This window comes from Paraburkholderia sp. BL18I3N2 (assembly GCF_003001875.1).
Lineage (GTDB): Bacteria > Pseudomonadota > Gammaproteobacteria > Burkholderiales > Burkholderiaceae > Paraburkholderia > Paraburkholderia phytofirmans.
On the sequence record NZ_PVNC01000013.1, the window covers coordinates 115343 to 203575 of the forward strand.

General features: G+C 63.2%; 76 protein-coding genes. 35 read left to right on the plus strand and 41 right to left on the minus strand.

The window, feature by feature from the left end:
• Window positions 1-135: 135 nt before the first annotated feature.
• Both B0G75_RS27730 and B0G75_RS27735 read left to right on the plus strand, forming a co-directional pair.
• A complete protein-coding gene (locus B0G75_RS27730; protein ID WP_106313283.1) occupies window positions 136-1242 on the plus strand; it encodes an aromatic ring-hydroxylating dioxygenase subunit alpha in 1107 nt (368 codons plus the stop codon).
• A gap of 265 nt (window positions 1243-1507) precedes the next feature.
• Window positions 1508-2377, plus strand: a complete 870-nt coding sequence (locus tag B0G75_RS27735) for a sulfurtransferase (RefSeq protein ID WP_106313284.1) — start codon at window positions 1508-1510, stop codon at window positions 2375-2377.
• Window positions 2378-2483: 106 nt separating this feature from the next.
• Here B0G75_RS27735 and B0G75_RS27740 read toward each other — a convergent pair whose 3' ends face one another.
• The 3 genes from B0G75_RS27740 to polA form a co-directional block, all read right to left on the minus strand.
• Window positions 2484-3368 carry a dienelactone hydrolase family protein gene (locus B0G75_RS27740; protein ID WP_106313285.1) on the minus strand — a complete coding sequence of 295 codons (885 nt, stop codon included), beginning with the start codon at window positions 3366-3368 and terminating at the stop codon, window positions 2484-2486.
• A gap of 93 nt (window positions 3369-3461) precedes the next feature.
• Window positions 3462-4811, minus strand: coding sequence for an NAD(P)/FAD-dependent oxidoreductase (locus B0G75_RS27745; RefSeq protein ID WP_106313286.1), 1350 nt, complete (start codon window positions 4809-4811; stop codon window positions 3462-3464).
• A gap of 165 nt (window positions 4812-4976) precedes the next feature.
• Entirely contained in the window at window positions 4977-7718 is a 2742-nt protein-coding gene (gene polA, locus B0G75_RS27750; RefSeq protein ID WP_106313287.1) for a DNA polymerase I, read from the minus strand.
• Between the two features lies 1 nt (window position 7719).
• Here polA and B0G75_RS27755 point away from each other — a divergent pair, with 1 nt between their 5' ends.
• Complete coding sequence (locus tag B0G75_RS27755; RefSeq protein WP_106313288.1) at window positions 7720-8463, plus strand: TIGR00730 family Rossman fold protein; 744 nt, start codon at window positions 7720-7722, stop codon at window positions 8461-8463.
• A 60-nt stretch (window positions 8464-8523) separates the two neighbouring features.
• Here B0G75_RS27755 and B0G75_RS27760 read toward each other — a convergent pair whose 3' ends face one another.
• The gene (locus B0G75_RS27760; protein WP_106313289.1) at window positions 8524-9441 is read right to left on the minus strand and encodes a transcriptional regulator GcvA; all 918 of its coding nucleotides are present in this window, start codon (window positions 9439-9441) and stop codon (window positions 8524-8526) included.
• Window positions 9442-9538: 97 nt separating this feature from the next.
• On the opposite strand from B0G75_RS27760, the gene B0G75_RS27765 reads away from it, so the two are divergent.
• Window positions 9539-10108 carry a chromate transporter gene (locus B0G75_RS27765; protein ID WP_106313350.1) on the plus strand — a complete coding sequence of 190 codons (570 nt, stop codon included), beginning with the start codon at window positions 9539-9541 and terminating at the stop codon, window positions 10106-10108.
• Window positions 10105-10635 carry a chromate transporter gene (locus B0G75_RS27770; protein ID WP_106313290.1) on the plus strand — a complete coding sequence of 177 codons (531 nt, stop codon included), beginning with the start codon at window positions 10105-10107 and terminating at the stop codon, window positions 10633-10635. Before B0G75_RS27765 ends, B0G75_RS27770 begins: the two co-directional genes overlap by 4 nt.
• A gap of 57 nt (window positions 10636-10692) precedes the next feature.
• Here the strand turns inward: B0G75_RS27770 and B0G75_RS27775 are convergent, their stop codons facing one another.
• Window positions 10693-12219, minus strand: a complete 1527-nt coding sequence (locus tag B0G75_RS27775) for an AMP nucleosidase (RefSeq protein WP_106313291.1) — start codon at window positions 12217-12219, stop codon at window positions 10693-10695.
• 199 nt (window positions 12220-12418) lie between these two features.
• Here B0G75_RS27775 and B0G75_RS27780 point away from each other — a divergent pair, with 199 nt between their 5' ends.
• The 7 genes from B0G75_RS27780 (at window position 12419) to B0G75_RS27810 (ending at window position 18244) form a co-directional block, all read left to right on the plus strand.
• Window positions 12419-12814: a hypothetical protein gene (locus B0G75_RS27780; protein ID WP_106313292.1), complete on the plus strand. Its 396-nt coding sequence runs from the start codon at window positions 12419-12421 to the stop codon at window positions 12812-12814.
• A 224-nt stretch (window positions 12815-13038) separates the two neighbouring features.
• Window positions 13039-14034: a homoserine kinase gene (locus B0G75_RS27785; RefSeq protein WP_106313293.1), complete on the plus strand. Its 996-nt coding sequence runs from the start codon at window positions 13039-13041 to the stop codon at window positions 14032-14034.
• Window positions 14025-14831 carry a BPSS1780 family membrane protein gene (locus B0G75_RS27790; protein ID WP_106313294.1) on the plus strand — a complete coding sequence of 269 codons (807 nt, stop codon included), beginning with the start codon at window positions 14025-14027 and terminating at the stop codon, window positions 14829-14831. The genes B0G75_RS27785 and B0G75_RS27790 overlap by 10 nt, the downstream gene beginning before the upstream one ends.
• 167 nt (window positions 14832-14998) lie before the next feature.
• Window positions 14999-15451: a MarR family winged helix-turn-helix transcriptional regulator gene (locus B0G75_RS27795; RefSeq protein WP_106313295.1), complete on the plus strand. Its 453-nt coding sequence runs from the start codon at window positions 14999-15001 to the stop codon at window positions 15449-15451.
• A 174-nt stretch (window positions 15452-15625) separates the two neighbouring features.
• Window positions 15626-16045, plus strand: a complete 420-nt coding sequence (locus B0G75_RS27800; RefSeq protein ID WP_106282649.1) for an organic hydroperoxide resistance protein — start codon at window positions 15626-15628, stop codon at window positions 16043-16045.
• Window positions 16046-16231: 186 nt separating this feature from the next.
• Window positions 16232-17731: a deoxyribodipyrimidine photo-lyase gene (locus B0G75_RS27805; protein WP_106313296.1), complete on the plus strand. Its 1500-nt coding sequence runs from the start codon at window positions 16232-16234 to the stop codon at window positions 17729-17731.
• 54 nt (window positions 17732-17785) lie between these two features.
• Complete coding sequence (locus tag B0G75_RS27810; RefSeq protein WP_106313297.1) at window positions 17786-18244, plus strand: TspO/MBR family protein; 459 nt, start codon at window positions 17786-17788, stop codon at window positions 18242-18244.
• An 85-nt stretch (window positions 18245-18329) separates the two neighbouring features.
• On the opposite strand, the gene B0G75_RS27815 is transcribed toward B0G75_RS27810, so the two are convergent.
• Together B0G75_RS27815 and B0G75_RS27820 are read right to left on the minus strand one after the other, a co-directional pair.
• Window positions 18330-18506 carry a DUF3563 family protein gene (locus B0G75_RS27815; protein ID WP_095422103.1) on the minus strand — a complete coding sequence of 59 codons (177 nt, stop codon included), beginning with the start codon at window positions 18504-18506 and terminating at the stop codon, window positions 18330-18332.
• Window positions 18507-18613: 107 nt separating this feature from the next.
• Window positions 18614-19810 carry a PHB depolymerase family esterase gene (locus B0G75_RS27820; protein ID WP_106313298.1) on the minus strand — a complete coding sequence of 399 codons (1197 nt, stop codon included), beginning with the start codon at window positions 19808-19810 and terminating at the stop codon, window positions 18614-18616.
• Window positions 19811-20243: 433 nt separating this feature from the next.
• On the opposite strand from B0G75_RS27820, the gene B0G75_RS27825 reads away from it, so the two are divergent.
• The 4 genes from B0G75_RS27825 (at window position 20244) to B0G75_RS27840 (ending at window position 23255) form a co-directional block, all read left to right on the plus strand.
• Window positions 20244-20945, plus strand: coding sequence for a phosphatase PAP2 family protein (locus tag B0G75_RS27825; protein ID WP_106313299.1), 702 nt, complete (start codon window positions 20244-20246; stop codon window positions 20943-20945).
• 135 nt (window positions 20946-21080) lie between these two features.
• Window positions 21081-21854 carry a molybdate ABC transporter substrate-binding protein gene (gene modA, locus B0G75_RS27830; protein ID WP_106313300.1) on the plus strand — a complete coding sequence of 258 codons (774 nt, stop codon included), beginning with the start codon at window positions 21081-21083 and terminating at the stop codon, window positions 21852-21854.
• Window positions 21855-21877: 23 nt separating this feature from the next.
• Window positions 21878-22552 (plus strand): molybdate ABC transporter permease subunit, encoded by a 675-nt coding sequence (modB, locus tag B0G75_RS27835; protein ID WP_106313301.1) that lies wholly within the window; start codon window positions 21878-21880, stop codon window positions 22550-22552.
• A 1-nt stretch (window position 22553) separates the two neighbouring features.
• Window positions 22554-23255, plus strand: coding sequence for a sulfate/molybdate ABC transporter ATP-binding protein (locus tag B0G75_RS27840; RefSeq protein ID WP_106313302.1), 702 nt, complete (start codon window positions 22554-22556; stop codon window positions 23253-23255).
• A gap of 170 nt (window positions 23256-23425) precedes the next feature.
• Here B0G75_RS27840 and B0G75_RS27845 read toward each other — a convergent pair whose 3' ends face one another.
• Entirely contained in the window at window positions 23426-24262 is an 837-nt protein-coding gene (locus B0G75_RS27845; protein ID WP_106313303.1) for a TOBE domain-containing protein, read from the minus strand.
• A gap of 202 nt (window positions 24263-24464) precedes the next feature.
• On the opposite strand from B0G75_RS27845, the gene B0G75_RS27850 reads away from it, so the two are divergent.
• The gene (locus B0G75_RS27850; protein WP_106313304.1) at window positions 24465-25259 is read left to right on the plus strand and encodes an SDR family NAD(P)-dependent oxidoreductase; all 795 of its coding nucleotides are present in this window, start codon (window positions 24465-24467) and stop codon (window positions 25257-25259) included.
• A gap of 71 nt (window positions 25260-25330) precedes the next feature.
• Here the strand turns inward: B0G75_RS27850 and B0G75_RS27855 are convergent, their stop codons facing one another.
• On the minus strand, window positions 25331-25714 hold the full coding sequence (locus B0G75_RS27855; protein ID WP_106313305.1) for a tautomerase family protein: 384 nt from the start codon (window positions 25712-25714) through the stop codon (window positions 25331-25333).
• A gap of 101 nt (window positions 25715-25815) precedes the next feature.
• Between B0G75_RS27855 and B0G75_RS27860 the strand changes: the two genes are divergently transcribed.
• Both B0G75_RS27860 and B0G75_RS27865 read left to right on the plus strand, forming a co-directional pair.
• Window positions 25816-26667 (plus strand): LysR family transcriptional regulator, encoded by an 852-nt coding sequence (locus tag B0G75_RS27860; protein WP_106313306.1) that lies wholly within the window; start codon window positions 25816-25818, stop codon window positions 26665-26667.
• An 84-nt stretch (window positions 26668-26751) separates the two neighbouring features.
• Complete coding sequence (locus tag B0G75_RS27865; protein WP_106313307.1) at window positions 26752-27675, plus strand: HTH-type transcriptional regulator ArgP; 924 nt, start codon at window positions 26752-26754, stop codon at window positions 27673-27675.
• 7 nt (window positions 27676-27682) lie between these two features.
• Here B0G75_RS27865 and B0G75_RS27870 read toward each other — a convergent pair whose 3' ends face one another.
• Window positions 27683-28306 carry a hypothetical protein gene (locus B0G75_RS27870; RefSeq protein WP_106313308.1) on the minus strand — a complete coding sequence of 208 codons (624 nt, stop codon included), beginning with the start codon at window positions 28304-28306 and terminating at the stop codon, window positions 27683-27685.
• Between the two features lie 112 nt (window positions 28307-28418).
• On the opposite strand from B0G75_RS27870, the gene B0G75_RS27875 reads away from it, so the two are divergent.
• Entirely contained in the window at window positions 28419-28856 is a 438-nt protein-coding gene (locus B0G75_RS27875) for an MbcA/ParS/Xre antitoxin family protein (RefSeq protein ID WP_106313309.1), read from the plus strand.
• Window positions 28853-29554, plus strand: a complete 702-nt coding sequence (locus B0G75_RS27880; protein WP_106313310.1) for an RES family NAD+ phosphorylase — start codon at window positions 28853-28855, stop codon at window positions 29552-29554. Before B0G75_RS27875 ends, B0G75_RS27880 begins: the two co-directional genes overlap by 4 nt.
• 125 nt (window positions 29555-29679) lie before the next feature.
• On the opposite strand, the gene B0G75_RS27885 is transcribed toward B0G75_RS27880, so the two are convergent.
• The 4 genes from B0G75_RS27885 to B0G75_RS27900 all read right to left on the minus strand — a co-directional run bounded on the left by B0G75_RS27885 (window position 29680) and on the right by B0G75_RS27900 (window position 34310).
• A complete protein-coding gene (locus tag B0G75_RS27885) occupies window positions 29680-30417 on the minus strand; it encodes a metallophosphoesterase (RefSeq protein WP_181309368.1) in 738 nt (245 codons plus the stop codon).
• 144 nt (window positions 30418-30561) lie between these two features.
• The gene (locus B0G75_RS27890; RefSeq protein WP_106313312.1) at window positions 30562-31986 is read right to left on the minus strand and encodes a cytochrome c; all 1425 of its coding nucleotides are present in this window, start codon (window positions 31984-31986) and stop codon (window positions 30562-30564) included.
• A 19-nt stretch (window positions 31987-32005) separates the two neighbouring features.
• Window positions 32006-33607, minus strand: a complete 1602-nt coding sequence (locus B0G75_RS27895; protein ID WP_106313313.1) for a GMC family oxidoreductase — start codon at window positions 33605-33607, stop codon at window positions 32006-32008.
• A gap of 109 nt (window positions 33608-33716) precedes the next feature.
• Complete coding sequence (locus B0G75_RS27900; protein ID WP_106313314.1) at window positions 33717-34310, minus strand: sugar dehydrogenase complex small subunit; 594 nt, start codon at window positions 34308-34310, stop codon at window positions 33717-33719.
• A 361-nt stretch (window positions 34311-34671) separates the two neighbouring features.
• Here B0G75_RS27900 and B0G75_RS27905 point away from each other — a divergent pair, with 361 nt between their 5' ends.
• From B0G75_RS27905 to treY, 8 genes are all read left to right on the plus strand, one after another.
• Window positions 34672-35334, plus strand: a complete 663-nt coding sequence (locus B0G75_RS27905; protein ID WP_106313315.1) for a DUF1345 domain-containing protein — start codon at window positions 34672-34674, stop codon at window positions 35332-35334.
• 466 nt (window positions 35335-35800) lie between these two features.
• Window positions 35801-39244 carry a maltotransferase domain-containing protein gene (locus B0G75_RS27910; RefSeq protein ID WP_106313316.1) on the plus strand — a complete coding sequence of 1148 codons (3444 nt, stop codon included), beginning with the start codon at window positions 35801-35803 and terminating at the stop codon, window positions 39242-39244.
• A complete protein-coding gene (gene treS, locus B0G75_RS27915; protein WP_106313317.1) occupies window positions 39241-42705 on the plus strand; it encodes a maltose alpha-D-glucosyltransferase in 3465 nt (1154 codons plus the stop codon). The genes B0G75_RS27910 and treS overlap by 4 nt, the downstream gene beginning before the upstream one ends.
• Entirely contained in the window at window positions 42698-44908 is a 2211-nt protein-coding gene (gene glgB / locus B0G75_RS27920; RefSeq protein WP_106313318.1) for a 1,4-alpha-glucan branching protein GlgB, read from the plus strand. The genes treS and glgB overlap by 8 nt, the downstream gene beginning before the upstream one ends.
• Before the next feature lie 110 nt (window positions 44909-45018).
• Window positions 45019-47238, plus strand: a complete 2220-nt coding sequence (gene glgX / locus B0G75_RS27925) for a glycogen debranching protein GlgX (RefSeq protein ID WP_106313319.1) — start codon at window positions 45019-45021, stop codon at window positions 47236-47238.
• Window positions 47239-47379: 141 nt separating this feature from the next.
• Complete coding sequence (gene treZ, locus B0G75_RS27930) at window positions 47380-49302, plus strand: malto-oligosyltrehalose trehalohydrolase (protein ID WP_106313320.1); 1923 nt, start codon at window positions 47380-47382, stop codon at window positions 49300-49302.
• The gene (malQ, locus tag B0G75_RS27935) at window positions 49299-51521 is read left to right on the plus strand and encodes a 4-alpha-glucanotransferase (protein ID WP_106313321.1); all 2223 of its coding nucleotides are present in this window, start codon (window positions 49299-49301) and stop codon (window positions 51519-51521) included. The genes treZ and malQ overlap by 4 nt, the downstream gene beginning before the upstream one ends.
• Entirely contained in the window at window positions 51518-54373 is a 2856-nt protein-coding gene (gene treY / locus B0G75_RS27940) for a malto-oligosyltrehalose synthase (protein ID WP_106313322.1), read from the plus strand. The genes malQ and treY overlap by 4 nt, the downstream gene beginning before the upstream one ends.
• A gap of 245 nt (window positions 54374-54618) precedes the next feature.
• Here the strand turns inward: treY and B0G75_RS27945 are convergent, their stop codons facing one another.
• The 3 genes from B0G75_RS27945 to B0G75_RS27955 form a co-directional block, all read right to left on the minus strand.
• Window positions 54619-55341 carry a sulfite exporter TauE/SafE family protein gene (locus B0G75_RS27945; protein WP_106313323.1) on the minus strand — a complete coding sequence of 241 codons (723 nt, stop codon included), beginning with the start codon at window positions 55339-55341 and terminating at the stop codon, window positions 54619-54621.
• A 60-nt stretch (window positions 55342-55401) separates the two neighbouring features.
• Window positions 55402-56745: a hemolysin family protein gene (locus B0G75_RS27950; RefSeq protein ID WP_012428621.1), complete on the minus strand. Its 1344-nt coding sequence runs from the start codon at window positions 56743-56745 to the stop codon at window positions 55402-55404.
• A 93-nt stretch (window positions 56746-56838) separates the two neighbouring features.
• On the minus strand, window positions 56839-57660 hold the full coding sequence (locus tag B0G75_RS27955) for a sensor histidine kinase KdpD (RefSeq protein ID WP_106313324.1): 822 nt from the start codon (window positions 57658-57660) through the stop codon (window positions 56839-56841).
• Window positions 57661-57844: 184 nt separating this feature from the next.
• Between B0G75_RS27955 and B0G75_RS27960 the strand changes: the two genes are divergently transcribed.
• Window positions 57845-58186, plus strand: coding sequence for an FKBP-type peptidyl-prolyl cis-trans isomerase (locus B0G75_RS27960; protein ID WP_027803023.1), 342 nt, complete (start codon window positions 57845-57847; stop codon window positions 58184-58186).
• A gap of 32 nt (window positions 58187-58218) precedes the next feature.
• Entirely contained in the window at window positions 58219-58998 is a 780-nt protein-coding gene (locus B0G75_RS27965; RefSeq protein ID WP_106313325.1) for an AraC family transcriptional regulator, read from the plus strand.
• 159 nt (window positions 58999-59157) lie between these two features.
• Here the strand turns inward: B0G75_RS27965 and B0G75_RS27970 are convergent, their stop codons facing one another.
• The 13 genes from B0G75_RS27970 to asd form a co-directional block, all read right to left on the minus strand.
• Window positions 59158-60348, minus strand: a complete 1191-nt coding sequence (locus B0G75_RS27970) for an O-succinylhomoserine sulfhydrylase (protein WP_106313326.1) — start codon at window positions 60346-60348, stop codon at window positions 59158-59160.
• 303 nt (window positions 60349-60651) lie between these two features.
• Window positions 60652-62202, minus strand: coding sequence for an amidophosphoribosyltransferase (gene purF, locus B0G75_RS27975; protein WP_012428626.1), 1551 nt, complete (start codon window positions 62200-62202; stop codon window positions 60652-60654).
• A gap of 163 nt (window positions 62203-62365) precedes the next feature.
• The gene (locus tag B0G75_RS27980) at window positions 62366-62860 is read right to left on the minus strand and encodes a CvpA family protein (protein WP_106313327.1); all 495 of its coding nucleotides are present in this window, start codon (window positions 62858-62860) and stop codon (window positions 62366-62368) included.
• Window positions 62861-62867: 7 nt separating this feature from the next.
• On the minus strand, window positions 62868-63800 hold the full coding sequence (locus tag B0G75_RS27985; RefSeq protein ID WP_106313328.1) for an SPOR domain-containing protein: 933 nt from the start codon (window positions 63798-63800) through the stop codon (window positions 62868-62870).
• A gap of 29 nt (window positions 63801-63829) precedes the next feature.
• Window positions 63830-65140 carry a bifunctional tetrahydrofolate synthase/dihydrofolate synthase gene (folC, locus tag B0G75_RS27990; protein ID WP_106313329.1) on the minus strand — a complete coding sequence of 437 codons (1311 nt, stop codon included), beginning with the start codon at window positions 65138-65140 and terminating at the stop codon, window positions 63830-63832.
• 298 nt (window positions 65141-65438) lie between these two features.
• On the minus strand, window positions 65439-66311 hold the full coding sequence (gene accD / locus B0G75_RS27995) for an acetyl-CoA carboxylase, carboxyltransferase subunit beta (RefSeq protein ID WP_012428630.1): 873 nt from the start codon (window positions 66309-66311) through the stop codon (window positions 65439-65441).
• 80 nt (window positions 66312-66391) lie between these two features.
• Entirely contained in the window at window positions 66392-67204 is an 813-nt protein-coding gene (trpA, locus tag B0G75_RS28000; RefSeq protein WP_106313330.1) for a tryptophan synthase subunit alpha, read from the minus strand.
• A gap of 50 nt (window positions 67205-67254) precedes the next feature.
• On the minus strand, window positions 67255-68160 hold the full coding sequence (locus B0G75_RS28005; RefSeq protein ID WP_106313331.1) for a site-specific DNA-methyltransferase: 906 nt from the start codon (window positions 68158-68160) through the stop codon (window positions 67255-67257).
• Window positions 68161-68171: 11 nt separating this feature from the next.
• Window positions 68172-69365, minus strand: coding sequence for a tryptophan synthase subunit beta (gene trpB / locus B0G75_RS28010; RefSeq protein WP_106313332.1), 1194 nt, complete (start codon window positions 69363-69365; stop codon window positions 68172-68174).
• A 60-nt stretch (window positions 69366-69425) separates the two neighbouring features.
• Window positions 69426-70139, minus strand: a complete 714-nt coding sequence (locus tag B0G75_RS28015; protein WP_106313333.1) for a phosphoribosylanthranilate isomerase — start codon at window positions 70137-70139, stop codon at window positions 69426-69428.
• Complete coding sequence (gene truA / locus B0G75_RS28020; protein ID WP_106313334.1) at window positions 70136-70948, minus strand: tRNA pseudouridine(38-40) synthase TruA; 813 nt, start codon at window positions 70946-70948, stop codon at window positions 70136-70138. Before truA ends, B0G75_RS28015 begins: the two co-directional genes overlap by 4 nt.
• Window positions 70945-73719: a FimV/HubP family polar landmark protein gene (locus tag B0G75_RS28025; RefSeq protein WP_106313335.1), complete on the minus strand. Its 2775-nt coding sequence runs from the start codon at window positions 73717-73719 to the stop codon at window positions 70945-70947. The genes truA and B0G75_RS28025 overlap by 4 nt, the downstream gene beginning before the upstream one ends.
• Before the next feature lie 139 nt (window positions 73720-73858).
• A complete protein-coding gene (asd, locus tag B0G75_RS28030) occupies window positions 73859-74980 on the minus strand; it encodes an aspartate-semialdehyde dehydrogenase (RefSeq protein ID WP_012428637.1) in 1122 nt (373 codons plus the stop codon).
• Here asd and B0G75_RS40830 point away from each other — a divergent pair.
• Window positions 74979-75257 (plus strand): hypothetical protein, encoded by a 279-nt coding sequence (locus B0G75_RS40830; protein ID WP_181309369.1) that lies wholly within the window; start codon window positions 74979-74981, stop codon window positions 75255-75257. The genes asd and B0G75_RS40830 overlap by 2 nt on opposite strands.
• A gap of 51 nt (window positions 75258-75308) precedes the next feature.
• On the opposite strand, the gene leuB is transcribed toward B0G75_RS40830, so the two are convergent.
• The 11 genes from leuB to B0G75_RS28085 all read right to left on the minus strand — a co-directional run bounded on the left by leuB (window position 75309) and on the right by B0G75_RS28085 (window position 85095).
• On the minus strand, window positions 75309-76376 hold the full coding sequence (gene leuB / locus B0G75_RS28035; protein ID WP_106313336.1) for a 3-isopropylmalate dehydrogenase: 1068 nt from the start codon (window positions 76374-76376) through the stop codon (window positions 75309-75311).
• Between the two features lie 151 nt (window positions 76377-76527).
• The gene (gene leuD, locus B0G75_RS28040) at window positions 76528-77181 is read right to left on the minus strand and encodes a 3-isopropylmalate dehydratase small subunit (RefSeq protein WP_106313351.1); all 654 of its coding nucleotides are present in this window, start codon (window positions 77179-77181) and stop codon (window positions 76528-76530) included.
• 85 nt (window positions 77182-77266) lie between these two features.
• Window positions 77267-77425: an entericidin A/B family lipoprotein gene (locus B0G75_RS28045; RefSeq protein WP_012428640.1), complete on the minus strand. Its 159-nt coding sequence runs from the start codon at window positions 77423-77425 to the stop codon at window positions 77267-77269.
• A 6-nt stretch (window positions 77426-77431) separates the two neighbouring features.
• Window positions 77432-78841, minus strand: a complete 1410-nt coding sequence (leuC, locus tag B0G75_RS28050) for a 3-isopropylmalate dehydratase large subunit (protein ID WP_106313337.1) — start codon at window positions 78839-78841, stop codon at window positions 77432-77434.
• A gap of 331 nt (window positions 78842-79172) precedes the next feature.
• A complete protein-coding gene (gene gltA, locus B0G75_RS28055; RefSeq protein WP_012428642.1) occupies window positions 79173-80474 on the minus strand; it encodes a citrate synthase in 1302 nt (433 codons plus the stop codon).
• A gap of 91 nt (window positions 80475-80565) precedes the next feature.
• Window positions 80566-80838 carry a succinate dehydrogenase assembly factor 2 gene (locus B0G75_RS28060; RefSeq protein ID WP_106282590.1) on the minus strand — a complete coding sequence of 91 codons (273 nt, stop codon included), beginning with the start codon at window positions 80836-80838 and terminating at the stop codon, window positions 80566-80568.
• Between the two features lies 1 nt (window position 80839).
• Window positions 80840-81544, minus strand: a complete 705-nt coding sequence (locus B0G75_RS28065) for a succinate dehydrogenase iron-sulfur subunit (protein ID WP_012428644.1) — start codon at window positions 81542-81544, stop codon at window positions 80840-80842.
• A 24-nt stretch (window positions 81545-81568) separates the two neighbouring features.
• Window positions 81569-83344: a succinate dehydrogenase flavoprotein subunit gene (sdhA, locus tag B0G75_RS28070; protein ID WP_106313338.1), complete on the minus strand. Its 1776-nt coding sequence runs from the start codon at window positions 83342-83344 to the stop codon at window positions 81569-81571.
• 4 nt (window positions 83345-83348) lie between these two features.
• The gene (sdhD, locus tag B0G75_RS28075; RefSeq protein WP_012428646.1) at window positions 83349-83717 is read right to left on the minus strand and encodes a succinate dehydrogenase, hydrophobic membrane anchor protein; all 369 of its coding nucleotides are present in this window, start codon (window positions 83715-83717) and stop codon (window positions 83349-83351) included.
• A gap of 3 nt (window positions 83718-83720) precedes the next feature.
• A complete protein-coding gene (sdhC, locus tag B0G75_RS28080) occupies window positions 83721-84137 on the minus strand; it encodes a succinate dehydrogenase, cytochrome b556 subunit (protein ID WP_106313339.1) in 417 nt (138 codons plus the stop codon).
• 157 nt (window positions 84138-84294) lie between these two features.
• Entirely contained in the window at window positions 84295-85095 is an 801-nt protein-coding gene (locus tag B0G75_RS28085) for a GntR family transcriptional regulator (protein WP_012428648.1), read from the minus strand.
• Between the two features lie 492 nt (window positions 85096-85587).
• Between B0G75_RS28085 and B0G75_RS28090 the strand changes: the two genes are divergently transcribed.
• The 3 genes from B0G75_RS28090 to B0G75_RS28100 all read left to right on the plus strand — a co-directional run.
• Window positions 85588-86571: a malate dehydrogenase gene (locus B0G75_RS28090; protein ID WP_106313340.1), complete on the plus strand. Its 984-nt coding sequence runs from the start codon at window positions 85588-85590 to the stop codon at window positions 86569-86571.
• Between the two features lie 252 nt (window positions 86572-86823).
• On the plus strand, window positions 86824-87840 hold the full coding sequence (locus B0G75_RS28095) for a CoA ester lyase (RefSeq protein ID WP_106313341.1): 1017 nt from the start codon (window positions 86824-86826) through the stop codon (window positions 87838-87840).
• A gap of 160 nt (window positions 87841-88000) precedes the next feature.
• Window positions 88001-88233 (plus strand): citrate/2-methylcitrate synthase (locus tag B0G75_RS28100; RefSeq protein ID WP_308705936.1); only part of this gene is annotated, 233 nt, incomplete at its 3' end.

Here is an 88233-nt window from a genome sequence, read left to right on the forward strand (position 1 = left end):
TTCCTGAGAATTTTGACCCAAATCAGGCACTTAACGGCCCCAAACAAGGGGAAACAGGTATAATCGCGGGCTCCCTAAATCGAAACCTTCGATGGTTGGGTTGTTCACTGCTTTCACGTCTTCACGGGAGTGGGAATGTCCAATCTGAGCAATGCATTGCAGTTGCGGTCTGTCCACAGCCAGCTGCCAGTCACGGCTTACTTTGACGAAGCGCTTCTAACGCGCGAAATCGAAACCCTTTTCAAGAAAGGTCCTCGTTACATCGGCCACGATCTCATGGTGCCCGAGGCGGGGAATTATTTTGCTTTGCCGAGCGAGAGCGAAGGGCGTGTGCTCGTCCGTAACCAGCAGTCGCAAGTCGAACTGCTGTCGAACGTGTGCCGCCACCGGCAAGCCATCATGCTCAACGGCCGCGGCCAGACGGAGAATATCGTCTGCCCCCTGCATCGCTGGACTTACGACCTGAACGGCCAGCTTCTCGGTGCGCCCCATTTTGCCGACAACCCCTGCCTGAATCTCGGCGCCACGCCGCTGCAGAACTGGCAAGGCCTGCTGTTCGAAGCGCAGGGGCGTGACGTGGCGCGCGATCTGGCGCGGCTCGGCACCAAGGAACACTTCGATTTTTCGGGCTTCATGTTCGATCACGTCGAAGTGCACGAATGCAACTACAACTGGAAGACCTTTATCGAGGTCTATCTGGAGGACTATCACGTCGCGCCGTTCCATCCGGGCCTTGGCAGTTTCGTCAATTGCGACGACCTGACGTGGGAGTTCGGCGAGTGGTACAGCGTCCAGACAGTCGGCGTGCACAAGGATCTGGAGCAGCCGGGCAGTCCCACCTACCGCAAGTGGCACGACGAAGTATTGCGCTTTCGCGGCGGCAATCCGCCCGAATTCGGCGCGATCTGGATGGTGTACTACCCGGGCATCATGATCGAGTGGTATCCGCACGTGCTGGTGGTGTCGTGGCTGATTCCGCGTGGTCCGCAGAAAACCACCAACGTGGTGGAGTTCTATTACCCTGAGGAAATCGCGCTGTTCGAGCGTGAATTCGTCGAAGCCGAGCGCGCCGCCTACATGGAAACGGCCCGCGAAGACGACGAGATCGCCGAACGCATGGACGCCGGCCGCCGCGCGCTGATGAAGCGCGGCGAATCGCAGGTCGGCCCGTATCAGAGCCCGATGGAAGACGGCATGCAGCACTTCCACGAATTCTTGCGGCGCGAACTCGGTACGATCTGATCGGCGCTGAATCAGATTCACCAGATTCTTCTGGCCGTAATCAGCGCATGGAAAGACGGGCTTCGGCCCGTCTTTTTTTGTTTAGACTAACGACATAGCTCGGCCAGCCGTTGGTGGCAGCAAGTTGTTCCAACGGGAGCCGCCATCGCCCGTATCGGGCTTTACATGGGACGCGATTTAGCGCTAAAGCGTTAACTCGGGTCGACCGCTTTGCATGGGACCCGAGTAAGCGCTAAAGCGCTAACTCGGGTCGACAGGAGACGTCATGCCGCACACTCACTACACCACTCTGATTTCCGCGACCAATCTCGCGGAACGGCTTGCCGCCGCGCCGGGCAGCGTGTTCGTCATCGATTGCCGATTCGATCTGGCCGACACGGAAGCAGGCGAAAAAGCCTATCTGGCCGGGCATCTGCCGGGCGCGCACTACCTGCATCTGGACCGCGATCTGTCCGGGCCGAAGAACGGTCACAACGGCCGCCATCCGCTGCCGGATCGTGCGCGGCTGGTGGAGACGCTGGAGTCGCGCGGCCTGAAGCAAGGCCAGCAAGTCGTCGCCTATGACGCGCAAGGCGGCATGTACGCCGCCCGTGCATGGTGGCTGCTGCGATGGCTCGGTCACGACGCGGTCGCGCTGCTCGACGGCGGACTGCAGGCGTGGGAAGCCGGCGGTCATCCGCTGACGCAGGACGCGCCGGCCCAGAACACGGGCGACTTCAAGGCAGGCGCTCCGCTGTCCGTTACAGTCGATGCGCAAACGGTCGAGCGCAATCTGGGCTCGAAAGAGCACGTGGTGGTCGACGCACGCGCGGCCGACCGTTATCGCGGCGAGAACGAGACACTGGACCGTGTCGGCGGCCACATTCCGGGCGCGCTCAATCGCTTCTTTAAAGACAACCTCACCGCCGACGGCCGCTTCAAGCCGGCTCATACGTTGCGCGAGGAATACCACGCGCTGCTTGCCGACACGCCGCCGGAGCACGTGGTCCTGCAATGCGGCTCGGGCGTCACGGCATGCGTGAATGCCCTGGCGATGGAAGTCGCCGGCCTGCACGGCGCGGCGTTGTATCCGGGCTCGTGGAGCGAGTGGAGTTCGGACCCGAAACGGCCTATTGCGACGGGCGCGAATCCTTGAGCGCCGCGGCGAAAACCACAGCACGCCATTAGCAAAAGGCCGTTGCCGCCCGAACGCGGCAACGGCCTTTTTATCGCAAGCGAGGAAGCGCGGGCCCGCTGGCCGCTCAAGTCGCAAGCTCAGCCACCCCATGCTGTTTGAACCACGCCAGCGCACGGCGCCAGCCGTCTTCCGCGTCGGCCTTCTTGTAGCTCGGCCGGTAGTCCGCGAAAAACGCGTGACCCGCATCGTTGTACACGACGAATTGCGAACCCCGCCCCGCTTGCGGACCTTGCGCGATAGCCAGCTTCATCTGTTCGAGCGAGCCCTGCGGGATGCTCTGATCCTGCAATCCGTATAGTCCCAGCATCGGCGCATGAAGCTGCGCCACCTGATCGAGCGGATTTGCCGGCATCATCGCGTTCTTTGCGCCTGTTACCCGCCCATACCAGGCAACCCCCGCCTTCAACCCCGGGTTATGTTCGGCGTACAGCCACGCCATCCGGCCGCCCCAGCAGAACCCGTTCACGCCCAGCCGCTTCAGATCTCCGCCGTGCTCGCCAGCCCAGGCAGCGGTCGCGTCGAGATCGTTCATCACCTGTTCGTCCGGCACTTTGCTGACCAGTTGCTCGTTGAGTTGCTGCATGCTCGTATAAACGGTTGGATCGCCCTGCCGTTCATACAGATTCGGTGCGATCGCGAGATAACCCTGTTTGGCAAAGCGCCGGCACACGTCGGCGATATGTTCGTGCACGCCGAAAATCTCGTGCACGACAATGATCACCGGCAAGTGCGTCTTGCCTTTCGGCTGCGCGCGATAGGCCGGCACCAGGGTGTCGCCGGAACGCACCGCCACTTCGCCCGCTTCGAGGCCGTCGCTATCGGTATGAATGGTTTGCGCCGAGACGGGCAGCACAGCGGCGGCGAAGCCAGTGCCGAGCGCGGCCTTGATGAAGGTACGCCGGTCGAAGGGGACGTGCGGGACCAGGCTGTCGATGTCGGGTTTCAGCATGCGGCGCTCCTTGGTTGAACGTTGGAGGCAACAGGATACGCCCGACACGCATCCTGTTGCAGATGCAACGTTTCCGGACGCCGTCCGGGCGCCTCAGTGCAGCTTGACCCGCGGTAGCGTGGTACGGCGCAACCAGTGAGCAAACGTATCGAGCACCATCCGCGCGTAGCCGTGCAGCGCGGCGATATGCAGCCGGTACAGCGACATGTACATGAAACGCGCGAACAGCCCTTCGATCAGCATATTGCCGCCGATCACCCCGCCCATCAGATTACCAACGGCGCTGAAATGCCCGAGCGACACCAGCGATCCGAAGTCGCGATAGGTGAACTCCGGCAGCGGCTTGTGTTCGAGCCGCGCCGCCAGCGCCTTCATCAGGAAGCTCGCCTGCTGGTGAGCCGCCTGCGCGCGCGGCGGCACGTTGCGCTCGTTGCCCGGCCACGGACACGCCGCGCAATCGCCGAGCGCGAAGACGTTATCGTCGGTTTCGGTTTGCAGCGTGCGGCGCACGATGAGCTGGCCCAGCCGATTGACAGGCAGGCCGTCGAGCTCGCTCAGAATCGCCGGCGCCTTGATGCCGGCCGCCCACACGGTCAGATCGGCGCGCACGGTTTTGCCGCTCGCGGTGCGGATCATGCCGGGCGCGACTTCGGCCACGGTTTCGCCGATCATCAGCTTCACGCCGAGCTTGGTGAGCAGCTCGGCCGTGGCGGTCGAAACGCGCTCCTGCAAAGCCGGCAAAATCCGCGGCCCCGCTTCGATCAGCACGATGCCGACGTCATGCCGCGGATCGAGCTTGTGCAGACCGTAGGCGGACAGCACCTGCGCCGTGTTGCGCAATTCCGCCGACAGTTCCACGCCCGTCGCGCCGCCGCCGACAATGGCCACCTGAATGCGCGGCTCGCCGGGCGCGCCGGCGTCCGGCGCTGCCTCGACGGGTTCATGCACCTGATGCTCGGCGCGCATGCAGGCCGCGATCAGACGTTTGCGAAAACGCTCGGCCTGGCTCACGGTGTCGAGTGCGAGGGAAAATTCAGGCGCGCCTTTGACGCCGAAGAAGGCGGTGGTGCTGCCGATCGCGATGATCAGCGTGTCGTATTCGAGCTGGCGTTCGGGCAGCAGCTCGGCGCCGTCGTCGTCGAGCACGGTGCCGAGCGTGAGGCGCTTATTCGCGCGGTCCAGTCCCGTCAGGTCGCCCTGCTGAAATTCGAAGCCGTGCCAACGCGCCTGCGCCGCATACTCGAGCTCCTGCGTGAACGGGTCCATGCTGCCCGCCGCCACTTCATGCAGCAGCGGCTTCCAGATATGAGTGGGGTTGCGGTCGACGAGCGTGACCTGCGCCTGCACACCGCCCTTGTTCTTGTGGGGTGCATAGCGATCGCCCAAACGCGTCGCCAGTTCCAATCCCCCCGCGCCTCCGCCAACGACGATAAAACGATGCATGGAACTCTCCGTATTTGCCGATGGGTTATGCGTCGTGCGGCGCCCATGCAATTTCACATGAGCGCCGTCTTGCAGCGATTGTCCGCGAGCAGCACGGGTTGTCACAAGCCATCAATGCGCATATGTGACATGCGCACGACGATATCGCGTTCCGTCACACGCACGTCAATGCGCTTCTTCCCAGTTCAGGCCGGCGCCCACTTCGGCGACCAGCGGCACTTTCAGGTCGGCGACACCGCACATCAACTCGGGTAAGCGCTTGCGAACGTCGGACAATTCCGCATCCGGTACTTCGAGGATCAATTCATCATGCACTTGCATGATCATGCGCGTGCCGATCTTCGACTCTTCGATCCAGTTCTGCACCGCGATCATGGAGAGCTTGATCAGATCGGCGGCCGTGCCTTGCATCGGCGCGTTGATCGCGGCGCGCTCAGCCGCTTGACGACGCGGACCATTGCCGCCGTTGATCTCCGGCAGCCACAGGCGGCGGCCGAACACCGTTTCGACATAACCCTTGGCCTTCGCGCTCACGCGTGTTTCGTCCATATAACGCGCCACGCCCGGATAACGCGCGAAATAGCGGTCGATATAGAGCTTGGCTGCGTCGCGCGTGATGCCGAGGTTCGCGGCGAGACCGAACGAACTCATGCCGTAGATCAGGCCAAAATTAATGACCTTGGCCACGCGGCGTTGATCGTTCGACACTTCGAGCGGCGTCACGCTGAATATTTCCGCGGCCGTGGCGCGGTGAATGTCTTCGCCCTGCGAGAACGCGCGCAGCAGCGACTCGTCGCCGGAAATGTGCGCCATGATGCGCAATTCGATCTGCGAATAATCCGCCGAGACCAGCTTGTGTCCGGGCGGTGCGATAAACGCTTCGCGAATACGGCGGCCTTCGCCGGTACGCACGGGAATGTTCTGCAGGTTCGGATCGTTCGACGCCAGACGCCCGGTGACCGCGACGGCCTGCGCATAGTTCGTATGCACGCGGCCCGTGGTGGCGTTGACCATGCGCGGCAGCTTGTCGGTGTAGGTGGACTTCAGCTTCGACAAGCCACGGTGTTCGAGCAGGATCTTCGGCAACGGATAGTCTTCGGCAAGCTTCTGCAGCACTTCTTCGTCAGTGGACGGTGCGCCGCTCGGCGTTTTCTTGACGACCGGCAATTCCAGCTTCTCGAAGAAGATCTGCCCGATCTGCTTCGGCGAACCCAGGTTGAATTCGCCGCCGGCCAGCACATACGCTTCGCTTTCCAACTGGATCAGACGCGTCGCGATTTCGCTGCTTTGCAGACGCAGTTTCTCCGCGTCGATCAGCACGCCGGTGCGTTCCATCTTGCGCAGAACACGCGAGGTAGGCAGTTCGATCGCGCGATACACATACTCGAGTGTCTTCTCCGCAGTCACTTGCGGATACAGCGCCTGGTGCAGCCGCAAGGTGATGTCGGCGTCTTCCGCCGCGTATTCGGCGGCCTTGTCCAACGCGACTTCGTCAAAGCCGATCTGCCCGGCGCCCTTACCCGCCACCTCTTCGTACTTGATCGTCTTCACGCCGAGATGGCGCAGCGCGAGGCTGTCCATATCATGCGTGCGATGCGATTCGACCACGTACGATTGCAGCAGTGTGTCGTGTTCGACACCGCGCATTTCAATGCCGTAGTTCGCCAGCACCTGCTCGTCGTACTTGAGATGTTGACCGACCTTCTTGTGCTCGGCGCTTTCGAGCCACGGCTTGAGCCTGGCGAGGACTTCGTCGCGCGGCAATTGCACGGGCGCGTCCGGGCCGCGATGCGCGAGCGGCACATAGGCTGCCCGGCCGGCTTCCACTGACAACGACAGCCCCACTATCTGCGCAGTCATGGGGTCGAGCGAGGTGGTTTCCGTATCGACCGAGGTGAGTTCAGCCGCGTTGATCTTCTCGAGCCACGCGTCGAATTGTTCCCACGTCTGCACGGTGTCGTAGTGCCGCTCGTGATCCACGGACAAAGCCGGCGGCACATCCGTTTCCGGGCCTTCTACGGCGTCCGCGATTTCCACTTCGCGCAGCCACGTCTTGAAGCCGTGGCGCGTGAACACCTCGCGCAACTCCTCGCGCGATTCCGGCCGGCTCTGCAGGCTTTCCTCGATCGACACGATGTGGTCGGTCATGTCGCAGTTGCGCTCGACGGTGACAAGTTTGCGTGCCATTGGCAGAAAATCGAGCGCTCTGCGCAAATTGTCTCCTACCGCACCTTTGATTTCGTCCGCATGTGCGACGATGCCATCCAGCGACTCGAATTGCGTCAGCCATTTGATCGCTGTTTTCGGCCCGCATTTCTCGACGCCGGGCACGTTGTCGACGGTATCGCCGATCAACGACAGGTAGTCGACAATGCGTTCCGGCGGCACGCCGAACTTGGCGAGCACGCCGGCGCGGTCGAGCGTTTCGTTAGTCATCGTATTGATGAGGGTGACATGATCCGACACAAGCTGCGCCAGATCCTTGTCACCCGTCGACACGATCACATTCATGCCACGCTTTTCCGCTTGCGTGCTGAGGGTGCCGATGACGTCGTCGGCCTCGACGCCGTCTATCATCAGCAAGGGCCAGCCGAGCGCGCGCACGGCCACGTGAATCGGCTCGATCTGGCGCGAGAGGTCGTCAGGCATCGACGGGCGGTTCGCCTTATAGTCCGGATACCAGTCGTCGCGAAACGTTTTGCCCTTGGCGTCGAACACGCACGCGCTATACTCTGCAGTGACTTCCTTGCGCATGCGCCGAAGCATGTTGATCATCCCGTAGAGCGCTCCCGTCGGATTACCGTCGGGGCTGCGCAGATCCGGCATCGCATGGTAGGCCCGGTACAGATAACTCGAACCGTCGACCAATAGCAGGGTCTTACCTTCAAGGCTTCGTTCTTCAGGCATTATGACTAAGAGAAAAGTGATTCCGAGTCTGCGATCACTCGCAGATCAAGAGCGCGCAACGGCCAAAAAGGCCCGCGCATCGTGGCAGATGTTCACGATTATGGCAGAGTTTATCGAGGCGACCGAGTACCTCTCGGAGATTCGCCCGGCTGTCAGCATCTATGGTTCGGCGCGCCTGAAACCGAACTCGCCCTACTACAAACTTGCCACGCAAATCGCGCGCAAGCTCTCGGACGCCGGCTTCGCCGTGATCTCGGGCGGCGGCCCGGGCATCATGGAAGCGGCCAACAAGGGCGCGCATGCGGGCAAGGCGCCTTCGGTCGGCCTGAACATCGAATTGCCGCATGAGCAGTCAGGCAATCAGTGGCAAGACATCTCGTTGCGCTTCCGCCATTTCTTCACGCGCAAGGTCACGTTCGTGAAGAACTCGGACGCCGTGATCGTCATGCCCGGCGGCTTCGGCACGCTGGACGAACTCGCCGAAGTGCTCACGCTGATCCAGACCAAGAAGTCGCGCCACGTGCCGATCATTCTGGTTGGCGCCGAGTTCTGGGAAGGCCTGCTTGCGTGGTTCAAGAACTCGCTTACGCCCATGGGCCTGATCAATCCGACCGACATGGACCTCATGCAGGTCATCGACGATCCGGACCAGGTGCTCGAAGCGGTGCTCAAGTTCTATGAAGACCGCGAGGAAGCCGAGCCGCAACCGACCAAGTCGGACGAAGACCGGATGTTCTATCTGTGAGGCTGCGCTCTTCGCGCCATGGCGCGAAATGATGCACGCAGCGGTGTGGATATGCAGATCCTAACGGGCAGCCTCAAGGCTGCCCGTTTCCATTTGATCGAACTGATCGCCTTGCGCTTGCAGCCATTCGCAGAACTGGCTGACGAGCGGCGCATTCGCGACCTCGCGCCGCGCCACCCACCAGTAGCCGCGCGCATCGATGCGTGGACCCGCCAGCGGCATCACGAGCCGTCCCGAAGTTAGCTCATCCGCCAGCATGGGCACTGGGCCAAGCGCCACGCCGAGGCCGTCCACCGCAGCCTGCAAGGCCAGATAGAAGTGATCGAACGATTGTTTTTTGCGGCATTTCGCCGTCACGCCAGCCGCTGCTAACCAGTTACGCCAGGCATCCGGCCGCGTGTCGGAATGCAGCAGCACGTGGCGCGCAAGATCGTCGGCAACCTTGATCGGCGAGCGTTGCAGCAACGCGGGGCTGCACACCGGGATGTCGGTCTCGCCGAGAAAATGGCCGCTCACGCAATTGGGCCAATGCGCGGGACCACGCCGCACGGCAACGTCGAAAGTGTCCAGCGTCTCGACCGGCGCATTCGAGGTTGCCAGTCGCAACTCTACGTTCGGCACCTTACGCTGGAACTGATGCAGCCGCGGCAGCAGCCATTTCATCGCGAAGGTAGGCAACGCATTTACGCGCAGCACATGGACAACGCCTGTGTCGCGCAATTGATCCGTGGCATGCGCGATGCTGTCGAACGCGGCCTGGACGGTAGACAAGTAACGGCGTCCGTCGTCGGTCAGACGCACGCGCTTGCCGCGACGCTGAAACACCTGCACGCCGAGCCATGATTCGAAAGCCGCGACTTGCCGGCTGATTGCACCGTGCGTCACATGCAATTCGTTCGCTGCCGCGGTAAAGCTCTCATGCCGCGCGGCAGCTTCGAATGCGCGCAACGCGGGAAACGGAGGAAGATTACGGGACATGCTTGTGATTCTAGATCACAAAGCGGTGCTCAAAAATCGTTTTGCTCGACGCTGGTTCGGCGCTAACCTCCTCAGCTTGAACTGGAAGCTAACCGATATGGATCACGATCTCACCTCGTCCGAGCCCGCGCTTGCGCCCACGCCCACCTTGCGGCAAATCTTCGGCGGCTTTCTCGGCCTCGGGCTGATCTCGTTCGGCGGGGCGCTGCCGCTGGCGCGCCGGGCGCTGGTGGAACAACGCCGCTGGCTGAGCGCCGACGAATTCACCGACTTGCTGGGCCTCTGCCAGTTTTTGCCGGGCGGCAATGTGATCAACCTCTCGGTGGCGATGGGCATGCGCTTTCGCGGCGTGCCGGGCGCGCTAGCCGGTCTGCTCGGATTGATCGCGGGACCGTCGCTGGTGGTAATCGGCCTCGGCGTGCTGTACGAACACACGCAAAACGACCCACACGTTCGCCATCTATTCGCCGGTCTCGCCGCCGCGGCCGCTGGCCTGCTGATCTCGATGGCCGTGAAAATCCTGCTGCCGCTTCGACATAGCCCAATGGCCGCGCTCATCGCGGCACTAGGCTTCATTGCGATTGCGATCATGCGGCTGCCGCTTCTGCCCACCATGCTGGTGCTCACGCCACTGAGCATCTACATCGCGTCGAGGAGCGCACGATGAACGACACGCTCATTGCCCTCGCCGTTATTTTCAGTCAGCTTTCGCTGCTCGCGTTCGGCGGCGGCAATACGATTCTTCCGGAGATGCAGCGGCAGGTGGTGGACGTGCATCACTGGATGCCGGCCAGCGAATTCAGCGCGCTGTTCGCACTCGCGCAAGCCGCGCCGGGGCCGAATCTGATGATCGTCACGCTGATCGGCTGGCACGTGGCCGGTTGGGCGGGCATGCTGGTGACGTCGGTGGCGAAGTTCGGGCCGTCGTCGCTCGTGACGATCCTCGCGATGCATGCGTGGGAGCGCTTCAAGGACCGCCCGTGGCGACGCTACGCGCAACTGGGACTGGTGCCCGTGACCGCAGGCATTATCGCGGCGAGCGCGGCGCTGATTGCCGAAGCCTCGGACTCGACGGCCATCGCGTGGGCGATCAGCTCTTTCACCGCCGTCATGGCGATGACGACGCGCGTCCATCCGCTGTGGCTTCTGGCGGCCGGCAGTTTGATCGGGCTGATCGGCATCGGGCAGCTTTGAGTTTGTTGGAGCAGGAGCGAGCCGAAGTGGCGCTCGCCCTTGCCTGCCAAAAACCGCTTACTGAAACGCGACTTCCGCGAAGCTGCGCAGCTTGCGGCTATGCAAACGATGCAGCCCGTTCATGCGCAATAGCTCCATCGCCTTCACGCCGATTTGCAGATGCTGATCGACCTGCGCGCGATAAAACTGATCCGCCATGCCGGGCAACTTCAATTCGCCGTGCAAGGGCTTGTCCGACACGCACAGCAAGGTGCCGTAAGGCACGCGGAAACGGAAACCGTTCGCGGCGATGGTCGCGCTTTCCATGTCGAGCGCAATCGCGCGGCTTTGCGAGAGCCGCAGCACCGGCTCGCGGTGATCGCGCAACTCCCAGTTGCGGTTGTCCACACTCGCCACCGTGCCCGTGCGCATGACGCGCTTCAGTTCGACGCCGTCCAGTTGCGTGACCTGCGCGACCGCGCGCTCAAGCGCCACCTGCACTTCGGCGAGGGCCGGAATCGGCACCCACAGCGGCAAGTCGTCGTCGAGCACGTGATCCTCGCGCACGTAGCCGTGCGCCAGCACATAGTCGCCGAGACGCTGCGTGTTGCGCAGCCCCGCGCAGTGGCCGAGCATGATCCACGCATGCGGACGCAACACGGCGATGTGATCGGTGATGGTCTTCGCGTTCGACGGTCCGACGCCGATGTTGATCATCGTGATGCCGCTGCCGTCCGCGCGCTTCAGGTGATACGCGGGCATCTGCGGCAAACGCGGCGGCGCCGTGCCTTCCTGCTCCTGTTCGCCGAGATTCGCGTTGTACGTGACCACGTCGCCAGGCTCGACGAAGGACGTGTATTCGCTGCGATAGGCGCGCAATTCTTCGTCGTCGGTATGGGCCATCATCGTGCGGCCGAGTTTGACGAACTCGTCGATATAGAACTGATAGTTCGTGTACAGCACGTAGTTCTGGCAGTGCGTGGGCGAGGTCGCCGTATAGTGCTTCAGCCGATGCAGCGAGAAATCGACCCGCGCCGCCGTGAACAACGCAAGCGGATGCGGCTCGCCCGGCAGCGGTTCATACGTGCCGTTGACGATGCGGTCGTCGAGCAGCGCCAGGTCCGGCGTATCGAACACATCGCGCATCAGGAACAGGCGCTCGCGGTCCAGATCGCCTTCGAGATGGATGCCCTCGGCGAAAGCGAAATGAATCGGAATCGGCTGGTCCGACACGCCGACTTCGATCTGCACGTGATGATTCTTCGCCAGCAGGCGCAATTGCTCGCGATAGTAGTTGCCGAACAGATCGGGCCGCGTGACGGTCGTCTCGAACACACCCGGACCCGCGACGAAGCCATATGAGCGGCGTGAGTCGATATGCGTGTTGACCTCGGTGCACACCCGCACGAACGGATAGCAGGCGCGTACCCGGCGTTCGAACAACTCGTTGCGGCGATAGCGCGCGAAGGCGTCGCGCAGGAACGAAGTGTTCGCTTCGTAGATCGCAGAGAGGCGGGTGACTGCCTCGGTCGCGTCGTCGAAGGATTCGGTTGGGAAGCTGTTGGCGGGCGTCTGCACCGCGCGTTGATTGGTATCGTTGTTCATCTTCATTCGCCTCTAATGATGAGGCCACATTACCACGGAACCGTTGCTCGCCAAATCACGTGACGGTGCTGCAACACACGTTGCCGCACCGCCTGCAAGTTTGCGCGCACGCCGCGCGAAAGCGGCGCAAAATAAGGCGGTCGCGCCCGAGGACAAGGTGGGATTTGCTAGAATCGGGGCACCATATTGGAGAATCACCATGAAGCCGCTCCTTCCCGTCGCCGTTGCACTGGCCTTCGCCTTTGGCAACGCCGCGATGGCTGCCCAGCCTGTCGACGATACACCGGCTCCCGGCGCGCCTCAGTCCGCCAACGAACGGGCCGGTCTGCCCGACCTGGAGAAGATCAATCGTCCGGCCGCCGAGGTCAGTTCGAAGGTCGAAATCAACGTTCCGCGCACGCCGAGCTTCTACGAACGCAGCGCCAACGGCACCGAAATCACCGAATACCGCGACAAAGGCAAGCCCGTCGAAATCAACGTGCATTCGAACCTCGGCACACGCTATCAAATGAGCGCGCCGCTCGACACGTCGCCCTCCGTGCGCGACAACGGCCGTGCAAGCACGCGTTTGCCGTCGGTGCACCTGACCTATTGATGCATGCCGGGGCGGCGCCCCGGTGTGGGGTGCCGCCCGGATTCACGCGCCCGCAAGGCGCCGTTCCGAGCCTCGGACTGGCTGGCCGCTCACCCTGGTGGTAAGGCGTTGAAATACCGCCGCGCTTCATGGCGCCGAAAAAACGCTTTCTCGATACCGCATTTGCCTCACATCGCACTGGCCGACTTGCGCCAGCCCGACCAACCTGATCTGACGTTTCCCGCATGGCTGTCTTCACCGCTGTCACCGAACCCCAACTTGCAGAATGGATGAGCCATTACGATCTCGGCGACGTCGTCGAATTTCGCGGCATTTCCTCCGGTATTGAGAACAGCAACTTCTTCCTGACGACGACGCGCGGCGAATACGTCCTCACGATTTTCGAAAAGCTGACGGCCGAACAACTGCCGTTCTATCTCGACCTCATGCGGCATCTGGCCGCGCACCGCGTGCCGGTGCCGGACCCCATGCCGCGCGCAGACGGCGCGCTGTTCGGCACCTTGCATGGCAAGCCCGCCGCCATCGTGACCAAGCTCGAGGGCGCGCCGGAACTGGCGCCGGGCGTCGAGCACTGCATCGAGGTCGGGCAGATGCTGGCGCGCATGCACCTGGCAGGACGCGACTACACGGGCTATCAACCGAATCTGCGCAGCCTGCCGTGGTGGCAGGAAACCGTGCCGACCATCCTGCCGTTTCTGCAAGGCGAGCAACGCGAGTTGCTGTCGTCGGAACTGGCGCACCAGGAGGCCTTCTTCGCCTCGGCCGATTACGCCGCGCTGCCGGAAGGCCCGTGCCACGCCGACCTGTTCCGCGACAACGCCATGTTCGCGCACGCCGCGCCGGACACAGGCCACGAAGTGCGCCTGGGCGGTTTCTTCGACTTCTATTTCGCCGGCTGCGACAAATGGCTGTTCGATGTGGCGGTGACGGTCAACGACTGGTGCGTCGACCTCGCCACCGGCAAGCTCGACGACGCGCGCACCGAAGCCATGCTGCGCGCCTACCAGACCGTGCGCCCCTTCACCGCCGAAGAAAACCGCCATTGGGGCGACATGCTGCGAGCGGGCGCGTACCGTTTCTGGGTTTCGCGCCTGTATGATTTTTATTTGCCGCGCGCGGCCGAACTGCTCAAACCGCACGATCCCGGCCATTTCGAGCGCATTCTGCGCGAACGCCTAACCGGCGTTGCACTTCCAGGCATTCATACCTCATGCAACTGATCGAAGTCCCCGCGAAAGCCGGCTATGTGTGGTTCCGGCAGGGTATCTGGCTGTTCCGCAAGAACCCGCTCGCGTTCCTGACGCTGTTCTTCACCTATCTGCTGGTAATGACGCTCGTGGCGCAGATTCCGGTGGTCGGCGGCGTGTTGCCACTGGCCTTCATTCCGGGCGTCGCGGTCGGCTTCATGGCGGCGTGCCGCAACACGATCGCCGGCAAACCGGTGTTCCCGACCATTCTGGTGGACGGTTTTCACTCGTACGGCCCGGTGGTCGCCAAACGGCTGCTGGTGCTCGGCGTGCTTTACGTCGTTGCGATGGCATTGGTGCTGGCCGCTTCAGCGCTCGCCGACGGTGGCATGCTGCTGAAGGTCATGCTCGGCGCCGCCACGATGGATCAGGACGCGATCGCCAACAGCAATATCCCGCTGGCGGTGATCACAGCTTTGGTGGTCTACATTCCAGTGGCGATGATTTTCTGGTTCTCGCCGATTCTCGCCGCGTGGCATGACGTGCCGCCCGTCAAGGCGATGTTCTTCAGCCTCGTCAGCTGCTGGCGCAACCGCGGCGCGTTCATCGTGTTCGGCGCGCTGTGGTTCGCGGTGGCGATGACGGTGTCGCTCGGCTTGTCGGCGCTGATGCAGGCGCTGGGTGCGGGCGACTTCGCATTCGCGATCCTGATGCCCGCCACGATGATCGTCACGACCATGCTTTACTGCTCGTTTTACGCGACCTATCGCGGCTGCTTCGGCGTGCAAACGCCCGAGGCACCGGACTTGCCGACCACGCCGGCGGCTTGAGTTCCGTTCGGCCGCGGGCGCTGTTCTGGCGCCCGCGCCGCCTTTGCGGCGACGCCTGCCCTCGCCGTTTCCTGAATCTCCAGGCTGCACTCGTCAAGCTGCGTCGATTTGCGGCACAATGATTTGCGCGCAATCCATTTGCACGCTCTTTTTATACGAGATGCATCATGACCCAGCGCCCCGCTTTGCCCTTCACGCTCGACGAGCAACTCTGCTTCGCCCTCTACTCAACCTCGCTTGCCATGACCAAGGCGTACAAGCCGCTGCTGGACAAGCTGGGCCTGACGTATCCGCAATATCTGGCCATGCTGGTGCTGTGGGAGAGCGACGACGTCACGGTCAAGGACATGGCCGCTCGTCTGAATCTCGATTCGGCGACGGTCACGCCGCTGCTTAAACGTCTCGAAACACAAGGGCTGCTGGAGCGGGTACGCGGTGTCGAAGACGAGCGTCTCGTGTATATCCGGCTCACCAAAGCCGGTACGGCACTCAAGCGCCAGGCGCGCGAAGTGCCCGCCGAAATCTTTTGCGCGACCCAGCAGACGCCCGAATTTCTGCTGCGTTTGCGCGACGACCTGACTCGCTTGCGCGCCACCCTCAACGATTACATGGACCACTAGCCGGTTCGTTGCAAAACGCGTGCTATCGCTACGATGCGAAAATTCATTTGCACACAAATGATTTGTGTACTATCTTACTCACATGCCGCAGCGACAGCGCTCCGCCAGAACGGCGGGCTCAGCAAAGAGCGGCAAATTTGCAGATCCTGACAACCCAGACAAAGGAGCAGCACCATGAACATCCTCTACAAAGCAAGCGCAACGAGCACCGGTGGCCGCGACGGCCGTGCAGTGTCGTCGGACAACGCATTGGACGTGAAGCTGGCAGCACCGCGTGAACTGGGCGGCACGGGCGCAGCGGGCACGAATCCGGAACAGCTCTTTGCTGCAGGCTACTCCGCATGTTTCCTGAGCGCCATGAAGTTCGTCGCTGGCCAGAAAAAGCAGACTTTGCCTGCGGATACGCAAGTCACGGCGGAAGTCGGCATTGGCCCGAACGACAAGGGCGGCTTCGCACTCGACATCGATCTGCGCGTCTCGCTGCCGGGTCTGGACGCCGGCGCGGCCAAGGAACTGGTCGACGCAGCGCATCAGGTCTGCCCGTACTCGAACGCCACGCGTAACAACGTCGACGTCCGCTTGCAAATCGCCTGAGCGACAGATTCGATGCATCGCTAGAGAATCGCTCGAGCGGCGCGGAAAACCGCGGCGCTCGCCACGACAGCGCCCGCACCCTGCACAATAGGGGCGGGCGCTGTGTCGTTTGCAGACGCGGCATGCAATGTGCAGCGTAGATCCGAAGCGCAGCCGTCCACCTTAATTCCACTATCCACATTCCTGATGACACGCGTCCGACGCTTGAACGACTCTTTCGACACCGGTCTGGTCTGGTTTCGCCGTGACCTGCGCAGTACGGACAACGCCGCGCTCTACTACGCACTCAAGCATTGCGAGCGCGTGTGGTGCGTATTCGTGTTCGACACGACGATCCTGCAACCGCTGGTCCACGCCTGGCAGGCTCGCCATCCAGATACGCAGCCGCAGGATCGCCGCATCGAGTTGATTCTTGGGGCGCTGGGCGAACTGGATGAAGCATTACGCGCCAATGGCGGCGGCTTGATCGTGCTGTACGGCGACCCCGCCGACCTGGTGCCGAAGCTCGCCGATGAACTCGGCGTGGACGCGGTTTTCGCGAATCACGATTACGAACCGGTCGCGATCGCGCGCGACGAGACAGTCCGCGACACGCTCACTGAAGCCGGGCGCCAATGGCTCACGTTCAAGGATCAGGTGATTTTCGAGCGCGACGAGGTGCTCACCGGCCAGAACAAACCGTTCACGGTGTTCACGCCGTACAAGAATGCCTGGCTCAAGCAACTGACGGCCTTCGATCTGAAGCCGTATCCGGTGGAGAGTTACACGAAGCATCTGGCCGCGCCGCCGTCGAAGCTGGACCGCCGTTTGCCGACGCTCGATCAACTCGGCTTTGCGCCGAGCAATCTCGCCGAACTGGACCTGCCCACCGGCATGAGCGGCGCGCAGCGTCTGCTCGACGACTTCGCGACGCGCATCGACAGCTACAAGGACCGGCGCGACTTTCCCGCCGCGAAGGGTCCGAGCTATCTGTCGGCGCATCTGCGCTTCGGTACCGTCTCGATCCGCACGCTCGCGCGCCTCGCCCACGAGATGTCGCTGCAACCCGACGGGGAAGGCTCGGCGACGTGGCTGTCGGAACTGATCTGGCGAGACTTCTATTTCATGATCCTGGCGCATCATCCGCGGCTCGCGAGCGGCGCGTCGTTCAAGGAAGAGTACGAGCGGCTGCGCTGGGAGCAAGGCCCGGAAGCCGACGAGGCGTTCGCCGCGTGGTGCGACGGCCGCACCGGCTACCCGCTCGTCGACGCCGCGATGCTGCAACTGAACCGCACCGGCTATATGCACAACCGTCTGCGGATGGTGACGGCGAGTTTTCTGGTGAAGGATCTAGGCGTGGACTGGCGACTCGGCGAGCGGTACTTCGCCCAACAGTTGAATGACTTCGATTTCTCGGCGAATAACGGCGGCTGGCAGTGGGCGGCGTCGACGGGATGCGACGCGCAGCCTTATTTCCGGATCTTCAATCCGATCACGCAGTCCGAAAAATTCGACGCCGAAGGTCGCTTTATTAAGCGTTATTTGCCCCAACTCGCGAAGCTGCCATCGAAGTGGATTCATGCGCCGTGGCTGGCGGGCACGGAGCGGCTCGCGGAATTCGGCGTGGTATTGGGCAAGGACTATCCGGCGCCGATCGTCGACCATGCCGAAGCGCGGGCGCGCACGCTGGCCCGATTCGGCAAGTGAGCAAACGCTTACGTCGCTTTGTTTTGATTCTGGATATCTGAAGGAGACTCGCGGATGCGCCGATGGCCGTCGCTAGTGGTATTTCTTGTCCTGGCCTTCGCAGCCGCGTTCGTCGCGAGCCGGTTTCTGCCCGACGCCTGGTACGTGGCGCTGCAAAAGCCCGCGTTCAATCCGCCGGACTGGGTTTTCCCGCCGGCGTGGTCGATGCTTTATGTGCTGATGGCGATTGCCGCCTGGCGCGTGTGGAAACGCGACGGTCTGAGCGCAGCGATCGTTTTATGGCTGGTGCAGTTGCTGTTCAACGCAGCCTGGATGTGGCTCTTCTTCGGTCTGCATCGACCGGACGCGGCGCTGGCCGACATTCTGATACTGCTGATATTGATCGTCGCGCTGGCATTTGCATTCTGGCGACGAGACCGCTGGGCAGGCGGACTATTGATGCCCTATGTGGCTTGGGTGGCGTTCGCCGCGGTGTTGAATCACGCGTTGTGGCAATTGAATCCGGCTGTCTGAGCGCTTGCAACGACTTGCGACAGCTTGGGCGCCTCACCCTGAACACCGGCGTTGCAATTCGCGCCGATGCTTTAACCGATGCAACTTAGTGCTGGGTCATCCACGACGGTTGGCGGACGTTCGCCTCACGGTCCAGCTTGCGCATACGGAATTCCAGATCGTACAGATCGGTCGCTTCAGCGAGGAAAGCGTCAGCGCGTTCTTTCGCGAGTTGATCGGGCGATTTGGTCAGAAACAGAAACAGGCGGCTAAGCAGGTACATGGTCAACCTCGACAATGAGTTTAGGCGTTAACTCCTAAGGGATAACCCGTATTATAGGGAAAACCCTAGGAACACGCCAGTACTCATTTCGAAATGTTGTTTCATCGTCAACGCGCGCCCGCGGAGGCCGCTGCGACGTCGGCTTCAGCGATACGGCCCGCGCCTGTGCGGCGCTGATGCTTGAAGAATTCCCACACCATGGCGCTTGCGTCGGGACCTTTGGCGGAATGAAACGGCACAGCGTCGTCGCCGCCGCTCCAGGCATGGGCGAGCCCTTGCACACGGCACAGCCGGACCACACGCCGCCCGCCGCGCAGATAGTCGCGCATGACCACGCCGCCTTTGCGGTCTTCGCGGACTTCGCCTGATTTGCGCGCGCCGTTCTGGTCGACGATGCGGTTCAGGCGGAGAAACTGTACCGCCAGCTGGTCGGCATTGACCGGCGAGACCACATGGTCGGCGTCGCCGTGGATGATGAGGGCCGGCATGCCAGGGTAACGCGCCACGTCGGCGGCTTCGTCGACCAGTTCGGCCGGTTCGCGGCGCGCGCCGCGCCGCATTACGTCCATCGCCATAATGCCGGAACGCGCCTCGCCAAAAGCAGGGCCGGAGTGCAGCGCGACCGCCGCGAAATGCTCCGGATGATGGAGGGCGAGCAGCGCCGTCAGGCCGGCGCCAGCGGAAATTCCAGCGACATACACGCGCTCGCTGTCGAATCCGTGCTGCGCGACCAGCGCATCCACCAGCGAGACCACCGCGCGCGCTTCGGCGCCGCCGGCGCTTTCGCCTGCGTCGTACCAATGCCAGCAGCGGTGCGAATGCACGTGCTTCGACTGTTCCGGATAAACCACGGCAAAACCGAAACGGTCGGCGAGCACGTTCATCCGCGTGCCTTCGGCGAATTCATCGATCGACTGCGTGCAGCCGTGCAGCATCACCACCAGCGGCATGGCTTCGAGCGCATGGCCCGTCGGAATATACAAGCCGTATTGAAGGTGGTTGACCAGCCGGCCGGGCGCGGCAGGCGCCGAGTGGAAGGAGCGCGTCCACGACCCGCTCGCCCATGCCGACGCGCGCGGACGCACCCGTGATTCACGAGCAGCGGCGCGCGGCACCTCGCGTTTGACGGGCGCGCGCACGGCCGCGGCCGGCTTGATCGGGCGAACTTTGGTGGACGGCTTACTGGTGGCGGGGCGGGCCGGTCGCGTCGTGGTGCGCTTGGTGGTCTTGCGGGCGTGCTCGGTCTGGATCGCGAGCAGGCGCTTGAGACCGCGCAGCCAGATTTTCGATAGACTTTTTGCCATTGGCGGAAAACCTCGCAAAAAGGGACAGGGTCCGTCCGGAAGAACGGTACTTTGTTGTGCAATGCACAATAACACCAATCCTCATGCGATGCTGGCACCCCGGAATGCTATCCCGGACCGCGATTTCCGCCCAGCGAACTTTGTCACGAGGCCGGCGTCAAAGCCCCGCAAGGCTCGTCCGCTGTTCGTTTGCCGCTTGATTGTCACTTTGTTTGCCGGTTGCCGGCAGAAACTTTCCCGCTTGTTCGCAAGCCAACTCCCAGCGGCAAAAAGTCTCGCGCGCAGTGCAACCGCCCTGCAGCACCCGACTATACTGGCGCATGATTCTCCGCCGCACGGACTTCGCCGCGCCGGCCGAGTCGGCGACTTGCGCCGCTCGTGCGTTAATTCACCACCAACCCGATTCTACGCGGCCTTGGTCGCGCCTTTTGCCATGCCCGATTTGACTGCCCACCTTTGGTATTCGATCACCAGCCTCGGCGGCGCCGGCATGACGCTGCCGCTCGCGTTCGCCATTGCGCTGTGGCTGGCGGTCGGCTACACGTGGCGCATGGCGGCGGGCTGGCTGCTGCTGCTCGGCGCGGCCATCGGCATCGTGACGGTGACGAAGCTGGCGTTCCTCGGCTGGGGCGTCGGCGTGCGCGAACTGGACTTCACCGGCGTCAGCGGTCATGCCATGCTGTCCACCGCGGTCTATCCGGTCGTGCTGTTCGTCATGCTTTTGCCGACGCGTCCGGCCATCCGTCTGGCCGGCGTGCTGCTCGGCCTCGCTGCCGGGATCGCGGTGGGTTTGTCGCGCATCGTGCTGAGCGCTCACTCGCCGTCTGAAGCCATTACCGGCTGTCTGACCGGTGCCTTGGCGGCGCTGGTGTTCGTTCGTCTCGCGTGGCATGCGGAGCCGGGCCGGTTGTCGGCCCTGCCCGTCGCCGTCAGCATGATGGTCCTCGCGGTGCTGGCGCACGGTGTGCACGTGCCGACGCAGCGCTGGGTCACGCATATCGCACTGAAAGTGTCCGGTCATGACCGGCCGTTCATTCGCGCAAAGTGGAAGGCGGTGCGCGAGGTCCGGCCGGCCATGGCGCCGCTGTCGCAAACGCTCAACACGCTGGCACCGCCGCATTCGTCCGACGTCTGAACCAACTCCCATTATTCGATACACCGCGTCATGCGCACGGCTGAATAATTGTCATGGGTCACCGTTATAACCTGTCATATATTACGATAGCGGTTTAACCCGCCGATCCGGTTCACGCCGGACTTCCAAGCTTTCATGACACTCTCCCGCCGCCTTCTGAAGCAAGCATTGTTCGTCGCCAGCGCCGTCTCCGTCGCGATCAGCGCCAATGCGCGCGCCGACGAACTGGTGGTCTCCGCCGCCGCCAGCCTGACCAACGCGTTCAAGGCGGTCAGCGAAGTATTCGAGCAGCAGCATCCGGGCACCAAGGTGCTGTTGAACTTCGGCGCCTCCGACGTGCTGATGCAGCAGATCGTCAAGGGCGCGCCTGCCGACGTGTTCGCATCCGCGGATCAAAAAGCCATGGACAAGGCCGCCGCGGAAAAAGTGATCGTGCCGGCTACACGCAAGGACTTCGCCGCCAATGCGCTGGTGCTGATCGTGCCGACCGACAGCCATTTCGCGCCGGCCGCGCTGAACGATCTGACGTCGGCGAATGTGAAGCGCGTGGCGTACGGCGATCCGGCGTCCGTGCCGGTCGGCCGCTACACCCAAGGTGCACTGCAGGCCGCGGGCGTGTGGGATGCCGTGAGCGCCAAAGCCGTGCTGGCGTCGAACGTCCGTCAAAGCCTCGACTACGTATCGCGTGGCGAAGTCGACGCCGGCTTCGTGTTCAGTACCGACGCCGCCGTCATGCCGGGCAAGGTCAAGGTCGCGCTGAACGTGCCGACGCAAACGCCGATCACCTATCCGATCGCGCAAGTGGAAGGCAGCCGCCATGCCGCGGACGCGCAAGCGTTCATGAACTTCGTGCTGTCGCCGGCCGGCCAGGGCGTGCTCGCGAAGTACGGCTTCAAGCCCGCGCACTGACATCACCAGGACGACGCACGCTCATGCAACAAGCCTGGATTCCGCTCTTGCTATCGTTGAAAGTGGCGGGCTGGGCCACCGCGCTCAATCTGGTATTCGGCGTCGCCGCGGGCTTCGGTTTGTCGCGCTGGCGCTCCGGCGCGCGCGACGTGATCGATTCGCTGCTGATGCTGCCGCTCGTCATGCCGCCCACCGTGCTCGGCTATTACCTGCTCGTCCTGCTCGGACGGCGAGGTGTGATCGGCGGCTGGCTCGACGGTTTCGATATCCAGTTGGTATTCACCTGGCAGGGCGCGGTGATCGCGTCGACGGTCGTGGCCTTTCCGCTCGTGCTGAAATCGGCGCGCGCCGCCTTCGAGGCCGTCGATCCGCAACTCGAACGGGCCGCGCGCACGCTCGGCGTCAGCGAAACGGCCGTGTTTTTTCGCGTGACGCTGCCGCTCGCCGCGCGCGGCATCCTCGCCGGCGGCCTGCTGGCTTTCGCGCGGGCGCTCGGCGAATTCGGCGCGACGCTGATGATCGCGGGCAATCTGCCGGGCCGCACGCAAACGCTGTCGGTGGCAGTTTACTCGGCGGTGCAAGCCGGCGACGACAGTACCGCGAATTTCCTCGTGCTCGTGACCTCGGTGACGTGCGTCGTGATCCTGTTGCTCGCGGGGCGTCTCGTGCCGCAGCACACCCTGTTGAAGTCGGGTTGATATGCTGCTCGCCGTCGACATCCGCAAGACCTTCCAGAGCGCCGAGCGCCGCTTCACGCTCGACGTCGCCTTCAAGGCCACCTCGCAACGCGTCGTACTGTTCGGACCATCGGGAGCGGGCAAGAGTCTGACCTTGCAGGCTATCGCCGGCCTGCTGCGTCCCGACGAAGGCTCGATCACGCTGCGTGGCAATGCGCTGTTCGACAGCGCGCGCGGCGTCGATCTGAAACCGCAAGCGCGCAAGCTCGCCTACCTGTTTCAGGACTACGCGCTATTTCCGCATCTGAACGTGCGGCAGAACATCGGCTTCGGCTTGCAGCAGGGCTGGCTCAATCCGCGCAAGCGCATCGCGCATCCGCAAATCGATTACTGGCTCGATGCGCTGGAATTGAAGAGCGTGGCGGGTAATCATCCGGCGCAGCTTTCCGGTGGACAAAAGCAGCGCGTGGCGCTGGCGCGCGCGCTCGTCGCGCAACCTCAGGCGCTGTTGCTGGACGAACCGTTTTCGGCACTCGACAGCGCCTTGCGTCAGCGCATGCGTCGTGAGTTGTCCGATCTGCAGACGCGGCTCGATATTCCGATGGTGTTGATCACGCACGATCCCGACGATGTCGCCGCCTTTGGCGATCAGGTTGTGCAGGTCAGTGACGGCTGCGTACGCGAGGATCATCCGTTCGCGGGGTATGTGCGCAGCGAGTCTTGAGTCTGGACAGCGAGCCAGCCCTACGCTCGCTCTCTTCACGCCAAACGCGAAGTCTTCTCACGCCCAATCCTTCGAGCCAGGCGCGAGGTCTTTGCACGCTCAGTCTCTTCACGGCAAGCGTGATCTCTTCCCGCGTCCAATCGGCAAACGGGAGTTAGCTTCGCGCCCGCTCAGTCCTTCACGCCAAGTATCACGCTCGACGCCTTGAACGCCGCGACGGCGCTTCCGCCTTCGACAAGGCCAAGCGTGTCGACGCTTCCATTGGTGACAACCGCGGTGATCACCGCGCCGCCCTCCAGCACCAACGACACCTCGGCATTGACCGCGCCGCGCTTCACGCTCTGCACCGTGCCGCGCAACTGATTGCGCGCCGAGAGTTTGAGCGGCGCGCCGCTTGCGTCGTCGACGAGCAGCACGACCCACGACGCCTTGATCAACGCGAACGCCGCCACGCCCTCGGCGAGGCCCAGCGCCTCGGTGCTTTCATGCGTGATGACCGAGACGATCACGTGGCCGCCCGGCAGCGTTAGCGTGATTTCGTCGTTGACGGTGCCGCGCGTGATCGCCACCACCGTGCCATAGAGCTGATTGCGCGCACTCGTCTTTACGCCGATGCGGCCGATCAGATCCCAGTCCGTCGCGAATCCTTCTATCGCCGCGCCCGCGCGTTCGAGAAAGCGTTGATGCTCGCGCTCGACCGCGCGAAACGTCTCGATCAGTTTGACGGCGCGTGGCGTCAGCGTGGTGCCGCCGCCGCCCTTACCGCCGGTCAGGCGCACCACGAGCGGCTCGCCGGCGAGATTGTTCATCGTGTCGACGGCATCCCACGCGCCTTTGTAGCTGATGCCGACAGCTTTCGCCGCGCTGGTGATCGAGCCGGTCTCGCCAATCGCCGCGAGCAGCGCGATCCGCGACGCGCCGCCGAGCGTCTGCGCGCCCGCCTGAAACCAGACCGAGCCGCCGAGTTCAAGCGTTTCGCGGGAAGGATCTGTGCGGTCGGATGTCATGGCGAGGCGCGGTCGATGACCGAAGAAAGGACGACGAATGATTATAGCGACGCGAGCCTGCGCCACCGGCCGCTAACCTGGCAGACCTCGAAAACGGATAGATGGGATACTTCGAGTTCGACGCTTCGAACGCCAGGCCCTTTGCATTTTCGGCGCGGCTGGCCACGGCCGGTGCGCTGCAACATCAACAAGGAGCAAGACAGTGAACATCGATCTATCGGGCAAGACCGCTATCGTCAGTGCATCCACGGCGGGCATCGGCCTCGCCATCGCCACCGGCATTGCCGCTGCCGGCGCGCTGACCATCATCAACGGACGCAAGCAGGAGGCGGTGGACCGCGCGATCGACACGATCCGCAAGACCGCGCCGCAAGCAAAGTTGCAGGGCTTCGCGGGCGACCTCGGCACGCTGGAAGGTTGCAACGCGTTGGCGAAAGCCGTGCCGCAGGCGGATATTCTGGTGAACAATCTCGGCGTCTTCGGACCCGGCGACATCTTCAGCACCGAAGACGACGACTGGGAACGCTACTTCCAGGTCAACGTGATGTCGGGCGTACGGCTCACGCGCTACTACCTCAAAGGGATGATGGAGCGCAAATGGGGCCGCGTGGTGTTCATCTCGTCCGAGTCCGGGTTGAATATTCCGCCGGATATGCTCGCTTATGGTTTCTCGAAGACGGCGCAACTGAGCATTGCGCGCGGCATCGCCAAACAGGCGGCCGGCAGCGGCGTGACGGTGAATGCCGTGCTGCCCGGACCGACCTTGTCCGACGGCTTCCGTTCGATGGTCGAAGAAACGGCCAAAGAGCAAGGCAAAACCGTCGAGCAGGTCGCCACGGAGTTCGTCCGCGAGCATCGAAGCAGTTCGATCATTCAGCGCGCGGCCACCACCGAGGAAGTGGCGAACATGGTCGTCTATGTCTGCTCGCCGCAGGCCTCGGCGACGACCGGTGCGGCGCTGCGCGTCGACGGCGGCGTGATCGATACGATTGCGTGACGTTGCCGCTTCTCCAATGAACGACGGGCGGCATGGCCGCCCGTTTTCACGTCATAAGACGGCCGCAGCCATCACAGCGCGTACTGCGCGATTCCGTTGCCGAACGACCAGTTCTCCTTCAGCACTTCGACGAGGTTGATGAATACATCCTCTCGTCGCAGCCCGGGCGACTCCGCCAGTTCGTCAGCCATACGCTTGTACAGCGCCTTTTTCATCTCGAGCGTGCGGGTGTTGTTCAGCGTGATCTGAATGATCACGAGATCGTCGCTTCGCTCGACGTTCAGATACTGATTGTCGTACACAAAATTGCCGGCCTCATGCTCGGTGATCAGCATGAAGATGTCGTCCTTCGGCACGTTGAAAGTGTCCACCAGCGCGCGCTGGATACTCTCTGTCACCGCCTTCCGGTATTCGACGGGCTTGCCTGAGCGCAATGCGATTCGCGTGAGCGGCATGATGAAATCTCCTTGGCTGCGTTGATTGGGTAAAGACAGCTTAAGCGCACTCAGTCATAATTAACAGACATCATTGATGATTTCATCTATATTCATCGGAAATGAAAGTTCTCGATCTCGATGCGGTGCGAGCGTTCGTGCTGGTCGCCGACCTGCATAGCTTCACGCGTGCCGCGGACGCGCTCGACACGACCCAATCGGCCGTCAGTCTGAAGCTCAAGCGGCTGGAAGCCCATCTGGGCAAGCAATTGCTGGAGCGCACGCCGCGCGTGGTGCGCCTTTCCGCCGACGGCAACGCGTTCCTCAGCGCCGCGCGCGACCTGCTGAACGCGCATGAACGCGCGCTGGGGTCGCTGTCGGTGGAACGCCGGCGGCTCGCGCTGGGGCTCAGCGAACATGTTGCGGGACCGGACTTGCCGCTTCTGCTCGGCAAGCTCAATGCGCACGACCCGGGTCTGGTGGTCGAATTGCATCTGGGCACGTCGGCCGCGCTGCTTGCGCAATTCGATGAACGCCGCCTCGACGCCGTGATCGTCCGCTATGGCGCCGACGAACCTCCCCGCGACGACGCCCACGTGCTTTTCAGCGAACCGCTCGGCTGGCTCGCCACGCCGGCGTGGCTGCCGCGAGTCGGCGAGCCGCTGGCGCTCGCGCTGCTGAGCCCGCCGTGCAACGTGCGCGACGTGGCGCTGCGAACGCTCGTGCAGGCAGGCGTCGGCTGGCAGGAGGTGTTCGTCGGTGGCGGCGTGGCGGCCGTCGGCGCGGCCGTGGCGGCAGGACTGGCGGTGTCGCCACTGGCGCGCCGCGTGGCGCCGCGCGGGCTCATCGACGTCGGCCCGCGGCTAGGTTTGCCGACGCTACCGGAGTCGCGCGTGACGCTGCATTCGCGGGTGAGAGACGAGCGGTCGGCGGAGACGTTGCGGTTGGTGACGAATGGGTTGGCGATGCAATGACCTAACAAGTCACGCCCTCGCGTGCGGATGAATTTCGCTGCCTTTCGCTTAAGCTAGAAAAGATAACCCTCTGAAAGTAGATCCGTGGACCTCGACCCCCGACAAACCGCCGCCGTCCGCGCGGTCATCGAAACCGGCAGCTTCGAACAGGCCGCCGTGCGGCTGAACCTCACGTCGTCGGCGGTTTCGCAACGTGTGCGGGCGCTCGAAACACGCCTCGGCAATCCGCTGATCGTGCGCACGCGACCATGCCGCGCGACGCAGATGGGCCAGCGTCTGCTGCAATATCTGCGGCGCGCAGCCCTGCTCGAAGACGATTTCGCGAGCGATCTGGCAGGCGCGAACGAGGCGCTCCTCAGCGTCGCCGCCGCCGTCAACGCGGATACGCTGTCAACGTGGTTTTTCCCCGCCCTCTCCGAAATCCTGCTGCAGGAAAACGTGCTGCTCGACCTGACCGTCGACGACCAGGATCACACGCACGCCCTGCTCGCTTCGGGCCTCGCGATCGGTTGCATCACCACCGAACCGGCGCCCATGCGCGGTTGTTTCGCCGAGCGGCTCGGCGGCATGCGTTACCGGCTGGTGGCGTCGGCCGCGTTCGTGGCGCGGTGGTTTCCGAATGGCTTGACACGCGAAAGCGCCCGCCGCGCGCCGGTGATCCTGTCTTCGCGCAAGGACGCATTGCAGGCGCGCTTTCTCGAGACGCGCTTCGGCCTGCCGCCGGAAGCCTATCCCTGTCACTACGTGCCCGCGCCGGTGCCGCGTTACATGGCCATTCAGCGCGGCCTCGCGTACGGCATGGTGCCCGAACTGGAATTCGGCGATGCCGTCGAGCGCGGCGAGCTGATCGACCTGGCGCCGAAGCAGCCCACCGATGTCGAACTGTACTGGCACGCGTGGAAGGTCCAGTCGCCGCGCCTGGAAAAGCTGTCGGCGCGCATCGTCGAACTTGGACGCACGGCGTTGGGGCCGCCGGGCGGCAAACCGAAACGCAAACGCGCCGCCTGATTGCGGATCAGTGAAGGATCGGCGGCAGCGAACCGCTGCTGGCGGTGGCGGGATTGCTCGTTGCGTTCGCCGGATTGGCGCTAACGTTTGCGGATGACGCCGGCCCATTCACGTGAGATGCAGCCGGTTTCGCCGCGGCGGTTTTCGCCGCGACCTTGGCCGTTTGCGGATGAGCCTGACGAACCGGGACCACCAGATTTGCGCGCACGACCTTGCCCTGGCCCGCTTTGGTCTGGACCAACTGCGCGTGCGGCTTTTTACCGTGCGCAACCACGGCCGCTTTCGATCCGGCTTTGCCTGTGTGCGTGGCGTTGGCCCCGCTCTTCGTGGCGCCCTTGGCGGCCACCTTGTTCACGCCGGCATGCGCTGCGGGCTGATTACCGTGTGCTGTCGCCGCTGCGACGTGCCTCGAGGCGGCTTTCGCAGCGGACTTTGAAACGGCCTTCGACGCCGTCTTCGAACCGGTATCAGACTTGACCTTGACCGCCCCCGGCTTCGTCTTTGTCTGGCTGGCGGCATGCCCGCTCGCCTCGGGCGGATTCCACACTTCGGCATAACCTGCGGCCGTCGCCGCGCCCGACACACACCACACGGCAAGCGCCGCTCCTGCTGCTACTGCTCGAACGCCCATCTCCTGCTTCTCCTGATCTTCGACTTTGTGACGAGCGAGGATTATATTCTCTTGCTAAAATCCATATTTAGACTAATATAAATTTCAAGTACAAATTAGGACTTACCCGCTCATGGCTCACGCTGCCCGCGCCACCCAACCCGAAGCGCCGATTCGTCGGCCGGTTTCGGAACCCACGCTAACGGAGATGTCCGCGGCGGGTCTACGCGCGTTCTTCAACATTGCGCGCGACTGGGACTTGAGCGCGGAAGAACAGATCGTGCTGCTCGGTTCGCCGGGCCGCTCCACCTATTTCAAATGGAAGGCGGCGCCTGAAACGGCCCGTCTCGCGCGCGACACGCTCGAACGCCTGTCGCTGCTGCTCGGCATCTACAAGGCATTGCAAATCCTGCTGCCGCAAGCCAGCGCCGCCGACGCCTGGATCAAACGCCCCAACAGCGCGCCGCCGTTCGGCGGCCGCCGCGCGCTGGACCGCATGCTGGCGGGCAACATCAGCGACCTCGTGGCCGTGCGCCAGTATCTCGACGCAATGCGAGGCGGCTGGGCGTGACACAACCGCATTGGCAGGACCGCTGGCGCACGGCGCCGCTCGATTGGTCGCCCGCGTATCGCGTGATTCCGACGCGCTTTCCGGCCGTCAATCTGTTCGACCGGGTTGCCTCGCCGGAAGATTTCGACGCGCTGTACGCGCTCGAAGCGATGACCAACGACCGCCTGCGCACCGAAGTCGGCGAACTCGATCTGGTGCCGCGCGAGGAGCGCCGCTTCGGACCGGGCTACGGGCCGATCATGGCCGCGTTGACGCATCTGAATCCGCTCGGCAGCCGTTTCTCGGACGGCACGTACGGCGTGTTTTATTGCGCCCGCTCACGCGCCACCGCGATCGCCGAAACGCGTTATCACACGGGGAAATTTCTGGAAGCGACGGCCGAGCCGCCCATGCGCCAGCAGATGCGCCTCTATACCGTCGTCGCGCAAGGCAACGTGGTGGACATTCGCGGCGACACGTCGGTGGATCTCGCGGTGCTCTCACCGGACGACTACCTGGCCGGACAGTCGCTCGGCCGCACCGTCCGCGAGGCGGGTGCGCCGGGAATTGTGTATCCGTCGGTTCGAGATGACGGCGGCGAATGCCTCGCCGCTTTCAAAACCATGCTGCTGCGCGACTGCCATCACGCGGCGTATCTGGAATACAACTGGAACGGCACGAGCGTGGATATGGTGTTCGAACTCAGCCAGGTCGGCTGATCGCGCGGCCTGAATGGCCGATGCTTGACTGATACGCGACCGGTGCGTAGCTGATGCGTGACCGGTGTGTGGCACATGGACAGCCAATAAGTGGCCGACGTCTGGCCCACGCGCGTCGCCCGCCGTCAAGGCAGCGCCAGCGCCGCCGCGCCTTCCGCGCGCGCTTCTTCGGTCGAGACCGACCAGCGCCTCAATGCGAGCGGCTCCACGATCGTAAGCTTGCCGCCAGGCCCGAACGCACCGGTGTCGATGAACAGCTGCGAGCCGATTTGCTTGATGTCGCGCATCGGCGTGTGGCCGCAATAAGTCAGCGAGAGTCCGCGCTGCCGCTGCGGATCGCTATTGCCCAGCGCGAGGTCGCGGCCCCATAGCAATCGCTGGCGGGTTTCGTCGGAGAAATTGCCCGAGTCGAGCTCCGCGTCCGAGCCGAAAAATTCGGCATGCAGAACATTGAAGCGCTCCTTGCCGCTGCCGACCACGCGCACAAGCGGCAACCCGCGCAAAACTTCCGCGTAGTGCTGCAAGCGCTCGTCGGACAATTGCGCCGCCCAGATGCCGCCGATTCCATACCACCACTGGCGCCGCAAGCGTCCGTCGGCGACGGCGCACAGCGTGTCCTCATGATTGCCGAGCACAGGGAAGAACCACGGCTTGTCGAGCAGCGCCAAAGCCAGTTCCGAATTCTCTCCGCGGTCCACCAGATCGCCGACCGAAAACAACCGGTCCCGCGTCGGATCGAACGTGATCACGCTCAGCAGATAGCGCAATGCATCGACGCAGCCATGCAGGTCGCCGACCACGAAGTCGCGGCCGCTCTGATTGGCCGGGTGATGCTGAACGGAATTGACGAGTACGGTAGCCATGAGTCCATGATAATGCGGCATCCGCGATTCGTATGCGCGCTGCCCATCGTTTCCTGGCGCCGTGGAGGCCGGGAATGACGCAAATCATCGCAAAAGCGGCCTGTTTCCGGCAGGCCTTACTGGAAATACCCGTCTGCGTGGTCACTATTGCCGAGTTCGCAATTTGCCGACTTGATCGGCCGTCACTGTGGACTGGGGATTGCCGAACTGTTTGGTCACATAGTTGGTGATGGCGGCCACCTGGTCGTCGGTGAGTTGACCGGCGAATGCGGGCATCAACACGTCCGCCTGTTTTGTCGTACGAGTAACGCCGTGCAGAATCACCATCGCCAGATTGTTGGCATCGCTCGCGCCCACCGCCGAGTTATGAATCAGCGATGGATACGCCCCCGGCGCGCTCGCACCCACGCCTTGCCCCGTCCAGCCATGGCAGCTCGCGCAATTGGCGACGAACAGTTGCGCACCGTTGACGGCATGGACGGCGGTGCCGCGCAGCGCCGTGACGTCGTCGGCGGGATTGCCCCACTGGTCGCGCGGGCGCAATTCGCCGCCGCTGATCGGCGGCACCGCGCGCAGATACGCAACGATCGAGCCGAGATCTGCACGCGTCAGATATTGCGTACTGTCGGTCACCACTTCGGCCATCGGACCGGCCGCATTGGCACGGCCCGGCGCCGCACCGGTCGACAGATACGACACCAGTTCGTCGTCGCTCCAGTTGCCCACGCCGCTGTTTTTGTCCGACGTGATGTTGTACGCGTGCCAGCCGGCCTGCACCGCGCCGGAGAAACGCGCGCTCGACTTCAAACCCTGCGTGAAATTGCGCGGCGTATGACATTCCTCGCAATGCGCGAGCCCTTGCACCAGATACGCGCCGCGGTTCAATTCGGCGCTTTGCTTGGGATCGGGTACGAAACGGCCCTCGGTGAAATTGAACAGGTTCCAGAACACCATCAGCCAGCGTTGATTGAACGGGAAATTCAGGCTGTTGCCCAGCGGCGTGTAGTGGATCGGCGTGAGCGTGTTCAGATACGCGCGAATGGCCAGCACGTCCTGATCGGTGACCTTGGTGTACTCCGCGTAGGGGAAGGCCGGATACAGCCGCTCGCCGCCTTTGCCGATGCCCTCATGCATGGCGCGCAGAAAATCGGCGTCGCTCCATTGACCGATGCCCGTATCCGGATCGGGCGTGATGTTCGGCGTCACGATAGTGCCGAACGGCGTGTTGATCGGCAGGCCGCCCGCGAAGGGCCGCGCTTTGTCCGCCGTATGGCACGCCACGCAATCGCCCAGGCGCGCAAGGTATTCGCCGCGCTTGACCAGGTCGCTGCCGGCCGCCGTCGTCGGCACGGCCGCGCCGTTGACCGCTTGCGAGGCGTCGTCGGCGCGGGCCTGGGTGATCGGCAGTTCATCGCTGCGTGGCGTGTTGGGACCGTGCGCCTCATACCAGGCGACATACAGCGCGAACAGCGAAAAAACCGCAGCCAGCGTCGCGACGCTGAGGTGGCGGCGGCGGGCGTTCCGCACCTGTGCATCGAGCGGCTGCACGCGAGAGGTGTTCTTCGTCATTGTGGCTCTCCGTTCACGCTCAGATTTCACGCTTGAGCTTGTCGGCCAGCTTCAGCGACAAGGCCGCGATCGTCAGCGTGCAATTCACCGATGCCGCGGTCGGCATCACGCCGCTGCTGGCGATGAACAGATTGGAGTGGTCATGCGTGCGGCAGTCCGCATCGACAACCGAATCCGCCGGATCGCCGCCCATGATCGTCGTGCCCATGATGTGATTGTTCGGCGCGAAGGTGTCGTCGAAAGTGATCTCGGCGCCGCCGAACAGCGCGGCGATCTGCGCATACAGTTCGTGCGTGTTGGCGGCGCTTTTCTTCACGTAGTCGTTGATCGAGTAATAGATTTCCGGCTGCGGAATGCCGAGCGAATCCTTGTGATCCGCCGACGGCACCACTCGGTTCCTCGGCTCGGCCAGATGCTCATGGAAGCTATTGATATTCAGCGTGCGCGCCGCGCGGTCGCGTATCTGCCGGTCGAGTTCGGCGCCGGTCAGGCCTTTTTTCAACAGGTCGGCGGTCACGCTCATCGTGGGCACACCGTTCGAGAGATGCAGCTTTTTCGCGGCGTAGTCCGAACGGAACGCGCCATCGCGAAAGTTGACGATGGAGGTCATCTCCATCGGTCCGCGTCCGGGCCACAACGGTTCATTGGCGAGGAACGTGACACCCGTGCCCGGATGGTCCATCAGATTGCGGCCCACCTGGTCGGAACTGTTGCCGATGCCGTGCGGGAATTTATCGGATGTCGACATCAGCATGAGCTTCGGCGTTTCGATGCCGTTCGCGGCGAGCACGAACAGTTTGCCGGTCACGCGCGTGCTGTTGCCGTTCGGGTCCTTGTAGTGGACTGCCGTGATCAACCCTTTGTTGTCCGCTTCCACGCGATACACCACTGCTTGCGGAATCAGTTTCGCGCCGGCCTGTTCGGCTTTCTCCGCATGCACGACGCCGTTGTACATCGCGGCAATCGGGCAGATCGGCATGCAGTTGTTATTGCCGCAGCAGGTAGGCCGCGCATCGTACGGTCGGCTGTTGCGCGCCACCGGCTCGGGCACGACCTTGAAGCCCTGCGCGTTGAGCACGTCGCTGAAACGCTGATCCATGTACGAGAGCGGAAGCGGGTTCATCGGATACGGTTTCGAGCGCGGCGAGCCGAGATCGATCGAATTGCCGGGGCCGGACACGCCGAGTTGCACTTCAGCCGCCGAATACCAGGGCTCCAGCGTTTCATACGTATACGGCCAGTCGCGTCCCACGCCGTACAGCTTGTGCAACTGGAAGTCCGACGGCAACAGCCGCCATGCGGCCGCCGCCCAGTGCCATGTCGTGCCGCCCACCAGCCGCAGGTACTGCGAGCTATACGGATAGTCGCCTTTCTGGATCAGATAATTGTTGGCGGGCGCGTACTCGGGATGCGGCGCATACGGCGTCGATGGATACGGCGTCGCGAAGTCCGACTTGACCGGCGAGTTGCGGAAGTTCTCGACGATCTGCCAACGCGGAATGCGCGGCCCGGCCTCGAGCAGAATCACCGACGCGCCGGCGAGCGCCATCTGATGCGCGACCAGTCCGCCCGCCACGCCCGAACCGACCACGACGATGTCGGCGGAATTTTTGTTTGCCATTGTTGCCCTCTTGCAGGCTTGCTGTGCTTGTTGTGCTTGCTGTATTCACGAACCGGCGCTGCGTCGAATGATTCAATCAAACGATGCGGCACGCGCGAGAGGAACGTCTTTATGCGCTCAGCGGTTTCTTCGTCCAGTAGAACGGCACGTCCCGGCAATAGGACGGAATCGTGAGCACGTCCTTGACGGGCTCGAACATCAAGGCCTTTTCATAAGCGACCACATCCACATGCGGCATCTCGCCGACGAGGCCGAGATACCACGCGCGCATGATCGCGCTCACGGTTTTGGCGAGCGCGGGCTGGTCGACTTGCAAAGCCTGCGTGACGGTATCGGACGGCACGCCGCCATGACCTTGCAGCCATGTGTTGAGCGCGGCGACGTTCTGCGTGAACTGACTGTCCGATTTGACGAGGGCGTCGTAGACGCGTTTGCCGAGCGGGGCATCGAAGCCCGCGCGGCCGGTGAGGCGCTGCGAGAGTGCGAGGAAAGCGTCGAGGCCGCCGCCTGCGGGCGTGTCGGCAAACGCCGGGGCGATCCATGAAAGCGACCGGCCGGCACCGGCGAACGCAAGCGCCGCGGCCGCCGCGCATGCGCCGAGCACCCACGCTCTGCGAGAAGCGGAAAACGATGCTGACGGCGACAACTCTGCTGGATGCGTCACTTCGTGGTGCGCATCATTGTTGTTAGGTACATCTGTCATGGGGACTCCAGATGGTGAGTGATTCTCAACGTGCCTCGCGACCCTGGCGTAATGCCATTCGCGCGTGGCGTCGATCTCTACCCCAAACCTGGCCTAAGCGCCGCTTGAGCGGTCTTTTATGAGCCCGCGCATACTCAGTGCGAACCGAGCGACGCGGTGCTGATGACATCCGTATGAAACCGCATGCACGGCATGACATGCGCAGTAAAAAAAAACCGGGCCGCCTGCCAATCGCCTTTCAACTGAAAGCGGCGCGCAAGGGCGTTGCGAAAGACTATAGCCTGTGACCCGTCCATTCGACAAATGATGGACCCGGCGCGGGTAGAATCCGCGACACTGAGAGCCCGACACCCTACATTCCATGCTCACCAAATACTATCCACAGGTTCTTCGCAATCGACCGCGTATGCTGGTCGGCCTTGCGCTCGGCGTCGTCGGCGCGGTGCTCGTGCCCGCGCACACACGCCCGATGGTCCGCGTACTGGCCGGATGGGACGCGGCCGTCTGGAGTTATCTGGCGATGATCTGGGTGCACATGGCCGTCGCCGACGAAGGCCGCGTGCGCGAATCCGCCCGCCGCGACGACGAGAACGCCGGCGTGGTGCTCATGGTGATCTGCATGGCGACCATCGCGAGTATTGCGGCCATCGTGATGGAACTGGCCTCGGTCAAGGGGACGGCAGGCGCTTCCACCGTTTGGCACTACGTGCTGACCGGGCTCACGCTGTTCGGCGCATGGTTCCTGATCCCGACCATCTTCACGCTGCACTATGCGCGGCTTTACTACGACACCGATGCGAAGGAAACGCCGCTGCTTTTTCCCGACCACGCGCTCCAGCCGGACTACTGGGACTTTCTGTATTTCTCGTTCACTATCGCGGTGGCCTCGCAAACTTCGGACGTGGTGTTGCGCTCGCGCTCGCTCCGCCGTGCGGCGCTCGCGCAATCCGTCCTGTCGTTCTACTTCAACGTGGCTGTGCTGGGTTTGTGCGTGAACATCGCGGCAGGTTTGCTCGGCTCGTAATACTGTCGACACAAAGCGCCCTCACGAACACCCTTGCCGCATAAAACACCGCCTTGTGCGGTCATTGCCCTGCCTCCGACGCGCCACGTGTAAATCCCGGACCGCGGCCGCCCGTTTTACACGCGGCGGCCGTCCATTCGACGTCTCGTGGCGCCTCGCGCCTTTTCCGCACCTGCCTGCGAAGCTCACTGCCAGGCGTCCACTCAGCTATCCATCGGTCTCGTCCGACCCGCACTGGCACAGCGTTTGCTCCGCCTTCCGAATCGATCTGGCCGGCCCGTGCAATCGACGCCTGGCGTCAAAGCACCCCTTACTGGCCAGCGGCGTGACGATCTTTGCACTACATTGACCAGTACGCGCCTTCGCTTTACGCATCGCGCGGTATCCGGCTCTGGAAGCCCAATGAGCGCTGTGATCGCATGCCAACTGCATCCACACCGCAGCAGGACGAATCTGGAAACCATCGATGGAACCTCGAAACGGGTACGCGCCGCGGATTTACTTTTTTCATTCACTTCTGGTTGGGCCGCTCGATGCATGGCCTGCGCAGTTCGCGCACGCAGTCGCGCTGGGCTTCGATCACGCGCTGATCGGCAGCCTCTTCGAGCCCGGACAGGCCGGCCACGGACAGGTGGTCGGCAACCACGCCCGCCTGCATCCGGTGTTCGAAGCCCAGCAGCAATCTGCTACCGAAGCGATTCGCACGCTTGCGAACGCGGCGAAGCAGAACGGCCTGACCTTGCTGGCCGATCTGGTGATCGACCGGATGGCCGCGGATGGCACGCTGTACGCCGAACATGCCGACTGGTTTCATCCCTTCGAATCGGAAGAGGCGAGGCTCGATCCGCGCCATGTGCATCGCGAGGACAACGTCGCGTATGCGAACTTCAACGAGGCCGGCAGCAGCGCCGCGCTAGTCGGCTGGTGGACGCAGCAACTGCTGGCGCTGGCCGAGGCCGGCGCGGGCGGGTTCCGGTTCGATTCGCCGCATCGCGTGCCGGCCGCAATCTGGCGGCAATTGAGCGACGCGGTCCGCGCGCAGCATCCCGACGTACGTTTTCTCGCCGCCACGCCCGGCTTGGCGCGTAACGATCTGCTCGGCCTGCAAGGCGCCGGCTTCGACAGCGTGTTCTCGTCGGTGCGCTGGTGGGACTTCCGCGCGAGCTGGATGGTCGAGGAACATACCGCGCTCGCGCGCATCGCCGCGCCGATCGGCTTTCCTGAAGCGCCCTACGGCACCCGCCTTGCCGCCGAGCTGACCGACGTGCACGACGCCGCCATCGTCGAGCGGGCTTACCGGCGTGCGCTGTTTACCTCGGCTTCCATCGGCACGGGCTGGATGATGCCGATGGGTTTTGAGTACGGTATCGCCGAGCCCATGTCGCAAACACGCGGCGACGCCGCGCAGTTCGCTCTCGCCGCTCAAACTAAAAAATTCGATCTCACGCAAGCCATTACGCACGTGAACCTGGTGGCGAGTAAAACCAAAACGCTGCACGCCAATGGTGAATTGCGTCCGCTCAGCGGGCCTGGCGCACCGGCGGCGGTGTTGCTGCGCGCCGACCAGCCCGACCTGCGCCATGCCGACGAAGCGATCCTCATCGCGATCAATCCCGAACTCGGTGCGCCGGTACGCGTCGATCCCGCGCGCTTCCTCGCGGGCGTGCCCGGCAACTTCACACGCTTCGTGCCGCTCGACGCGCCCGACAACGCCTCACCCGCCACGCTCACGTCATTCACACTTGCACCCGGCGCGGTCCGCCTGTTCCGCGCGGTCACAGAGAAGCCGATCCGTCTCGCGCCGCCCATCGACAAGCCGAACAGCAAGCGCAGCGGCCGCAAGACCGTGATCGAGGCGCTGAGCGCGCCGCGCGTGGCAATCGAGAGCGTGACGCCCTCGGTCGATAACGGCCGCTTCGCGGCCAAGCGCAGCGTGGGCGAACGCGCCGAAATCACCGCCGCGATCTTCGCCGAAGGTCATGACAAGATCGCCGCCGCCGTGATCTGGCGCGCCGCCGACGAAACCGCGTGGCACGAAGTGCTGATGGAGCCGGCGCAACCCGCCGGCCTCGACATCTGGAAGGCGCGTATTCCGCTCGACCGCATGGGCCGTCACGAATTTACCGTGATCGCGTGGCGCGACGACTTCGCTTCGCTGGTCGAGCATGTGCAAAAGAAGCTGAAGGCGGGACAAACCGTCGAACTTGAACTCGACGAAGCGTCGCATCTGTTCGCGCTGGTGCTCGCCGAGGTCGAAACCGCGGAAGGCGCGCACATTGAACCGCTCGAACATATCGTCAAACTCTTCACCAAGGCCGACGCGGAGACGAAGCTGGCGCTGCTGCTCTCGCCGACCACGGCGAAGGCGATGACCGCCGCGCGCCACCGGCCGTTCCTGAGCCGCGATCCGGTCATCTACAAGATCGATGCCGACCGCACCGCCGCGAGCTTCGCGAGCTGGTACGAAATCTTCCCGCGCTCGATGAGCGATGACGAATCGCGCCACGGCACTTTCGCCGATGTCACGACCAAGCTGCCGCGCATTCGCGACATGGGCTTCGACGTGCTGTATTTCCCGCCGATTCACCCCATCGGCGTGGCGAACCGCAAAGGCCGCAACAACACGCTGACCGCGCAGCCGGGCGACGTCGGCAGCCCGTATGCGATCGGTGGGGTCGAAGGCGGCCATACGGCCGTGCATCCGCAACTCGGCACGCTCGACGATTTCAAGGCCATGCTCGCCGCCGCACATGCGCACGGGCTGGAAATCGCGCTCGACTTCGCGGTGCAATGTTCGCCCGATCACCCGTGGCTGAAGGAGCATCCGACGTGGTTCGCGTGGCGCCCCGACGGCACGCTGCGCTACGCGGAAAATCCGCCGAAGAAGTACCAGGACATCGTCAATCCCGACTTCTATGCGCACGACGCCAAACCCGATTTGTGGCTCGCGCTGCGCGACGTCTTCCTGTTCTGGATCGAAGCGGGCGTGCATATTTTCCGCATCGACAATCCGCACACCAAGCCGCTGCCGTTCTGGGAGTGGGTGATCGCCGACGTGCGGGCGCGCTATCCCGACACGATCTTTCTCGCCGAAGCCTTCACGCGGCCGCGCATGATGAACCGGCTCGGCAAGATCGGTTTCTCGCAGTCGTACACGTACTTCACGTGGCGGGAATCGAAGCGCGATTTCATCGAATACATGACCGAACTCACGCAAACCGGCGCGCGTGATTCGTACCGGCCTAACTTCTTCGTCAATACGCCGGATATCAACCCGCGGCATCTGCAATCGCAGGGACGCACGGGCTTTCTGATTCGCGCCGCACTCGCTTCGACACTGGCCGGTTTGTGGGGCGTGTATAGTGGTTTCGAGCTGTGCGAGGCCGCCGCTCTGCCGAACAGCGAGGAATATCTCGACTCGGAGAAGTATCAGTTGCGCGCGTGGGACTGGAACCGGCCCGGCAACATCACCGGCGAGATTACTGCGCTGAACCGGATTCGCCGCGCGAACCCGGCGCTGCACACGCATCTCGGCCTGACATTCCTGCCCGCGCACAACGACCACATCCTGTTCTTCGAAAAGGCGACCGAGTCGCGCGACAACGTAATCCTTGTCGCGATCAATCTGGACCCGTTCAACGAACAGGGCGCGGATATCGAATTGTCGTGGGAGACCTTCCAGAAATGGAATCTGCACGATCATGGCCCGCTGGAAGTCACCGACCAGATGACCGGCGCCCGCTTCGAATGGCACGGCCGCTGGCAGCACGTCCGGCTCGGGTCGGGCCAGCCGTTCTCGATCTGGCGCATCGCGCCGCTCGGCGGTTTGCCCGCCGAACGGCCGACTGAAGCCGACAGCGACTATCACGCAGACGCTGGCAACCCAACCTCAACGGAAGGTGCGACATGAAGCGTGACGACCCTGCTGAAACAACGACACAATCACCGGTGGGCAATGCTCCTGGCAATACGGCCAAGCCGCGCACCAATCGCCGCGGCAAACCCGCGGCCCTGAGCGACGATCCGCTCTGGTACAAAGACGCGATCATCTATCAGGTGCACATCAAGTCGTTCTTCGACGCGAATAACGACGGCGTCGGCGACTTTCCCGGCCTGATCGCGAAGCTCGACTACATTGCCGAACTCGGTGTGAACGCGATCTGGCTGTTGCCGTTCTATCCGTCGCCACGACGCGACGACGGCTATGACATTGCCGACTACCGCAATGTGCACCCGGACTACGGCAACCTGTCCGACGTGAAGCGCTTCATTCAGGAAGCGCACGCACGCGGCATTCGCGTGATTACGGAGCTGGTGATCAACCACACGTCGGATCAACACCCGTGGTTTCAGCGCGCGCGCCGCGCGAAGCCGGGCTCGAATCACCGCAACTACTACGTGTGGTCCGACACCGATCAGAAGTATCAGGAAACGCGGATCATCTTCATCGACTCGGAGCCGTCCAACTGGACGCACGATCCGGTGGCGGGCGCGTATTACTGGCACCGCTTCTACTCGCACCAGCCCGATCTGAATTTCGACAATCCGGCCGTGCTGAAAGAAGTGCTGCAGGTAATGCGCTTCTGGCTCGATATGGGCATCGACGGGCTGCGGCTCGACGCGGTGCCGTACCTGGTCGAACGCGAAGGCACGAACAACGAGAACCTGCCGGAAACGCACGCGGTTCTGAAGAAAATCCGCGCCACCATCGACGCCGAGTATCCGAACCGGATGCTGCTCGCCGAAGCCAACCAGTGGCCGGAAGACGTGAAGGAATATTTCGGCGACGAAGACGAATGCCACATGGCGTTCCACTTCCCGCTGATGCCGCGCATCTACATGTCGATTGCAAGCGAAGACCGCTTCCCGATCACCGACATCATGCGGCAAACGCCGGACCTTGCCGCAACGAACCAGTGGGCGATTTTCCTGCGCAATCACGATGAATTGACGCTGGAAATGGTCACTGATTCGGAGCGCGACTATTTGTGGAACACCTACGCGAGCGATCGCCGCGCGCGCCTGAATCTCGGCATTCGCCGCCGCCTCGCGCCGCTCATGGAGCGCGACCGCCGCCGTATCGAGCTGATCAATTCGCTGCTGCTTTCCATGCCCGGCACGCCCGTGATCTATTACGGCGACGAACTCGGCATGGGCGACAACATCCACTTGGGCGACCGCGACGGCGTGCGTACGCCGATGCAGTGGTCGTCGGATCGCAACGGCGGATTTTCGCGCGCCGACCCTGAGCAACTGGTGCTGCCGCCGGTCATGGGCTCGCTATACGGTTTCGACGCGGTGAACGTGGAAGCGCAGAGCCGCGACCCGCACTCGCTGCTGAACTGGACCCGGCGCATGCTCGCCACGCGCCGCGCGAAACAGACTTTCGGACGTGGCACGATCCGCTTCCTGAAGCCGGAAAACCGCAAGATTCTCGCGTATCTGCGCGAGATGCCAGGCGAACCGCCGATCCTGTGCGTGGCGAATCTGTCGCGCGCGCCGCAAGCGGTAGAGCTCGATCTGTCCGAGTTCAACGGTTCGGTGCCGATCGAAATGACCGCGGATTCCGTGTTCCCTGCCATCGGTCAACTGACTTATCTGCTGACCTTCCCGCCGTACGGTTTTCTGTGGTTCATGCTGTGCCCGGGCGGCCAGCGTCCGACGTGGGCACAGGCTCATTCGGAATCGCTGCCGGAATTCGTCACAATCGTGATCCGCGAAGGCCAGGTCGGTCCGACGCCGGAAAACGTGCGTCTGCTCGAATCGGAAGTGCTGCCTTCGTGGCTAAGCCGGCGCCGCTGGTTTGCGTCGAAGGATCAGAAGCTCAATGCGGTGCGGCTCGCGGCGCTGACCACGATTCCACACGGCGGCTTCGCCTTCACCGAAATCGAAGCGGACGTGGGCGGTCACACCGAACGCTACGTGGTGCCGATCGCGATTACCTGGGGCGGCGAAACCACTTTCCCGTTGTTCAAGCAACTGGCCTTTGCGCGCGTGCGGCGCGGCCGCAACGTGGGGCATCTGACGGACGCCTTTGCCTTGCCGATCTTCGCGCATGGCGTGATGCGCAAGCTGCGCGAACGCGCCGTGGTGCCGACCGTGCAGAAAAGCGAAATCAAGTTTCTGCCGAGCGAGCGTTTCGCCGAACTCGAAGGGCTCGGCGAACGGCCGGAGGTTCGTTGGCTCGCGGCTGAGCAGAGCAATAGCTCGTTGATTATCGCCGACACCGTTGTGTTGAAGCTGGTACGGCGCCTCGTAAGCGGAATCCATCCGGAAGCCGAAATCAGCCGCTATCTGACGCAATTGGGCTACGCGAACACCGCGCCGCTGTATGGCGAAGTGGTGCGCGTCGATCCCGAAGGCGTGCCGCATACGCTCTGCATCTTGCAAGGCTATATCGAGAACCAGGGCGACGCGTGGAACTGGTCGCTCGACTACCTGCGCCGCTCGGTGGACGAACTCGCCATCGCCGTCGATACCGAAGCGCAGTCGGCGCCGGACCGCACCAATGAGGCAATTCTGCTGGAAGGCTATAGTGCGTTGGCCGGCACGATCGGCAGAAGGCTGGGCGAACTGCACGTAGCGCTCGCCTCGCCGACGGACGACCCGGCGTTCGCGCCGGAAGCCGCCAGCGCGGAGCAGGTGAAGGCATGGGTGGACGGCACACAGGCGATGCTCGCCAGCGCACTCGATCTGCTCGCGCCGCGCATCGAGCAGATGAGCGATCCGGAAACCAAAGCGCTGGCGCAAAGCCTGATCGACCGCCGCAAGGAACTGGTGGCCGCCGTCGACAAGCTGGTTTCTGCCGACGCCGGCGCGCTGCGCATCCGCATTCACGGCGACTTCCATCTGGGCCAGGTACTGGTCGCGCAGGGCGACGCATTTTTGATCGATTTCGAAGGCGAGCCGGCACGCTCGCTTGAAGAACGTCGTCAGAAATCGAGCCCGCTGCGTGACGTGGCCGGCCTGATGCGCTCGCTGTCGTATGCGAGCGCGGCAGCGCAGTCCACCACGGAAGCCGCGCCGCAACAGACCGCCGATCGCAAGCGCGCGCTGTTCGATCGTTTCCGCGCGCATGCCACCGAAACGTTCCTCAGCGAGTACCGCGCAGCGGCAGCGCAAGCCGCGACGCCGCTCGTCGCGCCCGAAGCCGAACAGGCCTTGCTCGATCTGTTCCTGATCGAAAAAGCCGCCTACGAAATCCGTTACGAAGCGGCCAACCGCCCGACGTGGCTCAGCTTGCCGGTGCGCGGCCTCGCCGCGCTCACCAGCCGCTTGCTCGGCGACACCGGCGCGCCAGGCCACGATTCCTCAACCCAGGCGCCAGGCGCCGCCACACCGCCTAATCCGGCCGAGGGCGACTATGAGTGAGCATGATCCGGCCGTAGGCCTCCAACCGCTCGATATCGACGCGCTCGTTGAAGCGCGGCACCCCGATCCTTTCTCGCAACTCGGGATGCATCAGACGGACGCGGGTCCGGTGGTGCGCGCTGTGCTGCCGAACGCCGCGCACGTCAGCGTGATTGCGCGCGCCGACGGTGCGCTGCTGGGCGAACTCGAACAATTGCGGCCGGGGCTGTTTGCCGGCCGCGTCACGACTGCGGCGCCGTACCGTTTGCGGATCGACTGGCACGGCGTGGTGCAGGAAATCGAGGACACGTATTCGTTCGGTCCCGTGCTCGGCGACGAGCCGCTTGGCCGGCTCGCCGGTGGCGATCCGTATGCGGTGCTCGAATGCCTCGGCGCCCATCCGATGGAATTTGACGGCGTGCCGGGTGTGCGCTTCGCCGTGTGGGCACCGAACGCACGGCGCGTTTCGGTGGTCGGCGACTTCAACGCGTGGGACGGCCGCCGTCATCCGATGCGGCTGCGGCATCAGGCCGGCGTGTGGGAATTGTTCGTGCCGCGCGTCGGGCCGGGGACGCGCTACAAATACGAACTGCTGTCGCGCGATGGTCATCCGCTGCCGTTGAAAGCCGACCCGTGCGCGATGCAGACGGAGAAGCCGCCGGGCACCGCGTCGATCGTGGCGCATGTCGACGAGATCGAGCAGTTTCCATGGACCGATCACGAATGGATCCAGTCGCGCGCCAGCAAGCAGACGCCGCGCTCGCCGATCTCGATCTACGAAGCGCATGCGGAATCCTGGCTGCGCGTCGCGGAACAAGGTCAGCGCGGACTCGATTGGGATGAACTCGCGGAGCGGATGATTCCGTACGTGAAAAGCATGGGCTTCACGCACGTGGAGTTCATGCCGATTGCCGAGCACCCGTTCGGCGGATCGTGGGGTTATCAGCCGCTCGGGCAGTTCGCGCCATCGGCGCGCTTCGGCAAGCCCGAACAGTTCGCGAGATTCGTCGACAAGGCGCACGAAGCCGGACTCGGCGTGATTCTCGACTGGGTACCCGCGCACTTTCCGAACGACGCGCATGGCCTGATCGACTTCGACGGCACGCCGCTCTATGAGCACGCCGACCCGCGCGAAGGCTATCACCAGGACTGGAACACAATGATCTACAACCTCGGCCGCAACGAGGTGAGCGCGTTCCTGGTCGCTTCGGGGCTGGCGTGGCTGAAGCGTTATCACGTCGACGGTCTGCGCGTGGACGCGGTCGCGTCGATGCTGTATCGCGACTATTCGCGCGCCGCCGGCGAGTGGGTGCCGAATATTTACGGCGGCCGCGAGAACCTCGAATCGATTGCGTTCCTCAAGCGCCTGAATCATGAAGTCGGCTACGTTCCGGGCGTGCCGGGCGCGATCACGATCGCCGAGGAATCGACCGCGTGGCCAGGCGTGACAGCACGCGTCGAAGACGGCGGCCTCGGTTTCCAGTTCAAGTGGAACATGGGCTGGATGCACGACACGCTGCACTACATGGAAGAAGATCCGGTCTACCGTCAATACCATCACCACAACATGACGTTCGGGATGGTGTACGCGTATTCGGAGCGCTTCGTGCTGCCGCTTTCGCACGACGAAGTGGTGCACGGCAAGGGCTCGCTGCTCGGCAAGATGCCTGGCGACAGGTGGCAGAAGTTCGCCAACCTGCGCGCGTACTTCGGTTTCATGTGGACGCATCCGGGCAAGAAGCTGCTGTTCATGGGCGGCGAATTCGGCCAGATGGCGGAATTCGACCACGATACGTCGCCGCATTGGCATCTGCTCGACGATTCGAACCATCACGGCGTGCAAAAGCTGGTTCGCGACCTGAACCGGCTGTACAGCGAGGAGCCCGCGCTGCATCTGCTCGATTGCGAGCCGGGTGGCTTCGAATGGCTGATCGGCGACGACAGCGGCAACAGCGTATTCGCCTATCGGCGCACCGACGGTGCCGGCCGCGAAGTGGTCGTGGTCTGCAATATGACGCCGGTGCCGCGGGTCGGTTACCGGATCGGCATGCCGCGCGGCGGACGCTGGTCGGAAGTGCTCAATACGGACGCCGGCGTGTACGGCGGCTCGAACATGGGCAACGGCGGCCTGATCCATACCGACGAGCAATCGAGCCACGGCTGGCCGAATTCCGCTTCGCTAACGCTGCCGCCGCTTGCGACGATCGTATTGCGCGCGGACTGACGAAGGACGAGTGGTGAAGCGAGCGCGCGGCGTGCGAAATTTTCGCGCCGCGCGCTCGTTGCATGAAGACCCACGATAGCGTTCAACAATCAGAACAAGGAAGGGGAATCATGTCGCATGCAATGCCCGACCGGCTTCTGCCCGGTTCGCCCTATCCGCTCGGCGCCAGCTGGGATGGCCTCGGCGTCAACTTTGCGGTGTTTTCGGCGAACGCGCAAAAAATCGAGCTTTGCCTGTTCGATCCCACCGGCCGCAAGGAAATCCGGCGCTACACGCTGCCCGAATGCACCGACGAAATCTGGCACGGCTACCTGCCGAATGCGCATCCGGGCACCGCTTACGGGTTTCGCGCGCACGGGCCGTATCAGCCGCAGCATGGGCATCGCTTCAACCCGCACAAGCTGCTGCTCGATCCGTACGCGCGCAAACTGGTCGGACAATTTCGCTGGTCGGATGCGCTGTTCGGTTATCGCGTGCATTCGAATCGCGCGGACCTTTCCATCGACCGGCGCGATTCGGCGCCGGCCATGCCGAAGTGCGTCGTGATCGACGAAGCGTTCGACTGGTCGCACGATAAACGCCCGAACGTGCCGTGGGGCGAAACCATCGTCTACGAGACGCATGTGCGCGGCGCCTCGATGTTGCGCGCCGATTTGCGTCAGCATGAACGCGGCACCTTCGCGGCGCTGTCTTCGCCGGAGTTCATCGAGCATCTGCTGAAACTCGGCGTGACCGCGGTCGAACTGCTGCCCGTGCACGCGTTTCTCAACGACCGCTTTCTGGTGGAGCGCGGACTTCGCAACTACTGGGGGTACAACACGGCGGCATTTTTCGCACCGGAGCCCTCGTATCTGAGCACGCACCGGCTCGACGAAATGCGCATCGCCGTGCGTCAGTTGCACGCGGCCGGCATCGAGGTCATTCTCGACGTGGTCTACAACCACACCTGCGAAGGCAACGAGATGGGGCCGACAGTGTCGTGGCGCGGCCTCGACAATGCCAGCTACTACCGTCTGATTCCCGGCGACGAGCGCCACCATATCAACGACACGGGTTGTGGCAACACCGTGAATCTGCCGCATCCGCGTGTGCTGCAAATGGTGATGGATTCACTGCGCTACTGGTCGACGGCGTTCAATATCGACGGCTTCCGTTTCGATCTCGGCGTTACGCTCGGCCGCGAGCAGCACGGTTTCGATCCCGGTTCCGGTTTCTTCGACGCGTTGCGCCAGGACCCGATCCTGTCGCAACGCAAGCTGATTTCCGAGCCGTGGGACATCGGTCCTGGCGGTTATCAGCTAGGCAATCATCCGCCGGGATTCAGCGAATGGAACGATCGTTTTCGCGACACCGTGCGACGCTTCTGGCGCGGCGACGCCGGCTTGCGGCCCGATCTTGCCGCACGGTTGACCGGCTCGGCGGATCTCTTCAACCGGCGCGCGAGAAAGCCGTGGGCATCGGTCAATTTTGTCACGTCGCACGACGGTTTTACGTTAGCCGATGTCACGGCCTACGAGCAGAAGCACAACGAAGCCAATCGCGAAGACAACAACGACGGCCACAATGAAAACTGCAGCCGCAACTGGGGCGTGGAAGGCCCGAGCGACGACCCCGCGATTCTCGCCACGCGCAAACGTGTGGCGCGCTCGCTGATCGCCACGCTGCTGATGGCGCTCGGCACGCCCATGGTGCTGGCCGGCGACGAATCGCTGCGCACGCAGAACGGCAACAACAACGCGTATTGCCAGGACAACGAAATTTCGTGGATCGACTGGGAACGCGCGGAATCGCCGGACGGGCAGCAGATGACCGCGTTCGTCGCACGGGTGATCGCGCTGCGCAAGCAACATCCGCTGCTGCGCGAAACGCGTTTTCTGTTCGGCGATCGTGAAGTGTTGCCGGGCCTGTTCGATGTCGGCTGGTTCGACGAACACGGTGACCCGCTCACCATCGAAGCCTGGCAGGACCCCGAAGGCCGCGCATTCACGCTGCGCCGCGCGGGTCCAGGTTTAAACGGCGAAACAGAAGTATTGTTGATGATGCTCAACGCCAACGAAGAAACACTGCGTTTTACGCCGCCCGCCCCGCATCTGGAATGGCACGTGCTGTTAGACACTGCTGAGCCGGAGAGCGCGCCGCATCGGCTGGCGGTCGGGGAGCTCGAAGTGGCCGCGCATAGCCTCGTTTTGCTGGCTGCGCAGCCGGTGGGCGAAGCGGACTGGCAAGCGGGCTGGAAGGCCGGCGCGCAGCATGGGCCGCGGCTGCTGACCGCGTTGCCGCCCGATCCGGGTGCGCATCCGCCCAGTAGCGATACGTCGCCGACCACTTAAGGCAGCGGCGCCGTGACCCGACAGCATGCGGGCCGCGTTATTGCGCGTTGTCGTTGTACGCGTTGTGCGTTGTCTCAGGCAGCGCCCGCGCGAGGGACGCGTGACACGCGGCTCGAAAGCAAAACTGAATGGTGACGAATCATGTCCGAAAGTCCGATTGATCCTCATGCGCATCATCACGCGCATTGTTTGCCGTTCGGCGCGCAGCTGCTAGGCGCGACCGGTGCGAAGCCGCGCACGCGGTTTCGCTTCTGGGCGCCTTCCTGTCAACACGTCCAGGTGGAAATCGAAAACGGCCCCGCTCAAGGCGCGCACGATATGACGCCCGCCGGCAACGGCTGGTTCGAAGCGAGCGTCGACGGCGGCGCGGGCACGCTATACCGCTTCCGGTTGGATGGCGAGCATGCGGTGCCCGATCCGGCGTCGCGTTTTCAGCCGCAAGACGTGCATGGGCCGAGCGAAGTCATCGATCCGCGCGCCTACTATTGGGAACATACGAACTGGCACGGCCGGCCTTGGGAAGAAACGGTGTTGTACGAGTTACACGTCGGCGCGATGGGCGGCTATGCGGGCGTGCAGAAGCGGCTGCCGGAACTGGCCGCGCTCGGCGTCACCGCCATCGAATTGATGCCGTTGAACGACTTTTCCGGCAAGCACAATTGGGGCTATGACGGCGTGTTGCCGTATGCGCCCGATTCCGCTTACGGCCGCCCCGAAGAGCTGAAGGCGTTGATCGACAGCGCGCATGGCCTCGGCTTGATGGTGTTTCTCGACGTGGTCTACAACCACTTCGGCCCGGACGGCAACTATCTGCATGAATACGCCCGCTCGTTTTTCCGCGAAGGCACGCACACGCCGTGGGGCCCAGCGATCGACTTCGAGCGCAACGAAGTGAGCGACTTCTTTACGGATAACGCCGTCTACTGGATCAACGAATATCGGCTCGACGGCCTGCGTTTCGACGCGGTGCACGCAATCGACAACCACACATGGCTGCGCGAATTGTCCGACCATATCCGCGCCAAAGTGCAGCATGGCCGGCATGTGCATCTGGTGCTGGAAAACGAACACAACAGCGCAAGCCTGCTGGAAACGCATTTCGACGCGCAATGGAACGACGACGCGCACAACACGCTGCACGTGCTGCTGACCGGCGAAACCGAAGGCTATTACCACGCGTACGAAGACCAGCCGATCCAGCGTCTTGCGCGCGTGCTGTCGGAGGGCTTCGCGTATCAGGGCGACCCATCGCCGATTCACGACGGCAAGCCGCGTGGCGAAGCAAGCGGTCATTTGCCGCCCACTTCCTTTGTGATGTTTTTGCAGAACCACGATCAGATCGGCAACCGCGCGTTCGGCGAGCGCTTGCGCAAACTGACCTCGGACGATGCATTGCGCGCCGCCACCGGCCTGCTGCTGCTTTCACCGCAAATCCCGCTGCTTTTCATGGGCGAGGAATACGGCTCCACGCAACCGTTCCTGTTCTTCACCGACTACACAGGCGATCTCGCTGACGCGGTCCGCGAAGGACGCCGCCGCGAATTCGCGCGCTTTTCCTCGTTCAGCGACGAGAAACGCCGCGCTGAGATTCCCGATCCAAACGACGTAAAGACGTTTGCGGCCTCATCGCCGCCGGCGTCGCACGAAGCAGCGAAGAACGACAGCGATGAAGCGAAAGACCGGCTCGACTGGATGCACTTCTACAAATCCGCGCTAGCGGTACGCGCCAAGCTGATTACGCCGCGCCTGCCACATAGCAAGTCGTGCGGCGTGACCGTGCTGACCGCGGCGAATGGCGGCGACGCCAATGCGCTGATCGCGCGCTGGAAACTCTGCGACGGGGAGACGTTATCGGTCGCGCTGAATCTCTCGAAAGAGAGCGTGGCGTGCACTGAAATTCCCGCCGGTAAAGTGATTTTCGAAACGCCGCCGCGCGTGCGCGAACAGGTCGAGGTCAAGGTTTTGCCGCCCTACGCGTTCGTCGCGTGGCTGACCGGCGACGTCTGCGGCTACGCCATCGGCCACGATGCTCGCATCGCGGGACAACAGGAGCGCCACGCGTGACTACCCGACGCCCTCACGACACGATCGTCACTCTTGCCTCGCGCGCCGGCTTCGAGGTGGAGTGGCAGGATGCGCACCATACGACGCAGCATGTGCCCGAAAGCACACTTGCCGTACTGCTCGCACGGATGGGTTTGCCGTGCGGCAACGCCGCGGAAATCCGCCACAGCGCAGCCGCACTGGAAGCCGAATTGTCAGGCCGCAAACTGCCGCCGCTAATGACCGCGGAAGTCGGACGCGGCATCGCCTTGCCCATTGCGGCGATTAAATCCGGCAGCCACTATCGGATCGAACTGGAAAGCGGCTCGATCATCGACGGCCGGTTTACGGCGCCCAAAGGCGAAGAAGCTCTGCTCGCACCAATCGACGAAGCCGGCTATCACACGCTCGTGATCCACGAACAACGCATCACGCTGGCGGTGGCGCCGCCGCGCTGCTACACGGTCGCCGACGCCTGGCGCACGCTGCGCGACAACGCAAGCGACAACGCAAGCGGCGACGACACGCCCGCTCCGCCGCTATGGGGCATCGCCGCGCAGTTGTACGGCTTGCGCCGTACAGGCGACGGCGGCATCGGCGATTATTCGGCGCTCGCGCAAATCGCCGTGGAAAGCGCGAAGCGTGGCGCGCACGCGCTCGCCGTCAGTCCGACCCATGCGATGTTCAGCGCGGAGCCGGAGCGCTTCAGTCCGTATTCGCCGTCGTCGCGTTTGTGGTTGAACGTCACGCACATCGATCCCGCCGCCGTGTTCGGCGCGGATGCGGCACATGCTGCACTCGAAGCCGCCCAGGCTAGCGATGCATGGTCGAAACTCGAACGCTTGCCGTTGATCGAATGGCCGAACGCGGTCGTGCTGAAGCTGAAGGTCTTGCGCGCGCTGTACGAGCAATTCTGCGAACACGAACGCGCGCAACATACGCCGCGCGCGCTGGAGTTTCACGGCTTCTGCGAACGTGCCGGGCGCGCGCTCGAAGATCACGCGCGCTTCGAAGCGTTACAGGCGGCGCAACTCTCGCAAGAAGGTGGGAACGGACATTGGCGCAACTGGCCTGAGGCATTGCGCGATCCGCGCAGCCCGGAAGTCGAAGCCTTCGCCGAGGCCAACCGTCACGAGGTCGATTTCCATCTGTTCCTGCAATGGCTGGCCGCCAAGGGTTTGTCGCACGCGCAACAGGTCGCGCACGACGCCGGCATGGCCGTCGGCCTGATCGCCGATCTTGCGGTGGGATGCGATAGCGCCGGCAGTCACGCGTGGTCGTATCGCGACGACATGCTGCAGGGCGTGTCGGTGGGCGCGCCACCGGACCTGTTCAATCAGGCCGGCCAGGCGTGGGGACTCACTACGTTTTCGCCGCGCGCGATGCGCACCCAGGGCTTCTCCGCGTTCATCGACATGCTGCGCGCGGCGTTCGCCCATGCCGGCGGCATCCGCATCGATCACATTCTCGGCTTGCGGCGGCTGTGGCTCGTGCCAGAAGGCGAAAGCGCGCGTAACGGCGCGTACCTGCGCTACCCGCTCGAAGACTTGCTGCGTCTGATCGCGCTCGAATCGTGGCGGCATCGCGCGATCGTGATCGGTGAAGATCTTGGCACGGTGCCACCGGGCTTTCGCGAGCGGCTCGAAGAGCACGGCATCGCCGGCATTCGCGTGCTGTGGTTCGAGGGCGCGCACGACGGCAAAGGATTCAAGCCGCCGTCCGACTGGGACCGCAATGCGGTCGGCACCACGACGACGCACGATCTGCCGACGGTCGCCGGCTGGTGGCGCGGCAGCGACATCACATGGCGCAACAAGATCGGCCAGACGATGGCGCGCGCCGACGGCCGCGATCCTGAGGAAGCCGCCCAGGAAGAGCGCGCGAAAGATCGCGCCGAGTTGTGGCGAGCTTTCCAGCTAGCGGGCGTGGCCGCGCCTGATGTGCCCGCGCCGCCGCCCGACAGCGCGCCCGTGGACGAAGCGCTCGCCTTCGTCGCCGCAACGCCCGGCCCGCTGGTGACGTTTCCGCTCGAGGATTTGCTCGCGCAAGTCGAGCAGCCGAATCTGCCCGGCTCGATCGACGAGCATCCGAACTGGCGCCGCCGCGTGAGCGTGCCGATCGACGAACTGTTCGAAGACGACACGTTCTGTGACCGGCTACTCGCGGTGGATCGCGCGCGCCGCGCCGCCACCGCCCCGCTTCCTTCCGCCAACGCTTCTTCGGAGCCTGATACGCCATGACCGTCCCGCGCTCCACGCTTCGCCTCCAGTTCCATCGAGGCTTTACCTTCGACGATGCCGCAAAGCACGTCGATTACTTCGCCGCGCTCGGCATCAGCCACGTGTACGCGTCGCCCATCACGACGGCCGAGCCGGGCTCGATGCACGGCTACGACACCGTCGACTACACCCAGGTCAGCGCCGAATGCGGCGGCGAGGCGGGTTTGAAGCGCCTCGTCGACAAATTGCGCGCGCACAACATGGGGCTGATCATCGACACGGTGCCGAACCATATGGGCGTCGGCGGATCGAGCAACGCGTGGTGGCTCGATATTCTCGAATGGGGCCGTCACAGCGCCTATGCGCGCCATTTCGACGTGGATTGGCATTCGCCCGATCCCGCCTTGCGCGGCAAGGTGCTGCTGCCCACGCTCGGCGCCGCGTACGGCGAAGAACTCGCGGCGGGCCGCATCGCGCTGCATTTCGCGGCCGACATTGGGCGCTTTTATATCGGCTACGGCCCGCACGTTTTCCCGGTATGCCCGACCGATTACGCGTCGATCCTGCAAAGCGCCGACCGCTCCGATCTCAACGCGCTCGCCGAACGCTTCCACGGACTCACCACGCAGCCCACCGATCATCCGCGCGCCGCCGAAGGCCGCGACATGCTGCGCGAATTCGTCGCGCAAAACGGTGACTCGGCAATCGAGATCGCGCTGCAGGCGTATTCTCCGGACGACCCGGTGACGCGTGACCGGCTGCATCGGCTGATCGAGCGGCAACACTTCCGCCTGGCGTGGTGGCGCACCGCGTCGGACGAGGTGAACTGGCGGCGTTTCTTCGACATCTCGACGCTCGCCGGCGTGCGCGTGGAACGCCCTGAAGTGTTCGAGGCCGTGCATGCGCTGCCTTTCCGTCTTTATCAGGAAGGCGTGGTGGACGGCTTGCGGATCGATCACGTCGACGGGCTCGCCGAGCCGCGTGAATACTGCCAGCGTTTGCGGCAGCGTCTAACGGAACTGCGTGACAGCGCGCCGTATGTGGTGGTCGAAAAGATTCTCGGACGCGGCGAACCGCTGCGCGACGATTGGCCGGTAGACGGCACGACCGGCTACGATTTCATGAGCGACGTCGGCGCGCTGCTGCACGATCCGGCCGGCGCCGAACCGCTCGCGCAAACGTGGACCGAGCTGACCGGCCGCAGCCCGCGTTTTGCCGACGAGGCGCTGGTCGCGCGCCGCAAGATTCTCGCGGAAAATCTCTCCGCGGAACTCGACCGCGCGGCGCGCGCGTTGCATCGCATTGCGCGCGATTCGCTGGCCACGCGCGACTTCACTTTCACCACGCTGCGGCGTGTGCTGACCGAATTGGTCGTGCATTTTCCCGTGTATCGAATCTATCCGCAGAACGGTCTGCACAGCGCGGCGGATAACGTCTATTTCGACCAGGCATTGGAGGGCGCAAGACAAACGCTTTCGCGCGCGGATCTCGTCGCGCTCGAGCGCGTGAACGCGTGGCTCGGCGGCAGCGCCGAAGAGCCGCCGCCCGGCCGCAGCGGCACGCCGCAGCAAGGCCAGAACGGAGCGCCGCCGAGCCATGCCGGTTCCGCGCGACGCACCGCGCAAACGCTGTTTTCGCAGTTGACCGCGCCGGTCGCCGCGAAGGCGGTCGAGGATACGGCGTGCTATCGCTATGGCCGGTTGTTGTCGCGCAACGAGGTCGGCTCGGACCCGGGCGAGTTCGCGTTGTCGGTCGAAGCGTTTCATGCAGCGAATCTGGAGCGCTCCCAGCGCTTTCCTCATGCGATGCTCGCGACCGCGACGCACGATCACAAACGTGGCGAAGACGTGCGCGCACGGCTCGCCGTGTTGAGCGAGATCGCGCGCGACTGGAGCGCGACGTTGCGCGCGTGGTCCACATTGAATGCGCCGAATCGTCGCGCGCTCGACGGCAAACCCGTCAGCAGCGTCGGGCAGGACACGAGCTACGACTGGGCGCCCGGCCCCGCCGCCGAAGCGATGCTCTATCAAACGCTGGTGGGCTGCTGGCCGCCCGATCTTCAACCCGACGACGAAGCCGGTGTAAAGGAGCTAGCCGAGCGCGTCGCGCAATGGCAGTTGAAGGCGCTGCGCGAAGCCAAGCTGCAAACCAACTGGCTCGCGCCCGACGAAGCGTACGAGGCCGCCTGTCGCGATTTCCTGTTCGACATCCTCGCGCCACAACGGCGTGACGGATTCCTGAAGGAATTGTCCGCGTTCGTCGCGCGAATCGGGCGCGCCGGCGCGCTCAATAGTTTGCAGCAGACGGTTCTGCGGCTGGCATCGCCTGGGATTCCCGATCTTTATCAGGGCACCGAGTTGTGGGACTTCAGTCTGGTCGATCCGGACAATCGCCGGCCCGTCGATTTCGCCAAACGCGAGGCGTGGCTCGTGCAAACGCCGCCGTCGGAATTTCTGCCGAGCTGGCGCGATGGACGCGTGAAGCTCGCGGCGGTGCAGCGCGTGCTCGCGTTGCGAGCGCATTTGCCGGAGTTGCTGAGTCAGGGCGAATATCTGGCGCTCGCGGTGCGCGGCAAGCACGCGTCGAGTGTGATCGCGTTTGCACGGCGGCATGGCAATGCGTGGGCCGTGGTGGTGGCGAGCCGGCTTGCGGCCGGATTGCTCGGCGAGGAAGGCGACTTGCCGATGGTCGATCCGGCCAAATGGGAAGACACCGCGCTGGAGATGCCGGCGGATTTGTCCGCGAGAGCGCTGTTCGACTGGTTGAGTCCCGCGGCGCCCAAGGTGGATGAAAACGGTCTGCTGTATCTGCGCGATGCGCTGGGTGCAATGCCGATCGCGGTGTTGGTGGAGGATGGCGTGCCGCGCGGTTGATTTTTTAGTTTTGTGGGTGAAGGCGGTTGGAGCTTAAGGGCTCTAACCGCTTTTTTTTGCCCTAGTCGAATTGAGGCATCGACATGCTGCGCTGCTCTGCTGTTCGATTTTCTCGAAGGCTAGGTCGATCGGGTCGATGAGGTGTACACGCGGCACCCGTTGCGGCATCTGCAACTTCCGCACTATCGCGTGAACGAACCCGGCGATGGACACGTCGGCTAGGCGGCCGCGCGGCTTGATTGAGGCTAGCGCCCCGCCGCCCAAAGCAGTGAAAGTCCCGACGACAACATCAAACCGTCGAAGACCAGTTTGAAAGTCGATGGGCTCATCCGAACCACGATCGACCGCGCGGCAAACGAACCGACCATCAGTGCGGATCCGGTGATCAAGCCATCGATCACCACATGCAACGGCAACGCGCCGAAATGATTGAAGACCGCGACTTTGGCGGCATAAACGGTCAGAGAGCCCGCCGCTTCTGTTGCGAGAAAAGCGCCCTTTACGAGGCCATAAGACATGAACACGGGCACGGTGATGGGTCCGGTGGACACGACGATTCCGGTGAGAAAACCCACCACGCCACGGATCAAGGAAAGTTGCCACAACGAGAACTTGATATCCCGGCGCGCAAGCCAGCGCCGTGTGGGCACCATCGCGACGAAGAACAAGCCCAACGCAATTTCGACCGCGTGCGGCGGCAACGCAAGCAACGTTCGCACACCCAGGGCCGCGCCCGGCACGGCAGTCACGCAGTAGGCGCCGCATGCGCGCCAATCGATCTCGCGCCACCATGCGAGGACCTTGCCGAAGTTGCCCATGATCGCGGCGATCGCCATGATGGGCACCGCCTGTTGCGGACCGGACAGCATCACGAGCACGGGCATCAGCATCATCGACGAGCCGGTGCCGACCACGCCGCTCAACGTGCCGGCCAGCAATCCGACGCACAGCACCAACAGATATCCCATGTCGCCCTCAACGGTGTGGACGACAATTCTACCTGTGGCCTGCTACGGCGCTATCGCGGCTCAACCACCTTCGTCGTCGAAGGTTTTCGGATAAACCCGCACGAGCACGATACGCGGCCCTTTCATTTTCTTGACCACGACGTCGAAGCGGTCGAACTCCACTCTCTGCCCCTCGCTGGGCAGATCGTTGAGCGCCTGAATCACGAGGCCGCCGACCGATTCGGCCTTGCCCTCGTCGATGTCGATCCCCAACGCGCGTTCCAGCGACACCACCGGCAAGCTGCCCTTGCCCATCAAGGTGCCGTCGTCCATGCGCGTCCAGTCGGCGTCGCCCTGACGGAACTCGTCGTGGATCTGGCCCACGAGCGCGCCGAGCAGATTGTCGAGCGTCAGGAAACCGATCGGCTTCTCCCGCTTGTGGCCCACCAGCGCGAAGTGCGGCGCGCCTTTGCGGAAGCGGCGAAACAGTTCGAGCGCCGGCATCTCCGGCGTGACGTATTGCACGGGCCGCGCGTATTTGGAGAGATCCTCGAGTGTGCTGCCCGCATGGCGGGCCAGCAGCAAGTCCTTCAAATGGATCATGCCGGCCACGCGCTCGCCGGACGCATCTTCGAACAGCGGATAACGGCTGAAGCGATGCCGCGCCACCACCTGCATGTTGTCGCGCAACGGCAAATCGCGACGCAAGCCGATCATTTCGTAGGCCGGGCGCATGAGGTCCGATACGGTCATGCGCGAAAAATCGAGCGAGTGCGCGATCGTGTTCCACTCGTCCTGACTGTAGGCACCGTCCGCCGAGCCCAGTTCCGTGGCGACGTTGGCGCGGCGGCCGCGCAGGATCAGCTTGAGTTCGTCGGTGGAGTAGTGCGAGTCGTGGCCGTGATCGGCGTCGAGGCCGGCGAGTTTGAGCACGGCGTTGGCGCTCGAATTGAGCACCCAGATTGCCGGATACATAGCCCAGTAAAAGCCATAGAGCGGCGTGGCGGCCCAGAGCGAAACCTTCTCCGCCTCGCGGATCGCCAGCGACTTCGGCGCGAGTTCTCCCACGACGATATGCAGGAACGAAATGCATGAGAACGCGAAGAACAGCGAAATGCCGTGGATCAGCTTCTCCGACTCCACGCCCAGCAGGCTGAAGACCGGAGTGAGCAACTCCGCGAACGCGGGCTCGCCGATCCAGCCGAGCCCGAGCGACGCCAGTGTGATGCCGAGCTGGCAGGCGGACAGATAGGCGTCGAGACGCCCGTGCACCTTGGCCAGCAGACGCCCGCGCATGCCATGTTTGGCGGCGAGGCTTTGCACGCGCGTCTGCCGAAGTTTGACCAGACCGAATTCAGCGGCAACAAAGAAACCGTTGAGGGCAACGAGAAACAACGCACCGATAAGGGCGACGACCTGGATCAAAGCGAAAGGCTCCGGCAACAAAAGTTGTCAGTATAGAGGGTGAAAGCTCGGTGAAATCTGAATCGCGCAAACGAAGTGGCTGAGCCGGACAGTTCACTTTGCCGCAGTTGCGCTCAGTGGGATGCGTAGCGCGAGGGTGGCCATGCTGCCGCCGGCTGCGTCGCCGCCGGTTGCTTCGCCTTGCTCGAAACTGCCGCCGTGCGCTTCGGCGACGCGCTTGCACAATGCCAGCACCCACGCGATCCGTTTCGCTTCGCGCGGCTCGCAGGCCTGTTTGCGGGCAAACGCTTCGAGCACATGGGGCAAGGCGGGGTCCTGCAACGTGGTGCTGCTCGTGTCGTAGGCGAGACTGGCGTGCCACGTGTTCGTGTCGGCTTTCGTGGTCAGGATGACCGTGGTGCCTTCCGGGCTCGTTTCGACTGCGAACGTCAGCATCAGCCAAAGCGCCGCAGCGAGGCGCTCGCGGTCGCCGTTGAGTTGCTCGGTGGCGAGTTGCGAGTCGAGCGTAACTTCCACGCCGCGCGTGCGAGCGAGGCCCGAGCGGACTTCTTCCACCGTTTCATCGAGTAAGGGATGCAGCGGGAATGACGCATAGTTCAGCGCCAGCGATTTGGTTTCGGCGCGCGTAGCGTCGACAATCGTCTCGAGCAACTTGACCTGCTGGTCCACGCCATTGCGAATGCCGATGACGGCGCGCTGCGAGTTGGGGTCGTTCGCGTCGAGCTTGCGCTCCAGCACGTACGCCCAGCTATGAATGGCATTCAACGGACCACGCAGATCATGCGACACCAGCGACAGCACGTGGTCACGCATGAACAGCGCGGTTTCCGCGCGCAGATGCGCGGTACGTTCGGATACGGCGAAGCCGGAAGGGACTGGCTTTTCGCCGGCAATTCCGGTTGAAGACGTTGTCACGATCGAGCCCTCAGGCAGTTCATGATGATTGAAAGAAGCCCCATTATAGGCATGCCTTCCGGCGCGACCAGCCTGGCCGGACGGCCAACTGGTACGCAATCCGTGTGCCACGCGGCAATCCTCGGCATGCGGCGCCAACACGCCTACAATGTCGGTTTTTACGTTTTGACCTGAGGAGCGACATATGTCGACTGTGACTACCGAATCCGGCTTGAAGTACGAAGACATCGTTGAAGGCACCGGCGCCGAAGCAGTGGCCGGCAAGACCGTCAGCGTGCATTACACCGGCTGGCTGACCGATGGCCAGAAGTTCGACTCGAGCAAAGACCGCAATGACCCGTTCGCATTCGTGCTGGGCGGCGGCATGGTCATCAAGGGCTGGGACGAAGGCGTGCAGGGCATGAAGGTCGGCGGCACGCGCAAGCTGACCATCCCGCCGCAACTCGGCTACGGCGTGCGCGGCGCGGGCGGCGTGATTCCGCCGAACGCAACGCTCGTGTTCGAAGTCGAATTGCTGGGCGTCTAAGTTTTTCGCCGTCCTGTCACTGCGCACCGTCGATGAGCCACGCCGCCGTTACCGCTCCTAGCGTTTCGCTGCGCCGCTACGACACGATCGAAGCGTCGGACGTGCACGACTTTCACCAGGTCGTGCTCGGGCTCGACGGCGCGATGGTGATGGCCGTGGACGGCATCGCGCAACGCATCGACGCCGGCTCCGCCTGGCTCATCCCGGCGGGCGCGCGGCACGATTACGCGGGCGTCGGCGAGAACCGGCAGTTGGTGCTGGATTTGCCGGCCGCATCGCTGGCCGTGCCGGAACGCTTGTTCGACCGCGCGCGGGCCGTCTGCGTGGAGAGCTCGCTTGCGCAACTCGTGCATCGCATCGCGGCGCACGCCACCGGCGGCGCTCTCGGCGACGATCTCGATTCACGGCGTTTTCATTGGGACGCAGCCGCGCGCCTCGGCGCCGCGTTGGTGGCCGACGCGGGCACCACGGTTGGCGCACCGGCAGCGGGCGCGGGTCTCGACTTTGCGCGCATCGACCGCTGGTTGCGCGTGCATTTGTCGGAGCCTTTGCGGATCGCCGACCTCGCCGCGCATTGCGGCTTCGGCATGCGGCGCTTTCATCAGCTTTTTATCGAGGCCTTCGGTGAGACGCCGCATCGCTATTTGCAGCGGCTGCGGCTCGATACGTCGCTCACGCTGCTCGCCGATCCGCGCCGTTCGCTGACCGATATCGCGCTGGATATCGGCTTCGGCGATCAAAGCGCGTACACACACGCGTTCACACGGCGTTTCGGGCTGGCGCCCGGTCAGTGGCGCGCGTTGCGCCACTGAGTTTTCACGCGCTGGGTTTCATTGCAGTGAGTCTCGCCGCGTTGGCTCTATTGCACTGACGGACTGCACTGAAGTTCCGTTGCGCGAGCCGCCTGAACGGAGCGGCCCGCTTGTCCTGCTTCACCCATCCGCTCGAGCTTTCGCTCGAACCTGCTTCGCTCAACCCGCCAGACCGCGCTCCAGATCGCCGCGAATATCGCCGGCGTTTTCCAGACCGACGGCAAGACGGATCAAGCCTTCGCTAATGCCCGCCGCCGCGCGCGCTTCCGGCGTCACGCGACCATGCGTGGTCGTAGCTGGATGCGTAATGGTGGTACGCGTATCGCCCAGGTTGCCGGTGATCGAGCAGATCTTCGTGTTGTCGATCACGCGCCATGCATTCGCGCGCATCTGCTCCGGCGTGTCGCCCTTCAGTTCGAACGAGAGGATCGCGCCGCCCGCCTTCTGCTGACGCATGGCCAGCGCGTGCTGCGGATGCGATTCAAGCCCCGGATAGAACACGCGATTCACGGCCGGATGCGCTTCCAGCCAGCGCGCGATTTCGAGCGCATTCGCCGACTGCTTTTCGGCGCGCAGCGACAGCGTTTCCATACCCTTGAGCAACACCCACGCGTTGAACGCGGACAGCGTCGGCCCGGCGCTGCGCACGAACGGAAACACCTTTTCCATGATGAACTGCTTCGAGCCGACCAGCGCGCCGCCGAGCACGCGACCCTGGCCGTCGAGGAACTTGGTGGCCGAATGCATCACGACGTCCGCGCCGAGCTTCAACGGCTGTTGCAAGGCCGGGCTGCAGAAACAGTTGTCGACCACGAACAGTGCGTTGGACGCCTTGGCGATCTTGCTGATCGCCTCGATGTCGGCGACTTCGGTCAGCGGATTCGACGGCGTTTCGAGGAAGAACATCTTCGTCTCCGGACGCACGGCGTTTTTCCACGCGTCCAGATCGGTCGGATCGACGAACGTGGTCGTGATGCCGAACTTGCTGAAGATCTGCGAGAACATGCCGAGCGTCGAACCGAACAGCGCCTGCGAGCTGACCAGATGGTCGCCCGCCTGCAATGCCGACATCACCACCGACATGATCGCGGCCATACCCGACGCCGTCGCCATGCAGGCTTCGCCGCCTTCGAGCGCGGCAAGACGATCCTGGAACATCGAGACGGTCGGGTTCGTGAAGCGCGAGTAGGTGTAGTTGTCTTCGGAATTCTTGAATTTTTCGGCCGCGTCGGCGGCGCTCTCGAACACGAAGCTCGAGGTCAGGAAAATCGCTTCCGAATGCTCGTTGAAGTCGCTGCGCACCGTGCCCGAGCGGACTGCCAGCGTGTCGAAGTTCAGGGAGTCGTCCATGTTGGTTCTGGTTTCCAATGTTCCATGACTGCGTTCGGTCTCTGCGGCTCACGTGCGAGGTGAGCGCGTGATGCCGAACGGCAGCAACAAAAAAGCCCGCTTTTGCGTCGGCATAAGCGGGCTTCATGTGCGGGGGAAAGCTGGAGCGGAGGTAGATGAATGCGGCTTTTCCACCATTCGCTTTAGCTGTTTCGGGTTGCCCCGCGTCCGCAAGCTGAGTTCAAATCGACGCAAGCCGTCATGCTAACACGCTCCCGGTATGGCGTGCAGCGCGCCTTGCCGGGAGCGTATAACTCGAATCGCTCAACCCACCGACAGTTGCAAATGCAGTTGCGAACGTGCCGGCGCGCCGCCGTCGATCGCATCGCTCGCGGCGTCGCGGTCCGATTGCGAGGACGGTGCGAGACGCGCGGTTTCGATGCGGTCGAGGTACTCGGTGGTCACGTCGCCGGTCACGTAGTTGCCGTCGAAACACGACGCTTCGAATTCCTTCAGCGCCGGATTGATGTCGCGCACCGCTTGCTTGAGCGCGTCGACGTCCTGATAGACGAGATGGTCCGCGCCGATCATGCGCGCGACTTCGTCGTCCGAGCGGCCGTGGGCGACGAGTTCACCGCGCGTCGGCATGTCGATACCGTAAACGTTCGGGAATTTCACCGGCGGCGCCGCCGAAGCGAAGATCACCTTGTTGGCGCCGGCATCGCGCGCCATCTGCACGATTTCGTGCGACGTGGTGCCGCGAACGATCGAGTCGTCGACGATCAGCACGTTCTTGCCCTTGAACTCGATGCCCATGGCATTCAGCTTCTGGCGCACCGACTTCTTGCGCACAGCCTGGCCCGGCATGATGAAGGTGCGGCCGACGTAACGGTTCTTGAAGAAGCCTTCGCGGTATTCGACGCCCAGCTTCTTCGCGACTTGCATCGCGGCCGGACGGGACGAATCGGGAATCGGCATCACGACGTCGATTGGAACGTCGGGCAGCTCGCGCTTGATCTTCTCGGCGAGGTAGTCGCCCATGCGCAGACGCACGTTGTAGACGGGCACGCCGTCGAGCACCGAGTCCGGACGCGCCAGATACACGAGTTCGAAAATGCAGGGGTTCAGGCTCGGGTTCGTGGCGCATTGCTGCGAATGCAGATTGCCTTCGATGTCGATGAAAATCGCTTCGCCCGGCGCCACGTCGCGCACGAATTCGAAGCCGATACCTTCGATCGCCACCGACTCCGACGCCAGGATCCACTCGACGCCTTCAGCCGTTTCCTGCTTGCCGAGGCACAGCGGACGGATGCCAAACGGGTCACGGAAGCCCAGCAGCCCGTAGCCGGCGATCAGCGACACGATCGCGTACGACCCGCGCACCCGGCGATGCACGCCCGACACGGCCTTGAACAGCGCAGCCGGATCGAGTTGCAGGCCCGAACTGGAAAGCTGCAATTCGTGCGCGAGCACGTTGAGCATGACTTCCGTGTCGGAATTGGTATTGATGTGGCGGCGATCGATGCGGAACATCTCATCTTTCAGCTGCTGCCAGTTGGTCAGATTGCCGTTGTGCGCGAGGATGATGCCGAACGGCGCGTTCACGTAGAACGGCTGGGCCTCTTCTTCGCTCGATGCGGAACCGGCGGTCGGGTAACGGACCTGGCCGATACCGGTCGTGCCGGGCAGGCTGCGCATGTTGCGCGTGCGGAACACGTCGCGCACCATGCCGTTGGCCTTGTGCATGTGGAAGTTGCTGCCGTTCGCTGTCGCGATGCCGGCGGCGTCCTGACCGCGGTGCTGCAGGAGCAGCAGGCTGTCATAGATCAGCTGATTGACCGGAGAGTGGGAAACTACGCCTACGATGCCGCACATGGCATGTCCTTCAAAGGTACGAAATTCGTCATGGCGGCCGCTGCCTGCGATGGTGTCCCGAAGTGACGTCTTTCGGGGCGTTCGCGAAGCTACGCGACCGAACGTAAAGGCAGCCGGTTTGCGCCGGTGTCCTGCTGCGTTTCCCTATCCACTCGCCTGATCGTCACACTCGGACGTAAGCAGCCAGCGTCTCGGGAAGCAGCGGTTTCATTACGTGCACGCCCTCGACCGCATAGGGCCGAAGCAGGGCGTTGCGCCAGAATTCCTGTTGGGGCAGTTCGGTCAAGCCGGCGAGGGCGACCAGAATCAGCACCAGAATGACCCCGCGCACGAGGCCGAACATCAAACCGAGCGAACGGTCCACGCCGCTCAAGCCGGTTGCCTGCACGATGCGGCTCAAAAGCGCGTTCAGCACGCTCGCCACCAGCACCACACCGACCACCACCAGCGCAAACGCCAGCAGCCATTGGGTCAACGCGCCGCCCGGCCAGTTGGACGGGATGTACGGCACGACGTAACCGACGAAGCGGCAAGCAATCAAAAACGCCGCAATCCAGCCGATCAGCCCGAATATCTCGGACAAAAACCCGCGCCATGTGCCGCGCAGCGCCGACAAACCGATCACCGCCATTACAGCGTAGTCGAAGGCAGTGAACATCGCTCGCTTACTGTGCGGTGCCGCTGTTCGCGCCCGACGTCAAGCCGACCTCGCGAACCTTTGCGATGGCGGCGCTTGCCGCTGCACGGTCGGCGAACGGGCCGGCGCGCAGCAACGTAAGCGTAGAGCCGTCAGCCTGCTTTCGATGTTCGGTATATGCGGGCACACCCGCCGCTTTCAACTTGGCCGCCCAATTGCGCGCGTTGGCGTCGTTCGCGAAGGCGCCGAGCTGCACGGCGAAACGACTGCCCGGCGGAGAAGCCGGCGTGCCGGAGTTCGCATCCGCGCTGGCGGCTGTGGTCGCGTCGTCGGAATTCGGGACCTGCGCAGCCGGTGCCGCCGGTGCGGTCGCAGCGTTATGCGTGACCGGCGGTTTCGTCGCCGGTTTGGCGGGCGCTGCGGGCGCCGATGGCGTGGTGTTTGCCGCCACGGACGGTGCTTGCGGTTTCGCTGCCGGCTTGGCCGCGGACGCCGCTGCGTTCGTCTCAGTGCTCGATTGCTTCGCGGCGCCGGACTGGCCTTGCTTGGCTGCCGTTGCCGGCGCAAGGCCGGATGCGGCGAGTGCCGCGTCTGGCGTTGCGGGGTTATCGGGTGCTACGCCAGCCTGCGTGTCTTCCTGGGCTTTGGCGAGCTTCGGCGCGGGACGGCTGGGAATGTCGATAGAGATGTCGTCTGTGACGGGCTTGGGGTGCGAGTCCAGCACCATTGGCAGAATCACGACCGCCGCCACGACCATCGCGATCGCGCCGACGAGGCGGCGACGTGCACGCTGCTTTTCCGGCAACGTAGGGTCGAGCAGCATCGCATCGGCGTCGACGGTGCGCTCCGTGCGGCGGGTTCGCCGCTCCACGCGCTCGCCACGGGCGGCCCGAGTGGAACTGGTGTTTGCGCCGCGCCGGGTGGGCGCGTCGTCTTTCTTGCCGAACGAGAAAATTCCCATGAATCGCTTGGTTCGAGCCTGGCGCCCGTTCAGTGTTGCTGCGATTTACGGTAGGCCATCACACCGGCTACCGTATAGAAACTGCCGAAAACCACGATTCTATCATTCTCTGACGCTCGTTTTAGCGCGTCTTGGAAAGCCTCTGCCGGCGTGGCGTAGCGCGTCACGCTGCTGTCGCCCCCCTCTTCCACGCCCTGCTCGCGCAAAGCCGCTTCCAGTTCTTCCGCCGACGCGGCCCGCGGCGTCGGCAAATCGGTCACGCACCAGTGATCGATTTCGCCTTTCAGGTTCGCCAGTACACCGGCAATGTCCTTGTCGCGCATCGCGCCGAACACCGCGTACGTGTAGGGGAAGAAACCCATGTTGCCGAGGTTTTGCGCCAGCACGGCCGCCGCGTGCGGATTGTGGCCGACATCCAGCACGATAGCCGGCTTGCCCGGCAGCACCTGGAAACGTCCCGGCAGTTCCACATTGGCAAGGCCGAGGCGGATGTCCTGCGCCGACACCGGCAGACGGTCACGCAGCGCTTCGAGCCCGGCCAGCGCCGCCGACGTGTTGATCAACTGGTTCGCGCCGCGCAGCGCCGGATAGGCCAGCGCCGAGCGCCGCATGGTCGGGCCGACGTAGCTCCATTGCTGGCGCTCGCTGCCGGCCTGGCCTTCATAGCGGAAATCGCGGCCGAACAGCCACAATTCGGCGCCGATTTTTTCCGCGTAATCGATCAGCGATTGCGGCGGAACCGGGTCCGCGCAGATCGCCGGCTTGCCCGGACGGAAAATACCGGCTTTTTCGAAGCCGATTTTCTCGCGCGTGTCGCCGAGATATTCGGTGTGGTCGATATCGATGCTCGTGATGATCGCGCAATCCGTATCGAGGATATTGACCGCGTCCAGACGGCCGCCCAGACCGACTTCGAAAATTACCGCGTCCAGTCCGCGCGAAGCGAACAGGCTCATGATCGCCAGCGTCGTGAATTCGAAGTAGGTCAGCGTGACCGGTTCGGCGAGGCTCAGGCGCGCGGCTTCGGCGGCTTCGAAGTGCGGCAGCAGCTCCGCGTCGCTGGCCATTGCGCCGTTCACCCGCGCGCGCTCATTGAACGACAGAAGATGCGGCGACGTGTGGCAGCCGACCGTGAACCCGGCGCGCAGCAGAATGGATTCGAGAATCGCGCAAGTGGAACCCTTGCCGTTCGTGCCGCCGACCGTGATCACCGGACACGCGAACGACAGCTGCATCGCGTCGCGCACCTCACTGATGCGGGCCAGCCCCATGTCGATGCCGACCGGATGCGCGGATTCAAGGTGCGTGAGCCACGCGTCGAGGGTGGGGAATGTGGTCATCGGGCGAATCGCGAGTAAATCGACTAGGCAGTGTTGCGAATGGGCGCGGAGCGAAGCGGGCGGCTGCGGCTGCGGCTGCGGCTGCGGCAGGAGTCTAGTCCGGCGGGCGCCACTTTATGCGCGCAAACCACACGCGCCTGCGCTGGCCGCTGTCGGCAACCGGCGCTGCGTTGCGAGACCGTGATTATCCCGGAAATGACAGCGCGCCGCTTGATCACTCACGCGGCGCGCTATTTTTTGCTGCTTCTGACGGCCGCCGCGCTTAAAAAGCGTGGCGACAGTTCACGCTGTTGCCTGCTTACGCGACTGCGTCAGCCGGCTGATGGCTCAAAAGCGCCATCAATTGAGCAAGCTCTTCACGCAGCTTGCGACGGTCGACGATCATGTCGATCGCGCCCTTCGTCAACAGGAACTCGGCGCGCTGGAAGCCTTCCGGCAGTTTCTCACGCACGGTTTGTTCGATCACGCGCGGACCGGCAAAACCGATCAACGCCTTAGGTTCAGCGATCACCACGTCGCCGAGGAACGCGAAACTGGCCGACACGCCGCCCATGGTCGGGTCGGTCAGCACGGAGATGAACGGCAGCTTGGCTTCGGCGAGCTTGGTCAGCATGGCCGTGGTCTTCGCCATCTGCATCAGCGACAACAGGCTTTCCTGCATGCGCGCGCCGCCCGAAGCGGTGAAGCAGATGAACGGCACTTTCTGTTCGAGCGCGTTCTGCGCGCCGCGCGCAAAGCGCTCGCCGACCACCGAACCCATCGAGCCGCCCATGAACGAGAACTCGAAGCAGGCCACCACCACCGGCAGCGTATGGATCGCACCGCCCATGACGACCATCGCGTCGGTTTCGTCGGTGTCGTCCATCGCCTCTTTCAGGCGGTCTGGATACTTGCGGCTGTCTTTGAACTTGAGCGCGTCGACCGGGACGATTTCCTGGCCGATCTCGTAGCGGCCTTCCGGATCGAGCAGACCGTCGAGCCGTTCGCGCGCGCCGATGCGCATGTGATGGTCGCACTTCGGGCAAACATGCAGATTGGCCTCGACGTCGTTGCGGTATAGCACCGCTTCACACGACGGGCACTTGATCCACAACCCTTCCGGAATCCCCTTGCGGTTCTTCGGGTCGGTTTGTTTGATTTTCGGCGGCAGCAGTTTGTCGAGCCAGCTCATAGTGAATCCTTCTCGGGTCTACGATCGCGCAAACGGCGGGACAAGCCCGCCGCTCACACTACAGAAGACAAAAATAACTGTTATCGGGCAGTCGCGACGCTATCCAGCGCCTCGCGCACTTCGGCGACGAAACGCGTCAGCGTTTCGGCAGCGGTTTCGGGCGCCGCCTGTTCGAGCAATTGCACGATACGGCTGCCGATCACGACGGCATCGGATACTTCGGCCACCGAACGCGCGGTTTGCGCGTCACGGATACCGAAACCGACGCCCACCGGCAGGGGGACGCGCGACTTGATGGCCGGGATTTTACTCGCGATGCTGGAAACGTCCAGATTTGCCGCTCCGGTCACGCCTTTCAACGACACATAATAGACGTAGCCGCTGGCAATCTTGCCAACTTCGGCAATACGCTCGTCGGTAGACGTGGGCGCCAGCAGGAAAATCGGATCGATGCCCGCAGATCGCATCTGTTGAGCAAAGTTAGCGCACTCTTCCGGCGGATAATCGACAACCAGTACGCCATCTACACCAGCATCCTTGGCCGCCTTCGCAAAGGCTTCGGTACCCATGCGTTCGATCGGATTGGCGTAGCCCATCAGCACCACGGGCGTGGTGTCATTGGTCTCGCGGAAGCGCTTGACGTCGGCGATCACGTGGCGCAGCGACACGCCATGGGCCAACGCGCGCTCCGACGACTGCTGGATCACTGGACCATCGGCCATCGGGTCGGAAAACGGCACGCCGAGTTCGATTACATCGGCGCCGCCGGCGGCGAGCGCATGCATGAATTCGACCGTGCGCGCGGGGTCGGGGTCGCCCGCCGTCATAAACGGAATCAGACCTTTCTTACCTTGGGCGGACAGCGCAGCAAACGTGTTCTTGATACGGGACATGGAATATTCTCGGATTTGGGTTACTGCGCAGCCGTGCTTATGCACGTCGCTCATTGCACTTCGGTTTGCCGTTGAGTTTTGGCTTTGACCCGGCGCGCAACAGGCGGATTAGCAGCGGCGCTGACGCGTTCGCGCGCGATCGCGCAGTAACTTTCATTGATTTCATAGCCGACGAATTCGCGCTGCTGACGGGCGCAAGCGACTGCGGTGGTGCCGCTGCCCATAAAAGGGTCGAGCACGCGGCCGCCCTTCGGACAACTTGCCAGCACCATCCGCTCCACAATTTCCAGAGGCTTCTGCGTAGGGTGCGCGACGCGCTCGGCATGTTGCCGATGCAGCCGCGATACCGACCAGACGTCCTTTGGATTGTAGCCAACCTCGAGCCACTTACTGCCTTCGAACAATTTACGCGAACGCGCCTTCTTCGTGGCTGCATCGTAGGGGATACGGACGGGATCTAGGTCGAAGAAGTAATCCTTCGACACCGCGAAAAAACCGATGTTGTCGTGCACCGAAGTGAACCGGCGCACCGTTCCGCCCATGCTCGGCACACGCCGGTCCCAGATGATTTCGTTGATCATCGTGAGTTTTGTCTTCAGGAAGCTGAAGATCTCCGGCGCGTACTGCCAGGTGCAGAAAATGTAGAGCGAACCCGACGGCTTGAGCTTCGGAATAGCCAGTTCGAGCCAGCCACGGGTCCAGGCGAGAAAATCTTCGCCCGTGCGCATGTCGGAGTCGTTGCCATAATCCTTGCCAAGCCCGTAAGGCGGATCGCATACGATGAGATCGATCGATCCGTCTGGAATGTTCGCTACATCGGTCAAAAAATCGCGGTTCAACAGGCGGATGCCGGCAGGCACCTGCGGCAACAGAGATGCAGGCGCCTCGGCCGCCGGACTATCGGCGGCCGGCGTGGTTTCAATTGCCGGCTGTGGCTCGTCGAACTCGTCACGCATCGTCGCGGCGCTCAGAACTGAATGCCCGATCGCTCAGCGACCGTATGCATGTCCTTGTCGCCGCGGCCCGACAAATTGACCAGAAGGTACTTGTCCTTCGGCAGCGTCGGCGCGAGTTTCGCGGCATAGGCCAGCGCGTGGCTGGATTCCAGTGCCGGAATGATGCCTTCGATTCGGCAGCAATCGTGGAACGCTTTGAGCGCTTCTTCGTCGGTGATGCCGACATATTCCGCGCGCTTGCTGTCTTTTAGCCAAGCGTGCTCGGGGCCGACACCCGGATAGTCCAAGCCCGCCGACACCGAATGCGTCTCGATGATCTGGCCGTTTTCGTCCTGAAGCAGGTACGTACGGTTGCCGTGCAGTACGCCCGGGCTTCCGCCAATCAGCGACGCGGCGTGGCGGCCGGACTCAATGCCGTCGCCGGCTGCTTCGACGCCGATCAGCTTCACTGAAGTGTCGTCAATGTACGGGTAAAAGATGCCCATCGCGTTGGAACCACCGCCAACGCACGCGATCACCGCATCCGGCTGTCGGCCAACCAGCTCAGGCATTTGCACCTTGCACTCGTCGCCGATCACGCGCTGGAAGTCGCGCACCATCATCGGGTAAGGATGCGGTCCCGCCACCGTGCCGATGATGTAGAACGTGTTTTCGACGTTGGTAACCCAGTCGCGCATGGCTTCGTTCAACGCGTCCTTCAAGGTTCGCGAGCCCGACTCGACCGGCACGACCGTCGCGCCGAGCAGCTTCATGCGGTAGACATTGGCGGCCTGGCGGCGCACGTCCTCGGCGCCCATGTAGACCACGCATTCCATGCCGAAACGCGCGGCGATGGTCGCCGTAGCCACGCCGTGCTGACCGGCGCCAGTTTCCGCGATCACTCGCGGCTTGCCCATGCGTTTAGCGAGCAACGCCTGGCCGATCACATTGTTGACCTTGTGTGCGCCGGTGTGATTCAAGTCCTCGCGCTTCAGGAAAATCTGCGCGCCGCCAAGCATTTCGCTCCAGCGCTGAGCGTGATAAATCGGCGACGGACGCCCAACGAAATACTTCAATTCGCGCTCGTATTCAGCGACGAATTCTGGGTCCTGCTTATATTTGTCGTATGCCGCACGCAACTCATCGAGCGCGTGGACCAGCGTTTCAGCGACGAACACGCCGCCAAATTGGCCGAAATGACCTCTTTCGTCAGGCAAGTTATACATGGTGATCACTCTTCTCAGTGTGGCGCGCGGCTCTCGTGCGAGACAACCGCCGCGCCGGAATCATTCGGCGTCCGCTGCGCGCACCGCGCGTACGAACGCCGCCATCCGGGCGTGATCTTTCACGCCCTTGGCGCCCGGCGTTTCGATGCCGCTCGAGACATCGACCGCGTACGGGCGCACGCGATGGATCGCTTCACTGACGTTTTGCGCGTTCAACCCACCACTCAAAACGGCCCGACGCGCGAGCTCTGCTGGAATAAGTGACCAATCGAAGACCTTCCCGCCGCCGCCGTACCCTTCGACATGGGTGTCGAACAGAAGGCCGCTGGCTGATGAATAGCTAAGGGCCGATTTTACCAAATCGGCCGGCTGAGTATCCGCCGCAACGCGCAACGCGCGCAACCAAGGCAAACCCGCAACGCCGGCGAGCGATTCGCACTGCTCGGGCGTCTCATCGCCGTGAAACTGCAGTAACGTGAGTCCAACGTTGCTCGCAACCTCGCGAATCCAGTCCGGCGTGGCGTTGACGAACAAGCCGACCACCGAGACGAACGGCGGCACATCGTGCACCAGTTCGACCGCCTGCGCGACGCTGACCGAACGCGGGCTCGGCGGGTAGAACACGAGGCCGATGGCGTCGGCGCCGAGGTCGATCGCCCGGGACACGTCTCCCGGCTTCGACAGGCCGCACAGCTTGATGCGCGTGCGGCGCGGCGCGGCCTGCTGCTGGGCGCCTTCGTGGGATTCGTTCGCGAGGTTTTCGGTTGAGTTCATGTTTGCGCTTGCTCGGTCCATACGGTATTCCACGGCACGCTGCCCGTTTGCGGCGCGGGCACGGCGAATTGCTCAGGATAGCCCACCTGCGCCAGATACAAACCGTCCGGCATGAAGGTCGGCGCGGCGAAATCGCGATCGCGGCTCGCGAGCACCTCGGCCATCCATTCGACCGGGCGACGGCCACCGCCGATGTAGACCAGGCAGCCCATCAGGTTGCGCACCATGTGGTGCAGGAACGCGTTCGCCCGAAAACGGAAATGGACGAAGTCGCCCTGTTGCTTCACGTCGATCTGATACAGGTGCTTGATCGGCGTTTTCGCCTGGCATTGCGACGAACGGAACGCCGAAAAGTCGTGTTCGCCGAGCAGGTGCGCGGCGGCCTTCTGCATAGCGTCGACGTCGAGCGCCGTATGCACCCAGCCGGCCCGCGTCGCCAGCATCGGCGAGCGCACTGGATGGACGTACAGCACGTAATAATAGGTCCGCTCGAACGCGGAGAAACGCGCGTGAAACTCGTCGGGCATCGGCTTGGCCCACTGCACCGAGATCGTCTTCGGCAGGAACGAATTGGTGCCGCGAACCCAGGAAACGTCGGCACGATCCAGTTCGGTATCGAAGTGCACAACCTGCCCAAGGCCATGCACCCCGGTATCCGTGCGCCCCGCGACGACCGTTTGCACCGGCGTCCGCGCAAACTCGCGCAGCGCCCGTTCGAGTTCGTCCTGCACGGTGTTGCGGTGCGGTTGCGACTGCCAGCCGCAGAATGCCGAACCGTCGTACTGGACGCCTAGAGCAATACGCTTCACGACAACGGGGCGAGCGTCGAGAGCAACGCGCGGGCCTCGGTGCGCGTACCCGGATCGTTCGTCTCGATCACTTCGTTGATGAGCGCGCGCGCGCCGGACAGATCGCCCAGCTCGATGTATTCGGCCGCCAGTTCGAGCTTGTTGCGGGCGATTCGGCTGAGATCGCTCTGCGTAAACGCCGGCAACGGCTGGGCCGGGCTCGGCGGCAACTCGAGATCGAAATCGAGCTTCAAGGCGCCGAAGCCGGCCGCACCCAGGCCCGTGCCAAACCCCGCGCCCAAGCCCGCGACGGCTGCGTGGCCTGCGGTGCCCGCCGTTATTTCGTCGGCAATGTGCGGCGTGTCGTCGTCCGGGTGGGGCAGCGGCGCGGCCTGTTGTGCAGTGGTTTCCGGCGACGCCACCGGCTGGCTCGACAGTGAGGCGGGCGCTTGCAAGGCATCGGCGGACGACTCGACGCGTGGGGGCAACGGCATGTCGAGGCTGCCGAACGCATCGACGGCGTCGCGCGGGAATTCGGTCGGCACGGCTGCGGGCGCGGACTGGGGTTGCGCTCGCGATGCTGGCTCGCGGGTCGGCGAGGCATCGGAAGATAACGCTTGAACCGGTTGATGCGGCTCGTGCGCCGGTTCGCTATGCGCCTGCTGCGCCTCTTCCGCCAACGGCTTGGCAGGCGAAGCTGCATCGCTGTGCGACTGACCGAACGCCGGAGGGGAGTGCGGCTCGACGTGCGGCTGCGTGAAATCGACCGCCGGCGGCACGTTCAGATGACGCTGCGATTCGATCGACGGCTCCAGCCTTGCGGCCGGCGTATCGTCCCATTGCAGACGATGAGCGGGCTCCTCGTGCAGGAAGGCGTCGTCGACGGGCTCGAGCGGCGCCAACGGCAACGCCTCAGCACCGAGTTCCGCGGCGGCGGCAAGGCTCGCGGCCGTGGTCGCGCTGTCGAAGTCGTCGTGGTGGGGCGTGGGGAGAGGTTCCGGATTCAAACCGCCCTGAGCGGACGGAGCGACGTTTGGACTCAATTGCGCAGGTTCGACTGATGCGGGCGCGGCGTCGCGCTCTTGCGAGATGTGGTCGGGCGCGTTGAGGTCGGGTGAAGGGAAGGTTTTGTGGCCTGCGGTGGGTTGATTTTCTGCTGCACGTTCTGCGGTTGCGCGTTCTGCTGCTGCCCGCTCGGCCTCGGCCTGCTCTGCTGCCGTGCGTTCCGCCGCTGCGTGTTCAGCCTCTGCCTGCTCCGCTGCGGTGCGTTCCGCGGTCGCGTGTTCTGCCGCTGCCTGCTCCGCTGCCGTACGTTCCGCCGCTGCGTGTTCTGCCGTAGCCTGCTCTGCTGCCGTACGTTCCCCCGCTGCGTGTTCCGCCGCAGCCTGCTCCGCTGCCGTACGTTCCGCCGCTGAGTGTTCAGCCGCGGCCTGCTCCGCTGCCGCACGCTCTGCCGCTGCATGATCCGCTGCTTTTTCCGCCGCCTCCCGCGCAGCGGCCTGACGGATTTCCGCTTCGCGCTCCGCCGCGACCCGTTCCGCCATTTCACGCGCCGCCGCGTCGCCTTCCGCAGCTTCGCGCTCCGCAGCCGCCAGTGCCGCCGCGTTTCCAACCGCCGAATCATCGCCGACGTCCGACGCTCCGCGCTCCGGAATCTGCTCGCGCGTCGACACGACGTCCTGCGGACCCGTTGCCCGCGCGGACACTGCCGTATCGCCATCCGCCGACGCAGCGTCAGCCGCCAGACGTTCGCGCTTACGCCGGCCCATGCGCAGCGCCGCCAGCAGCGCGACCAGCGCCGCGCCAATCGCCGCCGCCACACTCAACTCCGTCTGCGACATGCCAGCATCACTCGATGTCGATGCCACCGGCGTAGAGCCGTGACTCGGCACAGCCGCCGCTGATGACACGCCAACCGCCGGTTGCGCGACGCCGGTCGACGCCGTGTTGGTAGCGGGAGGCGTCCCGCCGATGCCGTGTTTCTGCAACTCCATCAGCACGCGATTTTTCAGCGCGAGCAATTGCTGCAGGCTCGACACCTGCGCACGCGGTTGCGATGCCGGCTGCGCGGCGGTCGTCGCCGGAGTCGTTCCGGCACCAGCCGCTGATGCACCTTCAGCCTCGCTAGCCGAGGGCTGAATCGAACCGGACCACGCATGAGTACCGCTGGCCGGCAATGCCGCCGCCTGCGATCCCGCGATCGGCGCCGACGAACCCGTGCTACCCGGTGTCGCCGAGCTCGCCTCAGTGGCCGCACTGGCCACCGCCGAAACAGCAGGGGCGGCTGGCGCCGCAGCGCTTGCTGCGCTTGCCGCCCCCGCGTTGGCCTGCGCCACGGCACTCGCAGCGTCGGTCGCAGGAGCCACATTGGGCGCCGAAGCAGGCGCAGCCGCGACGCCCGCCGCCGACGCCGCCAGCGCACCCGACGCATCCAGCACCGGCACCGTCAACACCGCACCCAGCCGCAACCGGCTCGGGTCGTGGCTCATGAACGCATTCGGATTCGCATCGAACAACGCGCGCGAGGCACGTGCGAGCGTCGCCTTGTCGTGCGACTGCGTGACGGCAATCGCCACGTCGTTCAGCGACTGCCCAGGCCGCACCGTCACTTGACCACCGTTCGCGTACGAAACAGAGGCGGCTTCTGGTGCGCTCGCGGCATCGCCCGGTGCGGCAGTCGCGCTGCCCACGCCAGCGCACACAAGCGCAGCGGACACAGCGACGGCGGCCGTCAATCGGCTCGCACCCGGAAGATTGAACATAGCCCGAAGGGATGAGAGTCGAAGGTTCATCGGGACTCCTGGCGCGTCAGCGCGCAGCCCTTTTTTGCGGTTGGAAAGAGACAAGATAATCGGAGCACACAATGAAAAAAGCGCCGCGCAAGCGCGACGCTTCTTGAGTTTTCTACGCGTCGCGAGCGCGTAGTTTACTTTACTTGTCGAGCACAATGCGAAGCATGCGACGCAGCGGTTCCGCAGCGCCCCACAACAGCTGATCGCCGACCGTGAAAGCCGACAGATATTCGCCGCCCATGGCCAGTTTGCGCACGCGCCCGACCGGCACCGTCAGCGTACCCGTCACCACTGCGGGGGACAGATCGCGCATGGACGCTTCGCGCTCGTTCGGCACGACCTTGACCCAGTCGTTGCCCGACGCGAGGATGCTGTTCACTTCGTCCAGCGGCACGTCCTTATTCAGCTTGATGGTCAATGCCTGCGAGTGGCAGCGCATTGCGCCGATGCGCACGCACAGGCCGTCGACAGGAATCGAACCCGGCGTGCCCATGGCCGGCTTGCCGAGAATCTTGTTGGTTTCCGCGCCGCCCTTCCACTCTTCCTTCGACATGCCGTTGCCGAGATCCTTGTCGATCCACGGAATCAGCGAGCCGGCGAGCGGCACGCCGAAATTGTCGGTCGGCATGCGGTCGCTGTTCATCGCGGAAAGCACGCGTCGGTCGATGTCGAGAATCGCCGACGACGGATCCGCCAGGTCTTCCTTGGCCGCGCCGTATAGGGTGCCCATTTGCTGCAGCAGTTCGCGCATGTTCTGCGCGCCCGCGCCCGAAGCGGCCTGATACGTCATGGCCGTCATCCAGTCGACGAGGTTCTCGCGGAACAGACCGCCGAGCGCCATCAACATCAGGCTGACCGTGCAATTGCCGCCGATGAAATTCTTCTGGCCCTTGACCAGCGCGTTCTTGATCACGTCGAGGTTGACCGGATCGAGAATGATGACGGCGTCGTCCTTCATGCGCAGCGACGAAGCCGCGTCGATCCAGTAGCCGTTCCAGCCCGCAGCGCGCAGCTTCGGGAACACTTCGTTCGTGTAGTCGCCGCCCTGGCACGAGATGATCGCTTCGCACTTCTTCAGGTCGTCGATGCTTGTCGCATCTTTGAGCTTGGTCTCGTTTTTGGCGAACGACGGCGCGTTGCCGCCCGCGTTGCTGGTGCTGAAAAACACCGGTTCGATAAGATCGAAATCGCCTTCCTGCTGCATGCGTTGCATCAGGACGCTGCCGACCATGCCGCGCCAACCTACGAGACCTACGTTCATGACTTCATACCCTTCGAAATGGAAACTTCCCCGCATCTTTGCCCGCAGTGACCGCGCGGGGAAGATGAGCGGGCACGACGGACGATCAGCGTTTCGTGATCGTTTTCGGGGTAATCGCTTTGGTGGTGGTAATGGCGAGCTCAACCACACGGGCCGTTTTGCCGTGCAGTTTCGAAATCGAGGAGATTTGAGCCAGTTGTGCCATCGCCACAATATACACGAAAACCGGAATCCGGCGACGCCGTTGCTGTCGCTTTCGTCCACCACCGTTGTCTGAAATACACGCGAAACAGCCAGTTTTCGAGGCCGTTTCGCGTTTTATGCCGCTTTACAGCGCGGCGACCACCGCGTCGCCCATCGCCACCGTGCCAACCTGCTTGCAACCCGGCGTGAGAATGTCGCCGGTGCGATAGCCTTGTTCGAGCACCTTTTTCACCGCGTTTTCGATACGATCCGCCTGTTCCGCCTTGTTCAGCGAATAGCGCAGCATCATGGCCGCCGACAGAATGGTGGCGAGCGGATTCGCCACGCCCTTGCCGGCGATGTCCGGTGCCGAACCGTGCGACGGCTCGTACAAGCCCTTGTTGTCCTTGTCGAGCGAGGCCGACGGCAGCATGCCGATCGAGCCGGTCAGCATGGCTGCTTCATCGGAAAGAATGTCGCCGAACATGTTGCCGGTGACAACCACGTCGAACGCCTTCGGCGCCTTCACCAGCTGCATCGCCGCGTTGTCGACATACATGTGCGACAGTTCGACGTCCGCATATTCCTTCGACACGTCGATCATCACGTCGCGCCAGAATTGCGAGGTTTCGAGCACATTGGCCTTGTCCACGCTCGTCAGCTTCTTCTGGCGCTTTTGCGCCGCCTGAAACGCGACGTGCGCAATGCGGCGCACTTCAGGCTCCGAATAGCGCATTGTGTCGAAGCCTTCCTTCGCGCCTTCGAACAGCCCGTCCGGCGACGAACGCACGCCGCGCGGTGCGCCGAAATAGATGTCGCCGTTCAGTTCGCGCACGATCAGGATATCGAGGCCCGAAACGATCTCTTCCTTCAACGACGAAGCGCCCGTCAGTTGCGGATAGCAGATCGCCGGACGGAAGTTCGCGAACAGTTGCAGGTGCTTGCGCAGACCCAAAATGGCCTGCTCCGGACGCAGCGCGCGTTCGAGCGAATCGTACTTCCAGTCGCCAACGGCGCCGAACAGGATCGCGTCGGCTTCTTTCGCCAGCGCCAGCGTCGAATCGGGCAGCGGGTGGCCCTTCGCTTCGTAGCCCGCGCCGCCAACCGGCGCTTCTTCGAGTTCGAACTTTTCGCCGAGCACGTTCAGAACCTTGACGGCTTCCTTGACGATTTCGGGACCGATGCCGTCGCCCGGCAAGACTGCGATCTTCATGCGAATTCCTTGAGGTTTGCTTCGAGAATGGGAGTGCCCCAGACCTGTCGCTTCGCGTCAGCCCCCCGAGGGGGCAAGAAAACTTGTCGCGGCCCGGCGTTTTCTTGCGAGCGTGAATCTGCGGGGCGGGCCTTGATCGGCCCTCACGCATTTAACCGACGATGCGGTGCGCCAGCCAAGGCTGTTTCGCAATACGCTCCGCTTCGAACTGGCGAATTTTGTCCGCGTGCCGCAGCGTGAGGCCGATGTCGTCGAAACCGTTCAGCAGACAGTACTTGCGGAACGCCGCGACTTCGAACGGATATTCGGTGCCGCCGTCCGACGTGCGCACGACTTGCGCCTCGAGGTCGACCGTCAGTTTGAAACCGTTGAACGCATACGTTTCGTTGAACAGGTGATCGACCTGCTGTTCAGTCAGCACGATCGGCAGCACGCCGTTCTTGAAGCAGTTGTTATAGAAAATGTCGGCGAAACTCGGCGCGATCAGCGCACGAAAGCCGTATTGCTCCAGCGCCCACGGCGCGTGCTCCCGCGAGCTGCCGCAGCCGAAGTTCTTGCGCGCCAGCAACACCGAAGCGCCCTGATAACGCGGCTGGTTCAGCACGAAATCCGGATTCAGCGGGCGCTTCGAATTGTCCTGACCCGGCTCGCCGTGGTCGAGGTAACGCCATTCGTCGAAAGCATTCGGACCGAAACCGGTGCGCTTGATTGACTTCAGGAATTGCTTCGGAATGATCGCGTCGGTGTCGACGTTCTCGCGATCGAGCGGCGCCACGACGCCGGTGTGTACGATGAATTTTTCCATGACGCTTGCGCCTGTTTCAAGACCGGGCATGCGCGCGGCGGCCGGAAAGCCGCTCGGCGCATCGCCGGCAAAAATCAAAACCCGCTTATTTATCAGCGTGATTGCTGATCGAATTGCCGAGGTGCGACATGTCCTCGCCGAATCCGTGCACCGTGTTGCAACCGGCCAGACCGAGCAACAGCCCAGCCAGCGTACCGAGAGCGAAGCGGCGCAATAGAGTGGTGCGATTGATGTTCTTCATCATGCGTGTTTATCCAAGCTGGCGAATATCGACGAAATGCCCTTCGATGGCGGCAGCCGCAGCCATTGCGGGGCTCACGAGGTGGGTACGGCCACCGGCGCCCTGACGACCTTCGAAATTCCGATTCGACGTGGACGCGCAACGCTCGCCCGGCTCGAGCCGGTCGGCGTTCATGGCGAGACACATCGAGCAACCCGGTTCACGCCATTCGAAACCGGCGTCGGTGAAGACCTTGTCGAGACCTTCACGTTCCGCCTGCGCCTTCACGAGCCCCGAACCCGGCACGACCATGGCCAGACGGATATTCGGCGCCACGCGGCGGCCCAGCTTCTTCACGACGTAAGCCGCGGCGCGAATGTCTTCAATGCGCGCGTTGGTGCACGACCCAATGAAGATTTTATCCGGCTTGATCGACTCGATCGGCGCATTCGGTTCGAGCGCCATGTATTTCAGCGCGCGCTCCATGGCGTCGCGCTTGACCGGGTCTTTCTCGCGATCCGGATCCGGCACGCGGCCGTCCACGGCCGTGACCATTTCCGGCGACGTGCCCCACGTGACTTGCGGCACGATCTCGGCGGCGTTCAGTTCGACCACGCGGTCGAAGTGCGCGCCTTCGTCAGACTTGAACTGCTTCCAATACTCGACCGCGTGATCCCATTCCACGCCTTCCGGCGAGAACGGACGGCCTTTCAGATACTCGATGGTGGTGTCGTCGACCGCGACCATGCCGGCGCGCGCGCCAGCTTCGATCGCCATGTTGCAGACCGTCATGCGGCCTTCCATGGAGAGCGCGCGAATGGTCGACCCGCCGAACTCGATTGCATAGCCGGTGCCGCCCGCCGTGCCGATCTTGCCGATGATGGCGAGCACGATGTCTTTCGCGGTGCAGCCGCGCGGCAGCGCGCCTTCCACCTTCACCAGCATGTTCTTGCTTTTCTTCTGCAAAAGCGTTTGCGTGGCCAGCACGTGCTCGACTTCCGACGTGCCGATGCCATGCGCCAACGCGCCGAACGCGCCGTGCGTGGACGTGTGCGAATCTCCGCAGACGATCGTCATGCCCGGCAGCGTAGCGCCCTGCTCCGGCCCGATGATGTGCACGATGCCCTGACGCAGATCGTTCATCTTGAACTGCGTGATGCCGTAGGCGTCGCAGTTCGAATCGAGCGTGTCGACTTGCAGCTTGGAAACCGGATCGGCGATGCCGTGGCTGCGGTCCGTGGTCGGCACGTTATGGTCCGAGACCGCCAGGTTCGCGCTGATGCGCCACACCGGACGCTCAGCCAGTTTCAGGCCTTCGAACGCCTGAGGGCTGGTGACTTCGTGCAGCAGGTGACGGTCGATATAGAGAATCGTCGTGCCGTCTTCTTCCGTGTGGACCACGTGTGTGTTCCACAATTTGTCGTAGAGAGTCTGTGCCATGGTATGCGGGGTAGTAATGACTTCGGGCTGACCGTGTCGGTCGATTATGCCACGCAGAGTCCCGCCTGGGCCGCTCAATCAGGGAGAAAACCGATAAAAAACAGGGAGTTGGGTGGTAGTGTCGATACCTGTATGGACGTTACCCGGCACGCGCGACGCGCCCGCCGCTTGTTGCGCCGCCGCGCGTTTGAACGCTCACAGCGCGGAACCAGAAGCCGGAAACAAAACGCCCCGACGGAAAACCCGTCGGGGCGTTTTTTCAGCAGCAGACTCCGTACGTTCTAATTCGCAGCACACGCAGCCACGACGAACTATACGGACTCAAACCCGATCAACGTTGCGCGATCGGCTTGGCTTCGCGCTGCGTATCGCCGATAAACAGCTGACGCGGACGGCCAATCTTCTGTTCCGGATCGGCGATCATTTCGTTCCACTGCGCAATCCAGCCGACCGTACGTGCCATCGCGAAGATACACGTGAACATCGAGGTCGGAATGCCCAGCGCGCGCTGCACGATGCCCGAGTAGAAATCGACGTTCGGGTACAGCTTGCGCGACACGAAGTATTCGTCTTCCAGCGCGATCTTTTCCAGTGCCATGGCCAGCTTGAACAGCGGGTCGTCGTGCAGGCCCAGCTCTTCCAGCACTTCGTGGCAGGTTTCGCGCATCAGCTTCGCACGCGGGTCGTAGTTCTTGTAGACGCGGTGACCGAAGCCCATCAGCTTCACGCCCGAGTTCTTGTCCTTCACCTGCTTGATGAACTCAGGAATGTTGTCGACCGAGCCGATTTCTTCCAGCATGTTCAGTGCGGCTTCGTTCGCACCGCCGTGCGCCGGGCCCCACAGACACGCGATACCAGCCGCGATACACGCGAACGGATTCGCGCCCGACGAGCCGGCGAGACGCACGGTCGAGGTCGATGCATTCTGCTCGTGATCTGCATGCAGGATCAGGATACGGTCCAGCGCGCGCACCAGCACGTCATTGACCTTGTACTCTTCGCACGGGTTCGAGAACATCATGTGCATGAAGTTCGCGCTGTACGACAGGTCGTTCTTCGGGTACGCAAACGGCTGGCCGATGCTGTACTTGTACGCCATGGCGACCAGCGTCGGCAGCTTCGCGATCATGCGAATGGCCGACACTTCACGGTGACGCGGATTGTTGATGTCGAGCGAGTCGTGATAGAACGCCGACAGTGCGCCGACTGCGGCGACCAGAATCGCCATCGGGTGCGCGTCACGACGGAAACCACGGAAGAAGAAGTGCATTTGCTCATGCACCATCGTGTGGTTCGTGACCGTCTTGACGAATTCGGCGTTCTGCTCTGCGTTCGGCAGTTCGCCTTTCAGCAGCAGATAGCAGGTTTCGAGGAAGTCGGCGTTTTGCGCGAGGTTGTCGATCGGGTAGCCGCGATACAGCAGCTCGCCCTTGTCGCCGTCGATGTAGGTGATCGCCGAATTGCAAGCCGCCGTCGACATGAAGCCCGGGTCGTACGTGAACTTGCCGGTCTGGCCGTACAGTTTGCGGATGTCGATCACGTCCGGGCCGAGAGTGCCCTTGTAAATCGGCATTTCAACGCTCGGCGAATTGTCGCTGAACGATAGCGTGGCTTTAACATCTGACGGGGTCATAGCACATCCTCAATCGAAGTATGGAAACAGGGTTTCGATAATTGCACGCCTGGAACAACGGACAAGCTGCGCTCAAAGCCGGTTATGCCGGTCAGGCATTCCGCAGCAGCTCCAGCACCCGGATCACATCCGGGTCGGCAAGGTCGCCTTCCGGTTCCTTGCGTACGAGCAGCAAGTCCATCAGGTCGTTATCGCTCAGCTCGAGCAGGCGCGTGAGGGCGCCCACATCCGCATCGCTGAGGTCATGCTCATATCGGCTGAAAAAACGCTCAAAGATCAGATCGTTTTCCAGCAGGCCCCGCCGCGCGCGCCAGCGAAGACGCGCGCGGCGGAGAGGGTCGGACTGATGCGATGTTGATTCCATCTCAGACAGCGCGGCGAACCATCAATTCCTTGATCTTGCCAATCGCCTTGGTCGGGTTCAGGCCCTTCGGGCAAACGTCGACACAGTTCATGATGGTATGGCAACGGAACAGACGGTACGGATCTTCCAGGTTGTCGAGTCGTTCGCCCGTCGCTTCGTCGCGGCTGTCCGCGATGAAACGGTAGGCTTGCAACAGGCCGGCCGGACCGACGAACTTGTCCGGATTCCACCAGAAGCTCGGGCACGAAGTCGAGCAGCTAGCGCACAGAATACATTCGTACAGGCCGTCGAGCTCGTCGCGCTCTTCCGGCGACTGCAGACGTTCCTTTTCCGGCGGCGGCGTGTCGTTGATCAGGTACGGCTTGATCGAATGATACTGGTTGAAGAACTGCGTCATGTCGACGATCAGGTCGCGAATGACCGGCAGTCCCGGCAGCGGACGCAGCACGATCTTTTGCGGCAGATCGTTCATGTTCTGCAGGCAGGCCAGACCGTTCTTGCCGTTGATGTTCATGGCGTCCGAACCGCACACGCCTTCGCGGCACGAACGGCGGAACGACAGCGTTTCGTCGACTGCCTTCAACTTCAGCAGCGCGTCGAGCAGCATGCGCTCATGCGAGTCGATCTCGATCTCGTACGTTTGCATGCGCGGCGCTGCGTCCTTGTCCGGGTCGTAGCGGTAAATTTCAAATGTACGCTTTGCCATTTCTGAATTCCTTTGACTTGTGCCTTAGAAGGTCCGCGCTTTCGGCGGAACCGATTCGACCGTCAGCGGTTGCATGTGCACCGGCTTATAGTCAAGGCGATCGCCTTCGCTGAACCACAGCGTATGGCGCATCCAGTTTTCGTCGTCGCGATGTTCGAAGTCGTTTTGCGCGTGCGCGCCACGGCTTTCTTTACGCGCTTCGGCGGAAACCATCGTGGCGCGTGCCACTTCGATCAGGTTCGCCACTTCCAGCGCTTCGACCCGCGCGGTGTTGAACACCTTCGACTTGTCCTTCAAATGGATGTTGTCGACGCGGTCAGCCACTTCGCGAATGCGCTCCACGCCCTCGGCCAGCAGCGCCGAGGTGCGGAACACGCCGGCGTGCTTCTGCATCGTGCCGCGAATGTCGTTCGCGACCGATTGCGCGTACTCGCCCGAAGACGAGCTGTCGAGCTTCGCCAGACGCGACAGCGCGAAATCAGCGGCGTCGGCCGGCAGCGGCTTGTGCTCCTTGATTTCCTTCACGTGCTTGACGATGTGGTTGCCGGCCGCGCGGCCGAACACCACCAGGTCGAGCAGCGAGTTCGTGCCGAGACGGTTCGCGCCGTGCACCGACACGCACGAGCATTCGCCCACTGCGTAGAAGCCGTTGACCGGGTCTTCAGCGCCCTTCGACGTACCCACGACCTGGCCGTTGATGTTCGTCGGAATACCACCCATCTGATAGTGGATGGTCGGCACGACCGGAATCGGTTCTTTAATGCAATCGACGTTCGCGAACTTCAGCGCGATTTCGCGGATCGACGGCAGACGCTTCATGATCGTCTCGGCGCCAATGTGCGACAGGTCGAGCAGCACGTGATCCTTGTTCGGACCGACGCCGCGGCCTTCCTTGATTTCCTGGTCCATCGAACGGGACACGAAGTCACGCGGCGCCAGATCCTTCAGGGTCGGCGCGTAGCGTTCCATGAAACGCTCGCCATTCGAGTTGCGCAGAATGCCGCCTTCGCCGCGCACGCCTTCGGTAATCAGCACGCCCGCGCCGGCCACGCCGGTCGGGTGGAATTGCCAGAATTCCATGTCTTGCAGCGCGATGCCCGAACGCGCCGCCATGCCCAGACCGTCGCCGGTGTTGATGAACGCGTTGGTGGATGCCGCGAAAATCCGGCCCGCGCCGCCCGTGGCGAACAGCGTGGTCTTGCCTTCGAGAATGTAGACGTCGCCGGTTTCCATTTCCAGCGCGGTCACGCCGAGCACGTCGCCTTCGGAGTCGCGGATCAGATCCAGCGCCATCCATTCGACGAAGAACTGCGTCTTGGCCTCGACGTTTTGCTGATACAGCGTGTGCAGCAGCGCGTGACCGGTACGGTCAGCCGCCGCGCAAGCGCGTTGCACCGGCTTTTCGCCGTAGTTCGCGGTGTGGCCGCCGAACGGGCGCTGATAGATCGTGCCGTCCGCGTTACGGTCGAACGGCATGCCGAAGTGTTCGAGTTCGTACACAGCGTTCGGTGCTTCGCGGCACATGAACTCGATCGCGTCCTGGTCGCCGAGCCAGTCCGAACCCTTGATCGTGTCGTAGAAGTGGTAATGCCAGTTGTCTTCGCTCATGTTGCCGAGCGATGCGCCAATGCCGCCTTGAGCAGCAACCGTGTGCGAACGCGTCGGGAACACCTTGGACAGCACGCAGACCGACAGACCGGCGCGCGCGAGTTGCAGCGAAGCGCGCATCCCCGAGCCGCCTGCGCCGACGATAACCACGTCAAACTTGCGACGCGGCAGAGAATTCTTGATTGCAGCCATTCTTTTACACTCTCCAGAGAATCTGCGCAGCGTAGCCCGCACACGCGAGCAGCCAGACGATCGTCAGCGCTTGAAGCAACAGGCGGATGCCAACGGGCTTCACATAGTCCATCCAGATGTCGCGGATACCCACCCACGCGTGGTAGAACAGCGAAAGCAGCGTGACGAACGTGGCGAGCTTCATCCATTGCGTGGCGAAGATCGACGCCCAGCCGTCGTACGAGAAATCGCGCGCGCCGAAGAACCAGGCGAGCAGGATGACCGTGTAGATTGCCATCACGGCGGCGGTAATACGCTGGGCCAGCCAGTCGCGCAGACCGTAATGCGCGCCGACGACGAGACGCTTCGAACCGATTCGGTTATTTGATGACATTGTTTAGAATGCTCCGAACAGTTTTGCCGCGAATGCGATGGTGAGCAGCGACGACACGACGAGAACGACGATGGAGGTCGACTTGCCCTTTTCCTTCGTCACTGCGTTGTGGTTCGTGTCCATTAGCAAGTGGCGGACGCCGGCGCAGAAGTGAAACAGGAAGGCCCACGCGAGAACGAGCGTGATGAGCTTGACGATGATGTTGGAGAGGAAACCCTTGAAGACTTCGAAGCTGAGTTCAGAAGTCAGGCTCTGATCGAGGAGGTACAGCAGGAACGGAAGAAAAACAAAAAGCAGACCACCGCTCACGCGGTGCAAGATCGATACTCGCCCCGCTAGAGGGAGACGATACGCCGTCAATATCTGCCCGATACCGATGTTCCGGAATTCCGGCCTCGGTTTTTTTACGGCTTCAGCCATGCTAGACCCCTACTATGTAGTCACACTAATCCGCAATTTTAGCGCCTTTTTATATCGCGCTGCAGCGAAAACCACGACAGGTCCGTTACAGCACGCACGATAAAGGCGCCTTCAAACAGGCGCGCGCGTGGGACGCAGCGCCCTCATTCAGCCCAATTCAGCTTAGATCGTTCTGATAGTAATACCCGGTTGTGACATACCAACCGCGGCGTACTTCAACCGGCCGGTCCCCATATGTATAGGACACGCGCTCGACAGATAGCAGCGGAAACCCTGCTGGCACATGCAGCAGATCGGCCACGGAAGGCTCAGCCGCCACCGCGCGGATCTTCTCCGTTGCGCGGATCATGCGGGTGCCGAATTCCGTCTCGAACATCGCGTAGAGCGGACCTTTATACTCCGACAATCGCTCGAGCGTGAGGCCGCGGAACACCGCGCCCGGCAGCCAGATTTCGTCGAGCACGGTGACTTCGCCGTCGAACTGCAGCAAGCGCTTGATCAATACGACTGGGTCCGCCGGTTTCAGATCGAGTTGCCGGGCAATGTCCGCCGAAGCACGCAAGCGCCGGCATTCAAGCAGACGGCTGACGTGCGGGTGCTCCGCGCCGTCATCGGCCAGTAATCTGAGGAAGCGAAACTGGGCGCGGTCTTCGTTGTGCGTCGCAACAAACGTGCCCTTGCCCTGGCGGCGCACGAGCAGGTTGTCGGCGGCAAGTTCGTCGATCGCTTTGCGCACCGTTCCCTGACTGACCTTGTATCTGGCCGCCAATTCGACTTCACTAGGAATGATCTCGCCCGGCTTCCACTCGCCGCTTTCGAGGCTCTGCGTGATCAACCCCTTGATCTGCTGATATAACGGGCTGAAAGTGGGCGACGTGGCCGTGGGCGCAGCGGGTACACCCTCTCCCGCGACCCCTTGGCCGCTCGGATTCGTGGTGTTCGCCGGGTTCGAATTCATGCGCGCATTTCATCATAAAGGGCTAGGCCGCGTCTAGGGTTTTCCCCGCAACAGATATGTCTTATATAAGACATAAGATAATGTTGACTTTGTGTCTGACGACTCCTACACTCCTTGTCGAGCAAGGGTTTGCGGGTTTTTCGGCGGCTATTTGATGCAGCGCCGCGACGCACCGGCAGCCACTCTGCACCATGCTGTTCCCACGCAGTTCAGGTTTCGATTTCGCCGCCATTCGCTGGTCAGACGCTTGCCGAAACGCGCTGTTTGCAGGAGCCCGCACCGTGCAGCGGCTACCCGGCGCCTCGTATTCCGCTCCCGTGCGGCAGTACAGATTCCAGCATGGCGGTCTCGCCGCAACGCGCCCGTTGGCCTCCGCAGATTTCGAGGCAGTCCGCGTGAGTGAATTCCGCCGTGTTTCACAACGCTTCGCTGAACGCGCATATAGAATGGCGTTTTCCCTAGCGTCTAACGCATCGTCCTGGAGATTTCTCAATGGCTAAGCCCGCAAAGCGCGTTGCCGTCACCGGCGCCGCAGGTCAAATCGCTTACTCCCTGCTGTTCCGCATCGCCAATGGCGACCTGCTCGGCAAGGACCAACCGGTCGTCCTGCAACTGCTCGACCTGCCGCAAGCGCAAGGCGCCGTCAAAGGCGTCGTGATGGAACTGGATGATTGCGCATTCCCGCTGCTGTCGGGCGTCGTAATCACCGACGATCCCGAAGTTGCATTCAAGGATGCAGACGTGGCCCTGCTGGTCGGCGCGCGTCCGCGTTCGAAAGGCATGGAGCGTAAAGACCTGCTGTCGGCCAACGCCGAAATCTTCACGGTTCAGGGCAAGGCGCTGAACAAGGTCGCGAGCCGCGACGTGAAGGTGCTGGTGGTCGGCAACCCGGCCAACACGAACGCCTACATTGCCATGAAGTCGGCGCCGGATCTGCCGAAGAAGAACTTCACCGCCATGCTGCGTCTGGACCACAACCGTGCGCTGTCGCAACTGGCCGCCAAGTCGGGCAAGCCGGTCGCGTCGATCGAAAAGCTGGCTGTGTGGGGCAACCACTCGCCGACCATGTACCCGGATTTCCGCTTTGCAACGGCAGAGGGTCAAGACCTGACCAAGCTGATCAACGACGATGAATGGAACCGCAACACGTTCATCCCGACCGTCGGCAAGCGCGGCGCTGCGATCATCGAAGCGCGCGGCCTGTCGTCGGCAGCGTCGGCGGCTAACGCGGCAATCGACCACGTGCGTGACTGGGTGCTCGGCACGAACGGCAAGTGGGTCACCATGGGTATTCCGTCGGACGGCTCGTACGGCATTCCGGAAGACATCATCTACGGCGTGCCGGTTACGTGCGAAAACGGCGAGTACAAGCGCGTCGAAGGTCTGGAAATCGATGCGTTCTCGCGCGAAAAGATGGACGGCACGCTGAACGAACTGCTCGAAGAGCGCGAAGGCGTTCAACACCTGCTCGGCTAAGCGGCCGGCTGATGCAGACGGACCGGAACTCGTGAGAGAACGCCAGGCTGCCCTCGGGGGCCTGGCGCGAAGCGAGAAGTCTGGCGCGGCGCTCACAGGCGCCGCCGCGGCGGGTTCCGGTTTTTTACATGCGAATGCTGCTATTCGCATCTGATCCGAGCGCGTTTTGCGCAGTTACCGCGATGGTCCGGCAGCGCGCGCCCGAATCGGATTTCTCCAAACCAAACATTACCCACGCTCCTGACGCCGAGAATGCGCGCCCTCACACCCGCCGAAGTGCTGTTTGACGGCGAAGTGCCGCCCGCTGTGCTGCCTGCCTGCGATCACTACGCCGGCAGCGAAAAGCTGATGCTGAAATCGTTGGCCTTGCAGCAGCAACTGGGGCCCGTGTTCGACATCACGCTCGATTGCGAAGACGGCGCGCAGGTCGGCCGCGAAGCGGAGCACGCGGAACTGGTCGCGTCGTTCCTGGGCAGCGAGCATGACCGCTTCGGCCGCGTCGGCGTGCGGATTCACGACTTCGATCACGCGCACTGGCGCGACGACGTCCGTCTCATTCTGCGCGCCGCGAAGCGAGCGCCTGCTTACATCACCCTGCCGAAGATTCGCAACGTCCCTGATGCCGCCGAAATGGTCGCGTTCATTGAGGCGACGCGGCGCGAACTGGGCATCGCGCAACCGGTGCCGGTGCAATTGCTGGTCGAAACGCACGGTGCGCTGACGCGTGTGTTCGACCTGGCCGCGCTGCCCGGCGTGGAAGCGCTGAGCTTCGGCCTGATGGACTTCGTCTCCGCGCACGACGGCGCGATTCCCGATACCGCCATGCGCTCGCCCGGCCAGTTCGATCATCCGCTGGTGCGGCGCGCGAAGCTGGAAATCTCAGCTGCCTGCCATGCATACGGCAAAGTGCCTTCGCATAACGTCAGCACGGAGGTGCGCGACATGAGCGTGGTCGCCAACGACGCCGCGCGCGCCCGCAACGAGTTCGGCTACACGCGCATGTGGAGCATCCATCCGGCGCAGATCGAAGCAATCGTCGCCGCATTCGCGCCGCGCGACGAAGAGATCGCCATCGCCACCGAAATCCTGCTTGCCGCGCAGTCCGCGCAATGGGGCCCGACGCGCCATCACGACACGCTGCATGACCGCGCGAGCTATCGGTACTACTGGTCGGTCCTGCGTCGAGCGCAAGCTACGGGGCGTGCCGTCCCGCAAGACGCTGCGCCGCTCTTCGCGAAAGTGGGCACTGACGTGCCAGCAGGATCATGAGTGTGAAAGTCGCTGCGGCAATCAGCGCGGCGGCCATGAGCGGTCCATGCGCACGCCGTGAGGCAATCGAAACAGTCCACCGTGTGGCGCTGCGCGAGTCGGGCGTCGAACGCACGGGTCAATCAGAAGCATCGAGCAGGCACAAAGGAGATTGCGGGAGATGAGCGAGACGACGCAAACCGCCGGTGCACAAGGCGGCAACGAACCCCAAAGCGGTTTCAAACCTAAGAAATCCGTCGCCCTGTCGGGCGTGACGGCGGGCAACACGGCCCTCTGCACGGTCGGCAAGACCGGCAACGACCTGCACTACCGCGGCTACGACATTCTCGATATTGCGAGCGCCTGCGAATTCGAAGAAATCGCGTACCTGCTCGTGCACGAAAAGCTGCCGAC

What these genes read in the sequence shown, in the direction of transcription:
- B0G75_RS27730 (WP_106313283.1), top strand. Translation starts at nt 136, where the DNA reads ATGTCCAATCTGAGCAATGCATTGCAGTTGCGGTCTGTCCACAGCCAG.
- B0G75_RS27735 (WP_106313284.1), top strand. Translation starts at nt 1,508, where the DNA reads ATGCCGCACACTCACTACACCACTCTGATTTCCGCGACCAATCTCGCG.
- B0G75_RS27740 (WP_106313285.1), bottom strand. Translation starts at nt 3,368, where the DNA reads ATGCTGAAACCCGACATCGACAGCCTGGTCCCGCACGTCCCCTTCGAC.
- B0G75_RS27745 (WP_106313286.1), bottom strand. Translation starts at nt 4,811, where the DNA reads ATGCATCGTTTTATCGTCGTTGGCGGAGGCGCGGGGGGATTGGAACTG.
- polA (WP_106313287.1), bottom strand. Translation starts at nt 7,718, where the DNA reads ATGCCTGAAGAACGAAGCCTTGAAGGTAAGACCCTGCTATTGGTCGAC.
- B0G75_RS27755 (WP_106313288.1), top strand. Translation starts at nt 7,720, where the DNA reads ATGACTAAGAGAAAAGTGATTCCGAGTCTGCGATCACTCGCAGATCAA.
- B0G75_RS27760 (WP_106313289.1), bottom strand. Translation starts at nt 9,441, where the DNA reads ATGTCCCGTAATCTTCCTCCGTTTCCCGCGTTGCGCGCATTCGAAGCT.
- B0G75_RS27765 (WP_106313350.1), top strand. Translation starts at nt 9,539, where the DNA reads ATGGATCACGATCTCACCTCGTCCGAGCCCGCGCTTGCGCCCACGCCC.
- B0G75_RS27770 (WP_106313290.1), top strand. Translation starts at nt 10,105, where the DNA reads ATGAACGACACGCTCATTGCCCTCGCCGTTATTTTCAGTCAGCTTTCG.
- B0G75_RS27775 (WP_106313291.1), bottom strand. Translation starts at nt 12,219, where the DNA reads ATGAACAACGATACCAATCAACGCGCGGTGCAGACGCCCGCCAACAGC.
- B0G75_RS27780 (WP_106313292.1), top strand. Translation starts at nt 12,419, where the DNA reads ATGAAGCCGCTCCTTCCCGTCGCCGTTGCACTGGCCTTCGCCTTTGGC.
- B0G75_RS27785 (WP_106313293.1), top strand. Translation starts at nt 13,039, where the DNA reads ATGGCTGTCTTCACCGCTGTCACCGAACCCCAACTTGCAGAATGGATG.
- B0G75_RS27790 (WP_106313294.1), top strand. Translation starts at nt 14,025, where the DNA reads ATGCAACTGATCGAAGTCCCCGCGAAAGCCGGCTATGTGTGGTTCCGG.
- B0G75_RS27795 (WP_106313295.1), top strand. Translation starts at nt 14,999, where the DNA reads ATGACCCAGCGCCCCGCTTTGCCCTTCACGCTCGACGAGCAACTCTGC.
- B0G75_RS27800 (WP_106282649.1), top strand. Translation starts at nt 15,626, where the DNA reads ATGAACATCCTCTACAAAGCAAGCGCAACGAGCACCGGTGGCCGCGAC.
- B0G75_RS27805 (WP_106313296.1), top strand. Translation starts at nt 16,232, where the DNA reads ATGACACGCGTCCGACGCTTGAACGACTCTTTCGACACCGGTCTGGTC.
- B0G75_RS27810 (WP_106313297.1), top strand. Translation starts at nt 17,786, where the DNA reads ATGCGCCGATGGCCGTCGCTAGTGGTATTTCTTGTCCTGGCCTTCGCA.
- B0G75_RS27815 (WP_095422103.1), bottom strand. Translation starts at nt 18,506, where the DNA reads ATGTACCTGCTTAGCCGCCTGTTTCTGTTTCTGACCAAATCGCCCGAT.
- B0G75_RS27820 (WP_106313298.1), bottom strand. Translation starts at nt 19,810, where the DNA reads ATGGCAAAAAGTCTATCGAAAATCTGGCTGCGCGGTCTCAAGCGCCTG.
- B0G75_RS27825 (WP_106313299.1), top strand. Translation starts at nt 20,244, where the DNA reads ATGCCCGATTTGACTGCCCACCTTTGGTATTCGATCACCAGCCTCGGC.
- modA (WP_106313300.1), top strand. Translation starts at nt 21,081, where the DNA reads ATGACACTCTCCCGCCGCCTTCTGAAGCAAGCATTGTTCGTCGCCAGC.
- modB (WP_106313301.1), top strand. Translation starts at nt 21,878, where the DNA reads ATGCAACAAGCCTGGATTCCGCTCTTGCTATCGTTGAAAGTGGCGGGC.
- B0G75_RS27840 (WP_106313302.1), top strand. Translation starts at nt 22,554, where the DNA reads ATGCTGCTCGCCGTCGACATCCGCAAGACCTTCCAGAGCGCCGAGCGC.
- B0G75_RS27845 (WP_106313303.1), bottom strand. Translation starts at nt 24,262, where the DNA reads ATGACATCCGACCGCACAGATCCTTCCCGCGAAACGCTTGAACTCGGC.
- B0G75_RS27855 (WP_106313305.1), bottom strand. Translation starts at nt 25,714, where the DNA reads ATGCCGCTCACGCGAATCGCATTGCGCTCAGGCAAGCCCGTCGAATAC.
- B0G75_RS27860 (WP_106313306.1), top strand. Translation starts at nt 25,816, where the DNA reads ATGAAAGTTCTCGATCTCGATGCGGTGCGAGCGTTCGTGCTGGTCGCC.
- B0G75_RS27870 (WP_106313308.1), bottom strand. Translation starts at nt 28,306, where the DNA reads ATGGGCGTTCGAGCAGTAGCAGCAGGAGCGGCGCTTGCCGTGTGGTGT.
- B0G75_RS27875 (WP_106313309.1), top strand. Translation starts at nt 28,419, where the DNA reads ATGGCTCACGCTGCCCGCGCCACCCAACCCGAAGCGCCGATTCGTCGG.
- B0G75_RS27885 (WP_181309368.1), bottom strand. Translation starts at nt 30,417, where the DNA reads ATGGCTACCGTACTCGTCAATTCCGTTCAGCATCACCCGGCCAATCAG.
- B0G75_RS27890 (WP_106313312.1), bottom strand. Translation starts at nt 31,986, where the DNA reads ATGACGAAGAACACCTCTCGCGTGCAGCCGCTCGATGCACAGGTGCGG.
- B0G75_RS27895 (WP_106313313.1), bottom strand. Translation starts at nt 33,607, where the DNA reads ATGGCAAACAAAAATTCCGCCGACATCGTCGTGGTCGGTTCGGGCGTG.
- B0G75_RS27900 (WP_106313314.1), bottom strand. Translation starts at nt 34,310, where the DNA reads ATGACAGATGTACCTAACAACAATGATGCGCACCACGAAGTGACGCAT.
- B0G75_RS27905 (WP_106313315.1), top strand. Translation starts at nt 34,672, where the DNA reads ATGCTCACCAAATACTATCCACAGGTTCTTCGCAATCGACCGCGTATG.
- B0G75_RS27910 (WP_106313316.1), top strand. Translation starts at nt 35,801, where the DNA reads ATGGAACCTCGAAACGGGTACGCGCCGCGGATTTACTTTTTTCATTCA.
- treS (WP_106313317.1), top strand. Translation starts at nt 39,241, where the DNA reads ATGAAGCGTGACGACCCTGCTGAAACAACGACACAATCACCGGTGGGC.
- glgB (WP_106313318.1), top strand. Translation starts at nt 42,698, where the DNA reads ATGAGTGAGCATGATCCGGCCGTAGGCCTCCAACCGCTCGATATCGAC.
- glgX (WP_106313319.1), top strand. Translation starts at nt 45,019, where the DNA reads ATGTCGCATGCAATGCCCGACCGGCTTCTGCCCGGTTCGCCCTATCCG.
- treZ (WP_106313320.1), top strand. Translation starts at nt 47,380, where the DNA reads ATGTCCGAAAGTCCGATTGATCCTCATGCGCATCATCACGCGCATTGT.
- treY (WP_106313322.1), top strand. Translation starts at nt 51,518, where the DNA reads ATGACCGTCCCGCGCTCCACGCTTCGCCTCCAGTTCCATCGAGGCTTT.
- B0G75_RS27945 (WP_106313323.1), bottom strand. Translation starts at nt 55,341, where the DNA reads ATGGGATATCTGTTGGTGCTGTGCGTCGGATTGCTGGCCGGCACGTTG.
- B0G75_RS27960 (WP_027803023.1), top strand. Translation starts at nt 57,845, where the DNA reads ATGTCGACTGTGACTACCGAATCCGGCTTGAAGTACGAAGACATCGTT.
- B0G75_RS27965 (WP_106313325.1), top strand. Translation starts at nt 58,219, where the DNA reads ATGAGCCACGCCGCCGTTACCGCTCCTAGCGTTTCGCTGCGCCGCTAC.
- B0G75_RS27970 (WP_106313326.1), bottom strand. Translation starts at nt 60,348, where the DNA reads ATGGACGACTCCCTGAACTTCGACACGCTGGCAGTCCGCTCGGGCACG.
- purF (WP_012428626.1), bottom strand. Translation starts at nt 62,202, where the DNA reads ATGTGCGGCATCGTAGGCGTAGTTTCCCACTCTCCGGTCAATCAGCTG.
- B0G75_RS27980 (WP_106313327.1), bottom strand. Translation starts at nt 62,860, where the DNA reads ATGTTCACTGCCTTCGACTACGCTGTAATGGCGGTGATCGGTTTGTCG.
- B0G75_RS27985 (WP_106313328.1), bottom strand. Translation starts at nt 63,800, where the DNA reads ATGGGAATTTTCTCGTTCGGCAAGAAAGACGACGCGCCCACCCGGCGC.
- folC (WP_106313329.1), bottom strand. Translation starts at nt 65,140, where the DNA reads ATGACCACATTCCCCACCCTCGACGCGTGGCTCACGCACCTTGAATCC.
- accD (WP_012428630.1), bottom strand. Translation starts at nt 66,311, where the DNA reads ATGAGCTGGCTCGACAAACTGCTGCCGCCGAAAATCAAACAAACCGAC.
- trpA (WP_106313330.1), bottom strand. Translation starts at nt 67,204, where the DNA reads ATGTCCCGTATCAAGAACACGTTTGCTGCGCTGTCCGCCCAAGGTAAG.
- B0G75_RS28005 (WP_106313331.1), bottom strand. Translation starts at nt 68,160, where the DNA reads ATGCGTGACGAGTTCGACGAGCCACAGCCGGCAATTGAAACCACGCCG.
- trpB (WP_106313332.1), bottom strand. Translation starts at nt 69,365, where the DNA reads ATGTATAACTTGCCTGACGAAAGAGGTCATTTCGGCCAATTTGGCGGC.
- B0G75_RS28015 (WP_106313333.1), bottom strand. Translation starts at nt 70,139, where the DNA reads ATGAACTCAACCGAAAACCTCGCGAACGAATCCCACGAAGGCGCCCAG.
- B0G75_RS28025 (WP_106313335.1), bottom strand. Translation starts at nt 73,719, where the DNA reads ATGAACCTTCGACTCTCATCCCTTCGGGCTATGTTCAATCTTCCGGGT.
- B0G75_RS40830 (WP_181309369.1), top strand. Translation starts at nt 74,979, where the DNA reads ATGACTTCATACCCTTCGAAATGGAAACTTCCCCGCATCTTTGCCCGC.
- asd (WP_012428637.1), bottom strand. Translation starts at nt 74,980, where the DNA reads ATGAACGTAGGTCTCGTAGGTTGGCGCGGCATGGTCGGCAGCGTCCTG.
- leuB (WP_106313336.1), bottom strand. Translation starts at nt 76,376, where the DNA reads ATGAAGATCGCAGTCTTGCCGGGCGACGGCATCGGTCCCGAAATCGTC.
- leuD (WP_106313351.1), bottom strand. Translation starts at nt 77,181, where the DNA reads ATGGAAAAATTCATCGTACACACCGGCGTCGTGGCGCCGCTCGATCGC.
- B0G75_RS28045 (WP_012428640.1), bottom strand. Translation starts at nt 77,425, where the DNA reads ATGATGAAGAACATCAATCGCACCACTCTATTGCGCCGCTTCGCTCTC.
- leuC (WP_106313337.1), bottom strand. Translation starts at nt 78,841, where the DNA reads ATGGCACAGACTCTCTACGACAAATTGTGGAACACACACGTGGTCCAC.
- gltA (WP_012428642.1), bottom strand. Translation starts at nt 80,474, where the DNA reads ATGACCCCGTCAGATGTTAAAGCCACGCTATCGTTCAGCGACAATTCG.
- B0G75_RS28060 (WP_106282590.1), bottom strand. Translation starts at nt 80,838, where the DNA reads ATGGAATCAACATCGCATCAGTCCGACCCTCTCCGCCGCGCGCGTCTT.
- B0G75_RS28065 (WP_012428644.1), bottom strand. Translation starts at nt 81,544, where the DNA reads ATGGCAAAGCGTACATTTGAAATTTACCGCTACGACCCGGACAAGGAC.
- sdhA (WP_106313338.1), bottom strand. Translation starts at nt 83,344, where the DNA reads ATGGCTGCAATCAAGAATTCTCTGCCGCGTCGCAAGTTTGACGTGGTT.
- sdhD (WP_012428646.1), bottom strand. Translation starts at nt 83,717, where the DNA reads ATGTCATCAAATAACCGAATCGGTTCGAAGCGTCTCGTCGTCGGCGCG.
- sdhC (WP_106313339.1), bottom strand. Translation starts at nt 84,137, where the DNA reads ATGGCTGAAGCCGTAAAAAAACCGAGGCCGGAATTCCGGAACATCGGT.
- B0G75_RS28085 (WP_012428648.1), bottom strand. Translation starts at nt 85,095, where the DNA reads ATGAATTCGAACCCGGCGAACACCACGAATCCGAGCGGCCAAGGGGTC.
- B0G75_RS28090 (WP_106313340.1), top strand. Translation starts at nt 85,588, where the DNA reads ATGGCTAAGCCCGCAAAGCGCGTTGCCGTCACCGGCGCCGCAGGTCAA.
- B0G75_RS28095 (WP_106313341.1), top strand. Translation starts at nt 86,824, where the DNA reads ATGCGCGCCCTCACACCCGCCGAAGTGCTGTTTGACGGCGAAGTGCCG.